The sequence below is a fragment of the Nocardia sp. NPDC004278 genome (genome assembly GCF_053602975.1).
On record NZ_JBSGEQ010000005.1, the window covers coordinates 1 to 114428 of the forward strand.

Annotated in this window: 105 protein-coding genes, 4 tRNA genes and 2 pseudogenes (1 of these 111 running past the window's edge); 53 read left to right on the forward strand and 58 right to left on the reverse strand. The window is 66.4% G+C overall.

Annotated elements, in window-relative coordinates:
- Positions 1–219 (forward strand): annotated as a pseudogene (locus ACWEO2_RS09185) (hypothetical protein); the annotation flags it as partial.
- A gap of 280 nt (positions 220–499) precedes the next feature.
- On the opposite strand, the gene ACWEO2_RS09190 reads toward ACWEO2_RS09185, so the two are convergent.
- Complete coding sequence (locus ACWEO2_RS09190; protein ID WP_452404852.1) at positions 500–1114, reverse strand: class I SAM-dependent methyltransferase; 615 nt, start codon at positions 1112–1114, stop codon at positions 500–502.
- A 374-nt stretch (positions 1115–1488) separates the two neighbouring features.
- Between ACWEO2_RS09190 and ACWEO2_RS09195 the strand changes: the two genes are divergently transcribed.
- Positions 1489–3270 (forward strand): ABC transporter ATP-binding protein, encoded by a 1782-nt coding sequence (locus ACWEO2_RS09195; RefSeq protein ID WP_452404853.1) that lies wholly within the window; start codon positions 1489–1491, stop codon positions 3268–3270.
- Between the two features lie 235 nt (positions 3271–3505).
- Here ACWEO2_RS09195 and ACWEO2_RS09200 read toward each other — a convergent pair whose 3' ends face one another.
- From ACWEO2_RS09200 to ACWEO2_RS09210, 3 genes are all read right to left on the reverse strand, one after another.
- Positions 3506–4105 carry a hypothetical protein gene (locus ACWEO2_RS09200; protein WP_452404854.1) on the reverse strand — a complete coding sequence of 200 codons (600 nt, stop codon included), beginning with the start codon at positions 4103–4105 and terminating at the stop codon, positions 3506–3508.
- A 502-nt stretch (positions 4106–4607) separates the two neighbouring features.
- Positions 4608–5222: a hypothetical protein gene (locus ACWEO2_RS09205; protein ID WP_452404855.1), complete on the reverse strand. Its 615-nt coding sequence runs from the start codon at positions 5220–5222 to the stop codon at positions 4608–4610.
- A 311-nt stretch (positions 5223–5533) separates the two neighbouring features.
- Entirely contained in the window at positions 5534–6403 is an 870-nt protein-coding gene (locus ACWEO2_RS09210; RefSeq protein ID WP_452404856.1) for a DUF6585 family protein, read from the reverse strand.
- 367 nt (positions 6404–6770) lie between these two features.
- On the opposite strand from ACWEO2_RS09210, the gene ACWEO2_RS09215 reads away from it, so the two are divergent.
- A complete protein-coding gene (locus ACWEO2_RS09215; protein ID WP_452404857.1) occupies positions 6771–7322 on the forward strand; it encodes a dihydrofolate reductase family protein in 552 nt (183 codons plus the stop codon).
- A 393-nt stretch (positions 7323–7715) separates the two neighbouring features.
- Positions 7716–9275, forward strand: a complete 1560-nt coding sequence (locus tag ACWEO2_RS09220; protein ID WP_452404858.1) for an acyl-CoA synthetase — start codon at positions 7716–7718, stop codon at positions 9273–9275.
- Positions 9276–9281: 6 nt separating this feature from the next.
- Here ACWEO2_RS09220 and ACWEO2_RS09225 read toward each other — a convergent pair whose 3' ends face one another.
- Positions 9282–10199 carry a hypothetical protein gene (locus ACWEO2_RS09225; RefSeq protein ID WP_452404859.1) on the reverse strand — a complete coding sequence of 306 codons (918 nt, stop codon included), beginning with the start codon at positions 10197–10199 and terminating at the stop codon, positions 9282–9284.
- A 103-nt stretch (positions 10200–10302) separates the two neighbouring features.
- Between ACWEO2_RS09225 and ACWEO2_RS09230 the strand changes: the two genes are divergently transcribed.
- The 4 genes from ACWEO2_RS09230 (at position 10303) to ACWEO2_RS09245 (ending at position 12445) form a co-directional block, all read left to right on the forward strand.
- Positions 10303–10782, forward strand: coding sequence for a gamma-glutamylcyclotransferase family protein (locus tag ACWEO2_RS09230; RefSeq protein ID WP_452404860.1), 480 nt, complete (start codon positions 10303–10305; stop codon positions 10780–10782).
- A 45-nt stretch (positions 10783–10827) separates the two neighbouring features.
- Positions 10828–11418 carry a TetR family transcriptional regulator C-terminal domain-containing protein gene (locus ACWEO2_RS09235; protein ID WP_452404861.1) on the forward strand — a complete coding sequence of 197 codons (591 nt, stop codon included), beginning with the start codon at positions 10828–10830 and terminating at the stop codon, positions 11416–11418.
- Between the two features lie 86 nt (positions 11419–11504).
- Positions 11505–12245: an SDR family NAD(P)-dependent oxidoreductase gene (locus ACWEO2_RS09240; protein ID WP_354952252.1), complete on the forward strand. Its 741-nt coding sequence runs from the start codon at positions 11505–11507 to the stop codon at positions 12243–12245.
- Entirely contained in the window at positions 12245–12445 is a 201-nt protein-coding gene (locus ACWEO2_RS09245) for a tautomerase family protein (protein ID WP_355178477.1), read from the forward strand. The genes ACWEO2_RS09240 and ACWEO2_RS09245 overlap by 1 nt, the downstream gene beginning before the upstream one ends.
- 87 nt (positions 12446–12532) lie before the next feature.
- Here ACWEO2_RS09245 and ACWEO2_RS09250 read toward each other — a convergent pair whose 3' ends face one another.
- From ACWEO2_RS09250 to ACWEO2_RS09270, 5 genes are all read right to left on the reverse strand, one after another.
- A complete protein-coding gene (locus ACWEO2_RS09250) occupies positions 12533–13603 on the reverse strand; it encodes an ADP-ribosylglycohydrolase family protein (RefSeq protein ID WP_452404862.1) in 1071 nt (356 codons plus the stop codon).
- A gap of 196 nt (positions 13604–13799) precedes the next feature.
- Positions 13800–15002 carry an adenosylmethionine decarboxylase gene (speD, locus tag ACWEO2_RS09255; RefSeq protein ID WP_452404863.1) on the reverse strand — a complete coding sequence of 401 codons (1203 nt, stop codon included), beginning with the start codon at positions 15000–15002 and terminating at the stop codon, positions 13800–13802.
- A gap of 8 nt (positions 15003–15010) precedes the next feature.
- Entirely contained in the window at positions 15011–16111 is a 1101-nt protein-coding gene (locus tag ACWEO2_RS09260) for a type III PLP-dependent enzyme (RefSeq protein ID WP_452405123.1), read from the reverse strand.
- A 126-nt stretch (positions 16112–16237) separates the two neighbouring features.
- Complete coding sequence (locus ACWEO2_RS09265) at positions 16238–18736, reverse strand: DEAD/DEAH box helicase (protein WP_452404864.1); 2499 nt, start codon at positions 18734–18736, stop codon at positions 16238–16240.
- 49 nt (positions 18737–18785) lie between these two features.
- Positions 18786–19730, reverse strand: a complete 945-nt coding sequence (locus tag ACWEO2_RS09270; protein ID WP_354952261.1) for a PAC2 family protein — start codon at positions 19728–19730, stop codon at positions 18786–18788.
- A gap of 285 nt (positions 19731–20015) precedes the next feature.
- Between ACWEO2_RS09270 and ACWEO2_RS09275 the strand changes: the two genes are divergently transcribed.
- Both ACWEO2_RS09275 and ACWEO2_RS09280 read left to right on the forward strand, forming a co-directional pair.
- The gene (locus ACWEO2_RS09275) at positions 20016–20738 is read left to right on the forward strand and encodes a DUF5642 family protein (RefSeq protein ID WP_452404865.1); all 723 of its coding nucleotides are present in this window, start codon (positions 20016–20018) and stop codon (positions 20736–20738) included.
- A 193-nt stretch (positions 20739–20931) separates the two neighbouring features.
- A complete protein-coding gene (locus ACWEO2_RS09280; RefSeq protein WP_452404866.1) occupies positions 20932–22290 on the forward strand; it encodes a DUF4192 domain-containing protein in 1359 nt (452 codons plus the stop codon).
- A gap of 66 nt (positions 22291–22356) precedes the next feature.
- Here ACWEO2_RS09280 and galE read toward each other — a convergent pair whose 3' ends face one another.
- Positions 22357–23337, reverse strand: a complete 981-nt coding sequence (gene galE / locus ACWEO2_RS09285; RefSeq protein ID WP_452404867.1) for a UDP-glucose 4-epimerase GalE — start codon at positions 23335–23337, stop codon at positions 22357–22359.
- Between the two features lie 3 nt (positions 23338–23340).
- Entirely contained in the window at positions 23341–24027 is a 687-nt protein-coding gene (locus ACWEO2_RS09290) for a metal-dependent transcriptional regulator (RefSeq protein WP_354952268.1), read from the reverse strand.
- A 321-nt stretch (positions 24028–24348) separates the two neighbouring features.
- Between ACWEO2_RS09290 and ACWEO2_RS09295 the strand changes: the two genes are divergently transcribed.
- Positions 24349–25503 (forward strand): acetoin utilization protein AcuC, encoded by a 1155-nt coding sequence (locus ACWEO2_RS09295; RefSeq protein ID WP_452405124.1) that lies wholly within the window; start codon positions 24349–24351, stop codon positions 25501–25503.
- A complete protein-coding gene (locus ACWEO2_RS09300) occupies positions 25496–28264 on the forward strand; it encodes a bifunctional acetate--CoA ligase family protein/GNAT family N-acetyltransferase (protein WP_452404868.1) in 2769 nt (922 codons plus the stop codon). The genes ACWEO2_RS09295 and ACWEO2_RS09300 overlap by 8 nt, the downstream gene beginning before the upstream one ends.
- 86 nt (positions 28265–28350) lie before the next feature.
- Here ACWEO2_RS09300 and ACWEO2_RS09305 read toward each other — a convergent pair whose 3' ends face one another.
- The 4 genes from ACWEO2_RS09305 to ACWEO2_RS09320 all read right to left on the reverse strand — a co-directional run bounded on the left by ACWEO2_RS09305 (position 28351) and on the right by ACWEO2_RS09320 (position 33913).
- Positions 28351–29367 (reverse strand): LacI family DNA-binding transcriptional regulator, encoded by a 1017-nt coding sequence (locus ACWEO2_RS09305; RefSeq protein WP_452404869.1) that lies wholly within the window; start codon positions 29365–29367, stop codon positions 28351–28353.
- Positions 29368–29619: 252 nt separating this feature from the next.
- Entirely contained in the window at positions 29620–30588 is a 969-nt protein-coding gene (locus ACWEO2_RS09310; RefSeq protein ID WP_397028468.1) for a sigma-70 family RNA polymerase sigma factor, read from the reverse strand.
- Positions 30589–30782: 194 nt separating this feature from the next.
- The gene (locus ACWEO2_RS09315; protein ID WP_452404870.1) at positions 30783–32300 is read right to left on the reverse strand and encodes a DUF7782 domain-containing protein; all 1518 of its coding nucleotides are present in this window, start codon (positions 32298–32300) and stop codon (positions 30783–30785) included.
- Between the two features lie 872 nt (positions 32301–33172).
- The gene (locus ACWEO2_RS09320) at positions 33173–33913 is read right to left on the reverse strand and encodes a VOC family protein (RefSeq protein WP_452404871.1); all 741 of its coding nucleotides are present in this window, start codon (positions 33911–33913) and stop codon (positions 33173–33175) included.
- Between the two features lie 279 nt (positions 33914–34192).
- On the opposite strand from ACWEO2_RS09320, the gene ACWEO2_RS09325 reads away from it, so the two are divergent.
- Complete coding sequence (locus ACWEO2_RS09325) at positions 34193–35476, forward strand: MFS transporter (protein WP_452404872.1); 1284 nt, start codon at positions 34193–34195, stop codon at positions 35474–35476.
- 113 nt (positions 35477–35589) lie between these two features.
- Here ACWEO2_RS09325 and ACWEO2_RS09330 read toward each other — a convergent pair whose 3' ends face one another.
- The gene (locus ACWEO2_RS09330) at positions 35590–35943 is read right to left on the reverse strand and encodes a DUF3099 domain-containing protein (protein WP_452405125.1); all 354 of its coding nucleotides are present in this window, start codon (positions 35941–35943) and stop codon (positions 35590–35592) included.
- 181 nt (positions 35944–36124) lie between these two features.
- On the opposite strand from ACWEO2_RS09330, the gene ACWEO2_RS09335 reads away from it, so the two are divergent.
- Entirely contained in the window at positions 36125–36358 is a 234-nt protein-coding gene (locus ACWEO2_RS09335) for a DUF3039 domain-containing protein (protein WP_452404873.1), read from the forward strand.
- On the opposite strand, the gene ACWEO2_RS09340 is transcribed toward ACWEO2_RS09335, so the two are convergent.
- On the reverse strand, positions 36334–37452 hold the full coding sequence (locus tag ACWEO2_RS09340; protein WP_354961020.1) for a YihY/virulence factor BrkB family protein: 1119 nt from the start codon (positions 37450–37452) through the stop codon (positions 36334–36336). The two genes, ACWEO2_RS09335 and ACWEO2_RS09340, sit on opposite strands and share 25 nt — an antisense overlap.
- Before the next feature lie 406 nt (positions 37453–37858).
- Here ACWEO2_RS09340 and ACWEO2_RS09345 point away from each other — a divergent pair, with 406 nt between their 5' ends.
- Positions 37859–39514 carry a DEAD/DEAH box helicase gene (locus tag ACWEO2_RS09345; RefSeq protein ID WP_355178556.1) on the forward strand — a complete coding sequence of 552 codons (1656 nt, stop codon included), beginning with the start codon at positions 37859–37861 and terminating at the stop codon, positions 39512–39514.
- Positions 39515–39520: 6 nt separating this feature from the next.
- Here ACWEO2_RS09345 and ACWEO2_RS09350 read toward each other — a convergent pair whose 3' ends face one another.
- Positions 39521–40129: a TetR/AcrR family transcriptional regulator gene (locus ACWEO2_RS09350; RefSeq protein WP_452404874.1), complete on the reverse strand. Its 609-nt coding sequence runs from the start codon at positions 40127–40129 to the stop codon at positions 39521–39523.
- A 107-nt stretch (positions 40130–40236) separates the two neighbouring features.
- Between ACWEO2_RS09350 and ACWEO2_RS09355 the strand changes: the two genes are divergently transcribed.
- Positions 40237–40977 carry an SDR family NAD(P)-dependent oxidoreductase gene (locus ACWEO2_RS09355; RefSeq protein WP_452404875.1) on the forward strand — a complete coding sequence of 247 codons (741 nt, stop codon included), beginning with the start codon at positions 40237–40239 and terminating at the stop codon, positions 40975–40977.
- A 41-nt stretch (positions 40978–41018) separates the two neighbouring features.
- Here ACWEO2_RS09355 and ACWEO2_RS09360 read toward each other — a convergent pair whose 3' ends face one another.
- The gene (locus ACWEO2_RS09360; protein WP_452404876.1) at positions 41019–41834 is read right to left on the reverse strand and encodes an AraC family transcriptional regulator; all 816 of its coding nucleotides are present in this window, start codon (positions 41832–41834) and stop codon (positions 41019–41021) included.
- 55 nt (positions 41835–41889) lie between these two features.
- On the opposite strand from ACWEO2_RS09360, the gene ACWEO2_RS09365 reads away from it, so the two are divergent.
- Entirely contained in the window at positions 41890–42459 is a 570-nt protein-coding gene (locus ACWEO2_RS09365) for a class I SAM-dependent methyltransferase (protein ID WP_452404877.1), read from the forward strand.
- Between the two features lie 66 nt (positions 42460–42525).
- Here the strand turns inward: ACWEO2_RS09365 and ACWEO2_RS09370 are convergent, their stop codons facing one another.
- On the reverse strand, positions 42526–43095 hold the full coding sequence (locus tag ACWEO2_RS09370; RefSeq protein ID WP_452404878.1) for a hypothetical protein: 570 nt from the start codon (positions 43093–43095) through the stop codon (positions 42526–42528).
- Positions 43095–44972, reverse strand: coding sequence for a DEAD/DEAH box helicase (locus tag ACWEO2_RS09375; protein ID WP_452404879.1), 1878 nt, complete (start codon positions 44970–44972; stop codon positions 43095–43097). Before ACWEO2_RS09375 ends, ACWEO2_RS09370 begins: the two co-directional genes overlap by 1 nt.
- A 149-nt stretch (positions 44973–45121) precedes the next feature.
- Here ACWEO2_RS09375 and ACWEO2_RS09380 point away from each other — a divergent pair, with 149 nt between their 5' ends.
- Positions 45122–45838, forward strand: a complete 717-nt coding sequence (locus tag ACWEO2_RS09380; protein ID WP_452405126.1) for a TetR/AcrR family transcriptional regulator — start codon at positions 45122–45124, stop codon at positions 45836–45838.
- 107 nt (positions 45839–45945) lie between these two features.
- On the opposite strand, the gene ACWEO2_RS09385 is transcribed toward ACWEO2_RS09380, so the two are convergent.
- Complete coding sequence (locus tag ACWEO2_RS09385; protein WP_029903635.1) at positions 45946–46140, reverse strand: DUF7455 domain-containing protein; 195 nt, start codon at positions 46138–46140, stop codon at positions 45946–45948.
- Positions 46141–46412: 272 nt separating this feature from the next.
- On the opposite strand from ACWEO2_RS09385, the gene ACWEO2_RS09390 reads away from it, so the two are divergent.
- Positions 46413–46787 carry a DUF952 domain-containing protein gene (locus ACWEO2_RS09390; protein WP_354961012.1) on the forward strand — a complete coding sequence of 125 codons (375 nt, stop codon included), beginning with the start codon at positions 46413–46415 and terminating at the stop codon, positions 46785–46787.
- Position 46788: 1 nt separating this feature from the next.
- Here the strand turns inward: ACWEO2_RS09390 and ACWEO2_RS09395 are convergent, their stop codons facing one another.
- Together ACWEO2_RS09395 and ACWEO2_RS09400 are read right to left on the reverse strand one after the other, a co-directional pair.
- On the reverse strand, positions 46789–47490 hold the full coding sequence (locus tag ACWEO2_RS09395; RefSeq protein WP_452404880.1) for a response regulator: 702 nt from the start codon (positions 47488–47490) through the stop codon (positions 46789–46791).
- Entirely contained in the window at positions 47487–48830 is a 1344-nt protein-coding gene (locus ACWEO2_RS09400) for a histidine kinase (protein ID WP_452404881.1), read from the reverse strand. The genes ACWEO2_RS09395 and ACWEO2_RS09400 overlap by 4 nt, the downstream gene beginning before the upstream one ends.
- A 243-nt stretch (positions 48831–49073) precedes the next feature.
- Here ACWEO2_RS09400 and ACWEO2_RS09405 point away from each other — a divergent pair, with 243 nt between their 5' ends.
- Positions 49074–49556: a cation:proton antiporter regulatory subunit gene (locus ACWEO2_RS09405; RefSeq protein ID WP_355178431.1), complete on the forward strand. Its 483-nt coding sequence runs from the start codon at positions 49074–49076 to the stop codon at positions 49554–49556.
- Positions 49557–49560: 4 nt separating this feature from the next.
- The gene (locus ACWEO2_RS09410; RefSeq protein ID WP_452404882.1) at positions 49561–50745 is read left to right on the forward strand and encodes a cation:proton antiporter; all 1185 of its coding nucleotides are present in this window, start codon (positions 49561–49563) and stop codon (positions 50743–50745) included.
- Here ACWEO2_RS09410 and ACWEO2_RS09415 read toward each other — a convergent pair.
- Complete coding sequence (locus ACWEO2_RS09415; RefSeq protein ID WP_452404883.1) at positions 50647–51594, reverse strand: rhomboid-like protein; 948 nt, start codon at positions 51592–51594, stop codon at positions 50647–50649. The genes ACWEO2_RS09410 and ACWEO2_RS09415 overlap by 99 nt on opposite strands.
- Before the next feature lie 605 nt (positions 51595–52199).
- On the opposite strand from ACWEO2_RS09415, the gene ACWEO2_RS09420 reads away from it, so the two are divergent.
- On the forward strand, positions 52200–52982 hold the full coding sequence (locus ACWEO2_RS09420) for an MHYT domain-containing protein (RefSeq protein WP_452404884.1): 783 nt from the start codon (positions 52200–52202) through the stop codon (positions 52980–52982).
- Between the two features lie 21 nt (positions 52983–53003).
- On the opposite strand, the gene ACWEO2_RS09425 is transcribed toward ACWEO2_RS09420, so the two are convergent.
- The 3 genes from ACWEO2_RS09425 to ppgK all read right to left on the reverse strand — a co-directional run bounded on the left by ACWEO2_RS09425 (position 53004) and on the right by ppgK (position 56832).
- On the reverse strand, positions 53004–53855 hold the full coding sequence (locus ACWEO2_RS09425) for an MHYT domain-containing protein (RefSeq protein ID WP_452404885.1): 852 nt from the start codon (positions 53853–53855) through the stop codon (positions 53004–53006).
- Between the two features lie 618 nt (positions 53856–54473).
- Complete coding sequence (locus tag ACWEO2_RS09430) at positions 54474–55844, reverse strand: RNA polymerase sigma factor (protein WP_452404886.1); 1371 nt, start codon at positions 55842–55844, stop codon at positions 54474–54476.
- A 229-nt stretch (positions 55845–56073) separates the two neighbouring features.
- On the reverse strand, positions 56074–56832 hold the full coding sequence (ppgK, locus tag ACWEO2_RS09435) for a polyphosphate--glucose phosphotransferase (protein WP_354950521.1): 759 nt from the start codon (positions 56830–56832) through the stop codon (positions 56074–56076).
- A gap of 177 nt (positions 56833–57009) precedes the next feature.
- On the opposite strand from ppgK, the gene ACWEO2_RS09440 reads away from it, so the two are divergent.
- Positions 57010–57915, forward strand: coding sequence for an inositol monophosphatase family protein (locus ACWEO2_RS09440; protein WP_452404887.1), 906 nt, complete (start codon positions 57010–57012; stop codon positions 57913–57915).
- A 75-nt stretch (positions 57916–57990) separates the two neighbouring features.
- Here the strand turns inward: ACWEO2_RS09440 and cei are convergent, their stop codons facing one another.
- On the reverse strand, positions 57991–58671 hold the full coding sequence (gene cei, locus ACWEO2_RS09445) for an envelope integrity protein Cei (RefSeq protein ID WP_354950525.1): 681 nt from the start codon (positions 58669–58671) through the stop codon (positions 57991–57993).
- A gap of 419 nt (positions 58672–59090) precedes the next feature.
- On the opposite strand from cei, the gene ACWEO2_RS09450 reads away from it, so the two are divergent.
- Positions 59091–59393 (forward strand): DUF4193 domain-containing protein, encoded by a 303-nt coding sequence (locus ACWEO2_RS09450; protein ID WP_354950527.1) that lies wholly within the window; start codon positions 59091–59093, stop codon positions 59391–59393.
- Positions 59394–59461: 68 nt separating this feature from the next.
- On the opposite strand, the gene ACWEO2_RS09455 is transcribed toward ACWEO2_RS09450, so the two are convergent.
- Positions 59462–59941, reverse strand: a complete 480-nt coding sequence (locus ACWEO2_RS09455) for a DUF3093 domain-containing protein (protein WP_452404888.1) — start codon at positions 59939–59941, stop codon at positions 59462–59464.
- A 79-nt stretch (positions 59942–60020) separates the two neighbouring features.
- Here ACWEO2_RS09455 and dut point away from each other — a divergent pair, with 79 nt between their 5' ends.
- Together dut and ACWEO2_RS09465 are read left to right on the forward strand one after the other, a co-directional pair.
- Positions 60021–60518 (forward strand): dUTP diphosphatase, encoded by a 498-nt coding sequence (dut, locus tag ACWEO2_RS09460; protein ID WP_452404889.1) that lies wholly within the window; start codon positions 60021–60023, stop codon positions 60516–60518.
- 5 nt (positions 60519–60523) lie between these two features.
- Positions 60524–61534, forward strand: a complete 1011-nt coding sequence (locus ACWEO2_RS09465; RefSeq protein WP_452404890.1) for a DUF3710 domain-containing protein — start codon at positions 60524–60526, stop codon at positions 61532–61534.
- A 74-nt stretch (positions 61535–61608) separates the two neighbouring features.
- On the opposite strand, the gene ACWEO2_RS09470 is transcribed toward ACWEO2_RS09465, so the two are convergent.
- Entirely contained in the window at positions 61609–62328 is a 720-nt protein-coding gene (locus ACWEO2_RS09470) for an alpha/beta fold hydrolase (RefSeq protein ID WP_452404891.1), read from the reverse strand.
- A 129-nt stretch (positions 62329–62457) separates the two neighbouring features.
- Here ACWEO2_RS09470 and ACWEO2_RS09475 point away from each other — a divergent pair, with 129 nt between their 5' ends.
- The 3 genes from ACWEO2_RS09475 to shbA all read left to right on the forward strand — a co-directional run bounded on the left by ACWEO2_RS09475 (position 62458) and on the right by shbA (position 64371).
- Entirely contained in the window at positions 62458–62835 is a 378-nt protein-coding gene (locus tag ACWEO2_RS09475; RefSeq protein WP_355178410.1) for an OB-fold nucleic acid binding domain-containing protein, read from the forward strand.
- Between the two features lie 3 nt (positions 62836–62838).
- Entirely contained in the window at positions 62839–63585 is a 747-nt protein-coding gene (locus tag ACWEO2_RS09480; RefSeq protein WP_452404892.1) for a DUF3159 domain-containing protein, read from the forward strand.
- Positions 63586–63735: 150 nt separating this feature from the next.
- The gene (shbA, locus tag ACWEO2_RS09485) at positions 63736–64371 is read left to right on the forward strand and encodes an RNA polymerase sigma factor ShbA (protein WP_452404893.1); all 636 of its coding nucleotides are present in this window, start codon (positions 63736–63738) and stop codon (positions 64369–64371) included.
- A 38-nt stretch (positions 64372–64409) separates the two neighbouring features.
- Here shbA and ACWEO2_RS09490 read toward each other — a convergent pair whose 3' ends face one another.
- Positions 64410–65081 carry a potassium channel family protein gene (locus tag ACWEO2_RS09490; RefSeq protein WP_452404894.1) on the reverse strand — a complete coding sequence of 224 codons (672 nt, stop codon included), beginning with the start codon at positions 65079–65081 and terminating at the stop codon, positions 64410–64412.
- 2 nt (positions 65082–65083) lie between these two features.
- Entirely contained in the window at positions 65084–65749 is a 666-nt protein-coding gene (locus ACWEO2_RS09495) for a potassium channel family protein (protein WP_354950541.1), read from the reverse strand.
- A 243-nt stretch (positions 65750–65992) separates the two neighbouring features.
- Here ACWEO2_RS09495 and ACWEO2_RS09500 point away from each other — a divergent pair, with 243 nt between their 5' ends.
- The 3 genes from ACWEO2_RS09500 to ACWEO2_RS09510 all read left to right on the forward strand — a co-directional run bounded on the left by ACWEO2_RS09500 (position 65993) and on the right by ACWEO2_RS09510 (position 70092).
- Positions 65993–67981 carry an APC family permease gene (locus ACWEO2_RS09500; RefSeq protein WP_355178404.1) on the forward strand — a complete coding sequence of 663 codons (1989 nt, stop codon included), beginning with the start codon at positions 65993–65995 and terminating at the stop codon, positions 67979–67981.
- Positions 67978–69597 (forward strand): class I SAM-dependent RNA methyltransferase, encoded by a 1620-nt coding sequence (locus ACWEO2_RS09505; protein WP_452404895.1) that lies wholly within the window; start codon positions 67978–67980, stop codon positions 69595–69597. Before ACWEO2_RS09500 ends, ACWEO2_RS09505 begins: the two co-directional genes overlap by 4 nt.
- A 183-nt stretch (positions 69598–69780) precedes the next feature.
- Positions 69781–70092: a DUF1330 domain-containing protein gene (locus tag ACWEO2_RS09510; protein ID WP_452404896.1), complete on the forward strand. Its 312-nt coding sequence runs from the start codon at positions 69781–69783 to the stop codon at positions 70090–70092.
- Here ACWEO2_RS09510 and ACWEO2_RS09515 read toward each other — a convergent pair.
- The 3 genes from ACWEO2_RS09515 to glsA form a co-directional block, all read right to left on the reverse strand.
- Positions 70080–70883, reverse strand: coding sequence for an enoyl-CoA hydratase (locus tag ACWEO2_RS09515; protein WP_354950547.1), 804 nt, complete (start codon positions 70881–70883; stop codon positions 70080–70082). The genes ACWEO2_RS09510 and ACWEO2_RS09515 overlap by 13 nt on opposite strands.
- Positions 70884–70932: 49 nt before the next feature.
- Positions 70933–71628 (reverse strand): SIMPL domain-containing protein, encoded by a 696-nt coding sequence (locus tag ACWEO2_RS09520; protein WP_452404897.1) that lies wholly within the window; start codon positions 71626–71628, stop codon positions 70933–70935.
- Positions 71629–71701: 73 nt separating this feature from the next.
- Positions 71702–73549 (reverse strand): glutaminase A, encoded by a 1848-nt coding sequence (glsA, locus tag ACWEO2_RS09525; protein ID WP_452405127.1) that lies wholly within the window; start codon positions 73547–73549, stop codon positions 71702–71704.
- A 221-nt stretch (positions 73550–73770) separates the two neighbouring features.
- On the opposite strand from glsA, the gene dxs reads away from it, so the two are divergent.
- On the forward strand, positions 73771–75669 hold the full coding sequence (gene dxs, locus ACWEO2_RS09530; protein ID WP_452404898.1) for a 1-deoxy-D-xylulose-5-phosphate synthase: 1899 nt from the start codon (positions 73771–73773) through the stop codon (positions 75667–75669).
- A 28-nt stretch (positions 75670–75697) separates the two neighbouring features.
- On the opposite strand, the pseudogene ACWEO2_RS09535 reads toward dxs, so the two are convergent.
- The 3 genes and pseudogenes from ACWEO2_RS09535 to ACWEO2_RS09545 form a co-directional block, all read right to left on the reverse strand.
- Positions 75698–75811, reverse strand: a pseudogene (locus tag ACWEO2_RS09535) (CGNR zinc finger domain-containing protein); the annotation flags it as partial.
- A gap of 179 nt (positions 75812–75990) precedes the next feature.
- Entirely contained in the window at positions 75991–77268 is a 1278-nt protein-coding gene (locus tag ACWEO2_RS09540; RefSeq protein ID WP_452404899.1) for an HRDC domain-containing protein, read from the reverse strand.
- 22 nt (positions 77269–77290) lie between these two features.
- On the reverse strand, positions 77291–77842 hold the full coding sequence (locus ACWEO2_RS09545; protein ID WP_452405128.1) for a DUF3000 domain-containing protein: 552 nt from the start codon (positions 77840–77842) through the stop codon (positions 77291–77293).
- Positions 77843–78069: 227 nt separating this feature from the next.
- Between ACWEO2_RS09545 and hemE the strand changes: the two genes are divergently transcribed.
- The gene (gene hemE / locus ACWEO2_RS09550; protein WP_452404900.1) at positions 78070–79125 is read left to right on the forward strand and encodes a uroporphyrinogen decarboxylase; all 1056 of its coding nucleotides are present in this window, start codon (positions 78070–78072) and stop codon (positions 79123–79125) included.
- Positions 79126–79136: 11 nt separating this feature from the next.
- Entirely contained in the window at positions 79137–79733 is a 597-nt protein-coding gene (locus ACWEO2_RS09555) for a uridine kinase family protein (RefSeq protein ID WP_452404901.1), read from the forward strand.
- A gap of 41 nt (positions 79734–79774) precedes the next feature.
- Here ACWEO2_RS09555 and ACWEO2_RS09560 read toward each other — a convergent pair whose 3' ends face one another.
- Positions 79775–80416 carry a TetR/AcrR family transcriptional regulator gene (locus ACWEO2_RS09560; RefSeq protein ID WP_452404902.1) on the reverse strand — a complete coding sequence of 214 codons (642 nt, stop codon included), beginning with the start codon at positions 80414–80416 and terminating at the stop codon, positions 79775–79777.
- A gap of 233 nt (positions 80417–80649) precedes the next feature.
- On the opposite strand from ACWEO2_RS09560, the gene ACWEO2_RS09565 reads away from it, so the two are divergent.
- The 7 genes from ACWEO2_RS09565 to hemQ all read left to right on the forward strand — a co-directional run bounded on the left by ACWEO2_RS09565 (position 80650) and on the right by hemQ (position 88749).
- Positions 80650–81453: an SDR family NAD(P)-dependent oxidoreductase gene (locus ACWEO2_RS09565; RefSeq protein ID WP_452404903.1), complete on the forward strand. Its 804-nt coding sequence runs from the start codon at positions 80650–80652 to the stop codon at positions 81451–81453.
- A 31-nt stretch (positions 81454–81484) separates the two neighbouring features.
- The gene (locus ACWEO2_RS09570; protein WP_452404904.1) at positions 81485–82612 is read left to right on the forward strand and encodes a DUF5938 domain-containing protein; all 1128 of its coding nucleotides are present in this window, start codon (positions 81485–81487) and stop codon (positions 82610–82612) included.
- An 81-nt stretch (positions 82613–82693) separates the two neighbouring features.
- On the forward strand, positions 82694–84229 hold the full coding sequence (locus ACWEO2_RS09575; RefSeq protein ID WP_354950566.1) for an AMP-binding protein: 1536 nt from the start codon (positions 82694–82696) through the stop codon (positions 84227–84229).
- Between the two features lie 95 nt (positions 84230–84324).
- Positions 84325–85686: a protoporphyrinogen oxidase gene (locus ACWEO2_RS09580; RefSeq protein WP_452404905.1), complete on the forward strand. Its 1362-nt coding sequence runs from the start codon at positions 84325–84327 to the stop codon at positions 85684–85686.
- Between the two features lie 512 nt (positions 85687–86198).
- A complete protein-coding gene (locus tag ACWEO2_RS09585) occupies positions 86199–86669 on the forward strand; it encodes an RrF2 family transcriptional regulator (protein ID WP_452404906.1) in 471 nt (156 codons plus the stop codon).
- The gene (locus tag ACWEO2_RS09590; RefSeq protein ID WP_452404907.1) at positions 86666–87901 is read left to right on the forward strand and encodes a globin domain-containing protein; all 1236 of its coding nucleotides are present in this window, start codon (positions 86666–86668) and stop codon (positions 87899–87901) included. The genes ACWEO2_RS09585 and ACWEO2_RS09590 overlap by 4 nt, the downstream gene beginning before the upstream one ends.
- Positions 87902–88053: 152 nt before the next feature.
- The gene (gene hemQ / locus ACWEO2_RS09595) at positions 88054–88749 is read left to right on the forward strand and encodes a hydrogen peroxide-dependent heme synthase (RefSeq protein ID WP_354950574.1); all 696 of its coding nucleotides are present in this window, start codon (positions 88054–88056) and stop codon (positions 88747–88749) included.
- A 113-nt stretch (positions 88750–88862) separates the two neighbouring features.
- On the opposite strand, the gene msrB is transcribed toward hemQ, so the two are convergent.
- The 4 genes from msrB to ACWEO2_RS09615 form a co-directional block, all read right to left on the reverse strand.
- On the reverse strand, positions 88863–89306 hold the full coding sequence (gene msrB / locus ACWEO2_RS09600; RefSeq protein ID WP_452404908.1) for a peptide-methionine (R)-S-oxide reductase MsrB: 444 nt from the start codon (positions 89304–89306) through the stop codon (positions 88863–88865).
- An 87-nt stretch (positions 89307–89393) separates the two neighbouring features.
- Positions 89394–90758: a glycosyltransferase family 87 protein gene (locus ACWEO2_RS09605; RefSeq protein WP_452404909.1), complete on the reverse strand. Its 1365-nt coding sequence runs from the start codon at positions 90756–90758 to the stop codon at positions 89394–89396.
- A 137-nt stretch (positions 90759–90895) separates the two neighbouring features.
- Entirely contained in the window at positions 90896–92452 is a 1557-nt protein-coding gene (locus tag ACWEO2_RS09610; RefSeq protein ID WP_452404910.1) for an alpha/beta hydrolase, read from the reverse strand.
- A gap of 125 nt (positions 92453–92577) precedes the next feature.
- On the reverse strand, positions 92578–93339 hold the full coding sequence (locus ACWEO2_RS09615; protein ID WP_452404911.1) for a pyrimidine reductase family protein: 762 nt from the start codon (positions 93337–93339) through the stop codon (positions 92578–92580).
- Positions 93340–93374: 35 nt separating this feature from the next.
- Here ACWEO2_RS09615 and zapE point away from each other — a divergent pair, with 35 nt between their 5' ends.
- Both zapE and ACWEO2_RS09625 read left to right on the forward strand, forming a co-directional pair.
- Positions 93375–94391 (forward strand): cell division protein ZapE, encoded by a 1017-nt coding sequence (gene zapE / locus ACWEO2_RS09620; protein WP_452404912.1) that lies wholly within the window; start codon positions 93375–93377, stop codon positions 94389–94391.
- A gap of 59 nt (positions 94392–94450) precedes the next feature.
- Positions 94451–95245, forward strand: a complete 795-nt coding sequence (locus tag ACWEO2_RS09625; protein ID WP_452404913.1) for a tyrosine-protein phosphatase — start codon at positions 94451–94453, stop codon at positions 95243–95245.
- A 39-nt stretch (positions 95246–95284) separates the two neighbouring features.
- Here ACWEO2_RS09625 and ACWEO2_RS09630 read toward each other — a convergent pair whose 3' ends face one another.
- From ACWEO2_RS09630 to ACWEO2_RS09640, 3 genes are all read right to left on the reverse strand, one after another.
- The gene (locus tag ACWEO2_RS09630; RefSeq protein WP_452404914.1) at positions 95285–95776 is read right to left on the reverse strand and encodes a GbsR/MarR family transcriptional regulator; all 492 of its coding nucleotides are present in this window, start codon (positions 95774–95776) and stop codon (positions 95285–95287) included.
- A 75-nt stretch (positions 95777–95851) separates the two neighbouring features.
- On the reverse strand, positions 95852–96616 hold the full coding sequence (locus ACWEO2_RS09635; RefSeq protein ID WP_452404915.1) for an ABC transporter permease subunit: 765 nt from the start codon (positions 96614–96616) through the stop codon (positions 95852–95854).
- A 35-nt stretch (positions 96617–96651) separates the two neighbouring features.
- Positions 96652–97539, reverse strand: coding sequence for an ABC transporter ATP-binding protein (locus tag ACWEO2_RS09640; protein ID WP_452404916.1), 888 nt, complete (start codon positions 97537–97539; stop codon positions 96652–96654).
- Between the two features lie 118 nt (positions 97540–97657).
- Here ACWEO2_RS09640 and ACWEO2_RS09645 point away from each other — a divergent pair, with 118 nt between their 5' ends.
- Positions 97658–98410: an alpha/beta fold hydrolase gene (locus tag ACWEO2_RS09645; RefSeq protein ID WP_452404917.1), complete on the forward strand. Its 753-nt coding sequence runs from the start codon at positions 97658–97660 to the stop codon at positions 98408–98410.
- A gap of 6 nt (positions 98411–98416) precedes the next feature.
- Here ACWEO2_RS09645 and ACWEO2_RS09650 read toward each other — a convergent pair whose 3' ends face one another.
- Together ACWEO2_RS09650 and ACWEO2_RS09655 are read right to left on the reverse strand one after the other, a co-directional pair.
- Positions 98417–98956, reverse strand: a complete 540-nt coding sequence (locus tag ACWEO2_RS09650) for a GNAT family N-acetyltransferase (RefSeq protein WP_452404918.1) — start codon at positions 98954–98956, stop codon at positions 98417–98419.
- A gap of 73 nt (positions 98957–99029) precedes the next feature.
- Positions 99030–100256, reverse strand: a complete 1227-nt coding sequence (locus tag ACWEO2_RS09655; protein WP_452404919.1) for an MFS transporter — start codon at positions 100254–100256, stop codon at positions 99030–99032.
- 209 nt (positions 100257–100465) lie between these two features.
- On the opposite strand from ACWEO2_RS09655, the gene ACWEO2_RS09660 reads away from it, so the two are divergent.
- The 4 genes from ACWEO2_RS09660 (at position 100466) to ACWEO2_RS09675 (ending at position 106234) form a co-directional block, all read left to right on the forward strand.
- A complete protein-coding gene (locus ACWEO2_RS09660) occupies positions 100466–101692 on the forward strand; it encodes a cytochrome P450 family protein (RefSeq protein WP_452404920.1) in 1227 nt (408 codons plus the stop codon).
- A 72-nt stretch (positions 101693–101764) separates the two neighbouring features.
- Positions 101765–103102 (forward strand): cytochrome P450, encoded by a 1338-nt coding sequence (locus tag ACWEO2_RS09665; RefSeq protein ID WP_452404921.1) that lies wholly within the window; start codon positions 101765–101767, stop codon positions 103100–103102.
- 60 nt (positions 103103–103162) lie between these two features.
- Positions 103163–104695: a flavin-containing monooxygenase gene (locus ACWEO2_RS09670; protein ID WP_452404922.1), complete on the forward strand. Its 1533-nt coding sequence runs from the start codon at positions 103163–103165 to the stop codon at positions 104693–104695.
- A gap of 591 nt (positions 104696–105286) precedes the next feature.
- Positions 105287–106234, forward strand: a complete 948-nt coding sequence (locus tag ACWEO2_RS09675; protein WP_452404923.1) for a LysR family transcriptional regulator — start codon at positions 105287–105289, stop codon at positions 106232–106234.
- Positions 106235–106345: 111 nt separating this feature from the next.
- Here the strand turns inward: ACWEO2_RS09675 and ACWEO2_RS09680 are convergent, their stop codons facing one another.
- On the reverse strand, positions 106346–107446 hold the full coding sequence (locus ACWEO2_RS09680) for a hypothetical protein (protein ID WP_452404924.1): 1101 nt from the start codon (positions 107444–107446) through the stop codon (positions 106346–106348).
- 570 nt (positions 107447–108016) lie between these two features.
- Between ACWEO2_RS09680 and ACWEO2_RS09685 the strand changes: the two genes are divergently transcribed.
- Positions 108017–109000 (forward strand): hypothetical protein, encoded by a 984-nt coding sequence (locus ACWEO2_RS09685; protein ID WP_452404925.1) that lies wholly within the window; start codon positions 108017–108019, stop codon positions 108998–109000.
- A 28-nt stretch (positions 109001–109028) separates the two neighbouring features.
- On the opposite strand, the gene ACWEO2_RS09690 is transcribed toward ACWEO2_RS09685, so the two are convergent.
- Entirely contained in the window at positions 109029–110246 is a 1218-nt protein-coding gene (locus ACWEO2_RS09690) for a sigma factor-like helix-turn-helix DNA-binding protein (protein ID WP_452404926.1), read from the reverse strand.
- A 261-nt stretch (positions 110247–110507) separates the two neighbouring features.
- Here ACWEO2_RS09690 and ACWEO2_RS09695 point away from each other — a divergent pair, with 261 nt between their 5' ends.
- A complete protein-coding gene (locus tag ACWEO2_RS09695; RefSeq protein WP_452404927.1) occupies positions 110508–111509 on the forward strand; it encodes an MASE1 domain-containing protein in 1002 nt (333 codons plus the stop codon).
- Between the two features lie 332 nt (positions 111510–111841).
- On the opposite strand, the gene ACWEO2_RS09700 is transcribed toward ACWEO2_RS09695, so the two are convergent.
- The 3 genes from ACWEO2_RS09700 to ACWEO2_RS09710 all read right to left on the reverse strand — a co-directional run bounded on the left by ACWEO2_RS09700 (position 111842) and on the right by ACWEO2_RS09710 (position 112105).
- A tRNA-Val gene (locus ACWEO2_RS09700) sits at positions 111842–111916 on the reverse strand.
- Between the two features lies 1 nt (position 111917).
- Positions 111918–111988 (reverse strand) — tRNA-Cys (locus ACWEO2_RS09705).
- Between the two features lie 44 nt (positions 111989–112032).
- A tRNA-Gly gene (locus ACWEO2_RS09710) sits at positions 112033–112105 on the reverse strand.
- Between the two features lie 550 nt (positions 112106–112655).
- Between ACWEO2_RS09710 and ACWEO2_RS09715 the strand changes: the two genes are divergently transcribed.
- Both ACWEO2_RS09715 and ACWEO2_RS09720 read left to right on the forward strand, forming a co-directional pair.
- Positions 112656–112730 (forward strand) — tRNA-Val (locus tag ACWEO2_RS09715).
- Between the two features lie 94 nt (positions 112731–112824).
- The gene (locus tag ACWEO2_RS09720) at positions 112825–113175 is read left to right on the forward strand and encodes a hypothetical protein (protein WP_452404928.1); all 351 of its coding nucleotides are present in this window, start codon (positions 112825–112827) and stop codon (positions 113173–113175) included.
- On the opposite strand, the gene ACWEO2_RS09725 is transcribed toward ACWEO2_RS09720, so the two are convergent.
- The 3 genes from ACWEO2_RS09725 to ACWEO2_RS09735 all read right to left on the reverse strand — a co-directional run.
- Positions 113139–113345, reverse strand: a complete 207-nt coding sequence (locus tag ACWEO2_RS09725; RefSeq protein WP_452404929.1) for a hypothetical protein — start codon at positions 113343–113345, stop codon at positions 113139–113141. The genes ACWEO2_RS09720 and ACWEO2_RS09725 overlap by 37 nt on opposite strands.
- Before the next feature lie 179 nt (positions 113346–113524).
- Positions 113525–113944: a winged helix-turn-helix transcriptional regulator gene (locus ACWEO2_RS09730; RefSeq protein ID WP_452404930.1), complete on the reverse strand. Its 420-nt coding sequence runs from the start codon at positions 113942–113944 to the stop codon at positions 113525–113527.
- 27 nt (positions 113945–113971) lie between these two features.
- Positions 113972–114428 carry the 3' portion of an alpha/beta fold hydrolase gene (locus ACWEO2_RS09735; RefSeq protein ID WP_452404931.1) on the reverse strand. Its footprint extends 326 nt past the window's final position, so only the last 457 of its 783 coding nucleotides appear in the window; its start codon lies beyond the right edge, outside the window; it ends in the stop codon at positions 113972–113974.

A 114428-nucleotide genomic window follows, 5' to 3' on the forward strand; every position in this document is an offset into this window, starting at 1 on the left:
TTGCCGGGCAAGTCGGTCGCCGAACTCGCCGATGGGGTGTTGCCGAGCTTGACCGCGGCGATGAGCCTGCTCGGCGAGCAGTATCCGGGTGAGGCTGACAACTTCCGTGACACCGTGCTGGTCGCCGTCGAAGCCGCCGCGCAGTCCCGTAAGGGCGAGCCCGGCCCGGCCGTGGCGGCGATGGCCCGCAAGATCACCGCGGCCCTCGACGCGGCTTGACGTGTGCGGGGTCGGCGCAGCTGGTGGCGGGGTCCTAGTCCGGACCCCGCGACTGGGCCACCGACCGTCGGACCTCAGGGTCCGGGCGCATGGCCGTTGGGAAACGCGCGCCCAGCGGATCGAGGCACACCTCAGCATCATGTTCGCCTCCCTTGCCGTAAACCACTGGATCGAGCACCGAACCGGTTGGAGCATAGGGAAATTCGTCCACCCCAATCGCTGCTACAAACACTGTGCGACCCTGCACTCAGAAGCGGGATCTCTCGGGGCGGGGCAGGCTTCAATCTGCGCGCGAGAACACTGCCACTAGAAAGTTCGACTTGTCGGTGAATGGGCGTAGGTCCCACGTCGATAGCCGCAAATCCACCGTGAGTCCGGCATCCTCGGCGTCTGCCAGGAACTGCGGGAACTCGTAACCACGATCGGCGCCGAACCCTACAACCACCCGACCGGCTGGGGCGAGATGGCGGGCGAACCCGGTCAGCACCGCCTCCCGGGTGGACGGTGCCAGAAATGTCATCACGTTCCCCGCACATACGATGGCGTCGAAGTCGCCGCCGATCCCACGGCCCGGCAAGTCCAGTTCGGCGAGATCACCGACTATCCAGGTCGGACCGGGATAGTCCTGCTCCGCCGCGGCGATCAACACCGGGTCGACATCGACGCCGACCACGACGTGGCCAGCTCGGTGCAAGTAGCCACCCACACGCCCCGGACCGCACCCCGCGTCCAGGACTCGGCCACTGCGGTCGAGCATCGCGTCGACCAGCCGCGCCTCCCCGACAATATCCGTGCCCTCGGCCGCCATTGCCCGGAACCGCTCCACGTACCACGTCGAATGCGCAGGGTCGGCAGCAGTGAGCTCTTCCCACTGGCTGGGGGTACGTCCGCTCATGGTCTGTTCCTCTTCGCTCGGGCCCGCCTCTGGTTCACTGTGCCACTGCCGTGCCGATAGTGAGCACGCGGCCTGACGGTGTCCGCCGCCGATGCAGCCCGCCCATCGACACCGGACTGGAGGAGGATAACGACGCCCGCATTCGCACAAGTAGATCGACCACCCGGATTCTTAACCACCACTTTCGCGCAGCGGCCTGCAATCCGCCCGCGGCCGGATCGGCGGCCGGCACCGGCCCTGACCGAACTACGAGCACCCGAAGCCCGGCGAGCGGACCCAGCTCGCGGTCGGCGGATATTCGCTGGCGGTAACCCGCCTGGACGCGGGATCATTGCGCACCTGCATCGCTCGTTAATTCGAGACGAGGGGGGAGCATGAGTTCACGCGCAACGGCGGTCAAGCTGGTGCTGCGTTTCTATGGCCGGGAAATGGCCTCTCGCAAGGCCACGACGATTCCGGCGCTGCTGGCGCCTGCGCTGGGCAATATCTGCAACCTGTACATTGCACCGCTGATCGTCGCCATGGTGGTCGGCCGGGTCGCGGTGACCGCGGATACGAGTTTCGGGGCCCTGGCTTCGTATGTCCTCGCCTTCGGTGGCACCCTGCTGCTCGCGGAGCTGTTCTGGCGCATCGGGATTCACTGTCTGAACCGAGTCGACGCCTATGGTATCGAGCACCTGTACGTGCTCGCCATGGACGAGCTGCTCGCCAAGGACGCGGCGTTCTTCCACAACAACTTCGCCGGTTCGCTGACGAAGCGCTCGCTCAGCTTCGCGGCTCGGTTCGAACAGTTCGTGGACACCCTCGCCTTCGAGATCCTCGCGGCACTGGTGCCGCTGGTGTTCGCCTCGGTTGTGTTGTGGCGCTACAACCCCGTGCTGGTGCTCGTGCTGATGGGGATGATCGTGGTGACCGCGCTGGTCATCATGCCCTTGATCCAGCGCCGTCAGAAGCTCGTCGACGACCGGGAGGCCGCCATTGCGCAGGTTTCCGGGCATGTGGCCGACAGCCTGGCCAATATGCAGGTGGTGCGCGCCTTCGCTGCCGAACCGCAGGAGGCGGCCGAGCATCGGCGGCGGGTCGCCACGTCGCGGCGAAAGTCGTTGCGCTCCTGGGATTACGCGAACCTGCGGATAGATACGCTGGTGACGCCGCTGTTGGTGCTCACCAACGTGCTGGGCCTGCTGATCGCGCTGGGCCTCAGCGGCGGGAATGCGGGGGTGGAGGCCATCGTGGTGGCATTCACCTACTACTTCAACGCCACCGGGATCATGTTCCGGTTCAACCAGATCTACCGGCGGTTGGAGACGGTGCTCACCGAGGCGGCGCAGTTCACCGAACTGCTGCTCGACGAGCCGAAGGTGCTCGATATCGAAGATCCGGAACCACTGCGGCCCAAGGGCTTCGACGTGCGCTTCGAGACAGTGAACTTCACGCACGGGGGTGCGCGGCAGCTGTTCCACGGATTGGATCTGCACGTGCCCAGCGGCGCCAAGGTAGGCCTGGTCGGACGATCCGGTGGTGGCAAGACCACCATCACCCAACTGCTGTTGCGGTTGATGGATATCCAATCCGGGACGATACGCATCGGCGGGCAGGACATCGCCCGGCTGCGGCAGGCGGATCTGCGCAGTCTGATCGCCTACGTGCCACAGGATCCGGCCATGTTTCACCGGACCCTGAGCGAGAACATCCGGTTCGCGCGCCCGGACGCCACCGATGAGGAGATCCTGCGGGCCGCCAAGGCCGCGCACGTCACCGAGTTCGCGGACGCGCTGCCGCAGGGTATGGGAACGCTCATCGGCGAGCGCGGCGTGAAACTGTCCGGCGGCCAGCGTCAGCGGGTCGCGCTGGCTCGGGCCATCCTGCGGGACGCGCCCATCCTGCTCCTGGACGAGGCCACCAGCGCCCTCGACTCGGAAAGCGAATTGCTTGTGCAGCAAGCGCTCTGGGAGTTGATGCAAGGGCGTACGGCGCTGGTTGTCGCGCACCGGCTGAGCACTGTGGCCGGGATGGACCGGCTGGTGGTGCTCGACCACGGGCGAGTCGTCGAGGAGGGGACACACGAGGAGCTGCTCTGCGCGCAAGGAACATACGCTCAACTGTGGCGGCACCAGTCGGGTGGATTCCTCGGGGAGGACATGGTCGCGCGTTGATCAGAGTTCGTTGGAGCTCGATCCCGACGTAGGCCCGTGAGAACCTCGAGACGCTTTGCCGGAGCTCGATATAACAAATTCGGCGATATCTACGGCGCGGCGGGAATATCGGCAACGGTAGGCCGCGGAGCGGTCGGTGACGGCATCGAGTCAGGACGTGGAGCTTTCTGCGCAAACTCGATAACGATGACCATCTGGTCCGACCATCCTGGTACTGAGTCGCCGTCGGCGGGTCTCAGTCGATAGTGAAGACGAACGAATACCAGTCTGCGGATAGCCTTTCGAACCGTTGGGCGCCACTCCCTACTGGTTCTGCGCTAGGCGAGTAGACCCAGCCCTGGACAGTGGAGCCCACGTACCCGTCGGCGTCATAGAAGTAGACGCGCCCATCGGACCGGCGGTGAGCCGAGCTGATATCGAGGCCGCCGAGACTCAGGTCTTGGCGGGTATTCGGTCTATCCTCGTGCAGCATCTCGACCGCGACCATCTCCATTTCCGGACGTGCGGAGTCGAAGTTCGCGGGCTGAGAGACCAAACCAGCGACCAGCCCCGCGAGCACAACCACCGGCACTGCGGCGACCTTCCAGGACCACCCTTGCTCTCTGCCGAGCAGGTACAGCGTCTTGATCGCCCATACGAGCAGGGAAACACCAAGAAGAATCCCGCCGGCCACCAGGCCAACGAGCTGATCGGGACCGGTCGAGTTCCCGACGAACGGAGCCCAGTCGAGGTGGACGCACAACAGAACCACAACACCGAGGACCGTCCCTGTCAGGACCGCGGAACCCGGCGCAGTGGCAGTGTCCGGTCCGCCCTCGGTCTGCCCGTCATGCACACGTGATGTTTCGATCGGGGCCTCCTCATCTCGACGACTGCGACCCAACGCCTGATCCGCGCTCAGCGATCCCCGCAACCGAACTCTACGGCGGCCAACTCCACTGACCGAGCTCAGCCGACCGCGTCAGTGCAGGTGCTGCAGCGTGCTCTCCGGTGTCGAAAACTATTGGTGTCCAACAACTCTTATCAGACCGTCCGAAGATCGCGTTTGTGGTGACCTCGATCGCGTGTTGGGACTATCGCAGTTCTGACGCATGGCAGGTAGAGCCACCTTCTTCGTCGAAAACCGCCGGAACATTATGTATTCGGCCGGGCGGTGTGCATCGCGAATGCTGGAATAGTCATGGCACGTTGATCTTTCGGCATCGAGACGGGCGTCGGCGAGCGGTTTTTTCTGCTCAGTTGCGCAGGCCGGTGGTCAGTTCTGCACGTTATCTATGCACAGGATGCGGTCGCCGAACTCCCGATCGCATTTCAAGGGTTCGAGGTCTTGTGCGGGGTCAGCTCCACACGCCGGTCTCGACGACCCAGATGCCGTGGTCGCCCTGGGTCGCGGGCTGGGCGAGGTTCAGGGCGACCTTGCTGCCGTCCTGGTTGGTGACAAAGACGACCGTCGGTGCGTCGGTGCTCGTTTGCACGCTGGTCCAGCCGAATCGCCCTTGCACGAAGGACTTTGCGACCTGGACTCGGTCCAGGCGCCAGGGCTGGTGGCCGCCGTCCACGGACTTTTGCAAGTCGGTGGCCTGCTGGATGGTGAGTCCCTCACCGGCAAAGGTGGTGCCGGATGCCGGATGGTTTGTTGCCGGTTGCTGCGCAGTGTCCGTTGGGACAGAGGTGATCGGCTGCGGGGCCGCGGTCTGCGAGGGATTGATCGGGCTCTGGGCCTGCGGCTGCGACGGCGCTACTTGATCGCCGGAGGTGGCTGGCGCGCCAGAGGTATCCGACGGGGCGACGGCGACCGGCGTCGTGCCGGAGATCGCCGACGAGCCCAGGGTCGGCGTCGTCGACGAGTTCGAGCATCCGCAGATCACCGCCGCACCGGCAAGCACACCGAGCAGCATCACCCCCACCCGCCGCGAGAGCCTGCCGGGGGTGTGAGAAGTGCGTTCAGGCATGGTGTGGTGCATGGGTCCCCCCAGGTCGGTTCCGCTACCGCGCGATCTGCATGGATCACTGTCCTGATTTCGCACCACGGGACCGTCTCGTTACTGCCGCGAGCGATAACGGTGTCGGCCATCGCTCTCCGTATGGGGCATTGGCGCAACGGCCCAGGACAATTCACGCTGACGACGGCCTCGACCACCATACTTGTGTGGTCTCCGGAACGCTGGTGCTGCTCAGCGACCTGTGGTCGGGTACGACGGAATCTGACTCGCCCGCAGAATCCTGTGTTCAAGTGCGGTGCAGACGAGCGACGTTCGGCTGATCAGTCGGTTTGCGGCTCACCGTTGTTGTGGGGCTCTTGTTCATCCGGCTTCGCTTGGTGGCGTCGGTGGTCCGTGAGTGCGATGAACAGCCGGAAGTTCGGAATCAATTCAAGTGCTGCGCCTTTCAGTGGCTTCCATTTTCCGTCGACAGTTATGCCGACTCGCCCGGCATCGACACTTATCCCCTGGACACTGGGCCAAGGGATGGCCTGGCCGTTGGCGGAAATGTCGGTCGCGGAGATGCGGATCGGGCCGAAGTCGAGGGTTCCGCCTGCGTCGAGTTCTGCTGCGGCGGCGGCGAAGCAGGCTTTGACGATGCCATCGTGGATTGTTGAAGCCCAATACTGCGGGTCTGTGTACCCGCCGCGTAGCCAGAAGTCGGTCTCGAAGAACCCATTGAGCGGAAAGCGCTGTCCCGCAATGTCGGTGAGGGTGCCGGTGTAATACTTCGGGCGAGCGGGCTCGCGCTGGAAAGTGTCGTCCGAATACCCGTACAGGTAGGCGAGCGTGCTGTCGTAGCGTGCGACTCGGATGGTTCCGTTCGAACCCACCACCACAAGGCCGTGCTCATAGAGCGCCAACTGCGCATTGATGTCGATAAACCGCGACCGGCGGCGAAGCACGAGCGGAATACCCAGCATGAGGAACACCAATGCCGCCCACACCACGCCTACGGCGGCTCCGGCCAGATATCCCCACGTTCCGCAAAGGATGACCGTAAGGGTGCCCCACATCGCGTAGCCGCGCCAGGGAATCGGTGGCATCCGCCACGGGTACGTCGCGACGAGATTCCCGAGATGTGCTCCGGCAGAGTACGTTTCGATCTCAGACGGTAGCTGAGGGCCATCGTGATCATTCGATTCGGGCACGACTCCTCCTTCATGTCGTGCCACTTGACGCTACCGTTGCTCGCCGCGCGATGCGGGGGATCGATCCCGATGCGTCTCTGCGGGCAGGGCAGAGGCTCAGTGCTTTTCGGCGCGAGCATCGGAGGCTGCGGGCGAATCCTCCCGCACAAACCGCGAAGAATTAAGCCGGAACGGACAATTATGGAGAAGAGTGTCCGTTCGAATGTAGTTTGCGGGTTCTGAGGACGTGTGCTGGTAAGGCGGACTGCGTGCCCGTGCAGAGTCCGAGTCGGTGCGCGGGGCGAGCCGCGGGCTGCGGCATCCTAAGAGGTGAGGTCCGATGAGCACCCACCGATGAGTTTCGAGCGCGTAGGAGGTCTACCCGGTCATGAGGAAACTGATCTACGGGATCGGCGTGTCCCTGGACGGCTACATCAACGACCGCGACGGCAGCATCGACTGGACGAACCCAGACGAGGAACTGCACCAGTTCCACAACGACAGGTACCGCGAGATCGAGGTCTCGCTGCACGGCCGTCGGCTCTACGAGCTGATGGCCGAGTACTGGCCGCACGTGCCCGAGAACGCGTCGCGCATCGAGCGCGAGTTCGGCGAGCTCTGGACGGAGAAGCCCAAGGTTGTCTTCTCCCGGACGCTCACCGAGGTCCATTGGAACAGCACCCTGGTCAGTGAGAACGCGGTCGAGAAGGTCCGCAGGCTCAAGGCCGAAGGCGATGGCGTCATGGAGGTCGGTGGCGCGAGCCTCGCGGCCTCGCTGATGCCACACGGGCTCATCGACGAGTACCAGTTGTTCCTCTCGCCGGTGGTGCTCGGCGGCGGCACACCGCTGTTCCCATCACTGGACAAGCGCGTCCAGCTCCGATTGGTCGAGACGAGGCACTTCAACACCGCGGTGATGCTGCGCTATCTCGCCGACTGAGGTCCGTTCAACCGCAGCAGCCCTGTTCAACCGCAGCAGCCCTGTTCAACCGCAGCAGCCCTGTTCAAGCGCGACGTCGAGCATGGTGAACGCGTGCACCAGGTGCGTCTTGACGGCGGCTCGGTTCTTTGTTGTTCGGCGAGATCGGTTTGGCGAGCGTCGGCGACGGCGCCTTCGGTAGCGGCGACCGCGGCGAGGCTCCAGCCCTCGCAACGCCCGAGGTCGGCCGCGTCGATCAGCTACGCGGTTGTGCCGAAATACCTGTGTCAGCGCATCCTCGGCTGCTACATGTGTTCAGTGTCGGAAGACAACCACCGATTGTCCGTGCGGTGAGGTTCCTGGTGAGTGGGACTGGACGGTCGGGTGGTGGCGATTGCGTAGGAGGTTGGGCGTATGGACACGGCGGGTGCTCGCGGTCAGGGGCTGGGGGAGTTGTTGCGGCGCAGTGCTGCCCGGGTGCCGGAGAAGACGGCGCTGGTGTGGCGGGGTCGGCGCGAGTCATATGCCGAGCTCGACGCGGCGGTGAATCGGGTGGCGCATGCGTTGGCCGAACGTGGTGTGGAGCAAGGGGATCGGATCGCGATCTACGCGCGTAACTCGCGGGAGTTCGTACTGGTGTACTTTGCGCTGGCCCGATTGGGCGCGGTGTCGGTGCCGATCAACTTCATGCTCAAGGGCGATGAGGTCGCCTATATCCTGCGGCACTCCGGAGCCAGCGGGCTGATCGTGGAGGATGGGCTGGCCGCTGAGGCGCTGGTCGCGGTGCAGCAGGTGGGCGAGAGCGTGATTCGGGTGCGCGGGTGGATCGGTGCGCCGCCTCCCGATGGCTGGGAGGACATCGCGCGGTGGGAGGACCATCCCGACTCGTCCGAACCCGATATCGCCATCGGCGATGACGATCCCGTGCAACTGATGTACACCTCGGGCACCGAATCGCGGCCGAAGGGGGCGATGCTATCGAGCCGGAGCCTGATCGCGCAATACGTGAGCGCGATCGTGGACGGCGGGATGAGCGCCGATGACATCGAGATCCACGCGCTGCCGCTGTATCACTGCGCGCAGCTGCACTGCTTCCTGACCCCGGACATCTATCTCGGCGCGACCAGCATCATCCTCGGCGCACCGGATCCGGTGACCATCCTGCGCACCATCGAGCAGGAGCGGGTCACCAAGCTGTTCTGTCCACCGACCGTGTGGGTTTCGCTGCTGCGCAGTCCCGAATTCGAAACCTACGACCTGTCCTCGCTGCGCAAGGGTTACTACGGGGCAAGCATCATGCCGGTGGAGGTGCTCACCGAACTTGCGCAACGGCTGCCCAGGGTCGGGTTGACCAACTTCTATGGCCAGACCGAAATGGCTCCGCTGGCCACGGTTCTCGGGCCGCAGGACCAGCTGAGCAGGCCCGGCTCGGCCGGTCGCGCGGCGCTCAATGTCGAGACCAGAATCGTCGACGACGAAGGCGTTCCGGTCGCGCCGGGCGTGGTGGGCGAGATCGTGCACCGCTCACCACAAGCCATGCTCGGCTATTGGAACGACCCGGACAAGACCGCGGAAGCCTTCCGCGACGGCTGGTTCCACAGCGGGGACCTCGGCGTCATGGATACCGACGGATACGTCTCGGTAGTGGACCGCAAGAAGGACATGATCAAGACCGGTGGTGAGAACGTCGCCAGCCGTGAGGTCGAGGAGGTGCTCTACGCGCATCCGGGTGTCTCCGAAGCCGCCGTCATCGGCCTGGCCCACCCGTACTGGATCGAGGCCGTGACCGCGATCGTCGTGCCGCGCAACGGAACAACCCTGAGCTCCGAGGAGTTGGTCAGCCATTGCGCCACCCGGTTGGCTGGCTACAAGGTGCCCAAGTACATCGCTTTCACCGAGGAGTTGCCCAAGAATCCGAGCGGCAAGATCCTCAAGCGCGAATTGCGCACGAAATATGCGCATCTCGTGGATTAGGGCGCGCTAGTTGCAGATCTCGAATTCGCTGCGGAGTCGGCCCTGGAGGGCGATGGCATCGGGGGTGAGGTAACGCTCCGGGTGCGCGTCGGCGGCGCTGTCGCGCTCAGTGCATCCAGCGATCTTGACGCTGCCGGTGAATAGTTTGTCCGGCGTGTAGCTGCCCCAGTTCCAACGCAGGTCCATCGGGTGTTCGGAGGTTCGGGTGCTGGCGATGATGGCGGTCAGGTCCTGGTAGGCAGTGTCCGGACTGTGCACTCCGACGGAAAGATTCGCGATATATCCGTCGGTGACGTGAACGAAGGCAACCTGGGCCGGGAGATCGGTGAGCAGGGCCTGGATGTCGTGTTCCTGCTGGGTGCTGAACGGAAGGTCGACGGTCCACCCCGGGGCGCGGTTCGCGGGTCTGATGGTGACCTGTGCGCGATCGCCGCCCAGGACGGTGCGCACCGCTGCGAGGGAATCCGTTGTGGGCGGGGACTTTTCGATCTCGATCGCGGAGGTCGACCAGGTGATGGCGGCACCGGGCAGGCTCGCGCCCAGTTCACGCAACATGTTGGCGCGAGTACTGATTCGCGCCGGATCCAACGCGGCATCGAGTTTCAGCTCCAGTTGATCGCCGACGGTGAAGTCGGCAGATTGCTGGAAGTTGTCGAAATCGTGCCGCTTGATCGCGTTGATGCAGTCGACCACATCCGCGATCTGCGCCTCGGAAGCCTTGCGCATCGATATGGTCAGGTCCAGGTAGGTGCCCTGGGTGGAGTCGTTGGCGTAGTCGACCGTGACGCTGTCGACGCCCGGCATGGCGCTGATCTCGGCGTGTAGCCGATCCGCCTGTGGGCGGCGGTCGGCCGCATTCGTGCACCCTGCCAGGACGATCATGGTGGCGACGGCGATCCCCGCCGCGAGCGTGCGCCGGATCATGCGGGCCTTTCCTCTCGCAGTGCGTCCTGGTGGCACCGTACGCGTGCGGGCGGCGATTTCGCGGTAGCCGCCGTCCGCGTGCCCTGCGGCGTAACCTCCGCTGGTGGACAGTTCCAGGGATCCGTTGGACGAATCGGGCGCGTTCGTGCTGGGCGAACGGTCGGCAACCGGTCGATCGATCGCGATGACGGACGCCGATCGGTTGTTCGTCTACGGAACGCTGCGGTTTCCCGAGGTATTGGTCGAGTTGATCGGGCGGTGCCCGGACTTGGTCGCCGCGGAACTGGCCGGGTGGCGGGTGGCGACGTTGCCGGGGCGGGTCTATCCGGGTTTGGTGCCCGCCGCGGGTGGGGTGGCGCGGGGTGTGGTGCTATCCGGGCTCGATGCGGGGGAGTGGGCGGTGCTCGACGCCTTCGAGGACGATGAATACGAGTTGCGGCGGGTCGCGCTCGGCGCGGATGCCGTGTGGACGTATGTATGGACCTCGATTGTCGCGCAGGAGGATTGGTATGCCGATCGCTTCGCGACCGAGCAGTTGGCCTCGTTCGTGCGGCACTGCGCTGAATGGCGGCGGACGATCTGAGGCCCCGATTTGCTATTCCAAGACGACCGGTCATATATTAACCCCATGGCGCGACCGCGACGCAGTGCGGACACCCGGCAGCTTCTGGTGGAGGAGGGGGCTGCCGGATTCCTGACGCACGGCTATCACGGGACCGGCATCAAACAGGTGCTGGATGCGGTCGGGGTGCCGAAGGGGTCGTTCTACAACTACTTCGACAGCAAGGAAAGTTTCGGCCGCGCGATCATCGACCATCATTCGCTGTGCGTGCAGCGGAATCTGGCCGAGGCGCTCGGGTCGTCAGCGGATCCGATCGTCGGGTTGCGGGCATTCTTCGCGCGGCTCATGGATGACTTCGTGCGGGCGGAGTTCACGGGTGGGTGCCTGATCGCGAACCTCGGTGGCGAGCTCGAGGGTAGTGCGGTGCTGCGCGAATCTCTGGCCGGCGCATGGCATTCCTGGCGCGACGGGGTGGCGGTGGCGCTGCGCCGGGCCCAGGAACTCGGCACCATTCGCGACGATATCGACGCCACCGATCTGGCCGATCTGCTGCTGGAGTCATGGGAGGGTGCCGTGATCAGAATGAAGATCGAGCGTTCACTCGAGCCGCTGCACAAGTGTCTGCGTCGACTGCTGGACGACTACTTCCTGGCCTGAGTGGGGTTGGCCCTTTTCCGCTGTCCGCTCGCCTATTGCAAGACGACCGGTCGTATCAAGAAGTATCACTAGGAAGAGAGAGAATTATGGTGAGCGCAAAGACGGTCATCGTGACCGGATCCTCCAGCGGGATCGGACGCGATATCGCCAGGGCCTTCGTCGAGCGCGGCGAAAACGTCGTGCTCAATGGGCGCGATGCGGACAAGCTCGCGGCAGTGGCGGACGCACTCGGCGCGCCGGAACGGATCGCCGTCTTCGTCGGCGATATCGGCTCTCCCGCAACGGGAACCGAGCTGGTCCGCGTCGCGGTCGAGCGCTTCGGCCGGGTGGATGTGCTGGTGAACAATGCGGGGATCTTCGGAGCCAAACCCTTCGTCGATGTCACCGAGGCGGACCTCGACAGCTACCTCAACGGCAACCTGAAGGGCACCTACTTCACCACCCAGGCCGTCGTACGCCAGCTCCGAGCACAGAAAACCGGTGGCAGCATCGTGAATATCGGGACGGTGCTGATCAACCACGCGCTGGCAGGTCTGCCCGCATCCGCGGCGCTGGTCAGCAAGGGCGGCGTACACGCGCTGACAACGAGCTTGGCGGCGGAGCTCGCCGCGGACGGGATTCGGGTAAATGCTGTTGCCCCGGGCATCATTCGCACACCGATTTTCGGTGACGGCGACGAAACCTCCTCGGGCAGACTGGCTTTGCTCAACCGCATCGGCGAGGTGAGCGAAACCACTGCGGCGGTGCTGTATCTCGCGGACGCCGCATTCACCACCGGTCACATTTTCCCCGTCGACGGCGGGTTCATCTCGGGAAGGGCTGCGTAATGCCTTACGTCAATATCAAAGTCACCGACGAGGGTGTCACGCGGGAGCAGAAGTCCCAGCTGATCAAAGGGGTTACCGAGCTGCTGCGTGATGTGCTCGGCAAGGATCCGGCGACCACGTTCGTGGTGATCGATGAAGTCGCGCTGACGGATTGGGGCATCGGCGGAATGAATGTCGAGGACTGGCGCAAGCAGTCATAGGTCCGAGGGTTGGCCTGTGCGCCCATTCCCGTCCGAGGATCCCGCCGGATCGAGGCCGGAATGGGCGCTGTGGCTGCGCACGAGTCCCTAATCGAATGGGTATCGGTCACCCAGTATCGACCGGTCGCCGACGAAATAGTTCAGGACGAGGTCATCGGCGACTTGGATCAGCACATCGCAACCCTCGACCCCGGACATCCAGTCCCGCGGCATCGCAGAGAAACCGTGAGTGGCGCCGATCAGGTTGCCGGTGACGGCACCGGTGGAATCGGAGTCACCGGAATGGTTTACCGATAGCAGCAATGCCCTGCGCACATCGCCGGTTCGAGCCGCGTACAGGGCGCAGTACACGGCGATGGCGAGGCATTCCTCGGCGATCCATCCCGCGCCGACCCGCTCGACCTGTTCGGCGCTGGCTGGCTGCTCGGCCAGCTCGGCAGCCAGGTTCAGCGCCGCGGCTGTCTCCGCTCCTGCTGGGTAGGTTGTGAGCTGAGTAATGGTCTGTCGCAACGCAATCGGTAGCTCGACACCGCTCACCACGCGATCGATCAGTGCCGCGAGCGCACCCGCGGCGAGATATCCGGTGGGATGTCCGTGAGTCAGTTGGGCACTCCGCGCGGCCGCGGTGAATGCGAGATCGGGCCCCATACCGGCGAGTCCGAACGGTGCCGACCGCATGACCGTCCCGCATCCCTTCGACCCCGGATTCACCGGACCAGCTTCGCCGAGCGGGTACGGCGCGAGGTATCCCCGGGTCTGCTGGCTCAGTCCGGACATGCAGGCATTGCCCGGCGCACGCGTGGCATACAAGAACGGCAGACTCGCCAGCCAACCGTCGACCTCGACTGCGGGCCCGTCCTGTCGCTGGGTCCGCAACCAGCGCAGATATGCCCGTCGCAATGCTGGCACCGGGTCGGCGCCCGGCGCGCACCGCAACAGCCCCTCCGCGGTGAACAGCGTCATCTGGGTGTCATCGGTAATTTGCTGCGGCGCGCCCGCGTCATGCTGGGGCAGATAGCCTTGCACCCCCTCGATGCCATACCGTTCGCGAATCTGATTCAGCTCGAGGAATTCGATGGGCCATCCGAGCGCGTCACCGACCGCCCCACCTAGTAGCGAGCCTCGGACCCGATCGAAGACCACCGTGTAATCCACCACGAGACAACATCATTACCCATCCAACGGTGCAGCGGCCCACCAGCACCGCCGCAACGCAGCAGCGTCCACCCCAACAGGCGTGCCACGTGGGAAAATGTGTGCCCGGTGTGCGCGATGGGTTTCGCGCGGCAACACCGAATCGCACCGGCTCCCAAAGGTGAAATTCCTTGGGAGCCGGTGCGATTCGAGGGTGCTGCTACACGCGCAGCGCGTGCGGTTCGATCGCGCCGCGCACCAGCGCCCGCGCGTCGACCGTCTCGGCGCGGTAGGGCAGCGTGGCCAGTCGCTCGGTCATCGCGGGTACCGGGTCGTCGATCCGTTCGTTCAACCCGAACAGGAACGTCCACTCGTGCTCATCGCTGCCGTACTGCACTACGGTGGCGAACTGCTCGTGGAAGCGCTGCCAGGACCGCTTCAGCGTCTCGTTGCGCCACATCGTCGCGCAACCGGCCTGCGCGCTCAGCACGCCGCCGGGCGCGAGCAGTGCCCGACATCGCGACAGGAACTCCGATTCGTAGAGGCGGTTGTGCTGCGCGTCCTCGACCCGCTCATCGGGCAGATCGATCACGATGACGTCGTAGCGGGTACCCGCCGCAGCCGCTTCGGCCAGGAAGTCCCACCCGTCGGCGTAGTGCACCTTGATCGGGCCGTCACCGCGCACCGCGGCGGTCAGCTCGTCGCTGGTGTAGCCGTAGGGCAGGTGCTCGGCGCACAGCTCGACCTCGCGCTGATCGATATCGACGTGATCCACCAGTGTCGCGCCCGCGGCAACCGACATCTGACTGGCCACACCCTCACCCGAACCGACGATGAGGACCTTGTCCAGCTTCGCGGCCAGCGCGAAGGCGGGGACCATCATCGCCTCGTGGTAGGTCAGCTGGGAGAACTCCGTGGACTGGCGATCGTCGTCGGAGAACAGGCTGATGCCCTGTTCGGTGCGTGCGATCACCATGTGCTGGAACGGAGTATGGGTGTCGACGAGGACCTCGTGCAGATCCCAGATGCGGGTCAGGCCGTTGCCGACCGGCTCCTCGATCCGTGTGGAGCCGTGCCCGCGCTGGATGACCTGCATCCGAACATCCTTGGGAGACAACTTATCTCGCAGTATCTCCACCGCCTTCGACGCGCCTGCGCCGATACTTCCGCAGGTGAAGACGTCGACGAAGATGTCGCCGGACTCCGGATAAGTGTGAATCGAGGCGTGGGACTCCGACAACAGCGCGAGGACGGTCACCCCCTGCGGATCGAACTTCTTGTGTACGACATCGCAGATGGTGACGCCCGCCGCGATCAGAGACTCGCGCAACGCCGATTCGAGTCGTTCGAGATCGTCGCAGAGATCTGCGTCGACACCACCGAACTCGGCCAGCACATGCCAGCCGGTGAATTCCGCCGTCATGGGCAAACTCACTCTCGCTCAGCGCCCGAGACATGAACGGTCAAGGGCGGAAAACCATTGAAGGACACCGACGAATAGCTCGCGGTATAGGCGCCGGTATCGAGGATCTGGATGCGATCACCGGCTCGCAACGAGGTCGGAAGAAGGACCTTCGTGCGTTGATACAGTACATCGTCGCCATCACAGGTCGGTCCGGCCACCACCGCCTCGTCCACGGGGTCTCCGTCACGTTCGGTGACGAAGCGGTATGCGATGTACTCGTTCTCGGTCTCGGCCATACCGTTGTAGCGGCCGATGTCGAGATACACCCAGCGCCGTCCGTCCGGCGCGATGCGCACGCCGATGACCTCGGCGTGAATGGTGCCCGCCGATCCCACGAGCGCGCGGCCGGGCTCGACGACGAGTCCGGCGGTCTCGGGCAGGTATTCGGCGGTGGCCGCGGCGATCACGGCCCCTATCTCGTCGAGTGCGGGCGCCGCCTCGACGTACGAAATGGGCAGGCCGCCACCGATATTCACCGAGCGTACGGAAATGTCTTTGTCCGCCAATGCCGCAGCGATGTGCCCGGCCTGCTCGATTCCGATGCGCCAGGCCCGCGGGTCGGTCTGCTGGGAGCCGACATGAAAGTACGGACCCCCGACGATGAGTCCGAGATCACGGGCGCGCACCAGCAGCCGCAGCGCCTCGGCGGGCGAGCAGCCGAACTTGGTGCCGAAGGGCGTCGTCGACTGCGGCGCCGCGGACAGGAACCGGCATTCGACCTCCGAGCCGGGCGCGTGCTCGACGATCCGCAACAGATCGTCCTCGGTGTCGAAGGCATACCGGCGCACGCCCGCGGCGTAGGCAGTGGCGATATGGGCGGCCTTCTTGATCGGGTTCCCGTAGCACATGCGGGCCGGGTCGACGCCCGCACGCAGGCACAGGTCGATCTCGCCGACGCTGGCGACGTCGAACTCCGCGCCCGCCTCGTCGAGCAGGCGGATCAGTTCCGGGATCGGGCTCGCCTTGACCGCGAAGCGAATTCGCGCTCCGGGTACCGCTGCTGCGAGTGCGCGATAGTTCTCGCGCACTCGCTCCGGGTTGATGACCAGATAGGGCGATTCGGGCAGGTTTGAGCCGGTCAATCTAAGGGAACTCTCCGTCGTTTGGGGGGCGGCCGTCGTTCAGGCACCGCGCGAGAGAGTATCAGCGCGAAGCCCCGGTTAACTAACTCGTTGATGACACCTTGACCATGATCACCCCGCGACTACCGTGACCTCGTCGAATACGACCTCGCCCGCGGCGTCGGACTCGGCAAGATCGACCACCGCCGCCAGTGCCCAGCCGTGGTCGCCCGACGGGTCGTCGATGACCTGGCGCACGTGCCAGAAACCGGGGCGTTGTTCCACCTGGAACAGCTGCGGACCGCGGGCGTTCGGACCGGTGCCGATGCCGTCGTACTCGTCGAAGTAGGGCCTCAGCTCCACTTCCCAGTCCGGGCCCTGGCCCAGCTCGCCGAGGGTCTCCCAGCGGCGCAGGGCGGCCAGTTCGACGCGGCGGAACATGGCGTTGCGGACCATCACCTTGAAGGCACGCTCATTGGCCGAGATCGGACGCACCGACTCCGCGCCGAACGCGAGCTGATCCGCGTCGGTCTCCGCGCCCGGATTGGTGAGCTGCTCCCATTCGTCGAGCAGACTCGAATCCACTTGGCGGACAAGTTCGCCGAGCCATTCGGTCATATCGTCGAGGTCCTCGGTGCGCGCGGCTTCCGGGACAGTGCGGCGCAGCGCGCGGTAGGCGTCGGCGAGGTAGCGCAGTACTACGCCCTCGGACCGGGCCAGTTCGTAGTGCGAGATGAGCTCGGCGAAGGTCATCGAGCGCTCGATCATGTCCCGGACGACCGATTTGGGGGACGGGGCGAACTCCGACATCCAGGGGTGCCCGGCCCGGTAGGTCTCGAAGGCGGGCTCGATCAGCTCGGCGAGGGGTTTGGGCCAGGTGACCTCCTCCAGCAGCTCCATGCGTTCGTCGTACTCGATGCCATCGGCCTTCATCTCGTTGATCGCCTGGCCACGGGCCTTGTGCTGCTGGGCCATGAGCAGTTGGCGCGGATCCTCGAGTGTCGATTCGATGAGGGAGATGACGTCGAGGGTGTAGCCAGAAGCGTCCTTGTCGAGCAGTTCCAGCGCGGCCAGGGCGAACGGGGACAGGGGTTGGTCGAGGGCGAAATCGCGCTGCAGGTCCACGGTGAGCCTGGCGCGACGGCCCTGTGCGTCGGGTTCCGGAAGTTGCTGCACGACACCGGCGTCGCGCAGGGCGCGATACAGGCGGATGGCGCGCAGGATATGGCGGCGTTGGGCGGGACGTGGTTCGTGGTTGTCCTCGAGCAGGTGGCGCATGGCGTCGAAGCAATTGCCGGGACGGGCGATCACATTGAGCAGCATGGAGTTGGTCACGGCGAAGCGCGACACCATCGGCTCGGGGGCGGCGGCGACCAGCCGGTCGAAGGTCTCCTCGCTCCAGGACACGAAGCCCTCCGGCGGTTTCCTGCGCACCACCTTGCGCTGCTTCTTCGGGTCGTCGCCCGCTTTGGCCAGCAGCCGGGTGTTCTCCACCTCGTGGTCGGGGGCCTGCACGACGACGGTGCCCATGGTGTCGTAGCCCGCCCGGCCCGCGCGGCCCGCGATCTGATGGAATTCGCGCGCCTTGAGCCTGCGGGTGCGCACACCGTCGTATTTGGTCAGGCCGGTGAGCAGCACGGTGCGAATCGGCACATTGATGCCGACGCCGAGGGTGTCGGTGCCGCACACCACCTTGAGCAGACCGTCCTGGGCCAGGCGCTCCACCAGGCGGCGATACTTGGGCAGCATGCCCGCGTGGTGTACGCCGATACCGTGGCGGATCAGCCGCGACAGCGTCTTGCCGAAACCGGAGGAGAACCGGAAATCGCCGAGCGCCGTTGCGATGGCGTCCTTTTCGGCGCGGGTGGCGAAGTTGACGCTGGTCAGCGCCTGCGCGCGTTCCAGTGCTGCGGCCTGGGTGAAATGCACGACGTACACCGGTGACTGGTTGGTGGTGACGAGATCTTCCAACGTTTCGGTGATGGGCGTGCGCGCGTAGGAAAAGCTCAGCGGGACAGGGCGTTCGGTGCCTGCGACGATGGCGGTCGGATTGCCGGTGCGGCGGCGCAGATCGGCCGCGAAGAAGTCGACCTCGCCGAGAGTGGCCGACATGAGCAGGAATTGGGCGCGCGGGAGTTCCAGCAGCGGCACCTGCCAGGCCCAGCCGCGGTCTGGATCGGCGTAGAAGTGGAATTCGTCCATCACAACCTGGCCGACATCGGCGGCGGCGCCCTCGCGCAGTGCCATATTCGCCAGGATCTCGGCAGTCGCGCAGATGATCGGCGCCTCCGGATTCACCGCCGCGTCACCGGTCACCATGCCGACCCGGTCCGCGCCGAAGACATCGCACAGGGCGAAGAACTTCTCGCTGACCAGGGCCTTGATCGGGGCGGTGTAGTAGGTGCGCAGACCGCGGGTCAGCGCGAACAGGTGCGCGCCGACCGCGACCAGGGATTTGCCGGACCCGGTGGGAGTGGCGAGAATGACGTTGGATCCGGACGCCAACTCCAGCAGCGCCTCGTCCTGCGCCGGATACAGCGGGGTGCCCTGCTCGGCGGCCCAGGCCCCGAAGGATTCGTAGAGCGCGTCGGCGTCGGTTCCCGGTATCTCGAGCAGTTCGGTCAGATCCACTCCGACCACCCTACGGGCTGGTGTCTACGGCCCGGTCGGGGTGATCGGGTCAGTTGGACTGTTCGCCCTCGTCGCCGTCGTAGCCGCCCTGCTCGGCCAGGAAGCGCTCGAACTCCGCGCCCAATTCGTCGCCGCTCGGGAGTTCACCATCGCCGACGAGCAGGCTGGACTGGCGTTCCTGTGCGCTGAGGAAGCTGTCGTATTGGCGCTCCAGCGCGTGCACGACTGTCTCTACCTCGGAGTTTCCGGCGATGTGCTCGTTGACCTGCTCGCGGACCCGGGCCGCGGCCTCGCCGAGCGCCGCCAGCGGGATTTCCAGGCCAGCATTGTCGGCGACGTGTTCCAGCAGGGTCTGCGCGGCCTCCGGATAGGCGGTCTGCGCGAGGTAATGCGGCACATGCACCGAGAATCCGACGGACTCGTGGCCGTGCTGGGCCATCCGGTACTCCAGCAGCGACGACGCGCTGCCCGGTACCTGTAGCTCGCCCGGCCAGCGCTGGTGGTCGGCGATCAGATCGCGGTCCGAGGAATGCGCGGTGATGCCGAGCGGGCGGGTGTGCGGGATCGCCATCGGAATCGCGCTCAGGCCGATGCTGCGGCGCACGCCGAGCTGTTCGGCGAGCAGACGCACCGCGGTGGTGAACTTCTCCCACCGCAGATCTGGTTCGAGCCCGGAAAGCAGCAGGAACGGGGTGCCCGACGTATCGCGCAGCGCCCAGAGATTCAGTTCGGGCTCGGCGTAGTCGGAGAAGTGGTCGGTCTTGAACGTCATCAACGGGCGACGCGACCGGTAGTCCAGCAACTCGTCGACATCGAACGAGGCGACCAGCTCGCTTTCCAGACTCTCGCGCAGGTGCGTGGTGGCCAGCCGGACCGCATGCCCGGCATCGGTGAAGCCCTCCAGTCCGTGTACCAGAACCGGACCCAAGCCATCGTCGGACGACAGCTGTGGAGCTGGGAACTCCAACTCGTACATTCGCGACTCGTGGTCCATCGCGTACTCCTTCCTGCGCGGTTCACCTATGCGAGCCGCCATGGTGCCGAGAACTTACAGGTCCTAGGCCTGTTGGGCATTTCGCGGCGGTCAACCACTGTCCATTGTCCCCCATGACACCGACACCGGTGACCACGGGCGACACCGACCCATAAGAGAGGGCAACATCGGTGGTGTCCCGCGCATTCCCGGCCGGACCGCCGCCGCTGGGGACTGCTCGCGGGGCGCTCGCAACGATCGGCGTGGCATCGTGGGTGGGCACGGGGAGTTTGGCACAGTAAAACGGTGACTGTGCCGAATTCGACGCGCAGGGGGCCACGCGGATTCGCGGTATCGGGGTGGACGTCCCTCGCCGCGAGTGCGGCGCTGCTCACGGGGTGCGCGTCGACGGTGACCGGGCATCCGGTCGCCGCGGGGCCAAGTGCGGTGATCCAGCATGTGGCGGCGCAGCTTTCGACATTATTGCCCGAAACCACACAGTTCCCGGCCCGGTACGAGGCGGTGGTGCTGCCACCCGAGGCGGCCGCGCAGGCATCGGGGGATCTGACCGGGGTCGGGCGCGGCTCGACGGTGCAACCTGATGGATGTGCCCCGCCCGCGCAGCAATTCGGCCCGAATCAGACGGCCGTCGCGGTGGGCACCGACAACGAGACGCGTGCCACGATCACCGTCGAGTTGACCCGGACCGGACAGCCGCTGTCGGCATTGCGCGACCAGTTGCGGCGGTGTCAGCAAATGCGGGTCAGCCGGGCGGGTGCGACGACGACGGTGACCACCGAACTGCAGGTGCCGCCGCCGATCGACGCCGACGACACCCTCGCGTTGCACCGGACGGTGGTACCGCAGGTGAGCATGCCGGGCCTGACACAGTCCATGCAGACGCTGACCGGCCAGATCGGCGATGTGCGAATCGCGGTGACCTACATGTCGTTCAGCGATGCGCAACCGGATACGGCGGCGTTGGATGAGCTGTTCACGATGGCGGTGGGGAAGGTGAAGAAGGGGTGAATGCGGGTTACGCCGATCGGCGTCGGGAGCTCGCGGCGCGACGATAGCAGGTAGCACCGACACGGTTATCGCTGTTTCACCTCCGCAGGCCGAATCGTCCACAGAACAACCGATTTCCACAGGGCAAAATAATGTCCGGATATGCCCAGGTCACTGTCTCGGGCCCGGATTCGCGGCAGCGCACTCTCGGTGCATGACAACTTTCACGAATCCCGTTCCCGCCCTCGGCGACCCCGGCGACGGTCCATCCGCCCGTGCTGGTTTGTGCTCGAGCCCAGCCGTTCACCTCCGCAGATCCGGGCACGCGCGTGCCGTCGCACGGTCCGGGATCGACTCGGTGCCGGACTTCGACTCCGCTGTCGACGATGAGGAATCCGCGGAGTGCACAAGGGGTTTCGGGCGAGCGACGGGTACCTGTGCGGAACCGCCGCCGATGTTCGGCGATCGCGGCCCCGCCGGGGCACTGCATGTCGATGATCCCGGCGAATTGATCGTCGCAGTGCCCGCGATGGTCGGGTTCGTGCCGGAGCGGTCGCTGGTGGTGGCCGTGTTGCGGGCTGCGCCGGATCCGGGCCACAGTCCGATCATTGATGCGGTGGTGCGATTCGATCTGGATCCCGACGGCGGTCGCCGGGGTCTCGCGGCGGCGTATGCGGAATGCGTCTCGCAGATCTGTGCCGCGGAGGGGGCCACGGAGGTGCTCGCGGTGATCGTCGACGACCGGGCGCACGAACCGCAGCGCACACGCCGACACGGCGCGAGTGCCGGACCGTTGGGCACACTCATCGCCGCGTTCGCCCGGCGGCTCGCGGCACAGGAGGTGTATCTGGAGGGCGCGTGGGCGGTACGCGCGATCGATGCGGACCAGCGGTGGTGGAGTCTGCCCGACGCGAATCACCATGGGACGCTGCCGGATCCGGCCACCTCGATGGTCACGGTGGCACATGTGCTGGAGGGACGGCCGATCCGCGGGGCTCGTTCGGAGCTGACCGATCTGGTTGCCGTCGATGAAGGGCTGGCGCCGCACGTGGCGGCACATCTCGACAGCGCCCGCGCCATCGCGTACGAGCGGTATGCGGCCGCCGTGCGGCGCGGCGATCCCGACGGCTATCACCGGCGGGCACTGGAACAAATGCTGTCCCAGATTGCCAACACCGACTCCGGGGCGGCTCTCACCGCCCGGGAATATGCGGAATTGGCTGCCGCGCTGCGTGATCGGATCGTCCGCGACGCCCTGTTCGGTCTGGCCATCGGCGATCACGCCGCCGCCGCGGAAAGTCTGTGGGTGGCGATGGTGCGGGTACTTTCGGGCAGCGATCGTGCCGATGCCGCGACCCTGCTCGGCTACAGCGCCTACATCCGCGGCGACGGTCCCCTCGCGGGTATCGCCCTGCAAGCCGCCCTGGACGCCGATCCGGACCACTCCATGGCGAACCTGCTCGAGATCTCCCTGCGTACCGGTATGCGCCCGGACACGCTGCGCCGCTTGGCATACTGTGGCCTCGGTATCGCCGCCGACTTCGGCATCGACCTGGGCCCGGTTATCGGATGACGCTCGAGGCGAGCCACCCGGTGGTTGCGTCGGTGCGCGACCACCGGGTGAGTAGGGCCCAGCGTCCTACTTCGCGCTGTGCGCGAGCGGACCCAGGTCCCGGAGGAATTCCCAGGCGTCGGCAACGATTTCGTCGAGGTCGTTGTGCTGTGGGCGCCAGCCGAGATCGGTGACGGCACGGTTGCTGGAGGCGATGAGGACGGCCGGATCGCCGGGGCGGCGGGGGGCGTCCTGGGCAGTGATCGGCAGTCCGGTGACGCGTTCGCAGGCCGAGATCACTTCGCGCACCGAGAATCCGGTGCCGCTGCCGAGATTGAAGATGCGATGCGTGCCGGATTCCGCGGTGGCCAGGGCGAGCAGGTGGGCCTCGGCGAGGTCGCGAATGTGGATGTAATCGCGGACCGCGGTGCCGTCCGGTGTCGGCCAATCGGTGCCGAAGACCGAAATCGCCTTGCGATGACCGAGGGCGACCTGCAGCACGAGGGGAATGAGATGAGTTTCCACCACACGGTTTTCGCCGAGGCCGCCGTAGGCGCCCGCGACATTGAAGTAGCGCAGGCTGGTCGCGGCCAGACCGTGCGCGATCGAATAGGAGGTGATGGCGTGGTCGATGGCGAGTTTCGAGGCGCCGTAGGGGTTGGTCGGCCGGGTCGGCGCGTCCTCGGTGATCGGCACCTGTTCCGGTTCGCCGTAGACCGCCGCGGTCGAGGAGAACACCAGCTTCGGGGTGTCGGTGCGGCGCATCGCCTCCAGCAGCTCGAGGGTCTTCACCACATTGCCCTGCCAGTACTTCTCCGGCTGCTGCACCGACTCGCCGACCAGCGACTGCGCGGCGAAATGCAGGACACCGTCGAAGGATTCGGCCTCGAGCAGTGCGGGCCCGGCGACCGCGACATCACCCTCCACGAAGCGCGCCTCGGTGGGCACGCCCTCGGCATTGCCGGTCGACAGATCGTCGACCACCACGACCTCGTGCCCCGATTCGAGCAGAACCTGCGCGCAGACACCACCGACGTAGCCCGCGCCACCCGTAACCAGAAGTTTCACGCCTCAGACCAGCTTCACTTGGACGGCATGGGCCATTTCATCCGAGAGTTCGAAACCCTCGTGGCCGGGCACGGTGATGACCACCGAGCCGGGCTTGGTCTCGACCGTCACACGGGCATCGGGCACCACACCCGCCTCCCGCAGTTGGCCGATGACCTCGGGATCGGTCTGGATGTGCTCGGCGAGGCGGCGCACCACGACCGCGTGCACCTGACCATGCGGCAGATCCGAGAGCCGCACCAGGGTCTCCTCGGCGGCGTTCGGCGGGGCGATGCCCAGCTCGTCCAGGCCCGGAATCGGGTTGCCGTAGGGGGAGGTGGTCGGATGGTTGAGCACCTCGACCAGCCGCCGCTCGACGTCCTCGCTCATGACGTGCTCCCAGCGGCAGGCCTCGGCGTGCACGTTCTGCCAGTCGAGCCCGATGATGTCCACGAGCAGCCGCTCGGCGAGGCGATGCTTGCGCATGACCGCGACGGCCATGCTGCGGCCCTTCTCGGTCAGCTCGAGATGGCGGTCACCGGCGACCAGCAGCAGACCGTCGCGTTCCATCCGCGCGACGGTCTGGCTCACCGTCGGACCACTCTGCTCGAGGCGCTCGGCGATCCGCGCGCGCAGGGGCACGACACCCTCTTCCTCGAGGTCGTAGATGGTACGGAGGTACATCTCCGTGGTGTCGACCAGATCCTTCACCTGTTACCCCTTCGTCGGCACGAATTCTACCCACGCACGTCGGCACCCCCGCGTGCCGCGTCGTCTCGCGCTACACCGGTGACTGCGCTGTGGGAATTCTGTCGGCGCACGGCTGGTCGCCGTGTTCGCTCATGCTTGTATTTCTACTGCATACGAACGTCCAACGGGGCGGTTAGCTTCCCGCGTAGCGTTGCGAGCATGGCCACTGCACCGCGCGGCGAACACTCCGCGCCGCTCGACGAAGGTGATCTCGAGTCGCAACCGGGGACCGTCGTCTGGACCGACCGATTCCTCGACTACGCATGGACGCCGGAACACCCCATGAAACCGGCGCGTCTGAAGTTCACCATGGCGCTCGCGGAAAGTCTCGGATTGCTCGCCGGTGTCGAGCCATTGGTGCCGGCGCAGGCACAGCTGTCGGATCTGCTGCGCATCCACACCGCCGACTACATCGCTGCCGTCGAACATGCCAAGCAGCCAGCGGGTGCGCCGCTGGCACCACCGTATGGCCTCGGCTCACCGGACAATCCGGTGTTCCCGCGGATGCATCAGGCGGCCTCGGTGATCGTCGGCGGCACGCTGGCCGCCGCGCGCGAAATCGCCGAGGGCCGCACCCGGCGCGCGGTGAGCATCGGCGGCGGTATGCACCACGCGATGCCGGATTCGGCCGCCGGATTCTGTATCTACAACGATGCGGCCGTGGCCATTTCCTGGCTTCTGGACCACGGCTACGACCGCATCGCCTATATCGATGTCGATGTGCATCACGGCGATGGCGTGCAGCGCGCCTTCTACGCCGACCCACGGGTGCTGACGATCTCGATTCACCAGCATCCGGCGACCCTGTGGCCGAATACGGGGTGGCCCGAGGAGACCGGACACGGCGCCGCCGAGGGCACCGCGATCAATCTCGCGGTGCTGCCCGGCACTCGGGATGCCCAGTGGCTGCGCGGTTTCCATGCGATCGTGCCGGGCGCACTCGCAGCGTTCCGGCCACAGATCGTGGTCAGCCAATGCGGCGTGGACACCCATCGCGAGGACCCTCTCGCCGATATGGAGCTGACCGTGGACGGTCAGCGCGCCGCCTTCATCGCCATGCGCGATCTGGCCGACGAGTATGCCGAAGGCCGGTGGCTCGCCGTCGGTGGCGGCGGCTATGGCCTGGTGCGCGTCGTGCCGCGGGCCTGGACGCATCTGCTGGCGACCGCACTGGATCGCACCATCGCACCGGACACCGCGGTGCCGCAGGACTGGATCGAACTGATCCGGGCGGCGGCCCCGACCGTCGACCCGCCGCGCACCATGGGTGACGGTGGTGACATCTCGTTCCGCCGGTGGGATGGACCCGGCGGCACCGGGGAAACTGGGGACGCGCGCATCGACCGCGCGCAACGCGCTATCGATACGGCCGTATTGGCTACGCGCCGAGCCACCTTCGGGTTGCTCGGACTGGATCCGGAGGACCCCCGTGACTGAGAACCCGCCCATTCCGGATTCGGCGAGCACTCCGGTAGTGCCGCCACCGCCGCCGCAGCACTGGTTCGCCGATGTATTGGCCTCTGACGGTGGCGTGGTGCGGTTGCGTCCGATCACACCCGATGACGCCGATCGGCTGCAGGAGTTCCACGCGGCACTGTCGGATCGCACCCGGTATCTGCGCTACTTCGGTCCGTACCCACGCATTTCGCCGAAGGATCTGTACCGCTCCACCCACGTCGACCATCACGACCGGGTCGGGCTGCTGCTGGTGCTCGGGGAGGCGATCATCGCGGTCGGCCGCTATGAACTCCTGACCGACCGCCCCGGACCACGCGCCGCCGAGGTCGCGTTCGTGGTGGCTGACGAACACCAGGGGCGCGGACTCGGCTCGATCCTGCTCGAACATCTGGCCGGCGCTGCCGCCGAGAACAAGATCGAAACCTTTGTCGCCGAGGTACTCGCGGAGAACACGGTGATGGTCACCGTCTTCCGCGACGCGGGCTATCAGGTGGAGCGCAGCAGGGACGGTTCGGTGCTGCATCTGGAATTCGCCATCGATCCCACCGAAGCCCTGCTCTGGGTGCGGGATTCGCGCGAACGCGCCTCCGAGGCGCGCAGTGTGGGCAATCTGCTCGCGCCGCGTTCGGTCGCGGTGATCGGTGCCACCATGGGGCCGGCCCGGGTCGGTGGGGTGATCCTGGCCAATATGCTGTCCGGGGTGTTCCAGGGGCCGGTGTTCCCGGTCAATCCGAACCGGAGATCGGTGCGCGGGGTACGGGCCTATCCCACCGTGCGCGATATTCCCGACGAGGTGGATCTGGCCGTGGTCGCGGTGCCCCCCGAGGCGATCGGTTCGGTCCTCGACGACTGTATGGCCAAGGGTGTCAAGGGTTTGGTCGTACTGACCGCGGGCTTCGGGGAGACCGGCGCCGGTGGTGTGGTCGCCGAACACGAACTGGTCGAGGCGGCGCGTGGACACGGGATGCGGGTGGTGGGGCCGAGCGCACTCGGCATCGCGAACACCGACGCCGCAGTTTCGTTGAACGCGACCCTCGCCTCGGTGCTGCCCGGACGCGGGCGCATCGGATTCTTCTGTCAGTCCGGGCCGTTGGGTGCGGCGATCCTCGGTGAGGCCGCCGCACGCAACCTGGGGTTGTCGACCTTCGTCTCGGCGGGCAATCGCGCCGACGTGTCCGGCAACGATCTGCTGCAGTACTGGGACACCGATTCCGCCACCGATGTGATCCTGCTATATCTGGAGAGCTTCGGTAATCCGCGCAAGTTCTCCCGGATCGCACGTCGCGTCGCGCGTAGCAAGCCGATCGTCGCGGTGAGTAGCGGCCGGTTGGCCGCACGGGCTCAGCCGACCGGCGATATGGACCGCTCGATCGTGCGTGACCTGTTCGCACAGTCGGGAATCGTTCAGGTCGACTCGATTTCGGAGCTGTTCGACTGCGCCGCGCTGCTGGGTTATCAGCCGCTGCCCGCCGGTCCACGGGTCGCCGTGATCGGCAATAGCGCGGCATTGAACTGGCTGGCCGTCGACGCGGCGCGCGGTGAGGGGCTGGAGGTGCGGCAGCCCGACGCGGTGGCGCCGGAGGACGTTCGTCGTCCGCGCCCCACCGAACGGGTGGTGGACGAGGAGTCGGTCGGCGATCCGGTGAATCTCGGTCCGGATGCGACGCCGGGCGCGTATCTGGACGCAGTGGTCGCCGCGCTGCGCTCGGATGAGATCGATGCGGTGATCGTGGTTTTCGCGCCGCCGGTGCCGCTGCCGATGGCCGGATTCGCCGATGCCATCCGCGAGGCCGCGGTGGCCGTGCCCGATTCCGGCAAACCAATTCTCACCACTTTCGTTGCTGAGCAAGGGATTCCAAATCTGCTCGCGGTGCGTGGTCCGGGCGGTACGGCGGCGCGTGGGTCGATTCCGTCGTATCCGGATCCGGAGCGGGCCGCTCGTGCGCTGGCCAAGGCGCGCCGGTACGCGCAGTGGCGCACGAAACCGGTTTCGACGGTGCTGCGCCCGACGGGCATCGATGCGGAGCGGGCCAAGCGGTTGGTCGCCGGATGGATGCGCGATTCCGACGGCCGGTGGCTGACCGATCTGGAAGCGGTGGACCTGTTGGACTGCTACGGCATTCGCGTCGTCGAGTTCCGTGAGGTCCGCAACCCCGATGAGGCGGTGGCGGCCGCCGAGGAACTCGGCTATCCGGTGGCGGCCAAGGCGACCGGCGAAATGTGGCGGCGGCGACCGGATCTCAGCGGTGTCCGACTGGACCTGTGGCGTCCGGAGGCCGTGCGCCAAGCCTATTCGCACCTGGTCGAGCTGTGCGGTGATCCGGCGGTGCACATCCAGAAGATGGCCAACCCGGGCGTCGGCTGTGTGCTGCGGGTGCAGGACGACCCGTCCTTCGGCTCGGTCATCGAATTCGGCCTCTCCGGCATGATCATCGAACTTCTCGGCGATCGCGCCTACCGCGCCCTCCCGCTCACTGCCGACGAGGCCACCGCTCTCATCGACGCTCCCCGCGCGGCCCCCTTGCTATCCGGCACCCCTGCCAGCCCGCGCGTCGACAAACCCGCCCTTGCCGAACTCGCCCAACGCGTCTCGGCCCTCTTCGACGACCTCCCAGAAATCCGCGAACTATCCTTCGACCCCGTCCTGGCCTCCCCGAACGCCGCCGCCATCCTCTATGCCCGAGCCCGCATCGGCCCCGAACCCAGCCGCTTCGACACCGGCCCCCGCCGCCTGGGCTAACTGCCTAAGTCGCAAACGCCGGATCTATGGCCGTGCTGGGTGGCAGCGTCCCAGGGCGCGAGTCAGGGACCGGGTGATCGGGTCGGTTAGCGGTGGGGTGGGGCGGTGGAGCCGCGGATGACCAGGGATGGTGGGAGGAGGACCGAGCGGGGGGTGCGGTCGGGCTCGGCGATGGATTCCAGGAGCATGCGGGCGGTTTCTCGGCCGATGTCGTGGTGGGGGATGGCGATGGTGGTCAGCGGGGGATCGAGCTTGTCCAGGAATGGCAGGCCGTTGAAGCCGATCACGCTGATATCGGTGGGGCAGGTGATATCGCGTTCGGCGAGGGCGTCGTAGCAGCCCAGGGCGATGAGATCGTTTCCGGCGACCACGGCGGTGACCTCTGCGCCGGAGTCCAATGCGGCGTGCAGGGCGCGAGCTCCCGCGTCTTCGGTCCAGCTGTCGCACACCATGATTCGAGCGCAGTCGTCGAGACCGTGTTCGCGAATGGCGGTTCGGAAGGCACGCAGGCGCTCGACACCGGTGGAGGCGGTCTGCGGGCCCGCGAGGTGCAGGATTCGGCGGTGGCCCAGATCGACCAGATGACGCACCGCGAGCGCGATGCCGGCCGCGTCATTGGCGGCGACCGATCCGATATCGAGCCCTTCGGTGCGGCGGTTGACGAGCACCATGGGCACGCGCTGTTCCTGCAACTGCCGCAGCAGGGGATGCTCCAGCAGCGCGGTGGCGATGATCAAACCTTCGGCCTGGTGCGAGCGCAGCGATGTGATCTGGGCCTGCTCGCGGTCGGGCCGATCGCCGGTATCGACGATGAGTGTGCTGTACCCGGCGGCGGCCAGAACGTCCTCGATGCCACGCACTATCGGTGGAAACAGCGGGTTGGTGAGGTCGGGGATGACCAGTCCGACAGTGCCGGACTTGATGGTCTTCAGGTTCCTGACAATCGGATTCGGACGGTAACCCAGTGATTCCGCCGCACGTAGCACCCGTCGTGCGGTATCGGGATGCACCAGGGCACGAGCGTTCGGATTGAGTGCGCGCGACGCTGTGGCGGTATGCACACCGGCCGCCGAGGCCACATCGCGCAGTGTCGGTCCCTGCATGCGGAAATACTAGGCACCGTGCCGCATGGGCCATCGCCGATAATGGGAAACGCTGACCCCGAAGGCCTTTCGACAAGAGGATCGCCGACCGGCTCGCGCGAACCCGGAGGGGGCGGGACGCGCGGACACCGGTCGGCGTTTCGAGGTGACCCATCCGAGGTCACCAAGCCGGACGCCGGACCCGCCTCGGATGTAGTCCGGCGCCTCGAGGACGTGCCGGGATCACCGGCACGAGTTACCGCAGGATTGTGCTCAGCTGGCGTAGGCGCGCAGGCGATCGGCCCGCTCACCCTTGCGCAGCTTCGACATGACCTCACGCTCGATCTGGCGCACCCGCTCGCGGGAGAGCCCGAACAGCTTGCCGATCTGATCGAGGGTGCGCGGCTGGCCGTCGTCCAAGCCGAAGCGCAGGCGGATGACCTGCTGCTCCCGCTCGTCCAGGGTGGCGAGCACGCTGCGCACGTCGTGGTGCAACAGTCCGGCGATCACAGCGGACTCGGCCGAGGTGGCCTCGGAGTCCTCGATGAAATCGCCGAGCGGCGCCTCTTCGTCGTTGCCGACGGGCATATCCAGGCTTACCGGATCGCGGCTGTGGTCGAGCAGATCGGAGATCTTGTCGACCGGGATACCCGATTCGTTGGCCAGCTCCGCGTCCGTTGCCTCACGGCCGAGCTGCTGATGCAGTTCGCGCTTGATCCTGGCCAGCTTGTTGACCTGCTCGACCAGGTGCACGGGAAGGCGGATGGTGCGGCTCTGATCGGCCATACCGCGGGTGATGGCCTGACGGATCCACCAGGTGGCATAGGTGGAGAACTTGAAGCCCTTGCTGTAGTCGAACTTCTCCATCGCCCTGATCAGGCCGAGATTGCCCTCCTGGATCAGGTCGAGCAACGGCATGCCGCGGCCGGTGTAGCGCTTGGCGAGCGAGACGACGAGCCGGAGGTTGGCTTCGAGCAGGTGCGAGCGCGCGGACTGACCCTCGCGGACGATAATGGCCAGATCGCGCTTGCGGGTGGCCGACAGCCGCTTGCCGGTCTCCAGCAGATGCTGCGCATAGAGGCCCGCCTCGATGCGCTTGGCCAGCTCGACCTCGTCGGCTGCCGTGAGCAGTGCGGTACGGCCGATCCCGTTCAGGTACACACGTACCAGGTCGGCAGCAGGGCTCTGGGCGTCGAGGTCCGAATCGCTGGTGCGCACACGAGTGGTGGCGGGGCTTGTCATGACTTGCCTCCTGTCGGTGGTGTCTCACTCCGATCAACGGACCCGACAGGAAGAAAGTTCCCCGCTACTGCTCCGATAAACCGCTCTGAACTGCGGTTTCCATCACTCGCGTCTGAGAAGTTCCTGAGAACCCCACCCTGTCGGAACAGCTCGTGCGCGATGTCTCGGATGCGAGTCGTGCGTTTGCCGCTTCGTTACACGGGCCGTACCAAACCGTGCCGAACCAAACCGGCCACCACGGATAATGCATCGGCCGCGAACTCTTCGGTCACCTCGCCGATGCCATCGGCGAGTGCGAGCAGTTCGATCAGCTCTTGTAACGGCAAGCCGTCGGCGCGCATTCCCGCCACGAGTGCGATGGTGGACTCATCTACCTCGTGCTGCCAGCGCGGACCGTCGCCGCGATGCAGCCGCGCGACCTGTTGGTCCCAGCCGAATTCGCCGTGCAGATAGACCCGTTCCAGCGCGGTGGCCGGATCGACAACGAAACGCGAAGTCCAGGCGAGGTTTTCGGAGGCGGCGGCGCGGCGCAGCCAGGCCGAGCGCGCGAAGTACGCGGTGGCCTCGGCACCGAGCGGATCGTCGAAGCCATGGGTCAGGTCCTCGGCGAGCAATTCGGTGGGGCCGTCGATGGCGTGCAGATAGACGAAGCCGAAGCCGACGCCTTCCACATCGGCGGCGGTGAAGGCATCGAGCCACTGCTCGGCGCGGGCTTGTGCGGCCGGGTCGCGCGGATCCAAACCCGCATCGCGCAACCAGGTCCCGACATAAAGGGCCGGATCGGCGATATCGCGCTGGACCACCCAGGCGTCGACACCGTGCGCGGGCAACCAGGACGAAACCCGATGGCGCCAATCCTCGCCGTCCACATGCACCCAGGCCGCCAGCATTGCGGCGGTGCCGCCGGGGGCGAGCAGGTCGGGGGCCTGCGATATCACCAATTCGCTTGCGCCGTCGAGGGCGAGGCCGGAGTCGCGGTAGGTGTGTTCGATGCGGGCGGGACCGACCACGAACGGCGGATTGGCGACCACCTGGTCGAAGCGGCGACCGGCGACCGGTTCGAACCAGGATCCTTCGAGGAGTTCGATGTCGAGTTCATTGAGCGCGGCCGTGGCCTCGGCCAGCCATAGGGCGCGGGCATTCACGTCGGTGGCGGTTACGCGGTCGGCGTAGGCGGCGGCGTGTACGGCTTGGACGCCACAGCCGGTGCCGAGATCCAGGACCGAACCGACGCGGCGGGTGGGGGTGGCGCGCAGCAGCGAGAGCGAGGCATGGCCGACGCCGAGCACATGGTCCTCGCTCAGCGTGCGTCTGCGCATTGAATCGTCGAGATCGGACAGGATCCAGCGAGTGCCTTCGCCGGTGTCGAGCGGGCGCAGATCCAGGGCCGCGCGCACGTCGTCGCCATCGCGGGTCAGCAGGCCCGCCGCCACCGCGCGATCGATATCCAGCGGTGCCAGTGCCCCCGCGACCTCGCGTTCGGGCAGCGCGTCACCGAGCAGCAACAGACGGATCAGGGTGCCGAGAGCTCCGGCCGTGCGCGCGGCTCGGCGCACCGGGACCGGTTCGGAGCGGCCGAGCGCCGCGTGCGCATCCGGACCGAGCACTTCCAACAGGGTGTCGGCGTCGTAGCCGACGCGGGTCAGCGCGGCCCGCAGATCGGGGCACAGCGCGGTGAGCAGCGATCCGGTCGTCGTCTGGTTGGTGGGCACAGAGGTACTCTGCCACCGCGACACGCCAGCTACCGAAACGTGTCCGTTGTGTCACATGGTCTGGGTCTCGGCGACCAATGCCGGACAGACGGTCGATGCCGGAGGGACGGTTGATGCCAGTCGAGATGGCCGACGCCGGGCGAACGGTTGATGCTAGTCGGGATGGCCGACGCTGGCGGAACCACTGATGCCCGTTGGGATGGCCGACGCCGGGCGAACGGTTGATGCTAGTCGGGATGGCCGACGCTGGCGGAACCACTGATGCCCGTTGGGATGGCCGACACTGGCGGAACAGCTGATGCCCGTTGGGACGGCTGACGCCTGACGAACCGCTGACGTCACTGGGGATGGCGACGCTGGCGGAACGGTTGATGCCGGTCGGGATGGCCGACGTTGGACGAACGGCTGATGCCAGTCGGGGCGGCGACGTTGGACGAACCGCTGATGCCAGTCGGGATGGCTGACGCCTGACGAACTGCTGACGTCACTGGGGTTGGCGACGCTGGCGGAACGGTTGATGCCGGTCGGGATGGCCGACGTTGGACGAACGGCTGATGCTGGTCGGGATGGCGACGTTGGACGAACCGCTGATGCCAGTCGGGGCGGCCGACGTTGGACGAACCGCTGATGCCAGTCGGGATGGCTGACGCCTGACGAACCGCTGACGTCACTGGGGTTGGCGACGCTGGCGGAACCGCTGATGCCGGTCGGGATGGCCGACGTTGGACGAACGGCTGATGCTGGTCGGGATGGCCGACGTTGGACGAACGGCTGGCGCCGGACGAGACGGCATCTTGTACAGGTTCGGGCTATCTGTACGGACGTGTGCCCGGCGTGCGGGTCGTCAGTGTGGACGCAATCTCCTGCGCGGATCACACGCCGTTCGGGTCGCGCCCGGTGATGCAGTACAGGGCGTCGGCGGGGTCCGACATGACGATCCAGTGTCCGTGGCGCTCGACGAGGGTCGCGCCGAGGGACTGGTGCCAGGCGGCGGTGGCATCGATATCGGCGGAGGCCAGGTCGATGTGTGCGCTGGTCGGGCGGTCCTCGCCGAGGCGTTGCAGCAGAAGTTGTACGGGCATCGGCTCTTTCGCGCGCAGGCGGGCGAATTCGGGCAGGCGGCCTCGAGTCAGGTCCCAATTGGTTAGGGTGGTCCAGAACCGGGTTTCGGCGGCGTGGCCGGTGGGGCCGATATCGAGGCAGACCTGGTCGAGGCGGGTCAGGGTGCCGTCCGGGGCGCGGAAGGCCGGTGCGGGTGTCCCTTTGGCACGGCCACTCGGTGTGAAGCAGAAGATCTGACCGCCGGGTGAGCGCAGCACGGCATAGCTCTTGTGGTTGGCGACCAGTTCGGCATCGAGATCGAGTGCGATGCGGACCGCGGCCGTGACATCGTCGACATCGATATCGAGGTGCACACCGCCGAGTCCGGTCACTGCCTGCATCTTGACGCCCGCGACCGCGAAGAGTGCAGGATCCGGTAGGAGCGTGAGGAATTCGTCGTTCGAACCGCGCCGGGGCGAGAGTTGGGTGCCGGTGATCGTCGACCAGAACGTCGCGCATTCGTCGAAACGTTGTGTCGGGCGGTCGAGGAAGGCCCAGACCCACCGAATCATGCTTTGTCTCCTGTTTCCTGCGGAAAGCTCCCGTGCCGAGAGCGCCGTGCGATGGTGTCGCACCTTCCGCGCTTCGACGGCGTCCTGCACGCGATTCGGTACAGGTGTGTCGCACATCACTTGCGCCGGGGGAGTCCCGTCGCGTACCCCCGCCACACAGTAGGGGCCGCGCCTGATGCTGTCGAGGTAGTTTCCGATCCGGCGTGTCTGGCACGATCTTGGCGGTTTATGGCATTCCGGCCACTCGTTCGGCGCGCGCAATTCCGGCAGTCTCAGCGGGTGACCGAACTGCGAACACCACCGACGCTGGGACCTGTCGATACCGTGACGCGGCGGCTGCATCCCGCCTGGGTCGTCGCCGGTGTTGGATTCATCGCGCTGCTCGGCGCGGCCGCGTTCCGTTCGGTGCCGAGCGTGCTGCTGGATCCGCTGCACGATGAGTTCGGCTGGTCGCATGGCACCATCGGGGCCGCGGTTTCGCTGAATCTGCTGCTGTACGGTTTGATTTCGCCGTTTGCCGCGGCGCTGATGGATCGATTCGGCATCCGACGGGTGGTCGCGTGCGCGCTGGTGCTCGTCGCGGCGGGCAGCGGGCTCACCGTATTCATGACCCAGCCATGGCATTTGGTCGCGACCTGGGGCCTGCTGGTTGGTATCGGCGTCGGTTCGATGTCCATGCCGTTCGTGGCGACGATCACCGGCCGCTGGTTCGTGCGCCAGCGTGGCTTGGTGACCGGCGTACTCACCGCGGCGGGCGCGACCGGGCAGCTGGTCTTCCTGCCGCTGGTATCGGCGGTGGCGCATGCGCACGGTTGGCGGGTGCCCTCGGTGATCGTCGCGGGCGTCGCGCTGGCGGTGGTGCCGCTGGTCCTGTTGTTCATCCGCGACTTCCCCAGTGACGTCGGCGTTTCCGCCTACGGCGCCGAACCCGGCAGCACGGTCGGGCTCCGCGTCCCCGCCTCCGGTGGCGCGTCCCGGGCACTGACAGTGTTGGCCACGATCGCGCGCAAACCCGGATTCTGGCTGCTCGCAGGTGGATTCGCGATCTGCGGCGCCTCCACCAACGGCCTGGTCGGAACCCATTTCGTCAGTGCCGCACACGATCACGGCATGCCGCCGACCACCGCTGCGAGCCTGCTGGCCCTGGTCGGCATCTTCGATGTGGCGGGCACCATCTTCTCCGGCTGGCTCACCGACCGGGCCGACCCCCGCTACCTGCTGATCGGCTACTACACCCTCCGCGGCCTCTCACTGCTGATCCTGCCGTCGCTTTTCGCCCCCGACACCCAGCCGAGCATGTGGATCTTCATCATCTTCTACGGCCTGGACTGGATCGCAACGGTCCCACCAACCGTCCTGCTCTGCCGCGAACTCTTCGGCGCCGACGGCCCCGTAGCCTTCGGCTGGGTCTTCGCCTCCCACCAAATCGGCTCCGCCATCGCCGCAACCGGCGCAGGCATCATCCGCGACCTCCAGGGCTCCTACAACCTGGCCTGGTACATCGCAGGCGCCCTATGCGCCGCAGCAGCCCTCATGTCCGCCACCATCCCCCGCCACCCCTAACCACCGCCCCCCAGCCTCCAACCAGGTCGAGAATGCGCTCATGCAGGACACTCACGGAGTTTGCCTGCCTGAGCGCATGGTGATCGCCTGTCCAGCTGGGGGGCTGGGGTGGGTTAGGTGTCGATGGCGCGGTGGGGGCGGGATTCGATGGCGGTGCGGGGCTGGTCCCAGCGGCTGGGTTCGTCCTTGCGGCGGGGTGGGCGGTCGTTGGCGATGAGGACCGCGATCCAGGGGAGGGGGATGGAGGCAGTGATGATCAGGATGGACAGCAGGGCGTTGCTGAACATGCTGTAGGCGACCGCGGCGAGGATCAGGCAGGGGATGCGGAAGGCCATGATGATCGTGTAGCGGCGGACCCGTGCGCGGTGCTGGTCATCCAGTGACGGCGCCGCCTCGGTGATCAGCAACGGATGCTTCTCGTCATTGCCCGGGAAGTAGCCGGTGGATTTGCGAGGAGGCTTCGGCATCGTCACGTCGTGGCGATCACCGCTGCCGATGTCGTCGGCGTGAGAGGAGTCGCCGTACTGCTGCATACCCTGAGTCTCCCACTGTCGGGTCCGGACCGCACATGGCCTGGTCAGCTGGATGAACGCGCGCGGAGCCGACCGTGCTCGGCCGAGTTCGCGCCGATGCGGCATCATGGAATCCGTGAGTACCGACACTCTGGTTCGCCCGGATACGACCACCGACGAGACGACGGGCGACGACACCCCGAAGTTCTTCCACTACGTGAAGAAGAACAAGATCGCTGAAAGCGCCGTCATGGGCACCCATGTGGTCGCCCTCTGCGGTGAGGTCTTCCCGGTGACCCGCTCCGCGAAGCCCGGCTCGCCGGTCTGCCCGGAGTGCAAGAAGGTCTACGACGGCCTGCGCAAGGGCTGAGCCGACTCTGTGCGCGGTGCCGCAGCGCCCGGCGCGTGCAGATGTACCCGGGCGGCATCGGCGTCGATATCGTCTGCCCGTGTGATCGGTCCCTGAGTTCCCGGCGGGCTCGGGGACTTCGCTGTGCCGAGATCGTCAGGGTCGGCGCTGGATGCGTCGTCGGTCTCGGAGTCATCGGATCCGTCGCCGCCCAGCTGGTTGGACAACCATTCCTTCACCTGGTCGATGCGGGTGCTGCGGGCTGGCCAGAATTCCTGAACCGCGGCATTGAATTCGGCGCCGAGGATCACCGCGAAGCCCAGGAAGAACGTGAACAGCAGGAAGGCGATCGGCGTGGCGAGCGCGCCGTAGCTGACGCCGGTCCTGGCGACCCAGGCCAGGTAGCGGCGCAGGCCCTCGCTGGCGGCCATGAAGAACACCCCCGCGACGAGCGCCCCGCCGAACAACCGGTGCCACGGCAGCGATTTGTGCAGCGCCAGCTTGTAGAGCGTGGTGAGCCCGATGATCAGCAAGAGGCCGACACCCGGGTAGTAGAACGAGTCGATCAGTCGCAGCCCCGGTTCGCGCCACGAATCCGGCAGCACCCGTCCGATCAACGTCGGGCCCAGGGCGATCAGCGGCAGCAGGAACACCGCCACCACTAGGAACAGCACATACAGCAGCAGCGCGAAGATGCGCTGCCACACCGGATGCCGGGCATCCTTCTGCCCGTGTGCCTCGACAATGGAATCCACGAAGGTCGACATGGCCGAGGATCCGGCCCACAGCGACAGTACGAAGCCCACCGAAACATAGGCGGCGCGCCCGCGGCCGAGCACATCGGTGACCGTCGGCTCGATCAGATCGCTGACCACACTGGCGCTGAACAGGTCGCGGCTGAACGCGATGATCTTCTGCTCGACGATCTGCACGGTATCGGGGCCGAACCATTCCCCCACGTAGCCGAGGCTGCCGAGCACCCCGAACAGCAGCGGTGCCAGTGACATCGTCTGCCAGAACGCCGCGGCCGCGGATTTGGTGAAAATCGAATCGTTCCATGCCTTCACCGCCACCCGCACGACGAGTTTGCCGCCCTGTCGCGAGCCGTGCGCCATCCGTGCGGCGGCGCGCCGGGCATATATCGCCGCAGTGGGTTGCACGTCGCCACCGCCGCTGTGGATCGGCTGGTCGCCGGTCCCGGGGGACTCACGAGCTGGGGCACCATCGTCGGACATGATGCCTACAGCATCGCGCATCCGAGCATATTGTTCTGGTTTGCCATCGCATCGCGTCGATGGGCAGGAGATGAACAGGGCGTTGCGCGCCGTTCGAATGTGACGCCCGTCGCCCACGCCGCGTCGGTTTGGCGACACGCCATGGGGGACAGCTAGGGTCGTCTGCGTGACTGTGTCGGGTGGCGCCGCTGTGGCGGGAGAAGCGGAAACACCGGGCGATTCGCAGACATCGCGGGCCGCGGGTTCCACGGGTGGTTCGCTACGGGCCTGGCAGCGCCGGGCACTGATGAAATACCTGGCCACCAAACCGAGGGATTTCCTCGCGGTGGCGACGCCGGGCGCCGGTAAAACCACCTTCGCGCTGCGGGTCGCGGCCGAACTGCTGGCCGACCGCACCGTCGACCAGATCACCGTGGTCGCCCCGACCGAACACCTCAAGCACCAGTGGGCCCAATCCGCGGCCCGCGCGGGCATTCAGCTGGATTCGCGCTTCTCCAACGCGACCGGCGCGACCTCCGGCGACTATCACGGCGTCGTGGTCACCTACGCGCAGATCGCCTCGCATCCCGCACGACACCGGGTGCGCACCGAAAGACGCAGAACGCTGGTGATTCTCGACGAGATCCACCACGCGGGCGATGCCAAGTCCTGGGGCGATGCGACGGCCGAGGCATTCGGCGACGCCACCCGGCGGCTCGCCCTGACCGGAACCCCGTTCCGCAGCGATGACAGTCAGATCCCATTCGTCACCTACGAACCCGATGAAGCGGGTTTTCCGCGCTCGCGCGCCGACCATGCCTACGGCTATGCCGAGGCGCTGGCCGACGGCGTGGTCCGGCCGGTGGTCTTCCTCGCGTACTCCGGTGAGGCACACTGGCGCGACAGCGCGGGGGAGGAGTATTCCGCCCGCCTCGGTGAGCCGCTGAGCGCCGAGCACACCGCCCGCGCGTGGCGTACCGCACTGGATCCGGCGGGGGACTGGATGTCCAAGGTGCTGGTCGCCGCGGACACCCGGCTGCGTCAGCTGCGCGCGACCGGTATGCCCGATGCCGGTGGTCTGGTGATCGCCACCGATCAGGAGCGGGCCCGCGATTACGCCGAACTGCTGGAACACATCTCGGGCGAGAAGCCTGCCCTGGTGCTGTCGGATGATCCGTCCTCCTCGGACCGGATCGCCGAGTTCAGCAATAACACCCAGCCGTGGATGGTCGCGGTGCGCATGGTGTCCGAGGGCGTCGACGTGCCGCGTCTCGCGGTCGGCGTCTACGCGACCAGCGCCTCGACACCACTGTATTTCGCGCAGGCGATCGGCCGGTTCGTGCGTGCGCGCAAGCCCGGCGAGACCGCGAGCGTCTTCCTGCCGTCGGTGCCGGTGCTGCTCGATCTGGCCGCGCAGCTGGAACTGCAGCGCGATCACGTCATCGGCAAACCGCATCGGGAGAAGAACGGCCTCGAAGACGAACTGCTCATCGAGGCCAATAAGCAGCAGGACGAGCCGGGTGAGGACGAGCGGCCCTTCGTCGCGCTGGCCGCCGACGCCGAGCTCGACCAGGTCATCTACGACGGATCCTCGTTCGGCACCGCGACTTTCGCCGGTAGTGCCGAGGAGGCCGATTACCTCGGCATTCCCGGGCTGCTCGATGCGGACCAGATGCGGGCCCTGCTGCGGGAGCGGCAGTCGCGGCAGTTGGCCGAACGCGGTGCCGCCGCCCCCGATCCGGGCCCACAGGTCGCCTCGGCGGCCGAGCGTGTCGCGACCGCCGATAAGCTCGGTGAGCTGCGGCGTGAGCTCAATAGCCTGGTCGCCATGCACCACCATCGCACCGGGAAGCCGCACGGCGTCATCCATGGTGAGCTGCGACGGGAATGTGGCGGTCCGCCAACGGCATTGGCGACCGCCGATCAGCTCGGTGAGCGCATCGCGGCATTGCGCCGCAAGTAGCTTCGGTCAGCGGGTTGCAGCGGAGACCGGCCATGCGGCCATGGCGCAGTCGATGGACTGGGTGAGTTCGGTGTGGGAAGCACCGTCGCGCGCGCGGATCGACAGGCCGTACAGGACCGTGGTGTAGAAACTGGCCAGCGCGGCGGTATCGGTGTCCGCGGGCAGATCACCGTCCGCGATGCCGCGATCCAGACGGTCGCGGATATCCTCGGTTGTCTCGCGCCGCTTTTCGATCAGGAAGTCGCGGATACTTTCGCTGCGGGTGGTGTAGGTGGAGCCTGCGAGCACAACCATACAGCCGTGGGGTTTATCCGCCACGGTGTAGGCGATCGCGTTGTCGCGCAACATCGCTTCGATGCTCGCACGTGCCGTGGGTTCCTCCCGCAGGGCGCGGGCGGTGTAGCCGCCTTCGGTCCGGCCGTAGAGGCTGACGGCCGTACGGAACAGTTCTTCCTTGCCGCCGAAGGCCGCGTACAGACTCGGTGAGTTGATGCCCATCGCCGCGGTGAGATCGCTCATCGATGAGCCTTCGTAGCCGTGCTCCCAGAACACCTCCATGGCGCGGCGCAGCGCGACCTCGCGGTCGAAAGCGCGGGGGCGTCCTCGTTCGGCCATGGCCCGATCCTTTCTGTGTCGATCGTTAAATATACCCCTTGACGCGGCCGGGGCTCGTGCGTTTAGCTATTTATGTACTGATCGACACAGAATTTGGAGGAGTCGCGATGTCGGATCTGACAGGCAAGGTGGCGCTGGTGACCGGTGGCAGTCGGGGTATCGGAGCGGCCATCGCCCGGCACCTGGCCGATGCGGGCGCGGACGTGGCGCTGACCTACCAGAACAATGAGCTACAGGCGAAATCGGTTGCCGCCGAATTGGAATCGTCGGGGCGGCGGGCGGTCGCGATTCAGGCCGACAGCGCCGACGCGGGTGCCGTCGTCGCGGCCGTACACCGGGTCGCGGCCGAATTGGGCAGGCTCGATGTGCTGGTCAATAACGCGGGTATCTTCCCGGCCAAACCGTTCGAGGAGTTCACCGTCGAGGAGATCGATCGCGCGCTCAATATCCATGCGCGTGCGGCGTTCGTCGGGGCGCAGGCGGCGGTCACGTATATGACCGAGGGCGGGCGAATCATCAGCATCGGCAGCAACCTGTCCGAGCGCGCCGCCTTCGGCGGACTCACGCTGTACAACCTCAGCAAGTCCGCGCTCAATGGCTTCACGAAAGCGCTTGCGCGCGAACTGGGGCCGCGAAACATCACGGTGAATCTGGTACAGCCCGGCTCAACCGACACCGATATGAATCCGGCCGACGGCGACCACGCCCCGCAGCAAATCGGTCTCACCGCCCTCGGCCGCTTCGGCACCGCCGATGACATCGCCGCCACCGTTGCCTTCCTCGCCGGAACCTCCGGGCGCAGCATTACGGGCTCGATCTTCACCGTCGACGGTGGCACCAACGCCTGATCGTCGGGTCCGTCGAATCTGCACCGGAGGACGGGACTCGGTTACCTGGCGAAGTAGCGGCCCGGGGATACGCCAACGGCGCGACGGAAGGCCGCGACGTACGCGCTCGGGGTGGCATAGCCCACGCGTCGGGCGATCCGGGCGATCGGCAAGCCCTCGGCGAGCAGCGGAAGTGATGCCGCGAGGCGGATCTGAGTTCGCCACTGGCCGAAGCTGATTCCGGTCTCGGCGACGAACAGCCGGGCCAGGGTGCGTGGACTGGTGGCGACGGCGGTGGCGAACTCGCCGAGCGTGCGATCATCGGCGGGATTGCGAGTCAGCGCATCGGCGACCTGTGCCGCTCGGGTATCCACGGGTCGGCGCGCGCCGATGGGAATCACGTCGACCGGCTCGAGCAGATCGAAGACCACCGCCTCCGCGCGTTCGCGTCGCGCGGCGACGGTTTCGGGCTCGATGAGATGGTCGAACAGTTCGTGGAGCAGGGGAGATACGCGGAGCATGGTCGGGGCGGCCAATGCGACCGGGCACCGATCCGGTGCCACGAAGATGCCGCGCATGGTCGCGCCCGCCGCGGTGCCGGTTCGGTGCCTGGTGCCGCCGGGGATCCACAGTGCCCGCGTCGGTGGCAGCACCCAGTAGCCGTCGCCGATTTCGACGGCGATGACACCCCGTGCTGCCCAGGCGATTTGATGCTGCGGATGTTCATGGGTGTCGAACCAATAGCCCGCTGGCAGGACGCCAGCACCCAGCACCATGGCGGTATTGCCGATCGCGGCCGGGAGTACCAGGGATCCACTGTGCTTCCGACGGGGCGGCCGGGGTTGGCCCGGTACCAGGGATTGGCCGTTCGGCGACACAGCTTGTCACCGTAGCCTGTCGTGGTCGGCGCCGTCCGCTCCTAGCGTGAATCGTATGGCGATGAACTACTTCCACAGGCTCCTGTGCCGATCGGTGCTCTGGGAGCGCATGAGCGCGACGAAGATCGTCCCGTGGGCGCTGTCCGGCCTCGACCTCGGCGCCTGCGCACTCGAGATCGGCCCCGGTTACGGTGCGAACGTGCGCGCCTTGCGCGAGCGCACGACCACGCTGACCGGAGTCGAAATCGATCCGGTGCTCGCCAGCCGACTGCGTACCCGGCACGGCAGCACGATGACCGTCATCGAGGGCGACGGCGCGGATATGCCCTTGCCGCCGAGGCAATTCGATTCGGTCGTGTGCTTCACAATGCTGCACCACGTTCCGACCGTCGATGAACAAGACGCCCTCTTCGCCGAAGCCTTGCGCGTCCTGCGCCCCGGCGGAGTATTCGCTGGCAGCGACGGCCTCGATGGTCCGGTATTCCGCCTGATGCATCTCGGCGACACCTGTCTGCCGATACCGCCGGACCGCGCCGCCGACCGCCTTACCGGCGTCGGGTTCACCGGCGTCGAGATCGAGACCGGCACAACCAGTTTCCGCTTCCGAGCCCGCCGCCCCGAATGACACAGGGCGAGGTGAATCCTTGTCAGCGCACCGCCATCGAGAAGGTCGACAGCTGGCGCGGCTGGTCTACCGCACCGAGGCGGTGTGTAAAGGAGCCCCGAAGTAGTCCGCGGGGTCGAGGGCGTTGAGCGGGGTCCACCGGGGTGATTCGACCGGCGCTGCCGGATCTTCCGGTGCCGCTCGGAAATAGCCCTGCAGGTCCAGGGCCAGGCGTGGGTCCTCGTCGACGCGGCGGGCCAGGTCGTAGTACACGGCGAGGACGTGCACGCAGCGGGCTGAGCGGGCCGAGCAGGAGCAGTCCGTCCCGGCCAGCACGGGGGCGGGGCTGGTATCGGCGGCGACCAGGGCGCGGTGCATATCGTCGGTGAGTACCGTTGCGTCCGGGATGATTTCGGCGATTGCGGTAATGGCCGGGCGGGGCAGTGGTGCAACTTCGAGATGGGTTACCGAGGCTTGGCCGCCGCGGTGGATGGTGGCGCGGATGACGCGCCCGTCGATGGTGGTCTGCACGCCATTGTTGCGGGCGATGCTGCGGGCCCGGGGCAGCAGCGGATCGGGACGGGTCTGGCGCAGGGTTTCGGCAAGGCGGACCCAGTCCATCCCCCAGGCGGTGTAGCCGAATTCATTGTCCGCCATCAGTTCTCCCTCTTGCGTCGCAGGATCTCGATGAGCTGATCGTCGTCGAGGCGGGCCAGCGCGGCGATGCCCGCCGAATCGCCGAGGTCCGCGAGTGCGGATTTGCGCTCGTGCATACCCGCGATGTGCTCCTCCACGGTGGTACCCGAGGTGAGGGTGGTGATGGTGACGGTGCGGGTCTGGCCGATGCGGTGCACCCGGTCCGATGCCTGGGCCTCGACGGCCGGATTCCACCAACGGTCGTAATGGATGACATCGGCGGCGCGGGTCAGCGTCAGTCCGGTGCCCGCTGCGCGCAGACTCAGAATCAGGACCGGCGGACCATCCTCGGTCTGGAAGCCGGTGACGATCTCCGCGCGCTCGGCCTGATCGAGGCCACCGTGGAAGAACGGAGCACGCACACCGAACTGCTCGTCGAAATGGCGGACCAGCAGGTCGCCGGTGGCGCGGTACTGGGTGAATATCAGTGTCGGGTCACCGGTTTCGAGGTTATTGGCCACGATATCGGTGCACAGGTCCAGCTTTCCGGACCGGCCGGCCAGTTCGCCGAGCTCACCGGTGATCAGGCCCGGATGGTTGCAGACCTGCTTGAGTGCGGTCAGTGCCGCGAGTACCCGGCTCTGTCGTTGGGCGCCGTGCCCGAAGCCGTCGTCGATGGCCTTGTCGAGCAGTTGGTCATAGAGCCCTTCCTGTTCGGCAGTGAGGTCGCACAGCAGATCGCTGTGCATCTTCGCGGGCAGTGACGCGGCGACCTGAGCCTTCTTGCGCGCCAACAACACCGGCTCCAGGGTGTCGCGCAACCGGGCCGCCGCGGCGGTCGAACCCTCGTGGATCGGCCGGACGAACCGCCGCCGGAACTGGGTGCGGTGCCCGAACAGCCGCGGCGTCACCAGATTCAGCAGCGCCCACAGCTCCTCGAGATGGTTCTCCACCGGCGTACCGGTCAGCGCGACGGTGGCCTGGGCCGAAAGCGCCCGCGCGGCCTTGGATATCTGCGTGCGCGGATTCTTGAGCGCCTGCGCCTCATCGAAAACCACTGTTGCCCACCGCTGGTCGGCCAGCACACCGCCATGCAGCCGCAACATCGGATATCCGGTCACCACAACCGCGCCAGCCTCGTCGGAGACCTCGCCCCCGCGCCACACCACCGGTCGCAGCCCCGGCGCGAACCGCGTGATCTCATGCGCCCAGTTCCCGACCAGCGATGTCGGACAAACTACGAGCTGCGGACCGGACCCACCCCGCCCGAGAAGAAACCCAATGGTCTGCACCGTCTTCCCGAGCCCCATCTCATCGGCCAGTACCGCGCCGCCGTGGGCCGTGACGGTCTCGTGCAGCCACCCCACCCCACGCGCCTGATACGGGCGCAACTGCGCCTTCAACCCCTCCTGCAATTCCAGCTGGACACAGCGCGTTTCGCGCAGTACGCGCACCGCGCGCTCGGCGGACACGATCGATGTCCCGATCGCATCCGGCACCGCATGCGCGGCCGTGGGCAGCAGCACTGGCCTGCCCGGCTGCGCCTGTTCGGTCTCGTCGGCGTCCGGCCCACCTGATGGCCGAGATACGTCGTGTGCCCAGGCTCGCGTTGTTCGGGTCTGTCCAGAGTGGTCCGCTATCGACGGTGACGAGTCGATCGATTGTGCATCGTCCGGATCGCCCTCAGTCCGAAGCGCCGCGTGCCAAGCGAGTAAGGACGGACCCGCGTCGGCGAGGTCCAGCTGCATCAGATCGTCCGGATCGACCAGCGCGCAGTCGACCTCGGCTACTTCGATCGCGCCATGTGGTCCCGTCGGCACCGCGAGCGCGAGGGTTTCGTGATCGCCCTCGGGCGCGCGGCCCGGTCCGGATCCGGTCCAAGTCCACAGCGCGAACATGTGGCGGTCAGGGAGATATGTGGCCTGTGTGCTTGGCAGAGCGGACCCCTAGATCGTCGTATGATGTACGGAGTATCGTAACAACGTACACCGTACCGGGTTAATTTCGAGAGGGTCACGTGACCGATCCCGACCAGGCGAAACAGCTGATGAGTCTGCTGTGGCGGCATACCGTGCCGCCGCGATCCGGCGGGCGCGGGCCGAAGCAGACGGTGAGCGTCGATGCGGTGATCGGTGCTGCCATTGCTCTCGCCGATCGGGACGGGTACGACAAGGTGTCGATTCGCGCCGTCGCCGCCGAACTGGGTCTGCGCCCGATGAGTCTCTACACCTATGTGCCGAGCAAGGAGGCGCTGATCGTCCTGATGGTCGACACGGTCGCCCATGAGGACGCGCCGATCCCGAACGACCTGCCGGTCCGCCATCGCATGGCCGCGATCGCCGAACAGGTGCGTGCGGAGTTGATCGCGCATCCGTGGCTGCTCGAGGTGCCGCCGTGGCGGCTGGTGCTCGGCCCGGGACGGATGCGTCGCTATGAACGGCAGTTGGCCGCGATCGAGGGGATCGGGTTATCGGATCTAGCGATGGACCGCGTGATCGCAGTGCTCTCGGAATTCGCGACCGGCAATGCGCGGATGGCGATCGCCGGAATCCGCAGTACCGCGGAGCTGACCGACGCGCAGTGGTGGGAGCAGCACGGTCCACTGCTCACCGAGGTCATGTCGGTGGCGGAGTTCCCGATCGCATCGCGGGTCGGTGCGGCGGTAGGCGAATGCTATCAAGCGCCGTCGGATCCGGAGGGTGCATTCGCCTTCGGACTCGCGAAGCTGCTGGACGGCATCCTCGCCGATCCCGCAGCGGCGTGAGCGCTTTCGATAAACGCCGACAGCGGGCGACTTGTAGGTCGCCCGCTGTCGGTTCTATCAGCGATGTTCTGTTGTGCGATGTTGTTGTGTCGGGACGCGAGGACTGGTCAGAGGGCGGGAGCCGATTCCGTGTCGATCACGGCTTCGAGCTCACGCAAGCGATCCATGTGTTCATTCGCGTGGTGCTGGCAGAAGAGCAACTCGCCACCTGCGGGCAGTACGGCACGAACTCGTGCGGCAGCTCCGCAGCGGTCGCAACGATCGACCGCGGTCAGTGGGGTGCTTGTCAGGGTTCCTGGCATGACTCCTCCGTCCTGGCTCCCGGCACTACAGTCCGTTCACCTGGTGTGGGGCCCGTGGTCACTCCGCGGGCTCGCTACCGCTACTTCCCAGCAGTGGTATGACTACTCTGTCAGACGTTCGGGACGGGGGCTTTGTTCCCGGAAGTGATTCTGTGTGTTTTCGATAACACAACCTGGGATTTCGCTACTGGCGAACATCACTGGTCACACATCGAAGGTCCACTCGACCACGATCACGAACACCTATCCAGTTGTCTACCGGGAGATTACCCGTGATCTACGACACTCACACTCTCGTTCACATTTGCACTCTCGCCGACTGGCTGACCGCGCGGCAAACCGGCGAGTACCGCCCGGAGTCGTTCGCGGAGCTCGGTTTCATCCATCTGTCCACGCCACAGCAGGTGCACCTGCCGGCCAACCGCCTGTTCGAGGGGCGGCGCGATATGGTGCTGTTGCGCATCGATCCGGCCCGCGTAGGCGCGCCGGTGAAGTGGGAACCGGGCGTGCCGACCGACCCCGAATCGATGTTGTTCCCGCATCTGTACGGTCCGCTGCCGGTCGGCGCGGTCACCGCCGTGATCGAGTATCAGCCGGGTCCGGACGGCACCTTCGCCGCACTGGACCCGAACTTCCCCGAGTCGTGAACTACCGGTCCCTGGCCTCGCGCGCCACGATGGCGGCCTGAACCCGCGACCGCACACCGAGTTTGGTGAGCACCCGCGACACATGCGTCTTGACCGTTGTCTCGCCGATGAACAACCGCGCGGCGATCTGCGCATTGGACAGGCCTTCGCCGAGACAGTCGAGCACCTCGCGTTCGCGCTCGGTGAGTTCGTCCAGGCCGTCCGGTGCTGGCTCGCTCGGCTGGGCGCCGTTCGAGGCGAACGCGTTGATCACCGCGGCGGTCACCTCCGGCGCGAGTACGCCATCGCCAGCGGCCACCGCGCGCACCGCATCGACAAGTGCTTGTCCGGATGCGGATTTCAGCACGAATCCCGACGCACCCGCGCGCAGTGTGCGGAAGACGTACTCGTCCAGATCGAAGGTGGTCAGGATGAGCACCCTGGCCAGGCCGTCGGCGGTGATGCGGCCGGTGGCGGTGATGCCGTCGACGCCGGGCATGCGGACATCCATCAGCACCACATCCGGACGCAGCGCTTTGGCCTGTGCCACCGCAATATCGCCGTCGGCGGCCTCACCGACGACCTCGATGCCCTCGGCGGTTTCCAGGATGATGCGCAGACCAGCCCGGATCGCGCCGTGATCGTCGGCAAGCAGCACGCGGATGGGCGCACCAGTCACCCGGCCACCATCGCTCATCGAATCGCTGTGCGATGCCGCCGTCATGACGCCTCCATCGCCGAGATCGGCAGCCGCGCAAGCACTTCCCAGCCGCCCGTGGCCGGTCCCGCGGTGAAGGTGCCGCCGAGGGCGGCGGCCCGCTCGCGCATATTCATCAGTCCGCGATGGTCCATATCGTGCTCATCCGACCGATTGCGCACCGGTACGGTGGGATTGCGTACCGCGACTGCCAATGCCGTTCCCTGCACGCGCACGTCGATGTCGACCTCCTGTCCCGGGGCATGTTTCATGGCGTTGGTGAGTGCTTCCTGGACGATTCGATAGGCGGCTTGGTCGACCGCGCTCGGCAGCGGTTTCCCGTTGAGCGAATCCCGTACGCGCACGGTGATTCCGGCCGCGCGGGCGGCGTCGACCAGGATGGGGAGCTGGGCCAGTTTGCGCGGTGCGGCCACGTCGTCCTCGCCGCCGTCGTCGCGGCGCAGCAGACCGATCATGGTGCGCATCTCCTGCAGTGCGCTGACACTATTGGACCGGATCGAGGAAATGATCCCGACGATGGCGGGATCGTCGATTCGGCCGTCCGGCACCGGCTGTCGGGCCAGCACACCCAATGCCGCCTCGGACTGGATCGCGATGGCGGACAAATGCCCCGCGATCACATCGTGCAGATCCCGCGCCATCGTCTTGCGTTCATCGGCGATGGCGGCGCGTCGATCGAGTTCGGCGACCAATGTCATTGCTTGTGCGCGTTTACGTTCGGACTCCGCGATCTCCTTGTGCCCGCGCACGGTCAACGCCCACCACAGCGGCGTCGCGACGAATGCGAACAGGGCCGCGATGGTGATCACCGCGACCCGCCAGTCGCCGAGTATCAGGGCCAGTACGGTCAGCGCGGCCGAGAGCACACCGCACACCACGACCACAAGGCGCGAGCGCGCGGATGCAGCATACAGCACACCCGCGTAGATCAGATCCGAATAGATAAGCCAGATCGGCACCGTCGGGCCGAGTGCGAAATCGATCGCGAAGGGGACCAGCCCGATACCGAGCGCCAGCACCGGCGTGCGCCGCCGCAGGAAGCTCGCCACGCAGATCAACGCGAGCACCCCGAATCGCACTGGCAGCGATGGGTGGCGGCTGAGGTCACTGGCCATCTCGAACAGGCCGGTCAGATAGAGCCCGGCACCGAGCGCGAACTCGAAGGCGGCGACCAGCGCGTCTTGCGCGGTCGCCGACAAGGCCTCCCACTGCCGCCGCATCGACCCATCACAGCACACACCGCGGTATCTGCGGGTCAGCCGAAGGAAGGAGATGCGGTCGATCCGATGACCGACATGATCACCACCCGCCCCGGGCGCGGCTGAGTGATCTGTCCGCAGCGTCATCGGTGGGACTGCTGGCGGGTTACTGCATGGTCATGGTCGCGCCCGCACTTGCGCCGATCGCCGCGCGGGCGATATGGCACGCCAGGATCGAACCGCTGCCGGAGCGCGTCGATGGCTTCCTGTCCGGGCATGCCGATAGTGCGACGAGGCTGGGCGATGGCAAGCGCGGGCATTGTGCTGGCTCGCGGCGCGATCGCGGGACTAGTGGGCGGTTAGTCGTTTTTGCCGGTTAGGGTGGAGGATGTGAACGTCGATGTCACCGCCCTACCCGGGATCGGGGTACGCAAAGACTTTCAGCTGCGGTCGGGCCGCCGGATCGGCGTTGTCGATCACCGCGACGGCGGCATTGATCTGATCGTCTCCAAACCCGATGACCCGGACTCCTGCGCCGCCCAGGTACCGTTGACCCCCGACGAGGCGTCGGTGCTCGCGAACCTGCTCGGCTCGCCGCAGTTGGTCGCGAAGCTACGCGAGGACCACCGCGACCTACCCGGGATCACCACCCGCCAACTACCCATCGGCGCGGATTCGCCATATGAGGGCCGCACCCTCGGCGAGACCGGAATGCGCACGCGCACAAAGGCTTCCATTGTCGCCGTGATGCGCGCGGGGCAACTGCACCCCTCGCCGGGGCCGGACTTCACCTTTACCGCCGATGACATACTCGTGGTCGTCGGGACACCCGACGGTCTGGATGCGGCCGCGAAGATCTTGACGCACGGGTGAGAGCGTGAACGAAACCGCGCTCGCCCTCATCGAGCTCGGGGCGGTGTTATTCGCCCTCGGCATGCTCGGGAGAGTGGCGGCCCGCTTCGGCATGTCCCCGATTCCGCTATACCTGCTCGGCGGGCTGGCCTTCGGCCAGGGCGGATTGGTCGAACTCGGCGCCGCGAACGAATTCGGCCATATCGCAGGCGAAATCGGCGTAGTGCTGCTGTTGTTGCTGCTCGGACTGGAATACACGGCGGCCGAACTGGTGACCGGACTGCGCCGCTCATGGGCCGCGGGTCTGGTCGATATCGTCGCCAACGCGACGCCCGGCGCGGTGGTCGCACTGATACTCGGCTGGGGGATGACCGGAGCGATCACGCTGGCCGGAGTCACCTACATTTCGTCCTCGGGCATCGTCGCCAAGGTGCTCAATGATCTCGGGCGCCTCGGCAACCGGGAAACACCGGTGATCCTGTCGATTCTGGTCTTCGAGGATCTGGCGATGGCGATGTATCTGCCGATCCTCACCGCGATCTTGGCGGGCACGAGTTTCCTGAGCGGACTGACCGTACTCGGACTCGCCTTGGCCACTGTCACCGTCGTGCTCGTGGTGGCATTGCGCTACGGCCGCTACGTCTCGGCGATCGTGGACAGTGCCGACCGCGAGGTCTTCCTGTTGAAGCTGCTCGGTGCCGCGCTGCTGGTCGCCGGGCTGGCCTCGGCGCTGAACGTCTCGGCGGCGGTGGGCGCGTTTCTGCTCGGCATCGCGATCTCCGGCTCGACCGCACACGAGGCGACGAAACTGCTGGAACCGATCCGGGATCTGTTCGCCGCCATCTTCTTCGTGGCCTTCGGACTCAGCACCGACCCGAGTGCGATTCCGCCGGTGCTCGGCTGGGCCATCCTGCTCGCGGTGGTCACCATGGTGACCAAGGTGGCGACCGGCTGGTGGGCGGCGAGTCGACAGGGCATCCGCCGGATGGGCCGGGCGCGAGCGGGTGCCGCACTGGTCGCGCGCGGTGAATTCTCCATCGTCATTGCGGGTTTGGCGGTGGGGATGGGCGCGGTCGCCGGTGAGCTCGCCGGACTCGCCTCGGCCTATGTGCTACTGATGGCGGTGCTCGGCCCGATCGCGGCCCGTGTTGTCGAACCGGTCATCGGCCTGGTGCAGCGCCGCCTCAGCCCGGCCGCCAGTACTGGATAGGGGCTGGGCCGCAACGGGCGTTGCCCCGGCGCCGGTCACATCGTCGGCCGATGACGGAAGCGGATGCGTCGCGGTCGCCGGCCCCTGTTTCGCCGCCGCGGAACTGGCGTCGCGTGCGGCGCGCATGCGTTCGACGCGACGCCAGAAGGTCGAGGCAACAAGTCCGACAGCCAAACCGATCAGGGCCGCGCACATATGTCCGTAGTCGGTGAAGGTCGGACCGATCAATAGCGCCGAGCCGAGGACGATGATGATGACCGCCGCCCACACCACGCGGACCGCACCGCGGAAGTGGAAGGCCATGGCGGCCAAAACTGCCGTGAACCCGTAACTGGTGCCGACATCCGCGGCGTACTGCACCCGCACCGGGATGATGTGGCGGTCGATGGCGTGGTCGATCGCGGTGACGGTGAGCAGCGTCGCGCCGATGTGCCCGGTGGCGAACAGCAGAATCCAGCGACTGGTGCCGAGCCAGCGTTCGGCGAAGCCCATGACAACCAAGATCTCCGCGATGGTGATCCAGGGAAACTGGCCCTGGGTCCAGAACGCCGAGGCCACCAGCACCTGAATCGGGTTGTGCTGCATGTTGTAGAGGTTGGTCGAGGCCGAGAAGATCAGCCTGCGCTCCACCGAATCGCCGACTCCGCGCAGCGTCCACCAGGTGACGAACAAGGTGAACGCATACGCGGTGCTGGCCGGCGCGCCCGCTAGGTGCTGGCGCAGTTCGGGCAGTAGTCGGCGCGCCAGCCCGGGGCGACGCACCCACGACCAGACCGCGCGGAGTTCATCGCGCAGGTCGACGGTTCGCGTCCATGGCGAGTGGATCCGGTGCAAAGTGGGGGCAACCACAATGCTCAAGTCTGCCGGGCGCGGGGCCGTCATGTCCGCCGACCCGCCAAGTCTGTGTTCTGACTCACCTGACCTGGTCGGTCGGACCCGGTGTTGATGTACCCCTGGGCGTCGGAGGCTCCAAAGAAATGGTCGTCCGACCAAATGGTTGGTGGATAGCCGCGCACAGCAAATACGACGATTCGCCGGTCGGAAACTCGGCGGGGGCGAGTCCGATTGGCGAGTGCGTCCCATCGCGCTCGGTGGCGCTGGGCCACAACGGGACTCGGGGTGCGTACCCGAAATCGCGGTACCGATCTTGTGAAAGTGCGAACGCCGGCTGTCGAATATCGGATCCGCGAGATCCATTGTGCCCCAGCAATATCGGTGCTGATCGATTGCCAGGTGGTGTGGTCGGCAGGATCCGGCGGTATAGGACCGGTTGGTATGTACGGGTGAAGAGCAGTTGTCATCGGATCGGCCGCGCGATCCCGCTGGCTGAATTCATCCCACGACAAATTTAGCGGACGGTAGTACTGTAAATCGCCTACCTGCTAGTTCTGCACAAGTGGGCGGGTTCACGCTGTCGCGGTGACGGCCGAAGTCCGTCCATCGAGGGAGGTCGCGTGCTGCAAATCGACCACTTCAGCCATGGGTGGCTAACACCCGTGATCGCCTATCTGATGTCATTCACCGGATCATTGCTGGGGCTGCGCTGTGTGGTGCGCGCGCGAGCCGGCAACGGCCACGCCGGATGGCTTGTTGCCGCGGCCGTTGCGATCGGCGGCACCGGTATCTGGGTCATGCATTTCATTGCCATGCTGGGCTTTTCGATCCACGGCGCCTCGATCCGCTACGACGTGCCGATCACCCTGCTCAGCGCGGTCATCGCGATCGTGGTGGTGTGGATCGGGCTATGGGTCGCACAGCGGCCGGGATTGGAGCCGCTGGCCCTTTACATCGGTGGTGCGATCACTGGTATCGGCGTCGGCGCCATGCACTACTCCGGCATGTATGCGATGAAATCGGATGCGGTGATCGAATACGACGGGCGGATCGTGAGCCTATCGATGGTGATCGCGGTGATCGCCGCGACTGCGGCGCTATGGTTCGCGCTGCATGTGCGCGGCACCATCGCGACCATCGGCGCGGCACTGGTGATGGGTGTCGCGGTCTGCGGCATGCACTACACGGGCATGTTCGCGATGCATGTCCAGAACGGCCAGCACCTGCATCCACCCGCCGGTGCTGGCGCGGCCCAGCTGCTGACTCCGCTGACGGTCGGCGTCGGCATGGTGACCATGATGCTGCTGTTGCACATCGGCATCACCGATGTGGACGATCCCGATCCGGCCTACGACGGGGCCGGCGGAGCGCGTCCGGCGCGATACTGGCCGACCCGGGACTGAGCGTCTATCGCCGGGCACGGCTCAGTGGTGCGGCACCTCGGTCCGGGTCGGCCAGTACGCGGTCGCGGGCGGCAGGATTTCCGGCTCGACCGGCGGTAGCGGCGGCAGCTGATCCGGCCTGGAACGCGGTGCGAGACGCAGTGGCGGCAGTTCGATATTGCGCTCGATCTCGGTCAGGCTGACGCTGATGAGCAGCAGCATGGTCACCACACTGATCGTGACGATCAGCGGCCCGATCAGCTGCATGGCTTCCGTGCCCTCGGGGGTACCGCCGTGCCCCTCGTGCGCGTGCATCGCCGACATCCCCGTGTAGTGCATACCGGAGACGGCAACACCCATGATCAATGCGGCGCCGACGGTGGAGAGAAATCCCTTGACGCGCAATGTGAACCAGAAGGCCACGATCGACGCGACCACGGCGATCACCATCGACAGTGCCACCCGCTGCACGTCGTAGGTGATCACCGCATTCGACTTCATCGCGTACATGCCCGCGTAATGCATGGCTCCGACGCCGATCCCGGTCACCGTACCTCCGGTCAGCAGCCCGAGCAGTGTCGGCTCGGGCTTGATCACGATGAACAGACCGATCCCGACCACGGCGATCGCGGTGATCGCACTGAGCAGAGTGAGCGGAATGTCGTATCGAATCTCGGTACCCCGGATCGAAAACCCCAGCATCGCAATGAAATGCATGACCCAGATGCCGGTACCGCCGATCGCGATGGCTGCGCCGAGCAGCCAGCCGACCCGGTCCTTGCCGGTACGGGCGCGGGCTGCGCACTGCAGTCCGAGCAGGCATCCGGTCACCGACATGGTGTAGGCCAGAAGCGGGGTCAGTAGACCGTAACTGAAATGGTAGATATCGAGCACGCAACGCCCCCACTGCCGAATGTGGAATATTCGGCGATCGAAACAACGGCGGGTCAGACGATACGACAGCTGACGGCCATTTGGGTGTCGAAATCCGTTTCGCTAGAAGTGGTTTCGGTCACTTTTAGGTTTGATTGAAACATGAATTGGTTAGCGGGCCGGACGCTATTGCGATTGCCGGCACGTGGCTGGCCGATTGCTCAGAAGTATGCCGAAAAGTGCTGTCGCGGAACCAGTTCGAACCAATGCCGTCGAAATTGTCAACGAGCACACTTGGATTCGCAGATAGCGGGGTCGCAGGCGAAGAGAGTGCGGACAGAGTTGCCGTGCCCACACTGGTAGTGGCCGCTGACTATCCGAGTAGGAGCGGGCGAATCGCGCACCGATCCCTCCGAGACATGGCAGCGCATGCTCGTGTGACGAAACCCCGGAGATGCCGCGTGTCGCGTTGTGGAACCGCTGAGTGTGGGACGTGGCGAAGTAGCACCGGCAGGCGGCGGATGACCGGCAGGATGCCGAATTCTGTTGCGACCATGTGGGATTGGTAGCGCATTGCGGGGTCCGGATACGAGATCGGGCCGCAGAGCAGAAGCTCGGCGGCCCGATTCGGGTTGCTTTCTAGTCGAGATAGTCGCGCAGCACCTGGGAGCGGCTCGGATGGCGCAGCTTGCTCATGGTCTTCGACTCGATCTGCCGGATGCGCTCACGGGTGACCCCGTACACCTGGCCGATCTCGTCGAGGGTGCGCGGCTGGCCGTCGGTCAGGCCGAAGCGCAGCCGTACCACGCCCGCCTCGCGCTCGGACAGCGTCTCCAGCACCGACTGCAGCTGGTCCTGCAGCAGCGTGAAGCTCACCGCGTCCACCGCGACAACGGCCTCGGAGTCCTCGATGAAGTCGCCGAGCTGGCTGTCGCCCTCATCGCCGATGGTCTGATCGAGCGAAATCGGCTCACGCGCGTACTGCTGGATCTCGAGGACCTTCTCCGGCGTGATGTCCATTTCCTTGGCCAACTCCTCCGGGGTCGGCTCGCGGCCGAGGTCCTGGAGCAGCTCGCGCTGGATGCGGCCGAGCTTATTGATGACCTCGACCATATGCACCGGGATGCGGATGGTGCGGGCCTGGTCGGCCATGGCGCGGGTGATGGCCTGCCGGATCCACCAGGTGGCGTATGTGGAGAACTTGTAGCCCTTGGTGTAGTCGAACTTCTCGACCGCGCGGATCAGACCGAGGTTGCCCTCCTGGATCAGATCCAGGAACGCCATGCCGCGGCCGGTGTAGCGCTTGGCCAGCGAGACCACCAGGCGCAGGTTGGCTTCGAGCAGATGGTTCTTGGCGCGGTTGCCATCGCGCACAATCCAGGTGTAGTCGCGCCGCATCGCGACCGGCAGCTTCTCACCCTGTTCGGCGAATTCGCGCACCTTCTCCGCCGCGTAGAGCCCGGCCTCGATCCGCTTGGCGAGTTCGACCTCCTCTTCGGCGTTGAGCAGCGCGACCTTGCCGATCTGCTTGAGGTAGGCACGCACCGAGTCGGCCGATGCGGTGAGCTCGGCGTCCTTGCGGGCCTGGCGCAGCGCCTCGGACTCCTCCTCGTCCCAGACGAAGTCGCCGGAGGCCTTGTCCGCGGCGGTCGGCTCGTCGGTCTCGCCCTCTTCGACTTCCTCGGCGACGTCCTCGACCAGATCCTCGGCGTCGTCGGTGAGGTCGTCCTCGGACACCTCGAGATCGCCGAGATCCTCCAGGTCCAGATCCTCGGACTCGAGGTTCTCGTCGCCGCCCGGCTCGCCGTCGGGTCCGGCCTTCTTCGGTGCCGCCTTCTTGGCGGGGCCCTTCGTCGCCTTCGCGGCGGCCTTCTTGGCCGGAGCCTTCTTGGCGGCGGCCTTCTTGGCCGGAGCCTTCTTAGCGGCAGCCTTGCGGACCGGCCGTGCTTCGGTTACATCTGCGGAGTCGGCATCGGCCGATTCGGCGGTCTGACGGGTCGTGGCTACCACGTACGCCCTTTCGTGACGGTCTCGTGCGGCGTCACGCCAGAGTGGTGTTCCGGCGGAGCGGTCTGTCGGGTTTCACCGGCTGAGCGCCGGGTCTGGGGTTTCCGGCTCGCGGCCGGAGTACGTTCCATTGTAACGATCGAACCAGGGTACCTACGGCACGATCCCAGCAACGGCTAATGCCGTACTGTCCGCGCGCCTCCCGGATCCGCCGATCTTGGTAACGGTTCGCTCACGGCGCGATACCCGCATCGATGGCCATCGCCGCGCCGACGATGCCCGCGGTGTTCTCCAGATGGGCGGGGATAACCTGGGTTCGGTTGGTGAGCAACGGGATCCACTGCTCGGCGTCCCGGCTGATGCCGCCACCGGCGACGAAGACCTTCGGCCAGAAAAGTTTCTCCAGTCCGCTCAGCACAATGCTGACTTCGGCGGCCCACTGGGCAAAGCTCAGGCCATCGCGATCCTTGACCGAGGCCGCGGCGCGGTGTTCGGACTCCATGCCGCCGATCTCGAGATGGCCGAGCTCGGAATTGGGCACCAGCGTGCCGTGGAACAGCAGCGCCGAGCCGATGCCGGTGCCGAAGGTCAGCAGCACCACCAGGCCGTCGAATTCCTTTGCCGCGCCATAGCGGTCCTCGGCGAGTCCGGCCGCGTCCGCGTCGTTGAGCACGGTGACCGCGCGGCCGCCCAGCGCTTCGGAGAACAGGGCGCGCGCATCGGTGCCGATCCACGTCTTGTCGATATTGGCGGCCGTTTGCGCGACACCTTCGAGTACGACCGAGGGCAGCGTGATGCCGACCGGACCTTCCCACTCGGCCTGGGCGACCAGTTCGGTGACCGCGTCGGTGACCGCCTGCGGTGTCGAGGGCTGCGGTGTCGCGATCTTGATCCGCTTGTGGACCAACTCACCGGTGGTCAGATCCACCGCGGCGCCCTTGACTCCGCTGCCACCGATATCGATACCGAATGCGTGCCCCCGAGCGGACATGACGTTCCCTCGCTCCCTGTACTGGCCGATGTGTTGAACGCGCCGCCGCACAGGGCCCAGCCGCCGGTCCGAGTGCATGCGGTGGGTGTGCCCGACGACGGCGTTGTGTCGTGCACGACAAGAGTAATGGGCGTTACATGATTCCCGTTCAGCGAGGATCTGTGATGGCATGGGGTCATGTCGGAGACCAGAGTGTCAGTTACCGCCCAACCCACTGCCGCGGGTGCCGCGGATGTGTCCGAGTTGCGCCGGATCGCGGTCCGACTCGCCGAAACCGCCGCGGCGCATGTGCGTTCACGCCGCCCGGAGGTGTTCGGCCCGGACGGTGCAAGCGACGGGGCCGTGCGGACCAAGGGGCACCCCACCGATCCGGTGACGATCGTGGACACCGAGACCGAGGACCTGATCCGGCGACTGCTGGATGAGGCACGCCCCGGTGACCCGATTCTCGGCGAGGAGGGCGGCGGGAGCCTGGCCGATTCCGACGCGGACACCGTGCACTGGGTGGTCGACCCGATTGATGGCACCGTGAACTTCCTGTACGGCATTCCCGGCTACGCGATTTCGGTGGCCGCGGTGCGCGCCGGACAACCCGTCGCCGGTGCGGTGGTGGATGTCGCGCGCGCGGCGACCTACAGCGCCGCGTCGGGTCTCGGTGCGACCCGGGTGGCCGCCGACGGTACGGTCGACCATCTTCGGTGTGCACCGGTGCGCTCGGCGGCGTTGGCACTGGTGGCTACCGGATTCGCCTACGGCACACAGCGCAGGGCCCGTCAAGCCGCGCTGGTCGCCGAGATCCTGCCGAATATCCGCGATATCCGTCGCTTCGGCGCGGCCGCCCTCGACCTGTGCTTCGTTGCCGAGGGCCGGATCGACGCGTACTACGAACACGGGCTCAACGCGTGGGATTGGGCCGCGGGTGCGCTGATCGCCGCGGAATCGGGTGCGGTGCTGCGGCTGCCCGCGGCCACCAGCCCAGGCTCGGCGGGTGAGCTGGTGGTCGCCGCCGCGCCTGGCATCGCGGACGAATTGACCGAGCTGCTCGACCGGGTCGGCGCGACCATCGCCATCCCCGACGCCTGATCCGCGGCCGAAATACAGATCGCCCCGGTGGCCGAAGCGACACCGGGGCGACGGGGGAGGTGGGTCTCGTCCGACTCAGCAGCGGGCCGTGCGCGCGGCGGAGAGCAGTTTGGGATCGATGGACGTGGATGCGCCCGGCGCCGGATACTTCAGCGATTTCAGGACTTCCTCGGCATCCGGACTGGGCCGCAGCGACTCGCCGAATACTGAACCCAGCACCAGGTCGACCGTGTCGTCGGTGCGCTGATCCTCGATCAACTCCGCGCACGGTGCGACCAACTGAACCGATGCGGCGGCCGGTCGGCCGTTCACGCCGAAGCGGATCTGGCCGGTGCAATTGAGGTCACCGTTGACGTATACCGAATCGTTACCGAACTGCTGGCCCGGCGGGCTCGCGAAGCCGAGATCACCGAGCGCGGAGGCGATGTGGGAGGCCTGACCGCTCTTGTTGTTCGCGTTGAGCACCCGGACCTTGGACGAGGCGAGCGCCGCCGGTTCGACGTCGGTCAGTCGCGACTGGCCGACCCGCTGCCCCAGCGGAGCGGGTTGCGGGGACTTGGCGTCGGTGGCCGGGCTCGGCGAGTTGCATGCCATCGCGGCTCCGCTGCTGTCCTCGGTCGTCAGGGCCTTGACCCACACCACCGTGCAGATCAGGAGTAGGACGCCGATCAGGATCAACCATGGCTGGTTGCGTCGCCGGAGGAAGGGTTGACCCTGTCGATCCGTTGCACTGCCTTCGGTGATGAGTGAAACCACCGCCATACTCTACGAAAATGTCTCGGCCACTGGGCGACGGCGGGCCGGGCGGAGCCTGGCCGGGGCGGGTGAATGCGGTGCGCAAGGTCTCGGCGAGTTCGAGGGTTGGTGTCGATTACCCCTCAGTTTCGAATCGTCTGTGTTTTGATTGCGACTTTTGCCGTGTCGTCCGCTATTGTCTGGCGGCCCAGATCGAATCATCCGACGAGAAATCGGTGGTCGGTCGCGGGAACAAGCAGGGCATGTCCTGCGTTTACCGAGCGCTATCAAAGGTGGGTTCGCGTGATCCGCCCTGATAGGGGACCGGTGTACGTGTGACGTGCACCACCGGCGGGGCGGTGCTGGTCATTCCGATTCCGAGTGGATCGAATGAGCGGCCCGGTCCGGGATACACGGAGTAAGGACGAGGGGAAGACGACATGGCAACCGACTATGACGCACCGAGGCGCACAGAATCCGACGAGGTGTCGGAGGATTCGCTGGAGGAGCTGAAGGCTCGTCGCAACGAGGCACAGTCCGCCGTCGTGGATATCGACGAATCCGATACCGCGGAGTCGTTCGAGCTTCCCGGCGCGGACCTGTCCGAGGAAGTGCTGACGGTTCGGGTCATCCCGAAGCAGGCGGACGAGTTCACCTGTTCCAGCTGTTTCCTGGTCCATCACCGGAGCAGGCTGGCCAGCGAGAGTGGCGGCCAGATGATCTGCATGGACTGCGCAGCCTGATCCCGGCGCGAGATCTGATCTCCAGCCCGAGATCAATACACAGAGTCCGCGCTCGGCACGCCCGGCTTTCAGCCAGGTATGCCAAGCGCGGCCAGGACCCGGTCGGGCCGTCGCGTACTGACCAGCCAGTACGGTGTCGGATCGTCCGGGTCATCCAGTACCAGCAACACCATCGGCCCCACCCATGGCCGATGTTGAACATAAGCGGCCGGGTCGAGCTGGCGGCCCAGCGCCGCACTCTTGGCGGTGGGGGCCACGGTGGCCGCCTTGGCCACGAAGTTCACCGGCAGATGCGCCCGATCGGCGCGAAGTTCGCGGACGCCGGAGCCATCCTGGGTCACCTCGACCTGATGGCGGCTCAGCCACACCAGTACCCACACCGGCACCGGAAACAACAGCGCGTAGGGCAGCCATGCGCGTAGACCCGGTGCGCCCATATGGATTTCGGCGGCCAACAAGGCGGTGATCGCGAACGCGACCGGCCACCACCACAGTGGTACCCACAGGCGCTCGCGGTAGGGCTCGAAGCCGGTCTGTTGTTCGTCCATAGTCACTGGGTTGGGCTGGTCCGACACGACTCAACACTAATTCACTGAGGTCGGGGGCGTACGCGTAGGCTCGGTCAACGTGAGCGCACTTTCACCTATACCCTTGCTGCGGCTTGATCCCGGCATTCCCATGCCCACGCGTGCCCACGACGGAGACGCGGGCGTGGACCTGTGCACCACAGAGGACGTCATCATCGAGCCGGGGGAGCGGGTATTGGTCGGCACCGGTGTCGCCGTCGCGCTGCCGGTCGGCACGGTCGGCCTGATCCATCCGCGTTCCGGTCTGGCCGCGAAAACCGGTCTGTCCGTGGTGAATACCCCCGGCACGGTGGACGCGGGGTATCGGGGTGAAATCAAGGTGTGCCTGATCAACCATGATCCGCGCACCCCGATCGAGCTGCGCCGGGGCGATCGGATCGCGCAGTTGCTGGTTCAGCGGGTCGAGCTGGTCGATTTCGTGGAGGTCGACGGACTCGACGACACCACGCGGGGTGCGGGCGGTTACGGGTCGAGCGGTGGCCACGCGAGTCTGGCCGCGGCGGCCGACGGCGCGGGCGCCCTCGGCAAGGAGGCATGACGGGAATGTTCGGAAAGAGACGCAAGTCCGGCGGACGTGAACAGTTCGCCGACGATCAGTACGACGACGAGTATCCGGGTGACTACCAGGGCGACTACCCGGGGGATTACGACGCCGAATACGCCGGCTACGGACACGCGGGCTACGACGATGATGCGATCACCGACGAGAACCCGATCATCGATCCGATTACCGATGAGAATCCGGTCGTCCCAGCCGAATACGCGGTCGCGAACTACGACGACGAGCCCGGCTATGACGAATCCGACGACGACGAGTACGACGAATCCGAGTACGGCACCGCCGACGCGGATATGCCCAAGTCCGGCCCGTACGACTACGGCGAAGTCGCCGAACTGCTGGAGAATGTGGCCGATCAGCGCCTGGATCTCGGTTCGGTGATACTGCCGGTCCCGCCGGGCGGTCAGCTGCAGGTCGAGATGACCCCGGACGGCACCCCGCAGGCGGTGCACCTGGCGACCGAACACGGCCGGATCACTGTCGCGGCGTATGCCGCACCCAAGTCGGCGGGCCAATGGCGTTCGGTGGCAGCCGATCTCGCCGAATCCCTACGCAAGGACGGCGCCCGGGTCGCGGTGGAGACCGGACCGTGGGGCCGGGAACTGCTCGCCATCACAGAAGGTGCAGATCTGCGCTTCATCGGGGTGGACGGGCCGCGGTGGATGGTGCGTCTGGTGGCGGCGGGTCCGCAGGGCGCCGCCGATGACAGTGGACCGCTGGTGCGGGCCGCACGAGCCATCTTGAGCGAGACCGTGATCCGACGCGGCGACGAACCGATGCCGGTGCGCGAGCCGCTGGCCGTTGTGCTGCCGCCGGAGCTGGCCGAGCAGTTGGCCGCCGCGCATCAGGCGCAGGTGGAGGCCCAACAGCAGGCGATCGCCGCACAGCAGGCCGTCGCCCAGGCCGGGCCGCAGGCGGTGATCCCGCCGCGCATGCCGAACGAACCCCGGCGCGGCGCGGACGGTTCCGCCATGCAGCAGCTCGGGCTGAATTAGCCTACGCCCGAACGCAATTCGTCGCCCCAGCCGAACGCTGGGGCTTCGTGCCTTCGCCTGAGCACCCGGGGTCGTCAGGCGAATACGGCGATCCCGCTGTGTCCGAGAATCGCGGGGTCCGCGCCGAGTTCGTCGAGGGTGATCCGGATCAGTTCGGAGCGCGGGATCAGCTCGGCCCATTCCTCGGCGACCGCCAGCGGGTGCACCGGATCGTCGATCGCCGTGACGACCGCGACCGGCACCTCGATGGTGCCGAGCCGTTCGGTGCCGGGCCACTTGTAGTCCGCGGCCTCCTGCAAGGCGTCGGGCAGCAGCGGCCATTGCGAGCGCCAGGATTGGGTGAGCGCGTCGGCGAGCCAGCGCGGGCTGCTCGCGCGCATCCGTTCGACGACCGCGTCGAGACCGTCCACGCGCAGCTGGGCGGCGGTGGCCGCGGCGCTCAGCGTAGCCGGGCAGGCCGCGGTATCCGGTCCGGTCCAGCCCGGTAGCGCCGCCACTACGCCGATTGCTGCGCCGGGGTACTCGCCAGCCCACTCCAGCGCGATCGCCGCCCCCAGGGAGATTCCAGCGGCCAGTACGGGACCGCGCAGGGCGGCCGCGTCGAGCGCGGCTCGGTAACTGGCAACCACCGCGCACGGATCGGGTTCAACGGCGATGCATTCGATTCCGCGTGCCGCACAGGCGGGTCCGAAGGCGCGGCGTGCGAAGTCGGCATCCGATCCGGTGCCCGGCAACGCCACGGCGATCGGGGCGCGGCCGCGGTGATCCGGCGCGAAATGTGGGGAGTCGAACACCGGTCCGAGCGTAGCGGGGGGAGGGTTGCCCATCTACAGTGGCGGGTATACGGCCTACAGCCGGTCGTTACCGGAACAACCACGATGGCGTGTAACCACGTCGTCTTGCTCCACGCAGGAGAGCACCACATGTCATCCGCCGCCTCAGGTTATTTTCGCCGTCTGGGCCGCAGGCTGACCGAGGACATCGATCAGTTGGACGCCGAGGAACTCGCCGAATCGGCCGACGCGTCGGGTGCGTGCCGGGCCTCGGAGTGCCGTCGCGGCGAGGAGGCCACGATGCTCGGACGACTACGCAGTGTCGAAGCGTGTCCGAAGTCCGTCGGCGCCAGTGTTCAGGCAGAATTCTTCGACGGCACCGATGCCATCAGCCTGGTGTGGATCGGTCGTCGGCGGATCCCGGGTATCGAACCGGGCCGTAAGATCCTCGTACGCGGTCGGGTCGGTGACCGCGATGGCCGTAAGGTGATCTACAACCCCTACTACGAATTGCGTGAGAACAGCTGACGTATGCCATCGAGCAACGAGAACGCCGCCGAGATCCGTGCCGCAGGCCAGACCGGAGGGCGTAAGTCGATCGACCCGTCCGAGGCGGTCGATCGCCCCGTCGACGCCGAAACCGATGCCGAGATCGAAGAGGCCGAACAGACCCTGCTCGAGCAGCTGGGTGGTTTCAGCGGGCTGATCTATTCGACCCTGCCGGTGCTCGTCTTCGTGCCCGTCAATACCTTTGCCGGGCTCACCGCGGCAATCTGGTCGGCGCTCGGCGTTGCCGCCGCGATTCTGGTGTGGCGTCTGGTTCGGCGCAGTCCGATCCAGCCCGCGATTTCCGGCTTCCTCGGGGTCGGCATCTGTGCGTTCATCGCCTACCGGATGGGGGAGGCGAAGGGCTTCTTCCTGTTCGGCATCTACACCAGCGTGGTGTATGCGGCGGTGTTCCTGGTGTCGATGTTGGTGCGCTGGCCGCTGGTCGGCGTCATCTGGGGCGTGCTCAACGGCCACGGCTCCGAATGGCGGTCCGATCGGCGCATTGTCCGCCTCTACGACCTCGCGACCAGCACCTGGGTGTTCGTATTCGGCGCGCGCTACCTGGTGCAGTCGCAGCTCTACGACACCGATCGCACCGGCTGGCTCGCCTTCGCACGCATCGCGATGGGCTGGCCGCTGACCGCGGTCGCGCTGGCCGTCACCGTGTGGGCGGTGCGACGTGCCGGACACCTGCCGGTGCACCGCGGAGCCTCGGCCGAATCGGCCTAGAAACGCTCGCCCCGACGTCGTCGGGGGTGTTAACAAATCGCCGCCGGAGGTGGGGGAGTACCCACCCTGGGGTGCCTGGTTGGGCGACCGAGTTCATCAGACGATCAGTGCAAGCAAAAACAGCACGATCGGCGAGGAAGGACTCGGAAGTTGGCTACCGAGCACAACATTGCGGCACTGTCCAAGAAGCAAGCCCACCACAACCCGGCGCTGTCGGAGAGCCGTCGGATATCGGCCGAACTCGATACGCTGATCGGCCCGGCGGCCGCCGGCGACCGCGCGGCCGTCGCCGAGATCATCCGGCTGGTGCATCCGCTGGTGCGCCGGTATTGCGGTGCGCGTCTGGGCAATACCGCGCATCTGCACGTCACGGCCGACGATGTGGTGCAGGAGATCCTGCTGGCCACCGTCAACGCCGTTCCACGCTACCGGGATCAGGGCAAGTCGTTCCTGGCCTTCGTCTACGGCATCGCGGCCAATAAGGTGGCAGACGCGTTCCGGCGCTCACAGCTGCATCCGATGTATCCGGTCGATGAGGTGCCGGATATGGCATCGACCGCGGCTGGCCCGGAGGAGTGGGCGATCGCGTCCGAACGTAGCGCCGCCACCAGGGAATTGATGAAGATCCTCGCGCCAGCGCATCGTGAGGTGCTGGTGATGCGGATCGTGCTCGGCTGGACCGCGGCACAGACCGCGGAGGCCATCGGCACCAGTCCGGGTGTGGTTCGGGTGATGCAGCATCGCGCGCTGAACAAGCTGCGGGCCGAGCTGCAGGCCGCGGCTTGAGGCAGCCGGCGCTGACCCGTATCAGCCTTGTCGGGGAGTCAGGGTTTGATGCCGTGCGTGGCCAGCGCCACCCGCAGGTCTTCCTCGGCCTCCACTGATGTCACGAACAACAGTTCGTCGTCGCCCTCGAAGGGGTCGTCGGGCTGCGGCACGATCACCCGGCCGCCGCGCAGAATCGTCACCAGGGCGGCGTCGCGCGGCAGGGTGAGCGTGCGGACCGGCTTGCCCGCCAACGCGGTATCGCTGGGCAGGGTGATCTCGACCAGATTCGCCTGACCCTGTCGCAGTGTCATCAGTCGCACCAGATCACCGACCGAAACCGCTTCCTCGACCAGCGAGGCGAGCAGCCGCGGTGTCGACACCGCGACATCGACGCCCCAGGACGCGTCGAAGAGCCATTCATTGCGCGGATCGTTGACCCTGGCCACCACCCGCCGCACCCCGAATTCGGTCTTGGCCAGCAGGCTGTGCACCAGATTCACCTTGTCGTCACCGGTGGCGGCGATGACGACCTCGTAGGTCTCCAATTCGGCATCCTCGAGCAGTGCGAGCTCGCACGCGTCGGCATGCACCCAGACGGCATCCGGGATGGCGGCGGGGTCGATATGGTCGAGCTGACGCTCGAGCAGCATCACCCGATGGCCGCCGCGCAATAGCTCCCTGGCTATCGAGCGGCCTACGGCACCGGCTCCGGCGATGGCCACTTTCATGTTCAGTCCTCGCTTGCTGGGGGCTTACCGGCCAAGGCGACGGCCTCGCCGACGGAGCCGGAGGTCGCGGCGACATAGACGATGTCGTCGGCTTGGACCACGGTCTTACTCTCGGGCAGCAGGCCCTGGCCGAACCGGATGATGAACGCGACCCTGGCGCCGGTGTTCTGCTCCAGATCACGCACGGTACGGCCGTACCAGTCCTCGTGCAGGATCAACTGGGCCACCGCGACGGTGCCCGTCGGATCGCGCCAGGTGGTGGTGCCGCCGTCGCCGATCAGGGTGGTCAGGAAGCGGTCGGTGGTCCAGGGCACGGTGGCGATGGTCGGAATGCCGAGACGCTCGTAGACGGCGGCGCGTTTGGCGTCGTAGATGCGCGCGACCACGCGCTGCACGCCGAACATTTCGCGGGCCACCCGCGCGGAGATGATGTTGGAGTTGTCGCCGGAGGAGACCGCGGCGAAGGCGTCGGCCCGCTCGATTCCGGCGCGGGTCAGCACATCCCGGTCGAAGCCGACCCCGATCACCCGCTCACCGGGGAAGTCCTCGCCGAGGCGCAGGAAGGCGCTTTGGTCCCGGTCGATCACGGTGACCTCATGGCCGACCCGGACCAGGGCGCGTGCCAGCGATGAGCCGACTCGTCCGCAACCCATGATCACTACGTACACCGTGCAACCTCGTTCCTGGAACCGTGTTCAATTAGCGGCACTCGGAGGACCTCCATGCTTATGCAAGCTTCCTCCTCCGGGCCATGAGCTCGCACTGCGGGGCGTTCGGTTTGCTATCTCCGGCATGGAACCGTACCCGTCAGATGTTCCCAAGCCCCAATTTCCCTTACCCGCGCCGACCAAACATACGGCCACTGCCAGCCGGGGCAGCGCTCCACCCTGCGGGGATCTATGCTCGCTCCAGTGTCCAAGTTGACGACGGCAGCCAAACGTGTGCTGCTGGGCAGGCCTTTCCGTAGCGATGCGCTGGGCCATACCCTGCTGCCGAAGCGGATCGCGCTCCCCGTGTTCGCCTCCGACGCGATGTCCTCCGTGGCGTACGCGCCGGAAGAAATCTTCCTCGTCCTTTCAGCGGCCGGTATCTCGGCCTACGTGTACACGCCCTGGGTCGGTCTGGCCGTCGCATTCGTGATGGCGGTGGTGGTCGCCAGCTACCGGCAGAACGTGCACGCCTACCCCTCCGGTGGCGGCGACTACGAGGTGGCCACCACGAATCTCGGGCCCAATGCCGGGCTCACCGTCGGCAGTGCGCTGCTGGTGGACTATGTGCTCACGGTGGCGGTGTCGATCTCCTCGGCGGCATCGAATATCGGGTCTGCGATTCCGTTCGTCGCCACGCACAAGGTGCTGTTCGCCGTCGTCGCCATTGTCGTGCTGACATCGATCAATCTGCGCGGCATCCGGGAATCCGGTGTCGCCTTCGCGATTCCGACCTATGCCTTCATCTTCGGCATGTTCGCGATGCTCGGATGGGGGCTATTGCGCATCTTCGTCTTCGGTGACGATCTGCGCGCCGAATCGGCGGGCTTCCAGCTCAATGCCGAGGACGAGCACCTCTACGGGCTGGCGTTCACCTTCCTGATCGCGCGGGCGTTCTCCTCCGGCTGTGCCGCGCTGACCGGTGTCGAGGCGATCAGCAATGGTGTGCCCGCATTCCGGAAGCCCAAGTCGCGCAACGCCGCGACTACCCTACTGATGCTCGGCAGCATCGCGATCGCACTGTTGATGGGCATCATCATCCTCGCCCAGAAGATCGGGATCGTGTACGCGCACAATGAATCCGACCTGGTCGGTGCGCCCGCGGACTACCACCAGAAGACGCTGATCGCGCAGTTGGCCGAGACCGTATTCCACGGATTCCCGATCGGGTTCTACTTCATCACCACCGTGACCGCGCTGATTCTGGTGCTCGCGGCGAATACCGCGTTCAACGGATTCCCGGTGCTGGGTTCGATTCTTGCGCAGGACCGGTACCTGCCCCGGCAGTTGCACACCCGTGGTGACCGGCTGGCGTTCAGCAACGGCATCCTGTTCCTGTCCGGTGCGGCCGTCGCGTTCGTGGTGGTGTTCGGGGCCGAGGTGACCAAGCTCATCCAGCTCTACATCGTCGGCGTCTTCGTCTCGTTCGTGCTCAGCCAGACCGGCATGCTGCGGCACTGGACCCGGTTGCTGCGCACCGAAACCGACCCCGCGCAGCGGGCCAGAATGATGCGTTCGCGGGTGATCAACGCGATCGGGCTCAGCGCCACCGGGACGGTGCTGGTCATCGTGCTCATCACCAAGTTCTTCGCCGGCGCCTGGATCGCGATCTGCACCATGGTGGCCATCTTCGTCGTGATGAAACTCATTCGTCGGCACTACGATTCGGTGTCCCGTGAGCTCGACGAGCACGAGTGGGACGGAGTGCTCCCGAGCCGCTCACATTCGATCGTGCTGGTGTCCAAACTGCATCTGCCGACGCGTCGGGCGCTGGCCTATGCCCGCGCCACTCGTCCGGACACCTTGGAGGCGGTGACGGTGAACGTCGACGAGCCCGACACCAGGGTGCTGGTGCGGGAGTGGGAACGCAGCGATATCACCGTGCCGCTCAAGGTGATCGAATCGCCCTATCGCGAAATCACCAAGCCGGTACTGGATTACGTCAAGCGGGTGCGCCGGGATTCGCCGCGCGATGTGGTGACCGTATTCATTCCGGAGTACGTGGTCGGGCACTGGTGGGAGCAGATTCTGCACAACCAGAGCGCCCTGCGACTCAAGGGCAGGCTGCTCTTCGAGCCCGGTGTGATGGTGACGAGCGTGCCGTGGCAGCTGACCTCGTCCGCGAAGGCCAGGCAGGCGGGTGTGGTGAACGCACCGGGCGCGGTGCGACGTGGGTACGGGGACCGAGGGTGACCGACTGGCGCGGAACGACTTTCGAGGTACGGCTCGGGCCGCCCGGGCACGGCGGATTCTGCGTCGCCCGGCATGAGGGCCGGGTCGTCTTCGTCCGGCACGGGCTGCCCGATGAACTGGTGCGGGTGCGGGTCACCGAGGACCGCGGCGGTTCGTTCTGCCGGGCCGATGCGATCGAGATCCTGCAGGCATCCCCGGACCGCATTCCGGCCACCTGCCCGGTCTCCGGTCCCGGCGGCGCGGGCTGTTGCGATTTCTCCTTCGCCACCCCGGCGGCTCAGCGCGCACTGAAGGCGGCGGTGGTCGCCGAACAGTTGCGTCGCATCGCCGGAATCGACCGCGATATCACCGTGGAGCCGATCGCCGGATATCCCGCCGACACCACCGGCGGCTGGCGCACCCGGGTCCGGTTGGCGGTCGACGCCAACGGCCGAGCTGGCGTGCACGGCTATCGCAGTACCGAGGTGATCACCGATCTGCGCTGCCCGCAACCTGTTTCGGGTGCGATGGACGGTATCGGCGATCGATTGTGGACGCCCGGTGCGGATCTGGTGATCGCGGTGGACGGCGATGGGATGCGGCATATCGTCGAGCTGGCCCCGTCGGCCCCGGCCGGTCGTGCTGAGCGTGGGGGTGAACGACCCGCGGTGCGCGGTGGGCGTGGCGGGAACCGGCGTGGTGCTGCCGATCGGGACCACCGTGGCGGGCGTCGTGGTGCGGGCCGGGGCCGGGACGGGCGTCGTGGTCGCGGCGATCGCAGCGGTGACCCGCAGTGGCGCCGCATCGATGATCGAGACGGCGGACATGATCGGTCCCGGGGTGATGATCGCGGCGGGGCAGGTCGGGATCATCGTGGGGAAAGGCCATCACACGGCCGCGAGTGGGATCGCGGTGACGATTGGAGCGGCGGTCACGGTCGGGCGCACGGGATCGGCGATCACGGGGCCGATCAGCTCGGTTCGGCGGAGCATGAGGGGGATCGGCGGCAGGCTTCGGCCCGGCGTGCGGCGGCGCATGCGGCGCGGGACGAGTGGGTGCTCGGGGGTAGTGGGCGGACGGTCGAGTACGTGGCCGGGCGACGGTGGGAGCTGTCCGCGACCGGATTCTGGCAGGCGCATCGCGGTGCGGCGCAATGCTATTCGGATCTGGTCGCGGGGTGGGCCGGACTCGGTCACGGGGAGCGGGCGTGGGATCTGTACAGCGGCGTCGGGGTGTTCGCGGCCCGGCTCGCCGACCAGGTCGGTCCGACCGGCTCGGTACTCGCGGTGGAATCGGCGCGGTCCGCGGTGGCCGACGGCGCCGCGGTCCTGCGGGATCTGCCGTGGCTGGACCTGCGTGCCCAGCGCGTCGAGCACTGGCTGGCCGAACACGCCAGCAGTGCCGCTCCGGATGTGGTTGTGCTGGATCCGCCGCGTGCGGGCGCGGGCAAGGAAGTCGTCACCGCGGTGACCACCAGCGGCCCGGTCCGCATCATCCATGTCGGTTGCGACCCGGCGTCTTTCGCCCGCGATCTCGGCCTCTACCAGGCAGCGGGCTACCAGCTCGCCGACCTGCGCGCCTTCGATGCCTTCCCCGCCACCCACCACGTCGAATGCCTCGCCCTGCTGGAACGCTGAACATCGCCTCGCGCTGACGCCGGGGGATTCGGCGCTTCATGCCGCGTCGACCCGACTGGCAGACAGCAACGGATCGGATCAGGTTGACGTAGGGCCGATTTCAAGCCATGCCCGTCGAGCCACGGGCCGCAACCGGCCACCCAGGCCAGTACGAGAAATCCTTACGCCGCCTAGAGTCTCACCATGACCGTATACGTCATAGCGCAGCTGAAATTCACCGATCGCGCCGCTTACGATCGCTATCAGACGCGCTTCCTCGAGGTATTCGCCTGCTACTCCGGCACCCTGCTGGCCTCCGACGAATCCCCGCAGGTGATCGAGGGCGACTCCGATCGCGAAAAGGTGGTCCTGATGTCGTTCCCGGACGAACCGTCCTTCCGCGCGTGGGCGCAATCGCCTGAGTATCTGGAGATCTCGAAGGACCGCCACGCGGGCGCCGATACGGTGACACTGCTGGTCAGAGGCATCGGCCAGCGCTCGGCTCAGTCCTCGTAGACGGGTGGACGGCGGTCGCGGCGAGCACGGATGGCCTCGTCGAAGTTCTCGGTGGTGAGGCGAACGTAGAGCTGGGACATGCCTTCATGCTGCATATGGGATTCGAAGCCGCTGGCCTCCATACCGCTCCACAACATGCGCTTGGTGAGTTCGGTGCCGACCCGGCTGAAGCTGATAATTCGTTCGGCCAGGTCATAGCAGGTGTCGAGGAGTTTGGCGGTCGGGACGGTGCGCGAGACCAAACCGATGCGTTCGGCCTCGACCGCGTCGATATCCCGGCCGGACAACATGATTTCGAAGGCGCGCGAGGCGCCGATGGCGCGCGGCAGCAGATAGCTGATGCCCAATTCCGCTGAGGTGAGGCCGTTATTGATCCCGGCGGCGCGAAAGTAGGCGTCCTCGCCCGCGATTCGGATATCGGTGGCGACGCTGAGACAGAATCCGCCGCCGATTGCCGCGCCGTTGATCGCGCCGATGACCGGTTGGTTCATCCGCCGCAGGGCGATCATCACATCGTTGAGCAGATCCATCGAGCGCCGGGCGACGCTGGTCTTGGTCAGCCCCTCGGTATTGGGCACCTTGCCCGCGCTCTGCAGGTCGGCGCCGGAACAGAAGCCTTCGCCCGCCCCGGTGAGCACCACGACCCGCACCTCGTTATCGGCACTGACCTCTTCGAGAGCCTGCCGCAGCGGGATCATCACATCGAAGGCCATCGCGTTCATTCGTTCCGGCCGATTGAGCGTGACCAGCGCGACCTGCGGCCGCGGTTTGTCGATGAGCACGAATGGCATGCGGACCCCTAACCAGAAAGGTGAAGCCCTCACTATACCCAAGCAAGCGTTAGGTTAGAGCGCGAGTGAGATGCCAGGTCGCGCGGATGGTCGCCGAGATTTCGGATTCGCCGAGCTCGACCGGAACCGGTGCCCCGCCGAAGCCCTCGTTCATGGGGGCCGCCACCGCCATCAGCCGGGGCGCGGTGGGCACCGCGGAAGTGGTGTTCTCGGTGATCTCGACGACCGGTCCGAGGGTGCGCTGCGCGCGGCCCGCGTACTGCTGGGCCTTGGCGAGCGCGTTGTCCCATGCGGCATCGCGGGCCCGGGCGAGCAGGCTCTCCTGATCGGCGAAGCCGAGACCGAGCCCGCCGAGGCGCACATCGTCACCACCGGCGTCGACGCAGTTGGCGATGATCGTGGCGGGGCCGGGATCGGCCGTTTCGCCGATATCGCGCAGGACAACGGTGAGGTCGGTGGTCGCGACGTATCCGGTGATCTTGGAGCCGCCGCCCTCCACCCAGACGGTTTCGGTGCGCACCGACAGCCCGCTGGTGGCGATATCAGTGCCCGCAATGCCGTCGGAGCGCAGCGAATCGGTGACGGCGGCGACGCGCTCACCGGCCTGACCGTAGGCGAGGGCGACCTTGCTGGCCCGGGTCTCGATGGAGATGGTGACCCGCATGAGATCCGGGGTGGCACGAGCGGTGCCGTACCCGAAGGTAGTGACCGTGCCGGTGTCGTCGTCGGACTGCTTGTTGCTCACGGCGTCTCCTGACTTGATGGCTTCAGATGCGAAACGGTCGATGCCACGGAAATGTCCCCGGGCCACGGTCACCTCAATAGTCGCCGCCACGGACGGCGATCGCTCGCACCGCTGTGTGCATCTGTGCGTAGGCGTCCGCGGCGAGTCGTTCGAGCAGGGCGAGCTTGATCTGCGGCGCTTGTTCGGTGAGCGTGTCGAACCGCTCGGGGCGGAGCACCGCGACGCGGACTGCGGTTTCCGCGCAGACGTCGTTCACAAAGGGCGTAAGGAGGAGCATCGGAACCTCGCCGAACGACATTCCGGCCGACAGGGATATCAGGCGAAGGGGGCGGGCATTGGTGCCTTCGAAGGTGATCCGGACTCGGCCCTCCAGGATCAGATACAGCCCCGAGCGTCTACTGCCGCGTTCGGCGATCAACTCGCCGCGTGCGATGGTGCGCACCTCGAAATCCTTGGCCAGCCGGGCCCGATCGTCAGGAGCCAGCGCGGCGAGTGCGGGATGGTCCTCGATCGGCAGTGACGTGCACACGCGTTCGTCCTCGGGCCGGTGGTGTGCGAGGACGATGTCCTCGCACCATTCCGTGGCGGTATCGCGATCGACGAACACCAGCCCGCGCGGGTCGGCCGGATCCAGACTGGAGACCAGATGGCCGAGTTTGCCGTCCGGGTCGACGATGGCGACGCGGCAGCCAGCGGCGGTGAGTTCGGTCTGCAGGGCGTCGAGCATCTGTACCGCGATCGTGCTCACCTCGTCGACCCGGCGCAGGTCGACGACCAGCGCCACTAGTTCCCGCGCCTGTTCCTCGATCTCGCGCACTGCCCGCTCCGCACCGGCGAACAACAGGTCGCCGTGCAGTTCGTAGACCCGTGCCCGGTGCCCGTGCGCGGCGAGTAGGTCCAATTCCTCGGTGGTGCGGCGCAATCGCGACGGCACCTCGGCCACCGAGTAGGCGGCGCGGATCGCGGTGCGCGCCGCCCGCGTGACGTGTAGGAAGTGCAGTTCGAGGCGCTCCGACAGGGCGCGGCAGGCGGTGACACCGCGCACGCTGTTGCCGTGCCGATCCAGCCGGGGAGAGTAGACGGCGATGCCGATCTGGCCGGGTAATACCGCCAGGATGCCGCCGCCGACACCGCTCTTGGCGGGTAGGCCGACGGTGGTCACCCAGTCGCCCGCGGCGTTGTACATGCCGCAGGTGGTCATCACGCTGAGCACGCGTTCGGTCAGTACGGCGGTCAGGGCGCGTTCCCTGGTCAGTGGGTTGACTCCGTTATTGGCCAGCGTGGCCGCCATCAGCGCGAGGTCGCGGCAGGTGATATCGATCGAGCACTGCCGGAAGTACCGGTCGACCGCCTCGTCCGGATCGGATTCGATGATGCCGAACGAGCGCAGCATGTAGCCGATGGCGCGGTTGCGGAAACCGGTGCGCGCCTCCGAGGCGTATACCGCTTCGTTCATGGTGAGCATGCGCCCGGCGAAGCGGGAGTAGCAGTGCCGGATGCGCTCGAATCGGTCGGCCGGGTCGCGGCCGGTGATCAGTGCGGCCGCGGTGATGGCGCCCGCGTTGATCATCGGATTGCGCGGGCGCTCGGTCACCGGGTCCAGGCTGATCTCGTTGAACGCGTCGCCGGAGGGTTCGACATCGATATGCTCGTCGACGGTCTCGATGCCTCGATCGGCCAGTGCGAGCGCGTAGGTGAAGGGTTTGGAGATCGACTGAATGGTGAACTCGGTGTTGACGTCACCGGTGCCGTAGACTCGTCCGTCCGCGGTGGCCAGGCACAGTCCGAACGAATCCGGTTGCACCGCAGCCAGTTCGGGAATGTAGTCGGCGAGATCTCCGGAGTCGTCGGCGCGACAGAGTTGGTAGACATCGGTGACTATGCGCGCCACGACACCGGGGTCGACCGTTTGCGGAACCATCTGCTCGGGCAGGGCCACGGGTCCACTCTAAGCTGGGTAACGTTGACTGCGGTCGCCGGACTCGTCCGCCCGAGCGTGTCGTGGAATGGGCTGGCGATTCGTGTGGAGGCTCACACTTCTGCGCGAAGTCGGCTGGTGGCGGGCTGTTGTCGTGCGGTGGCACTGCAGCGGCTCCGTAGACTGATCGGATCAGATGCGCTATCCGGAGGGAGCGAGTTCACGTGGGAGTGCTTTCCCGGGTCGATACACCCGAAGACCTGCGACGGCTCACCGTTGCTGAATTGGGTGAACTGGCGGAGGAGATTCGCGAGTTCCTGGTGCAGAAGGTCGCCGTCACCGGCGGGCACCTCGGCCCCAATCTCGGTGTGGTGGAGTTGACCATCGCACTGCACCGGATCTTCGACTCGCCGGCCGACCCGTTGATCTTCGACACCGGGCACCAGGCCTACGTGCACAAGATTCTCACCGGCCGCAAGGATCAGTTCGACACGCTGCGCAAACAGGGTGGACTGTCCGGCTACCCGAGCCGATCCGAGAGCGCCCACGACTGGGTCGAATCCTCACACGCCTCGGCGTCGCTGTCCTATGCCGACGGCCTGGCGAAGGCGTTCGCGCTGACCGGTCAGAACCGGCATGTGGTCGCCGTGGTCGGCGACGGCGCGCTCACCGGCGGCATGTGCTGGGAGGCGCTGAACAATATCGCCGCCGCACCGGACCGTCCGGTTGTCGTGGTGGTCAATGACAACGGCCGCTCCTACGCGCCGACCATCGGCGGCCTTGCCGACCGATTGACCGCACTGCGCACCCAGCCTGCCTACGAGCACGCGCTGGACGCGGGCAAGCGGATTCTCAAGAGCATCCCGCGCGTCGGCGAATCCGCGTACTCGATGGTCCATGCGGTGAAGGCCGGGATCAAGGACGCGGTGAGCCCGCAGGAGCTGTTCAGCGACCTCGGACTGAAGTATGTCGGCCCCGTGGACGGACACGACACCGCCGCGTTGGAGGCGGCGCTGCGTCGGGCGAAGGACTTCGGCGGGCCGGTCGTTGTGCATGTCGTGACGCAGAAGGGGCGCGGATACTCACACGCCGAGAACCACGTCGCCGATCAGATGCACGCCTGCGATCCGATCGACCCGCTCACCGGACGCCCGCTCGGCGGGCCGAAGGCACTCGGCTGGACCTCGGTGTTCTCTCAGGAGTTGATCGCGCATGCGGAGAAGCGCGATGACATTGTCGCGATCACCGCGGCCATGCCGGGACCGACCGGCCTCGCGGCCTTCGGGGAACGGTTCCCGGAGCGGATGTTCGATGTCGGCATTGCCGAACAGCATGCGATGGCCTCGGCGGCCGGACTCGCCCTCGGCGGTATGCATCCGGTGGTGGCCATCTATTCGACGTTCTTGAACCGCGCGTTCGATCAGTTGCTGATGGATGTCGCGCTGTTGAAGCAGCCGGTGACCGTGGTGCTCGACCGCGCCGGCATAACCGGCCCGGACGGCGCGTCGCACAACGGGATGTGGGATCTGTCCGTGCTCGGAATCATTCCGGGTATGCGCGTTGCGGCCCCGCGCGATGCGGCGACGCTGCGCGAGGAATTGGCCGAGGCGCTGGCGGTGAGCGACGGACCCACTGCCATTCGGTTCCCGAAGGGCAGTGTGGCCGAGGATATTTCGGCCGTCGAGCGGCTCGATGGGGTCGATGTGCTACGGCTGCCCGAGCGTGAGGGTGGCTCTGCCCGAGCGCAGCGCGGTGATGTGCTGCTGGTCGCGGTCGGGCCCTTCGCCTCGACCGCGGTGGAGGTGGCGGATCTGCTGGAGCCGGAAGGTATTTCGGTCACCGCCATCGACCCCCGGTGGGTGCTGCCGGTCTCGGATACCGTGGTCAAACTCGCCGAAAACTACCGTCTCGTAGTGACTCTGGAAGACGGCGGTCTGCACGGTGGCATCGGCTCCACCGTTTCCGCTCGGCTGCGCTCCGCGGGTCTGGATGTTCCCACCCGCGATCTCGGTGTGCCCCAGCACTTCCTGGATCACGCCTCGCGCAATCAGGTGCACGAGGAACTCGGTCTGACCGCTCCTGATATCGCCCGCCGCATCTCGGGCTGGCTCGACGCGCGCTGAGCGCACGGCGCCCATCCGGTTCCGATAGTCAGCGTTCGGCGTTACGGCAATGCGACGCACCGACTTTCACCCGGATCCCACCGGCATCCATAGAGCACCAGGTGCGGCCGCGGTTGCGGGAGTGGTCGTAGAAGGCCCAGCGGCAGCTGGGTTCTCGGCGAGACCAGGTGCCTGCCGCGACGGCGGTGGCGACATCCGTCGGCCGCTACCTTTCCCGTCGGCGACAGCGCATCAGCGATCGACGCTAGGTAGATGGTGGCTGCGAAACCGCCGATCCGCTCGTCTCGATGACGTGCCCACTGGCTGAAGCGGGTCGTGGGGCTATGCGTCGGGTGTCGGCGTCAGAGCGGCCGTAAGCCCGGGAACCGCGAGTTCACGCTGCCATGGCCGGGCGCCACCCGATTTCAGGAACCCATCGATCGCGGCCGAGAGATCCGCCGCATCGCCGACTCGGTCGTAATCCGGCAGCCCGTCCCAGCACAATCTGCGCACCAAGTCGGGGGAGAGCAGATTCTCCACCGGGATCGCGTATTCGGTGGACAGCTCACCCATTGCCGCGCGCGCCCTGGCCAGTCTGGCCGCGGCCGCGGGGTCGCGACGCTCCCACCGGTTCACCGGCGGTGGTCCGTCGAACGGTTGGGTCAAGGGTGGCAGTTCGGTATCGGGCAGGCCGCGGCCGCGGTCGACAGCTGCGAGCCAGTCGCGGGAGTAGCGGCGCTGGCGGGGTCCGCCGAAGACCGGGAGCGTGCGCAACTGGGCGATGGTGCGCGGTTCGGCATTCGCGGCGGCGATGATCGCGGCGTCCGGCAGGATGCGGGCGGGTGCGACGTCGCGGGTGCGGGCCAGGGTGTCCCTGGTGTTCCACAGTTCGCGCACGATCGCCAATTGGCGGGCGCGGCGCAGGGTGTGGATGCCGGAGGTGCGCCGCCACCGGTCGGCCTTCGGCGTACCGGGTTCGGTGATCCGGACGTGCTCGAATTCCTGTGCCGCCCAGTCGGTCTTGTGTTGGGCCGCCAGCGAGGCGGCCACCTCGTCACGCAGCTCGAGCAGCAATTCCACATCGAGGGCCGCGTAGTTCAGCCAATCCTCGGGCAGCGGCCGCGTGGACCAGTCGGCCGCGCCATGACCCTTGCGCAGGGCGCGGCCGAGCAGTCGCTCCACCATCGCCGCCAGTCCGACGCGTTCGAAGCCGGCCAGCCTGCCGCCCAATTCCGTGTCGAACAGGCGCGCGGGCCGCAGTCCGAGTTCGGCGAGTCCGGGCAGATCCTGGTCCGCCGAATGCAGCACCCATTCCAGTTCGTTGATCGCTTCGGCCAGCGGTGCGAGTGCGTCGGTGACCGGGATCGGATCGATCAGGAAGGTGCCCGATCCCGCGCGCCGCAACTGGATGAGGTAGGCGCGGGCCGAGTACCGGAATCCGGAGGCGCGCTCGGCGTCCACGGCCAGCGGTCCGGTGCCCGCGGCGAGGCGGGCGGCGGCATCGGCGACCGCGGCGGCGGTGACGAGCACGGGAGGCACACCTTCGGCAGGCACGAGCAGTGGTTCGGCTGTGCTGTCTTCGGCTGTGTTACTCGGTTCGGACTCGTCTGCTACCGACATAAACCTGAACTTTACGTGGCGATCAGGTGTGGTCGTTGCTGGTATAGGACTCCGGCCGCAGATGTGTGATTCCGGCGGGCGGCAAACCGGCCGCATAGGCGAGTACTTCGCAGAAGCCTTCCACATGGGGGCGCATCTCGGTGGTCATCGCGGTCCAGGAGGCGCGCAGTTCCAACTGGTGCGCCCGCGGGGGTCCGGCGATATCGCCGTAGCGCACCGAACTGGTGGAGGTGACGGTGCCGCCGAGCGCGGTGAACGGCTCGCCACGGGACTCGAGCGCGTCGACCAGCCAGCTCCAGGCGACCTCGGGCAGCAGCGGGTCGGTGGCGAGCGCGGCATCGATATCGGCCTGGATATAGGCGACCAGACGGAATACACCGTGCCAGGCATCGTCACCGTCGGGATCGTGCAGCAGGATCAGCCTGCCGAAGGCATCGCCCTCGGAATCGACCGGTACCACAGTGGTTTCGGGATGTGTGACTTCCGCGCCTAGTGCATAGGAATACGGTGCCAGGCGTTGTGGGGGGCGGATCGGTGCCAGCTCGATTCGAGGGTGCACAGTTGCGGTACCCATCGCATCGACCGCGGCGCGAAACTGAGCTGGCTCGCCGTTGGGTCCTTCGGTCGGTGCGGCTCCGTCGCGAAAGTCGAGCGGTGTCACGCAACCGACGGTAGACCTTGTGCGCCCGGGGCGGTCGGAGGCGCGCCGGATTCCCGCTCCGAGCGGGCGAACATCGCCCTTCCGTGACCCGGCACCCGGCCGCGCGGGGGCGGGGCGCGAGCCCGCATACGATAGCGGTGATGAGCACTCACACCCGCCGCCGGTTGACCGATGCCCCGTTTCTGGCCGCCGCCACCGGCGCCGAACCCACCCGTCGGCCGGTGTGGTTCATGCGTCAGGCCGGACGGTCGCTGCCCGAGTACCGCGAATTGCGCAAGGACATCGGGATGCTCGAGTCGTGCTTCGATCCGGAGCTGGTGTGTGAGATCACCATGCAGCCGATCCGGCGTCACGGTGTCGATGCGGCGATCTTGTTCTCCGATATCGTCGTTCCATTGAAGGCCGCGGGCATCGACCTCGATATCGTCGCCGGTGTCGGGCCGGTGATCGCATCGCCGGTGCGGACCATCGCGGATGTGCGGGCGCTGCCTCGGCTGCGGCCCGAAGAGGTGGGCGCGGTTACCGACGGCGTGCGGCTGCTGACCGACGCGCTCGGCGAGACGCCGCTGATCGGATTTGCCGGTGCGCCATTCACGCTCGCGTCGTATCTGGTCGAGGGTGGTCCGAGTAAGAACCACGAGCGGACCAAGGCGATGATGCACGCCGATCCGACGACCTGGCACGAACTGCTCGGCGTCCTGACCGATATCACCGTCGCGTTCCTGCAGGCGCAACTGACCGCCGGTGTCGATGCGGTGCAATTGTTCGATTCCTGGGCCGGTGCGCTGTCGCTTGCCGACTATCGTGAATTCGTGCTGCCGCATTCGGAGCGGGTCTTCGCCGAGGTCGCCGCGGCCGGTGTGCCCCGGATCCACTTCGGGGTCGGGACCGGGGAACTGCTCGGTGCGATGGGTGAGGCGGGCGCCGATGTCGTCGGTGTCGACTGGCGGGTGCCACTGACCGAGGCGGTGCGCCGAGTCGGACCAGGAAAGGCCTTGCAGGGCAACCTGGATCCCGCCGTGCTGTTCGCCGGATCCGCCGCGATCGAGGCCGAGGCGCGGCGCATCGTGCACGAGGCCGATGAGGCGATCACCATGGGTGCGGCCGGTCATATCTTCAACCTCGGGCACGGTGTGCTGCCCGAAACCGATCCGGGTGTGCTCACCGCGCTGGTGCAACTCGTTCACGAACTGTGACCTAGCTGGTCATGGGCGCGGAACCGCGACCGAGTGGCCTACCTCTGTCCGCGCCGCCGGGCGAGCCGAGTCCGGCGATCGAGGAGATCGTCGGTCGGGTCGCGGCCGGTGCAGCGCGACTCGGATCGACGCGGCTGGTGGCGGTGGACGGGCCGGGTGGGGCCGGAAAGTCAACGTTCGCAGCGTCTTTGGCGGCGCGGTGTGATGCGCGGGTCGTGCACACCGACGACTTCGCCAAGGGGAACAATGAGCTCCCGTGGTGGCCTCGGCTCGAGCAACAGGTGCTCCAGCCGATCGCCAATGGACGCGCCGGTCGATACCAGCGCTACGACTGGAACAAGCGAGCCCTTGCCGAATGGCACGACGTCGCGCCCGGGGGCGTGCTCGTCCTCGAAGGCGTCTCCGCGGCCCGGGCCGCCGTCCGCGATCGATTGACCCTGGCGGTGTGGATCGACACCCCGCGCGCAGTGTGTCTGGCACGCGGACTCGATCGCGATGGTGCGCACACGCTGCCGCTGTGGGAGCGGTGGATGGCCGCCGAAGACGCCCACTTCGCCGCCGATCGCACTCGTGACCATGTGGACCTGATCATCTCGGGTGAGGTTTGACGATTCCGTAGACGAGAGCCGACGCGCCGCAGCGGGACCGGCTAGGGCCTGCCCTGTCCGACCACCACGTCCAGCAGACCCGCGGCCTCGGTGCGGAGATTGTCGGCGGCATCGACCTGCCCGGCGAGTTTGTGCAGCAGTGCCTGTTGGAACAGGCCGTCGAATATGGCGTAGGCCGTGGTCGAGGGGATCAAGAGAGGGCGTCCGGACAACTCTGCAAAGCGGTCCACGACGTTGCGGATCATCTCCTCGCGGTGACTGTCGATCTCGAGCACGTCGTCGCGGAAGGACTCCTCGAACAGACTCTGGTTGCGCAGGTCGTACCAGAGCCGGTGCAGCGGTGCGTCGGCGTCCAGGGTGGTCGCCATCGCCGCGCCGAAGTCCTTTCGTAGCTGTTCGGCCGTTGTCGCGGTGGCGACGATGTCGTCATAACGGGTGACGCACACCTGCTCGTACTGCCGCACCGCGTGGGTGATCAGCTCGACCTTGTCGTTGAAGTAGTAGTGCAGCACCCCGTGGGTGAACTCGGATTTCTGTGCGATCTCTCGCAAGCTGGTGCGTGCGTAGCCGAGTTCGGCGAGGGTGTGCAGGGCCGCGGCGGCCAGCTGAGCGCGCCGCTCGCCGAACTTATCGACCTGTCGGCGCGCGATGCGATTCCGCCTGGTCTCGACGATTTCGGTCATCGTGGCTTCTCTCCGTCACCCGCATCCGCATCTTGTGAATTCGCCCAGTGTATCGCGGTATCGGAATCAGGCGACCAGCTGGTTTGACGATTGTGTAAGAAAATCTTGACGACTGTCACGGAAAATCTTGACGGTTGTCAAGAACGCGAGCACACTGTGATCCACGTCGCATCGGGTTGGAGTGCCGGATGAGACCGAAAGCCGAATGGACCATCTCGAGGAGGAGATGCCCGATGAATGGGTACAACCTGACCGGGCGCACGGCCCTGGTAACTGGCGGCGCGCGAGGGCTTGGTGCCGGAATGGCCGAGGCGCTGGCCCGTGCCGGGGCGGCGGTCGCGATCGGCGACGTGCGCGAGGATCTCGGCAAGGACACCGTCGAAGCGTTGCGGGCGACCGGTGCGACGGCCGAATTCGTGCCCCTCGACGTCACCGATGACGCGCGTTGGGCGCAGGCGGTCACCGACACTATCGCCGCACTGGGCGGCCTGGACATCGTGGTGAACAATGCCGGAGTCGAAATCACCAGCCTCGTTGTCGATCTCGATCCGGAACAGGTGCGCCGGATGCTCGAGGTGAATGTGCTCGGCACGGCACTGGGTATCAAACACGCGTTGCGCGCGATGCGGCCGGGCGGTGCGGCGGGTCGGGGTGGTGCGATCGTGAACATTGCTTCGGTCGCCGCGACGATCGCCTTTCCAGGTATTTCGGTCTACTCGGCGACCAAGTCCGCGGTGGATCGGCTGACCAGGGTCGCAGCAATGGAGTCCGGCAAGCTCGGCTACGGCGTGCGCGTGAACTGTGTCTACCCCGGACTCGTCCCGACCGAGATGGGTGCCCAACTCGCCGACGATGTCGCCCGGATCGGATTGTTCCCCAGCGCGGAAGCCGCCGTCGGCGCGGTGGTCGAGCAGACCCCGCAGGGGCGCCTCGGTGAGGTCGCCGATATGGCCGACGCGGTGGTCTTCCTCGCCTCCGACGCCGCTCGGTTCATTACCGGCGCGGGTCTGCCGGTCGACGGCGGCATGGGCATGTGAGTTTCCGAGACAGCGAAAGGTTCGAGATCTGATGAGTACCGATAAGCCCGTCGTCGTCTACGGCGCATCCGGATACACCGGCCGATTGGTGTGTGAATACCTGCGCGAGTTCAATATTCCGTTCGTTGCCGCGGGCCGGGACAAGTCCCGGCTGCAAGAGGCAATCGACAAGGTTCCCGGCATCGACACCGTCGAGCACGAGGTCGTCGAAGTCGCACATGAGGTCGGGCCACTGACCGAGCTGTTTCGCGGCGCCGCCGTTGTCTGCAATACCGTCGGCCCGTTCTCGCAGTACGGACATGAGGTGGTGCGGGCCTGTGCGGCCGCGGGGACCCACTACCTCGACACCACCGGTGAACAGGATTGGCTGATCGACTGCGATGAGCAATACGGTGCCGAGATGGCCGCGCAGGGTCTGCTGCTCGCACCCGGAGTCGCGCAGATGTACACCACGGGGGAGATCGCCGCGAATATCTGCCTGGAAACCCCGGGCCTGGACACACTCGATATCCAGGTCTTCTGGAAGGGTTTCCCGACGGTCGCATCCACGAAGACGATTCTGGTCAATGCCGCGCTGTCCAAGGCCTACTACCTCGAGCAGAACCAATATGTGGAGTGGCCCGCGGACGCTGGACTCTACGACGTGGTGGTGCCCGGACAGCATGAGATCGGGCTCGCGCTGCCCTGGGGCGGCACCTCACATCCGGTGTGGTTCAAGCGCGATCCGCGGGTGGCGAATGTAAGGGTGCTCGGTGGTGTGTTCAACCGGCCGTTGATGCAGGGGGTGCCGCAGATCGTGCAGGCGGTCGTCGAACAGGTGAAAGACCTTCCGGCGCAGGAGAAATACCGCGTCCTCGCCGAACAGGCCGCCCTGGTTCGGGACGAGATGCCGCCGCGGGAGAATCCGCGCATCAATACCTCGCTCGATTCCGTGCACGCGTCCGGGCCGCTGGCCCGTGCCCACTGCGTGATCTACGGGAATTGCAACTACAAGCAGACCGGTCTGCTGCAGGCGTTTGCCGCGAACGCGCTGCTGCAGGCACCGCCGAAACGAACCGGGTTCGCTTCGGCGTGCCAGGCATTCGGCCATCGAGAACTGCTCGGCGTGCTACGCGGTTTCGGGCTGGTCAGTGAACCGGTACTGACCGTGCATCGTTGATCGCGCCTCGGACCATGGGTGGCCGGAGCTGCCCATGGTCCGAATCGGCCGTTCCCGCAACAGCTTCCGTAGAGGATTACCGTGCGTTTGACCGACTATCTCGACAAGGGCGCCTCGCTCGGCGCCACCGCACCCTGCCTGACCATGAACGGGCACACGCTGACCTATGCGCAGGTACAGCAGTTGTCCTGGCGGATCGCTCGCGCGCTGGAGCGATCCGGAGTCCGGCCCGGCGAGCGGGTCGCGATCCTGTCAGCGAACGACACGCTGGCCTTTGCGTGTGTTTTCGGCATCGCCCGTGCCGGCGCGGTGTGGTGCCCGATCAATCCGCGCAACGAGGCCGCGGAGAATCAAGAGCTACTCGAGCTCTTCGACTGCACCTGCCTGATATTCCAAGCCGCCTTCGCGCCATTGGTTTCCGCCATCGCACCGCGGCTGCCCATGCTGCGGACGCTGGTCTGCACCGACGGAAATATCGCAGGGGCAGCATATTTCGACGACTGGGTGCGGGACTGTCCGGCCGAGCCGTTGGAGGTCGAGCCGATCGACGAACTCGCCATGCTGGTCGGCACCGGCGGTACAACCGGACGACCGAAGGGGGTTCGGCTCACCGGTCACAATCTCGAGACGATGACTGCATTGACCCTGATGAGTTATCCCTTCGAACATCGGCCCCGCTATCTGGCGCTGGCGCCCCTCACCCACGCCGCGGGCGTCCTGTGTTTTCCGATCCTGACCCTCGGCGGTGAGATCGTCGTGATGCCCACCCCGGATCTCGGTGAATTCCTTACGCAGATCGAGCGGCACCGGATCACCCATACCTTCCTGCCGCCGACGCTGATCTACATGCTGCTGGATCATCCTGCGTTACCAACGGCGGATCTCGGTTCCCTGCAGTGTCTTTGGTACGGAGCGGCCCCGATGTCGGCGGCCCGGCTGGCGGCGGCGCTGGAGCGGATCGGACCGGTCATGGGTCAGCTGTTCGGACAGTCGGAGGCACCCATGATGGTCGCCACGCTGGCGCCGAAGGATCACTTCCGCCCCGACGGCTCGATTGCCACCGAACGACTGTCATCGGCTGGACGACCCACCCCGCTCACCCGCGTGGCCATCATGGACGCCGAGGGCCGCCTGCTCCCCGCCGGTGCGCGCGGCGAAATCGTGGTCCGGGGCCCGCTGGTCATGGCGGGGTATCACAAGAATCCGGATGCGACTGCCGAGGTGTCGCGCTACGGCTGGCATCACACCGGAGACATCGGCTACCTGGATGCCGACAATTACCTTTACATCGTCGACCGGGCCAAGGACATGATCATCAGCGGCGGATTCAATGTGTACTCCGCCGAGGTCGAACAGGCGCTGCTGACCCACCCGGCGGTCCAGGACTGCGCGGTCATCGGACTTCCCGACGATAAGTGGGGCGAGCGGGTCACCGCCGTCGTCCAACTGCACATCGGGCGCACCGCTACCCCCGACGAACTGCGCGAGCACACGAAGGCACGCCTCGGCGGGGTGAAAACTCCCAAGCAGGTGGAGATCTGGCCTGACCTGCCGCGCTCGAAGATCGGCAAGGTGCTCAAACCCGAGATTCGGGCACAGTTGCGTGGCGAGCGCTGACCGCGCCCGACGGTGTCGGCCCGGCGATCGTGCGCTCGGTCACGAAGGCGAGGGGCGTGGTCGGCGCGGATCCACGGGAGGGCTACGGTCGCGACATGAGAATCGCGGTAGTCGGGGGCGGGATCAGCGGGCTTGTCGCGGCGTACCGGTTGCGGGTGCTGCTCGGTGCGGAAGCCGACATCGTTGTGATCGATCGGGCCGCGCGGCTCGGCGGGATTCTCTATACCGGCGAATTGGCCGGGGAGCCTTTGGATCTCGGGGCGGAGGCGTTTGTCGGGCGGCGGCCGGAGGTGCCGGAACTGCTGCGGGAACTCGGCCTCGAAACGCAGTTGGTGGTTCCGGCCGGGTTGCGGCCGCTGGTCTGGTCGCAGGGCCGTGCGCATCCGCTGCCGGAACGCACCCTGATGGGTATTCCGTCGAATGCCGAGTCGATGCGCGGACTGGTCGATGCCGAAACGCTCGAGCGGATCGAGACGGAATCCCGGCGGCCGCTGGGCTGGTATCCGGATGCCGATATGGACGTCTACCGCCTGGTCGCCGACCGGTTCGGCGTGCAGGTCGTCGAACGCAGCGTCGATCCGCTGCTCGGTGGTGTCTATGCGGGCAGTTCGCGTTCCATCGGCGTACGCGCCGCGCTGCCGACCCTCGCCGCCGCACTCGATGATGGCGCGCCGAGCCTGACCCACGCGGTTGCCGCCGCCATGCCACCGCCCTCGAACGCTCCCGTCTTCGGCGGTCTGCGCGACGGCTATCGGGTGCTGTTGGATACGTTGGCCGCGAAATCCGGGGCGGAATTCGTCACCGCGACCTCGGCCACCCATCTGGTCCGCGCGTCCCATGGCTGGGTGCTCGAGCCGGTCGGCGGTGTAGACGCGGTGGTGCTCGCCACTCCCGCCCCGGTAACCGCGAACCTGCTGCGCCCGTTCGCCCCCGCCGCCGCATCCGCCGCTGCTGGCATCGAGCTGTCCTCATCCGTCGTTGTGGCCCTCGGTCTTCCGCGCGACACCGCGCTGCCCCGGAACTCCGGGATTCTGGTCGCCACCGGAGAACCTCTGCGCGCCAAGGCATTCACCTTGTCGAGCCGCAAATGGACGCATCTGGCGGAGCGCGGGACCGCTGCGGTCCGAGCATCATTCGGCAAATTCGGCGACGATTCACCTCTGCACTGGTCCGACGCTGACCTGATCGCCGCCGCGACCGAGGACCTCGCCACAGTCACCGGCGCGACCATAGAACCGACCTCCGCAGTGGTCCAGCGCTGGCCCGGTGGCCTCGCCCAATATGCCCCCGGCCACAACGACCGCATCGCCGAAATCGAGTCGGCCATAGCCGATTTCGATGGTCTCGCCGTCGCGGGTGCCTATCTCCATGGCGTCGGCGTCCCCGCCTGCGTCGCCTGCGGCACCGCCGCCGCCCACCGCATAGCTTCCATCCTCACCCGAACTGCCACCCCCTGATTCGTTCGATGCCGCGCGCTGTTGTCCGGCGTCTTGCCGCCATCCCGAGTCGAACCGCCGCACCCTGCGCAGTGCGATGCGCTGTTTGTCCACCGGATCGCTACCACCGTTACTCGCACTGCGATTCGTACTGGGGCTTGCGGCGCGACTTCGGTCCGCGGGTTGCGCACGTCTAGTGCCCGTTTGGCGCAAGTTGTATACCTATCGCGAAGTGGCCAATAGGTGTGTTTCAGCTCACAGACAGCTGCGGGCGTACGAGGTCGGGTTGCCGTCGGCCGAGTGACCGATGAGTCGGGAGCGTCCGGGCCACTGGCGGCGGTGCGCCGAGGGCGGGATTCGAGCGCGGCGCAGTAACCAACATGGGCTCCAGGCGTGTGATGCGTATCGCACAGGGAGTTGAAACACGGGGTGCGCGGACATTGTTGCTGCACCAAAAACCGCACGGCATCGCGTAATTAAGGACACCGTTGCAGGGGGATGTGGCAGGGGTTGCTCGTCGGTAGCGTCGAGCCATGCAGCTCTCACGGTTCACCGATATCGCCTTGCGGGCCATCATGCGGTTGGCGGTGAGTGACGAGGCGGACGGCCGGGTGACTACTCGGTTGATCGCTCGGCAGGTCGATGCCTCCGAGCATCATGTTGCGAAGGCGGTTTCGCGGCTGATCGAACTCGGTCTGGTGCAGGCGCAGCGCGGTCGCACGGGTGGTCTGTTCATCACCGAGGCAGGTCGAGCGGTATCAGTCGGGTGGTTGATTCGGGAACTCGAAGACGATCGGGAAGTGGTCGTCTGCGAGGGCGAACATCCGTGTCCGCTGGTGGGCGGGTGCCGGTTGCGCCGGGTGTTGGCCGATGCCAAGGAGGCGTTCTACCGGGAATTGGATCGGTACACCCTCGACGAACTCGTCACCGCGCCGACGTCCGGATTGCTGCGTCTGCTCGCCACATCAGCGGCGGGCGAATATGCGAACAAGGAGATGTCATGAACACCGCGGTCCGTAGCGAACCGGAGCTCGAAGCGCACCACGCCGAAATCATCCGCGCCACACTGCCTTTGGTGGGCGCGCAGGTGGACGAAATCACGAAGGTGTTCTATCGCACTCTCTTCGGCAATCATCCCGAACTGATCCGCGACCTGTTCAACCGCGGCAACCAGGCGCAGGGCTCCCAGTCGCGGGCGCTGGCCGCCTCGATCGCGACCTTCGCCACCTACCTCGTCGACCCGGACCTCCCGCATCCGGCCGCCATGCTCGCGCGGATCGGCCACAAGCACGCCTCGCTCGGTATCACCGCCGAGCAGTACCAGCTCGTGCACGACAATCTGTTCGCCGCAATCGTGGAAGTACTCGGTGCGGATGTCGTCACCGAACCGGTGGCCGCGGCCTGGGACCGGGTGTACTGGCTGATGGCCGACGCGCTGATCGACCTGGAGAAGCAGCTCTACGTGGCCGCCGGGGTCGAGCCCGGCGATGTGTTCCGGGACGTGACCGTCATTGCCCGCGCCGACGACCCATCCGGTATCGCGGTATTCACCGTCGAATCCGCCGACCCGTCCGCGCCACTGCCGAGTTTCGTGCCGGGCCAATATATTTCGGTCGGCGTGCACCTGCCCGACGGCGCCCGCCAGCTGCGTCAGTACAGCCTGATCAATGCCCCGGGAGACGGCACACTGTCGTTCGCGGTGAAGCGGATCGACGCCACCGGCGGCTGCCCGGCGGGCGAGGTGTCGTCGTGGTTGCACCACACCGTGCGCCCCGGCGACGCGCTGCAGGTCACCCTCCCGTTCGGCGATCTCGTCATCGATACCGACGCGACCACACCACTGGTGCTGATCTCCGCGGGCGTCGGCGCGACCCCGACGATCGGAATCCTCGAACACCTCGCCGCGAACACGCCGGACCGGCGTACCGTCGTGCTGCATGCGGACCGTTCTCCGCAAACCCATCCGCTGCGAGAGCGCCTGCTCGAACTCGGCACTCGGCTCCGCTGCGTCACGCTCGAACTCTGGTACCAAGAGCCATCCGAGGGCGCGCACCTGGGCCTGATCGACCTGTCGCAGGTAGATCTGCCCGCCGACGCCGATATCCACGTCTGTGGCGGGACCGAATTCCTGCACTCGGTACGCACCCAGCTGCACGCCGCGGGCGTGCCCGAGGAGCGCGTCCATATCGAGCAGTTCACCCCGACCGACTGGCGGCTGGACGTCTGCCCGGTGTAGCAGCGGCGGCGATCATGGCGGCGCGCCGGGGCCGGATGTGCCCGCGCGCCAACCATGCTCATGCGCCGCAGACGGCGCACAATCGGCAACCACCCGCGGCGACGACAGCCCACGCGGACACCCTGACCGCCCGCAGTGGCACGATAGGAATCATGGCGCGACTCGACTATCAAGCACTCAACTCCACCATTCGCTACCTGATGTTCTCGGTGTTCCAGGTGCAGCCGGGGGTGTTGGGGGACGACCGTGAAGGTGCCATCAAGGAGGCGCGGGCATTCTTCGATGGGCTCGCCGAGCGGGAGATCGTAGTGCGCGGTATCTACGATGTCGCGGGGATGCGCGCTGATGCCGACTTCATGATCTGGTCGCATGCCGAGCGGGTCGAGGATCTGCAGGCGGCGTACGCGGACTTCCGGCGCACCACCGAACTCGGCCGGGCCAGCGCTCCGGTGTGGAGCAATGTGGCGCTGCACCGGCCCGCCGAATTCAATAAGAGCCACATCCCGGCGTTCCTGGCCGGTGAGGACCCGGGCAACTACATCTGCGTGTACCCGTTCGTGCGCTCCTACGAGTGGTACCTGCTGCCCGACGATGAGCGCCGCAAGATGCTGGCCGACCACGGCAAGGCCGCGCGCGGCTATCCGGATGTGCGCGCCAACACCGTGAGCTCCTTCGCGCTCGGCGACTACGAGTGGATCCTCGCCTTCGAGGCCCCGGAGCTGCACCGCATCGTCGACCTGATGCGCGATCTGCGCGCCACCGAGGCACGTCTGCACGTCCGCGAGGAGGTCCCCTTCTTCACCGGTCCCCGCGTCGAGATCGACAAGCTCATCGCCGCCCTGCCCTGATCCATGCCCCTCGGCGAGCCGGAACGGGGGCGGCGGCCGCGCATGCCCCCGGGTTTCGGGGCATGCGCAACAAGCCGGTCGGTCTGTATCTTTCGTTGAGCGCGGCAGCCGTTCTACTCCGCTGCACTGCCCGAGGGGTGCAGCTGCAGGGCGATGGAGTTGATGCAATAGCGCTTATCGGTGGGCGTGTTGTATCCCTCGCCCTCGAAGACGTGGCCGAGGTGGCTGTGGCAGTTCGCACACAGCACTTCGACCCGATGCATGCCGAGCGTGTCATCCGAACGCAGGATGACCGCTTCGGATTTCGCCGGATCGAAGAATGACGGCCACCCGCAGTGCGAGTCGAATTTCTCAGTGCTGCTGAACAATTCGGCACCGCACGCCCGACACACATACACCCCTTCGGTCTTGGTGTCGGTGTACTCGCCGGTGAACGGGCGTTCGGTCGCGGCCTGTCGCAGCACCGCGTACTCCTCCGGATTCAGCTTGGCCTTCCACTCCTGTGGGGTCAGCTGGATGCGCGGCGCGGGTAGGGACGTGTCGGCGTCGGAACTCATTGCTCCACGCTAATAGGTTTCCGACGGCAATGCCGCCCCGCGACCCCGCAGTCGTGGGCCGGAACCCCGGTTCTGGCCCACTGGTCGCTACTGCACCGCGCTCGGCTGCGGTTCGGCCCGCAATTCGGACTGCTCGGTCTCCCGGCCGTTCACGACCGAATTGTCGGCGGTGTCGGCGTGCGCGCTGGAATCCGCCGCGACCCGGTGCGGCGCCACTACGACCGGATCCGGCGACTCCGGCGACCGCATCCACTCCGGATCGATCCCGGACTGCAGCCGACCTTCGCGCCGCGCCGCCAGGTACCGGTCGCCGAGCACACAGGCGATGACGATCAGCAGCAGGCCCCAACCGAAGGTGATCCGCAGGTACTCCACGTTGCGCCCCAGCCCCTGCCAGCGGTCGGAGAGCCACTTGTCGTAGGACATGAATCCGAATACCGCCAGCCAGGCGGGCCAGTTCCGCATTACCGAATTGCGCAGCACCACCGACATCAGCAGCGGGAACAGCATCATCGAGTAGTACATCTGCCCGAGCGAGTTGAGCAGGAACTCCGCGGTCATCAGCACGCCGGAGGCGGTGGCCACGAAGAACAGCTCATCGTCGCGGTAGTAGCGGTAGAGCAGCCACAGCGAGATGAGCACCATTACGCCCATCAGAATGCGGATGCCCCAGGTCAGCCACAGCGGCAACCCGTAGTACGCGGCATTGCCGACGATCGCGCTGTTGAAGTAGTCGCGCGGATCGGACAGATAGCGCGCGGTCCTGGTGAAGAATTTGTCCGGATCGGCCGATAGCGGCCAAGCGATCGCGGTCAGTGCCAGCGGCACGCCGATAGCGGTATAGAAGACCTTCCACTGCCCACGGGCCGCCGCGATCAATACCAGCGGCGCCAGCGTCGGCTTCACTGCGATGCTCAAACCCAATATCGCACCGGCCCACAGATCCCGCCGCGCGAGCAGCAGCATCATGAAGGCCACCTCGGCCAGCAGCACGCACCCGTTCACATTGGTGAAAACCAGTGTGTTGATGACGGTTTCGGAGCTGAACATGGCCAGCAGCAGGATCGGCGCCGCCATCGAGGAGAGAGTGAACTTGAACAGCTTGAGCAGCAGATACCAGGCCAGGATGATGGCGGCGGCGTTCAACAGAATGAAGCACCAGCGCGACTTCTCCGGGTCGATCAGCGCCAGCGGCGCGATCAGCAGGGTGCCGCTGGGCGGATACAGGTAGTGCGGATCCACCAGATCGTAGTTCGCGGTGTAGACCGGCCGGTGGTTGAGAAACGCCAGTGAGGCGTTGTAGACCGGTTTGAAGTCATCGGTGATGAACCCATTGACGGCCTTGATGAAGACCCGGTTGAGCACAGTCATGACCGCAAGGGGCCAGAGTGCGAACTTGATCACCTCGGCGGTGGTGCGAGCGGTGCGAGGCTCGAGCTGTCGAAGTAACACTGGGGCACGGTACACCGGATCCGCTCGCGACGGTTGCCTGGACCTACCTGGCGCGCCGACGTTAGCGGATCACGACCGTGCCCCCATCCCTCGGCCTCGTCATTTTCCCCAGTGGGCTGTGCCGACGCTCGGCTCGCTCATGCCGGGCACGCGGTGCCGTCGGCGGGGAGCTTGGCCTCCTTGAGGTAGTCGACGAGAGCCCGTTGCGCACAACCGGAATGGGCGAAAACCGGATGTCCCCAACCCTGCCAGGCGATCGCGGCTTTACGCGCGCCAGCGGCGCCGAGCGCACCGGTGACCGAGGCCTGGCCGCCATCGCCGACCATCGGATCCGCGACCCCGCCGAGGATGAGGACGGGCAGGTCCAGCTTCTCCGGCAGCGGCGGCGCGGCACTGACCGGCCAGGCGACACAGGCCATCATGCCGATGGCCGCCGACCTGCCGAAGACCGGGTATTTCGTGCCCCAGGTGTCGGCGAGCTCTTTGGCCTTGGTCGGGCTCGGCGGCAGCTGGTTATCGGTGCAGCGGTTGACGAACTGGCCGTCGGCCGCGGTGGCGGCGGATTCGCGCTGGATCAGCGTCCCGAGCGGTCCGCGATCGCCGCGTCCGGCCGCCGAGAGCGCGTCGGCCAGTTCGGCGATCCGCGCGGATTGGTCGCGCGGACCGGCGAGGAATCCGGACAGCCCGGTCAGTAGCGCATTCGCTGAAATGTCACCGAGTCCGCCGCTGCCCGCCTTGCGCACGAGATCGATGATCGCGGCGCGCGGATCCGGGCCGAGTGAGCAGCCGATTCCGGTGCAGCGCTGGGCGAATGCCGTTACCGCCGCCTCCGCGCCCTGGACATGCTGTTCGGTTCGGGTGACCGCGTCGGTCCCGACGGCCTCCGGCGAATCGAGGACCAGGCGCGCCAGATGGTCGCCGAATTTGCGCGCGTAGCTGAGCGCGACCTTCGCGCCGTTACCGGAACCGAGCAGGTCGATCCGGTCGACCTGCCACTGCCTGCGCAGCTGTTCGATGTCGTCGGCGGCGTGCGGTGCGTCGAAGGTGCCCTCGTAGGGCTGCAGGAAATCGCGGCAGGCGATGGTGGCGTCCTGGCTGAATCCGGTCACCGCGTCGACAGGATCGCTTGCACCCGGCCCGAATTGCCCGTTATCGGCCAGGCCGCGGCGGGCATCGATGGGCATACAGTCGATCGGCTGCGATGTGCCCAGACCACGCCGGTCCACCGCGACGATCGGGCGACTGGCCAGCAGACCGTTGCCCGCGCCGACCGCGAGCCCGGCCAGCGTGGCGGTGGAGGACCGGTCCGCGCCGGAGGTGATGACCAGCGGCGCGACATCGGTCGGAGTCTGCGGCAGCCGGGCCCGCATGGCGCCGGTGCGGAAGTTGCCGAGCACACCGCCGGTCGAGTCGATCGGTGTGGTGTATTCGGCGCAGTCCAGGACCAGACCGGACGGCGCGGGGCCGAGACCGAGCAGATCGAGCGTCGGCGTGGTGCAATCGCGCCAGGTCAGATCGGTTTTGGGGACACCGGCCGCCGGCGGTGGCGCGATGGCCGTGGTCGGGTGCGGGCCAGCACCGCCCTGGGGCGCGCGCTCGACGGCAACGCCGGGGCGATCAGAAGGGCCCGCACCGCATCCGGCGATCATGATCGAGAGTGTCGAGGCCAGCACGACGGCCCGAGTCCAGTGCATGCGCTACAGCCTGCCAGGTTCGTGCGGTTGTTTCACAAAGCAGGCGTAGATGCGGTGCGGTGCGGTTCGGCGCGACCGCCCATGCGCAGGTATCGCGCGGTCGGTGCGTTCGCATGTCACAGCAATCATCGGCGGGTCCAACGAGTCAGCATCGTGCCGTCGTCGTCGAGGAGGATGTGCCTGCGCACCATCGGCATGCGGAACTCGTGCGCGGACAGCGATATTCGTCGGGCCGTACCGCCCACGAGCACCGGCGCGGTGGTGAGGCACAGTTCGTCGACCGCATCCGCTGCCAGCAGTTCACCGAACAGATGCGGTCCGCCCTCGCACAGCACGCGCCGCAGTCCGAGGTCGGCCAGTGCGCTGAGCAGTCCCTGCGGGGTGATCGCGACGCCGCCCGCCTCGACGACCCGCGCGCCCGCATCGGTGAGTTGCTGTTTGCGATCCGCCGGAGCGGTGCTGGTCGTGATGATCAACGGCGGCACGGCGGTCTCGGTGAACAGCCGCGCGCCCGGATCCAGCGCGGCGCTCGAGGTGACCACCGCGATCGGTGGCGGTGCACCGTCGCGATGGCCGCCGATACCGCGGTCGTAGACGGCGCGCCGCAGTTGCGGATCGGTCCGCGCGCCGCCGTAGTTCTCCGCACGCGCGGTACCGGCGCCGACCACGATCACGTCGGCCAGTTCGCGCAAGATCGTGAAGACGGTCTTGTCGGCGGGGGTGCCGAGTCCCTCGGAGAGATCGCCGCTGGTAGCCGACCCGTCGATGCTGGCGACGAAATTGGCCCGAACCCAAGGAACCTGGGGATCGGTAGGGTAGGCATATAGGTCCGCCAGGTTGTCGCGGCTCAGTCCTGTGAGCTGGATCGCATTGTGGATACGCTGCATGAAAGAAGATCACACCACGTCATTAGGCTTCGACCATGCAAGAACGCCTTGTCGATCGCCATCCGGAGGTTCCGGCGGACCAGTTGGTCGCCCAGATGGTGCCACCGCCCATGTTCGACGAGGTCAGTTTCGCCTCCTACATTCCGGACCCGAACGAGCCGAGCCAGGCAGCCGCGGTCCGCAAGGCCGAGGATTTCGCCGGGCAGGTCGCCAAGATCCACCAGGCGGCCAATAAGAAGAGCCTGTTCGGGAAGAAGAAGCAGATCAGCGGTGCCGGGCTCTACCTCGACGGCGGCTTCGGCGTCGGCAAGACCCACCTGCTCGCCTCCATCTTCCACAGCGCCCCCGCGCCGAAGTCCTTCGGCACCTTCGGTGAACTCACCAATCTCGTTGGCGCACTTGGCTTCAACAATGCCCTCGAGCGGCTCGCGGCGAACAGCGTGCTGTGCATCGACGAATTCGAACTCGACGATCCCGGCGACACCATGCTGGTCTCGCGGCTGCTGACCGAGCTGTCCGCGCGCGGTGTCTCGATCGCCGCAACCTCCAACACCCTGCCCGGCCAACTGGGTGAGGGGCGCTTCGCCGCCCAGGACTTCCTGCGCGAGATCAAGAAGCTCGGCTCGATCTTCGAGGCCGTACGCGTCGACGGTCCGGACTACCGGCACCGCGATCTGCCGCCCGCGCCCGAGCCCACCTCGCCCGAACTGCTCACCGAACGGGCCGCTGCCACAGCGGGTTCCACGCTCGACGAGTTCGACGCGCTGCTGAAGCACCTGAGTACGCTGCACCCGTCCAAGTACGGTGCGCTGATCTCCGGGGTGTCGTCGGTGTACATCTCGAATGTGCATCCGGTGACCGATCAGGCGGTCGCGCTGCGCATCGTCGTGCTCGCCGACCGGCTCTACGACGCGAGCATTCCGGTGACCGTTTCCGGTGCGAAGCTCGATGAGATCTTCTCCAAGGAGATGCTCGACGGCGGGTATCGCAAGAAGTACCTGCGTGCGATTTCGCGTCTGCTGGCGCTATCGCGCTTCGAGGTCGCGGCGTAGTCGCTGGCCCAGAGGGGTTCGGGGGGAATAGTCCTGCAGTCGATGATCGGAGCGCCGTCATGGTCCGTCGTACCCTTCGAGTCCCGGTGGCACTGGCCGTCGGTCTCACCGTCGCCTTCGGGCCGGTGGCAGGCATTGCACTGGCCGATCCGGTCGGTGTCGCCGACGCGGTCACCTTCGACCGTTCGCTGAACCTGCAGGGCGTGCAGAACGGCCGCGATGCGGGCGGCTACCGCACCACCGACGGCCACTGGGTGCGCACGGGGCTGGTCTACCGCACCGGTCAGCTCAATAATGCGACTCCGGCCGATCTGGCCGTGCTGAGCGAGCGTCAGGTGCGGGTCGTCGACGATCTGCGCACCGTTTACGAGCGCACCATCGCCGCGGACCGCCTCCCACTGGGTGCGGCGGCCAACTGGGTCGATGTCATCGGCCAGGCCCCGCCGCAGACCCTGATCACCACGCTCACCGGCGGCGACGACCTGTACCGGGCGTTCATCACCGCGCCCGGGGCGAATCAGGCCTTCGCCTCGGTGCTGCGCGACATCATCGACACCGACGGTGCCGTCCTGTTCCACTGCACCGCGGGCAAGGACCGCACCGGCTGGACCGCCGCGGTCCTGCTGACCATCCTGGGCGTCGACCGCGATACCGTGACGCAGGATTACCTGCTGTCCAATCAGTACCGCAATGCCAGCCCGAACGATCCGCTCAACGGTGTCTCGGCCGCCTGGCTGGATGCTGCCTTCGACCAGGCGAACCGGACCTACGGGAGCTTCGACAACTACGTCCGCGACGGTCTGAAACTCACGACCGGTGAGGTTGCTGCGTTGCGGGCGAAGCTGCTCGCCTGATTCCGGCTGTCACGCAGCCGATTTCGGGCCCCCGACGGCTCAGGACGGATGGTCCGCGTACCACCGATCGATCAATGCGGGCATCTCCTTGCCCATCCACACGAAGAACTCGTGCATATCCCGAACCCGTGCGGCGTCGGCACCATCCGGGTCGTCGAAGAGTGCGAGCCCGCGGGCGGTCATATTGGTGAGATCGTTGTACATCCCGCTCTGCTGGCGGGTCAGCTCCGGCAGCACCCCGGGCCGGATCGCGTAGTAGTCCTTGCGGTCGCCCGGCTTGGAGATCTTGTCCACCCAGCGCATGGTGACCAGCGTCTTCAATGCAGAGGAGATGGAACCCTTGGACGCCTGGAGTGCCTCGGCGATCTGGCCGAAGGTCTGCTCCGGCGGATTGCTGACCAGCAACCACCCCGCGGCCCGACCTGCCATCCGGACCAGGCCCATCCGCTCGAGTACGAGCGCGAGATCCTCCACGAATGCCAACTGTTGCGCGGTCGGCGCGGTGGTCTGCTCGTTGTCGGTGGTGCCCATCGGAGAAGTATCCCTTCCAAGACGCGGATAGCGGTAAACGGGGCGGACCGTGTCGGTCCGCCCCGTTCGGCTCGGTCAGACCGCCAGATCGCGGCGATCGAAGGCGCCCAGCGCCAGCACCACGGCTACGGCGGCCACGATCACCAGCACTACCAGGTGGCTGCCGTTCCAGCCGGTCACCAGCGGTGTGCCGCCATTGGCCCAGTAGAAGGGCGACAGCTTGCGAACGAAGTCACCGCCGAGATTGTTGGCCAGGTAGCCCGCCACCGCGACCAGCGACGCCGAACCCAGTGTCACCGAACGCTTTCCGGTGGCCGCGCCGACCAGCAGCGTGATCGTGCCGACGACCAGTGCTGCCAAGCCGAGCCCCGCGCTGGCGGCCAGGATATTGCCGGTGGGTACGTCGAGCCCGCCGCTATCGGCTCCCGCGATGACGCTCAGGGTGAGCACGGTGGTGGCGATCGAGGTCTGCACGGCCAGCGCGGCAAACCGCTGCAGCAGCAGGTTCACGCGGTTGATCGGTTGTGCGAGAAGCAGATCCAGCATCCCGTTCTCCTCCTGCGCCACCGAACGGGTGGCGAAGGTGACCGCGAAGATAAGCATCAGCAGCAGACCCATCAGCGAGTACACCGTCGCGTTCAAATACCCACTGGCGCTGGCGAAATCGCTGACGCCCATGGCTTCGTACATCCGGTTCTGCTTGATATCGAGCGAGCCCTGCTCCTTCAGCGATCGGTAGGAGGGCAGATACATCATCGGGACGATGGCGAAGCCGATCGACCAGCCGATCAGGCCGCGCCGCTGCTCCCGCAATGTCTGGGTGAAGACCGAACGAGTCATGACGAATTCTCCTGTGCGATAAACAGTTGGGGAGATCAGCGGCCGTACAGGCCGAAGAAGATCTGCTCGAGATCCGGTTCGGTGGACAGCACGCTGACCAGCGGGTACTTCGCAGCCATCTTGAACAGACCGTCCACCTCGCCTTCGGTGGTGCAGCGCAAGGTAGTTCCCTCGATGGTCAGCTCGCGCACGCCGGGCAGCTTGGCGAAGTCGTCGGCGAAAACGTTCTCGCCGAATACCAATTCGACCGAGCGTGGCGAACGCCGCCGCAGATCCTCGACATTCTCGGTGCCGAGCAATCGGCCCGCGCGCATGATGACCGCGCGATCGGCGCTCTGTTGCACCTCGCTGAGGATGTGCGAGGACATGAACACCGTCTGCCCGTTCTGCTTGGCCTCGGCGACCAGATCCAGAAAGCGTTGCTGCAGTAGCGGATCCAGGCCGGAGGTGGGTTCGTCGAGGATCAGCAGGTCCGGATTGTGCATGAACGCGGCGATGATACCGACCTTCTGCTTATTGCCCTTGGACATCGCACCGACCTTCTTGGACAGGTCGAGATCGAGCAGCTCGGCGAGTTCGATGATTCGCTTCGGGGTGACGGTGCCGCGCAGATCGGCCAGGAATCCGAGCAATTCGCGCGCGGTATTGCGGCCCTCGATCTCGAGTTCGCCCGGCAGGTAGCCGATGCGCTTGCGTAGTTCCGCACCGCCGACCCGTGGCTCGACGCCGAATACCTCCACATGTCCCGCGGTCGGCCGGATCAGATCCAGCAGTATGCGGATGGTCGTGGACTTGCCCGCACCGTTGGGGCCGAGGAACCCGAACACCTCGCCCTGGCCGACCTCCAGGTTCAGGTCGGTGAGTGCGACATGCCTGCCGTAGTGCTTGGTCAGGCCCTCGGTGCGGATCGCGGCGGTGGTCATCGAGACTCCTTCGACAGGGTTTCAGGTCCTGCATGTTCCGTAAAGACCGATCTGTTCAGTAAAGACTGAACAGATAGAACATGTCAACCGCTCGTATCGGTACCACTACGATCCGGACATGACGAAGTTCACGACCTGGGACGGACTGGAGCTCAACTACCGTGTGTGGGAGGGCGAAGGCATTCCGGTCGTTTTGCAGCACGGGGTGGTCGCCGATACGAATGCCAACTGGATGGGCACCGGCGTGGTCGGCGCGCTACAGGCTGCCGGGCGCACCGTGGTCTCCCTGGACGCGCGTGGGCACGGCCGTTCCGAGAAACCGCACGATGCGGCCCGCTACACGTGGGCGGGGATGGCGCGCGATGTCAGTGCGCTCTACGACGAACTCGGTTTCGATCGCGTTGTGCAGGTGGGCTATTCGATGGGCGCGATCATTTCGCTGCTGGTAGCGGGCGCGGACCGGCGGGTGGCGAAACTGGCGGTCGGTGGCATCGGCTCCGGGGTGCTGGACTGCGGCGGCGTCGATCGGCGCGTTATCGATATCGACGATCTGCGCACTGCCATGCGTGGTGCTGGTGTGGGCGCGCCGCCGATCGCGATGATGTTCCGGATTCTCGCCGATGCGGTGCGCGCCGATCGCGACGCCATCGAGGCGGTTGCGACCGGACTGGACGAGGAGCCGATCAAATCCCTGGCCGACATCACGATGCCGAGCTTGGTGCTGGCGGGGGATAAGGACCCGTTCGCGGCCGAGCCGGAGCGGCTCGCCGCCGCGCTACCCGACGGCACGTTGCGGGTGGTCCCCGGTGACCATCTGATGGCCGTGGTGGATCCGGCCTTCCATGCCGCGCTGATCGAATTCCTGGACTGATTCGGCTCAGAAAACCAGCCGCATGACGAAGTCGTGATGCAACTGACTGCCGACCAGGAAGGTTTTGGTGCCGACCCGCTCGAACCCGTGCTTGCGGTAGAACCGCTGGGCGCGCACGTTTTCCTGGTTCACGCCCAGCCACACCCCCGCCACACCGTCTTCGCGCCCGCGCTCGAGCGCGGCATTCATCAGCGCCTTCGACACCCCGGCCCCGTGGTGGCCCGGCAGCACATACATTTTGCTGATCTCGACGACCGGCCGCAGGTCGACCGCCTTGGCGACCTCGGGGTCGGCCGGATCGCCGTAGTGCAACATCGCGTAGCCGACGATATCGCCGTTCGTGACCGCCTTGAGCACGATGCGGGTGGGGTCGGTCAGGTACTCGCCGAAGCGTTCACCGGAGAGCACCTCGGTTATGAAGATCTCGATATCCTCCGGGGTTGCGTGCGGCGGGCATGCGAGCGGAAAGGTCGCGGCCGCAACGTCGCTGAGGGCCTCGGCGTCCCATAATCCGGCCCGGTCGACGATGACTGGGATGTTGCTCATGCCTACGCCTCGCTGGCGCTCGGCTCCGGCATGCGCAACGCGCGCTGGCACATGATTCGCTCGCTCCGCTCGCTCATGTGTCCAGTACAGCATGGCCTTCGTTGGACGCGGAAAGTTCATCCGGTTCGGAACGGGAATGGAATACGCGTGCGAGTCCGATAACGATCGCCATGAACAGCACCGGGATCACGAATCCGATCCGATGTCCGAGCCCGGCGGCAATCGCGCCGACCAGCCCGCCGCCGACGAGTGTGCCCGCATAGTTGAACAGGTTCAGTCGCGCGATGAGTGCGTCGAGCTGGCGTCCGCTGGTCAGCTGTCCGGCCTCGCTGAAACACAGTGGCGCGACAACGCCGGTACCGAAACCGCCTACCAGGAACCCCGCGATCGCGACCGCAGGCCCTGGTGCGGCGACCGCGATGGCGAGCCCGAGCACACCGATCGCGCCCGCGACGCGCACCACCCGGCGTCCGCCGAGCCGCCGCACCCACAGGTCTCCGGATAGCCGCGCGGTCAGTGATGCGCACTGATAGACGGCCAGCGCCAGCGCCGCGGTGGACGAACTGGCCAGCAGATCTTCCTTGAGATACAACGCCGACCAGTTGCTGACGGTGAGGTCGATCGCGAAGACGAGCGAGGCCGCGATGCCGAAGGCGAGGTACTTGCGCAGCGGAACCATTCCGGATGCTCCTGGTTCGCTCTCGGCCATCTCCGCGGGACCTGCCTCCGCCTCCTGCGCGCTGAGCAGGCGCGGACCGATGACCAGTCCGACCACGAGAACCAGCCCCGCCGCCGTCAGCAGCGATTCGCGCAGTGTGACATCCAGGGCCTCGCAGGCGGAGACGAACAGCGCGCCGATGATCGATCCGGCGCTCCACACCGCGTAGAACGAGGACAGGATGAACGTCCCGTACCCGTGCTGGATGAATACACCCTGCATATTGGTGCTCGCGTCGACGATACCGACCGCAATCCCGTACAGCCCTAGCGTGATCAACAGGACGGGCGTATTCGGCGCCATCGCGATCGCGCATCCGGTGACCGTGATCCCGAACAGCCCGATCCGCACCGTGACCCGGCTGGACCAGCGCGTGGCCACCTGCTCGGCCGCTACGCTGCCCACGCCGGCCAGGATCGACACCAGGACCACCGAACCGGCGATCAGACCGTCCGAGAGTCCGAAGCGATCCTTCTGCTGGGGCAGTTCGGTGAGTACGACGGCGAAGAAAAAGCCCTGCAACCCGAATGCCAACGAATTCGCGATCCGGGCGCCGCGCAGGATAGGAGAAATCGGTCCCATTTGCGGAGACTATCGGCCCGGCCGCGGTCGTGCCGAGCGAAGTGGTCCACGGTCATCCTTTCGTCGGACGCGGCGCGCGCGACGGACCGACGGCGGTCATCCTTTGGCCAGATACGGCCGCGATCGATGGCGCGGGTGGTCGAGGTCGATATCGCGTGCCACTATCGAAGGGGCGCAAGACAACTCGCGAACCGGAAAAGGTCGATCGAATGAGACAGCTGCCGCAGGACTTCTTTCGTACACCGTATGCCTTCTACGCGGAGCTTCGCGCCGAAGGCCCCGTACACGCCATCGAGCTGAGCAGCGGCGTTCGCGCCTGGCTGGTGGTGGATCTGGATGCCGCGCGCGAGGCGTTGCGCCATCCGAGCATCCGCAAGGATCCACACACCGAGGCGAGCCGCAGGGCCAGGGGCCTGCCCACCGGTGACACCGGTGTCGGCGCGGTGAATGCCCGCCTCAGCTACCACCTGCTGAATACCGATCCGCCCGAACACGCGCGGCTGCGCCGACTGGTCACGCCCGCATTCGCACCGGCTCGGATCGAAGCGCTCACACCGCGTGTACTCGCGATCGCCGACGAGTTGCTCGATCGGATGGCGGCGGACGGCGGTTGCGTGGATCTGTTGTCGGAGTATGCATTTCCGCTGCCCATTACCGTCATCTGTGAACTGCTCGGGGTGCCGGTGGCCGATCGCGCGGAGTTCCGGGAATGGTCGCGGATCATCGTCGAACCATCGACCGCCACGGAGGAGGAGATGCGGCAGGCGACCGCAGCCATCGCCGATTACTTCGAGCGGTTGATCGCGCGACGCCGCGCCGAGGGTTTGGGCGAGGATCTGGTCTCGGACCTGATCGCCGCCAAAGCCGATGGTGATCGCCTCACCGACGACGAACTGACCTCGATGGTGTTCCTCATCCTGGTCGCCGGCCATGAGACCACGGTGAACCTGATCGGCAATACCGTGCTCACTCTGCTCTCGGACCCGGCGCGCTACCGAGCGCTGCACGGCAACCCGGAGGACGTGCCCGCGTTGATCGAGGAGATGTTGCGCTACGACGGCCCGGTGAACGTCGCAACCCTGCGCTACACGACCGCCCCGATCACCCTGGGTGATATCGAAATTCCCGCCGACGAACTGGTACTCGTCGCACTTGGTTCGGCCAACCACGACGAACGGCGCTTCAACGCCGCCGCCGACTTCGATCCGCGGCGGCCCGCCTCCGGCCACCTGGCCTTCGGTCACGGCATCCACTACTGCCTCGGCGCTGGCCTGGCCCGGCTGGAGGCGCGTATCGCCATCACGCGGCTGATCGAGCGGTGTCCGGACCTGCGACTGGCTGCCGACGGCGGGGAATTGCGCTGGCGGGAGAGCATACTCATCCGCGGTCTGCACGATCTTCCCGTCGAATTGGCGGATGCGCCCGCCCTGCGCTGATCCGGCGTTGTGCCCGAGGCTCTTCCGTCGCGCCCGGAAACTATGGAACATTGCATAGAACCGGGCGTAACGATGCGTCCGGCGCCGGATGCGGAGGAGACGAAGACTGTGGCCTATCCACCCGGCCCACCGATCCCGGCGCTGCTGCAGGGCATGCTCTACATCCGCAACCGTGCGCAGCTGCTGCCGCCGCTGCGGCAGCGCTACGGTGACGTCTTCTCGGTGCAGGTACCGCCGTTCGCGGACAATCTCGTCGTATTCACGCGCCCCGAGCACATCAAGGAGATCTTCGCGGGCGACCCGCGCGATCTGCACGCGGGCGAGGGCAACCAGATCCTCGGTCCCATCATGGGCCAACATTCGGTGCTGACGACCGATGAGGGCGAACATGCCAGGGCCCGCCGATTGCTCATGCCCGCATTCAATGGCGCGGCACTGCGCGGTTACCGCGATCTGGTCGCGGAAATCGCGGCCGCGGAGGTCGACCGCTGGCGGCCCGGTTCGACGGTGATCACCCTCGACCGGATGAACGCGCTCACCCTCGAGGTGATCATGCGCGTGGTCTTCGGTGTCACCGACGCGCGCACGCGCGCCTCGCTCGCACCGCGCCTGGGCCGCATCGTCACCATCGGCCCGCTGCAGTACATCGGGCTGATGAAGCCCGCGCTGCAGAAGTACCCGCCGTGGAAGTCCTTCCACGGCAATATGGCCGCCATCGATGACCTGCTCTATGCCGAGATCGCGGCCCGGCGCACCGCGTCCGACCTCGCCGAACGCACCGATGTCCTATCGCGGCTGCTGCAGGCGGGCGGAGATTCCGACGACGAACCACCGCTGACCGATGCCGAACTGCGCGACCAACTCATCACCCTGCTGCTCGCCGGTCATGAGACCACGGCCGCCGCGCTGTCCTGGGCACTGTACGAACTCGCCGTCGATCCGGAGGTACAGCGTGAGGCCCACCAAGCGGTCCGCGCCGAGGACGACAAGGCACTCGAGGCCGTCATGAAGGAGGCGATGCGGATGCGCACGGTCATACCGGGCGCGGTCCGCAAACTCACCAGGGATATGACCATCGGCGGCTGGGATCTGCCCGCGGGCACCGTGGTCGCCTGCTCGATCCTGCTGGCGCACCGCAGCCCGCAGAATTACCCGGACACCTGGACCTTCCGTCCGTCCCGTTTCCTCGGCGGGGAGGTCGAGCCGAATACCTGGCTGCCCTTCGGCGGCGGGGTGCGCCGCTGCATCGGTGCGGGATTCTCGCTGATGGAGGGCACCACGGTGCTACGCGAGATCCTGTCCCGGTACCGCCTGGACGCGCCGGCGGGGGCGAAGCCCGAACGCGGGAAGGTGCGCAATATCACCACCGTCCCGCGGGGCAAGGCCAGGATTCTAGTCACCCCCCGTTAAGGTTCGTGAAATCGCACCGAGGCTTTGCCGCATTCGCGCGAGCGACGTAATCTCCGTGCCATGACGAGCGGGAACCGCATCGCGATCGTAGGTGCGGGCATCGCAGGCCTCGCCTGCGCGAAGGTGTTGCGCCAGGAGGGTTTTCCGGTCGAGGTATTCGACCGGACCCCGGACGTCGGTGGAGTGTGGAGTGCGACGCGCCGGTATCCCGGCCTGCGCGCACAGAACAGCAAACACACCTATCACTTCTCCGACTTTCCGATGCCCGATGACTATCCGAGGGTGCCCGACGGGCAGCAGATGCAGGAATACCTCGACGGGTATGTGCGCCATCACGGCTTCGGCGAGAGCCTGCGCCTGGGCACCGAAGTGGTCGCCGCCGACCCGGTGGACAGCGGCTGGCTGCTGGAGATCCGCGACCACGTCGGCGTCCACCGCACCTCCTGCGATCATCTGGTCATCGCCAACGGTGTGTTCAGTGAGCCCGCGGTGCCCGACTTTGTCGGAGTCGACCGGTTCCGGCAGGCGGGCGGGCAGATCGGCCACGCCTCGGAGTTCCTCGATGTCGAGTGGGCGCGGGGCAAATCGGTCGTAGTGGTCGGCTATGGCAAGTCGGCCTGCGATATCGCCGAGTCCATCAGCCATGTCGCGGCCTCGACGAATGTGGTCGCCCGCAGGCTGATGTGGAAGATGCCACGCAAGCTGGCCCGTGGGCTGAACTACGAGCGCATGATGCTGACCCGGTTCGGCGAGGCGCATTTCCGCTATCAGCAGCTCAATCGGATCGAGCGGTTCCTGCACGGCCGCGGGTACACCTTCCGCGACAGCAATTTCGACGTGATCCAGGAACTCGCCACCAAGAAGTCGCATCTGCGCGAGCTCGGTCTGGTGCCGGAGGGCCGCTTCGAGGACATTGCCGAAAGCACCATCAGCGTGGTCACCGAGGATTTCTTCGAGAGAGTCGGGATGGGGCTGATCACGGTGCACCGGGACAGCACCATCACCGAGATGTTCGCCGACCAGCAGGGCCCGGCCGTGCAACTGTCCAATGGCACGACCGTGCAGGCCGACATCGTCATCTGCGCCACCGGATTCCACCAGCGAGTGCCGTTCCTGACCCCGTATGTGCAGCGTCAGCTCACCGACGACGACGGCAATTTCCGGCTGCACCGGCAGATCCTGCCCATCGGCGTCCCCAACCTGAGCTTCGCCGGCTACAACTCCTCGGTTGTCAGCGCGCTGAGCGCCGAGGTCGGCGCGCATTGGACCGCCGCTCTGCTGCAGGGGCGTCTCGCGCTGCCGCCCCACGAGGAGATGGCCGGGCAGGTCGACGAGCGGCTGCGCTGGATGGCCGAACGCACCGGTGGCCACCATGCGCACGGTACCGCCATCACCCCGTTCTCCATTCACAATCTCGACGAGATGCTCGCCGACCTGAAGTTCCGCCTGCCGCGCAGAACCCGTGCGGCGCAATGGTTCCGCACGATCCGGCCGTCCTCGTACCGCGGGCTCGCGGATCGACCGAAGGGTCCGGTGGTGATTACGGCGCCGGATGCGGCGCCACAGGTTTCCGCGGAGCAGCGCACGCCGTGAGGTTGTGAAGGTGTAGGACCGGTCGCGCTGCACGCATTTCGGCATCGATCACGCTTGCTCACGAATCGGAGAGTTGCGTTCGTGGGCGCCCCCTTTCATCGTGAGTGGCGGCCGCCGGTGTGGAGTGCTGTGTGGCGGCCGAGATTCTTCCGCACCGGCTGCCGAGGTCGATTGCCAGTAATGCGCCGGAACCGCCCGGATCTTCCCCGACGGTGATGTGCGGCAGTCCGGTCGCGGTGTCGGATCGCGGTGGGGGCTGTGCGTGTTCAGATGCGATATTGCGGTCGCCCATGACCGCAGGGGCGACGATGGTGGTCTCGTGGCTCCTGGTCTCGTGCGCGAACCGGTGCAGGTGTGGCCGGCGGACAGCGGCTGGGGCGTGGGGCCGAACCTCGGTTCGTGACCGCCCGTCGATTTGCTCAGTGCGAGTGTGCGTTTCGCGGTTGAGCCGGTTCAGAGTGTGACCGCCCGCATTGAGCACCGCGCGTGTGGACCGGACGTGTCGTCCTGCCGAAGGAGAGTTCGAGGATCGGGCAGCGCGGGTGCCGTCTTCGTCAATGGCAGGATCCGCGCCGGATTATCACCGACGCAATGTTGGTTATCAGTCATTTCATTCTGGATAATCCAGGAGTGGACGCGGTCGATATGAATCTGCTGGTTGCTCTGGATGCGCTGCTGGAGACCAATAGCGTCACGCAGGCCGCCGAGCGGCTGCACACCTCGGCGCCCGCGATGAGCCGGACGCTGGCCCGGCTGCGTCGCGTGCTCGGCGATCCGCTGCTGGTGCGCGCGGGCCGCACACTGGTACCCACGCCGCGCGCGCTCGAATTGCGTTATGAGGTGAGTGTTCTGGTCGAACAGAGCCGGACGTTGCTCACCCCGCGCGGCGCGCTCGACCCGACCACGCTGAAGCGCGGTTTCGCGGTGCAGGCCGACGATATGGTGATCGACGAGCTGACAGCGCCGCTGCTGGCGGCCGTCCGTGCACAGGCGCCCGGTGTGACGCTGCACTTGCTCTCGGACAGTTCGGAAGGCACCGCCGCACTCCGCGACGGCCGCGTCGATATCGAGGTCGGCGTCATCGACCACACCGATCCGGAGACCACCGTGCAACGCGTGCTGCGCGACCGGGTGATCGGCGTAGCCGCACCGGACCATCCGCTGATCACCGACCGCGTCACGGTGGCGCGTTTCGCCGCGGCCGCCCACCTCGGCATCTCGCGCCGCGGCCGCGCCCGCGGCCCCATCGATGACCGCTTGGCCCTGCACGGCCGCACCCGCCGGGTGGTGGCCACCGTTCCCAACCTGACCGCCGCACTGCTGGCGGTCCGCTCCGGCGACCTGATCTGCCCGGTCCCCGCGGCCCTCACCGCGACGACCCGCACCGCATTGGGCTTAGCCGCCTTCGAAATTCCCCTCCCACTGCCCGAAGTCGCAATCGCAATGGCTTGGCATCCGCGCAATACCGCCGACAACGGCCATCGGTGGCTGCGCGAGTTGATCCGGACCACGCTCACGGCGCTACAGCCGTCTCTCTAGGGGGCGTTGGGCCGCCCTTTGCCGTTTCTCTGCCGGCACACCCGCTACTTCGGCGTAGAGCCGCTACGGGGGTCGTCAGGGTGTGGGAGAGGTGCAGAGACGTGGAGGCGCTCAGCCCTCGGTGCGGACGGCGAAAGTCGGGTCCACGCCGGGAAGTTCGTTGCCGGAGGTGGTGGTTGGTTCGGGGCGGCCGAAGGGGCCGTTCGGATTGCGCTTGAGTTCATCGAGCATGGCTTGCAGTTTGTCGACGTGGGAGGTGTCCTCGCCGGTGCTGGCGTGGTGGGCGCCCGCGGTGATTGCACCGCTGTCCTCGGCACGAGGCGCGGTCATGCCGGAATCGAGGCGGGGAGTGGGGGATTCGTAGCCGTTGCGGGGCGGGGAGGTGAGCGGTTCGAGGCGGCCGTTGCTCGAGCCGATCGAGCCGTAGTCGAGCCGGTCGCTGGCGGTCGGAGGCTCGAGGCGGTTGGTGTAGCCGGGCGTGGCCGATTCGGTGAGGTTGGCCGGTGTGGCCGAGTCGAGCCATTCGCCGCGGGTCGTGGGTCCGGCGAGGGGTTCGCTGCGGTAGCTCGGGGGGACGGCGGGCGGCACGGGCTGTGGCGTCCGCGCGGGGAGGGGGACGGGCTCGTTCGGTGTTGCGGGACCGAAGGGTTCGAGGCGTTCGTTGCGGGCTATCGGCGCGGTGAATTCGGTCCGTGCGGGGCGGGACGCGGCTTCGTCGGGCGCGGCGAGACGTTCATTGCGGCCGGTCACGGTGTCCAGGCGCTCGTGGTTTCCGGTCGCGGCATCATTGTTCGTGGTCGCGGTGCTGAGGCGCGGACTGCCGCCGGTTGTGGTGTCGAGGCGTTCGATGTGTGTGGTCGCGGCGTCCAGGCGTTCGTTGCGCCCGGTCACCGAGTCGGACCCGGTTGCGGTCTCGTTCCGTGTGGTGACGGCTTCGAAGTGGTCGGCGCGCCCATTGACATGTCCGAGGCGGTCCCGGCGCGACGGAATCGGCTCGCGCCGTTCACGGTTCGCGGGCACCGGCTCGGGACGGCTGTCCGGCGTCGGGTTACCCGGTTCGTCCGGACCGGTCTCGACCTGCTCCAATCGCGACCCGATCTTGGAAACATCCTCCGCCGTACGGAACGCCCACGCCTCCAACTTGGCCAGGCGACCGGCCAGGTTGCCGTCATCGTCCACGTGGGCGGCGACCGCATCGAGCTTATTGCTCACCGCACGTAGTGTCGTTGCGAGACTCGACAAGATAGCGCCGATCGATTCGCCGCTCTGCTCGTCGTGGTCCATCCCATACCTTCTTCCCCATCTATTGCGGCGCTCCCGGGTCCTCCGTGGTCAACGCCAAGCTACCGCCTCCCGGGCCCGTCGCTCACGCCGCAGGTATCGCCCCGAACTCAGCTCGTGGCGCGCCGATTCTATCCGTCGATCGGTAGGTACGTGGCTCGAGTACCGGTGGCGCTCGCGCGATGGGGCATTCGTCCAATTGCGCAGCGGCTTTCGTCCCTCCGTTCCGCGGGCACTGGTCCGTTTTCGCCGAGTGTCCCGCCGTGTCCGAGGAATGGCGACAAGTATCAATCGATCGGAATAACTGTGGCAATGCTCTCGTGTGTCGCACCGAAATCGCTTGTGAGACAGCGCACATCTGCTGGTCGAGGGCCATTTCGGGGTTGTGGCGCACCCGAGCGCGGGGTATAGGGGGCTAGCGGGCGCGCCAAAGCTGGCGCACTCTTGATCTATGGCGTAGGTCGCCTGATCTGCGGTGGTTTTGGGCAGGGGTGTGGTCGCGTGAGAACGAAGCAGCGCGTCGAGCGGGCGTGCGGGCGTCGGGCGCTGCTCGCCGAATTGGGATTGGCGGACAGTCGCGTCACGGACACCCGGACCGACGGTGGAGCACCCGCGGTCAGCGGATCGGCGGGGAGCGTGGGATACGGCTGCACGTGTCCGGAATGTGCCGCCGCGCAATGGGATATCCAGCGGCTGAAATATTGGCTCTGCGGCAGACTCGCCGCATACGGTGCGGATGCCGCCGAGGTGGACCGCCGTGTCGGCGATATACCGGTGGACGTGCTGTGGCGCAGCGGTGCACGGCAGTTCGCCATCGAGGTCCGCACCGGACCGCTGGATCGGGAATCGGCCCAGCACCACACGGCTCGGCTGCGCGCCTCCGGCTGCGAGGGTGTGCTCTGGCTGTGCCCGTCCGGTTACTGGGTCACGCATCTGCCTGCGCTCGGCATCGCGGACTTCGCTCCACCCGCCTGCGACTACCGGATCGAATCGGGGATGTTGGATGCCTCGAACAGCGCGGTCGTCGTGCCGCGCCGCGAACCTTATGAGCTGCGCGATTTCCTGTACGGCTGGGTGCGCGGCGAGATCGCGTGGGGCTACCGCGATGTGATGACAGGAGGATGGGCCACCGTGACCGACTGGGAACGCCACACCAGGACGCAGGCCAGCGTCATCGCCCGCCAGCGCCAGGAACTGGTGAACCAACGCACCACCCTGGCCCTGTCCCGAAAAACCGTGCGGGACAAGCAGAAGCAGATCATGAAGCTCACCACCCGCCTGGAACGCGCCGAGGACTCCGACCAGGAACGCGCGGATTCACTGGCCGAGGTCAAGCGCAAGCTCGACGACCATCACCGCATCGATACCTCGCTGCGCGCCAATATCGCCAGCTTGGAGAAGACGATCGGCCACTGGCAGCTCATCACCTACTGCGCGATGATGCTGATCGTCACATTCCTGGCCGGGGCGATGTTCGTGCGCTGAGGCGAGGCGGGCCGTCCGCAGCGGAGTATCAGTGACCATTGGTCAAACGGAACGGCGCACGATCCCAACGCCATTCGTTGCGCAGCACCAGCGCGATGAGGTCGAGCAGCTCGAATTCGATCTCGCCGCGCAGCTGCCGCAATGCGGGCCAATAGACCGGTCCGCGCTCGACGAGCTCCCACAGTCGGCTCTCGCACTGTGCATCCACCTTGCGCCGCAATAGATCTGGGATTCCGGTCCGGCTGCCGGTCCACCCGAGCCAGCCCCACCCATTGGCATGCGCGTGCGCGCGGCCCGCCGCGGACTTGATCCGATTGATATGGAAGCCGATATGTCCCAGCGGTTCGACATCGATCAGGACCACTCGGCCATCGGCCAGCCGGGCCGCGATGCTGGGGTGGAAGATCCGTCCCGCGCCGTCTATTTCATAGCTGACCGCACTCGGCTGTTCCTGGAAGGTCTCGACCAGATCGCTCGCGTTCAACGTCCGCAGCAGCCGAGCCTCCAGCGCGGAGTCGAACCCGATATCGCGCCCGACCTTGCTCAGGTAGAACCGTCCGCGCCCCTCGTCATCCCTGTCGACGGTACGCGCCGATTCGATCGGCAGGGGAGCGGGGCCTTTTCCGGAGCCCGGCCAATCGACCTGTGTCAGCCAGGAATTCAGCTCGCCGGTCGCCACTGGCTCCGCATTGTGCAGCTTCGCCAATCGTCGATTCGTCTTCTTCTGCCACGCCATGATCCGCTGCATGACGAATCCGGCGATCCGCTTCGCATCCGTACCGGTATGTCCCGCCAATCGCAGCTTCAGATACGACAACTCGTTGGCCGCCAGATCGGTATCCGTCGCATACGTCTCCACCAGCAGCGCCCGCACCAACTGCTGATCGCGCGTCCCCACCGGATACCGCGCCGCGAACACTCCCGCCGCCCGGTGCCCACTCAACTGCGCTTCCCGCAGGATCTGCGCCACCGCCCGGGTGTGCAACTGCCGGATCCGATCCCGTGACAGGTCGTAGCGCGCTCCGATCCGCGCCAATGTCTCCGGCGGCTCGCCGCTCACCCCCAGTCGGAACCCTACGATCTCCGCATCCCGCCGCTTGCGATCTCCCCGCATCTCGATCAATTCCCCGAGCAGCTCATTGATCTCCTCGAGCCCGAACGAGACATCCCCCGCGATATCGTCGAGCAGTTCGGGATCCGCCTCGTCAACGGCCCGATCCGGCCCAGTGCTCTCGCTCGCCGTCACCCTGCACCCCTGACCCCGACTCGACATGTGCGCCAAAGCCTAGTGCCGCCCGCCGACAACCCGGCTCATCCGCTGGTCGGGCGCCGAATCGGCGTCGAGATGTTGACATCGGCGAATCGCGACCGCAAGTCCTGACCGTTCGTGACAGAAAGGCCCGGGGTTGCCCGGGCCTTTCCACGTCCACCTGGTCTGACATCGCTATGACGGGCCGTGGCCGATATTTGCTGATCATGCGCGGGAAATCGGTTCTAAGCTGACGCGGTGGGCCGTTTCCGCGGTAACGCTGTTGTGGCGCTGTGGATCATCGTCGCGGCGGTCGCGTACTTCGTCGCTGCCGAAGTGGGTTTGCAAATGGCCTTGGTCGGCGATCAGGTCACGCCGCTATGGCCGCCGACCGGGGTTGCGCTGGCGTGCCTGTTCTTGCTGGGGCTGCGTGCCTGTCTGGGAATCACGCTCGGCGCATTAGCGGTCAATGCCTTGATCGGGCCGAATCTGCCCGCCGTCCTGATAATCGCCGCCGGGGATACCGTCGCCCCAGTAGTTGCCTACCTCTTGCTCAAACAGGTGCGTTTCCGCAGCGATTTCGACACGGTTCGGGACGCACTCGAACTGGTGTTCCTCGGTGCCCTCGCCGCGACGATGATCAGCGCTACGGTCGGCGCCGTGACGCTGGTCGTGGCCGGTGCGGCGCCCACTTTCTGGGGGACCTGGTCGGTGTGGTGGACCGGTGATGCGATGGGCGTCCTGTTGATCGCGCCGCTCATTCTCGTCGCTGCTCGCGCACACATACCGAAAGTGCTCCCGCCGTTGCGAGTGCTCGAGGCCGTGGTCCTCGGGGTCGGAACATTCCTCGTCGCGGTAGTGGCCACGGCCGTATCGGCGAATCTGCTCTTCTTGGTCTTCCCGTTCCTGATCTGGGCCGCCATGCGCTTCCACCTGGCCGGAGCCGTACCGTGCGCGCTCATCGCGTCGATCGTCGCCATCTTCGCTGTCGCCCGCGACCTGCCCGCATTCGCCGGACTCGATCTCACCAGGCAAATGATCACCTTGCAGGCCTTCAACGGCTCGGTCGCCCTCACCGCCCTGTTGTTCGCGACCATCACCGCCCAACGCGACCGCGCCCGCAAAGCCGTCGACGACACCTGCGCCGAACTCGCCGAAACAGTGATCACGATCAGCCAGGGCTGGCCCCTGTCCGGCGTCGTCGATATGGTCCGCCGCGTCGAGTCCGAACATCCGCCATCGGACACCGCGCCGGGATGAGCAGCGTGAGATCGAGGTGGCTGTTGTGGGTGGGGCGGTCTGCGGACCGGCGGTTGAGCATCAGCGTTCCGATGACAACGATGGCTTGCCTGTACGCAATGGCGTAGCGCCTGCCAGCCCGAAATCCGAAGGGCGAGTGGGCTGTAGCTTCGCCGACAACCGCTATTCGGCCCGAATACTGATCCCAGTTGGAGGAGATGCCGACCGGCTCGCAACGATCACTTGCCCGGCGAACGCAGCGGACGCTTCACTTCGCCTGGACAACTGGGTACGTTCGATCCGATCAAAACAAGAAAGCCCCGGCAAAAACCGGGGCTGACCTGCGGAGACGGTGGTGCGCGATACTGGGATTGAACCAGTGACCTCTTCCGTGTCAGGGAAGCGCTCTCCCGCTGAGCTAATCGCGCGAGGTGGAGACGGGAATCGAACCCGTGTGCACGGCTTTGCAGGCCGTTGCCTCACCACTCGGCCACTCCACCGTGCGAAGGGGGAAGGCTTAATTACTGCCTGGCCCTACTCCTCGAGCGGATGACGGGATTCGAACCCGCGACCCTCACCTTGGCAAGGTGATGCGCTACCAGCTGCGCTACATCCGCATTTGCACTTCTGGGGGGCTCGCTGCCCTCCGTGGTGCGAGACAGAACATTAGCCGACGTTCGCCGCAACCTACAAATCCGCTGGTAGAACGGCCCGAACTGGAATCACACGCGTGTTGTTCGGGGGCTTGGATCGGGGCTGGATACGGCGCAGCGGGGCCCATGTCGGTTTCAACGGGGTGAGGGGAGTCTTCGCTGCGACTTGTAGTCCGGTATCGAGAAGCCGGGACGGTATATGCCGATCGGGGTGTACAGCCCTGACGCGGTCGGGGATCTAGCCGGCCGCGTGACGCGTCAGCCCGAGATCTACGGCGGGCCAGTCGGGCCGCCGGAGCTTCTGCCTCGCCGGAGTGAACGAGTCGGCGGCCACTCGATCGAAGCATCGGTTCTGCTGGGAACCTTAGGGATTCGTCCGTCGTGTCTCCGGAATCCGTAGGCGAACTCACTGGATCCCACGCCCACGAGGTGGCGATTTGGTGGGACGCCGGTGATGCGTGCTAAGGTTCCATCTCGTTCGAACGGCCACTCCGGCCCGCTCGAACACAACTTCGGTCCCATAGCTCAGCGGGAGAGCGTCCGCCTCACACGCGGAAGGTCGCTGGTTCGAAACCAGCTGGGACCACCATAAGGGGCTTATTCCAACCGGCGTCCGCTCGCTGGTTCGAGTAAGCCCCTTTCTGCTTTCTGTGCGGTGGGGGACTGATGCAGGCGCGGCCGGCTTGATGGAGCGCGGCGAACAGGTCGGTTTTCTCGTCGCTGATCGTCGGTTCGATGGTGTCCTGATGATCGTCGATGTAGAAGCGTTGGTAGAAGGTTTCGTTGAGCAGGCGGCGGACGTCGGTGCTGGCGTCGCGGTAGAGGACGTAAAGGTCGGCAACGAGGTCCAAGGCGTGCCGGAGCACTCCCGCGCCGATGGTGAGCTCTTCGGAGGTGTTCGTGAGCCCGGCTTCGAGCCGTTTGCGTTGGGTCTTGATGTCGATCAGCTTCATGCGGACTTTTGCTTGGGGCATCGAGCGGTCGGCGAGCAGGTCGATCAGGCGGTTTCCCTGGCGTCCAGCTGTTTCAGTTGACGGTTGAGGCTGGCGTGCCGGTCACGGACGGTGGTGTGTTCATCGGCGACGACTTCTTCGAGGAGCCTTCGGGTCTCGGTGGCGAAGGATGTCGAGAGCTGCAGTGTGCGATAGTGCTCGGCCACCGCTTCTTCGATAGGGTTGGGGCTGGAGTGACTGTTGTGGCTCATGTATGCCATGGTCGGCTACCTGCTCGGTGAGTGCTGCCCATCGGTTACCTTTGGCGAGCAGTCGATCGCGGCGCGTGGGAATGGGCCCGACCGGTCAACCTGACTCCTGATCGTGCAGCAGTCCCTCAGCCCTGACCGCCGCAGAACGGTCCAGGGCTCGATTGCTTTATGTCTCTGCGTCAGGCTTGAACCCCAGGCGTGCTCGGCACGTGAATCGTGGTGTTGGCGGCCGAGATCGGTTCTCCGCACTCGGCGCAGACCGCAGCATGCGTATCGCGATCGCAGCTGTGATGGTGAAAGACGGTCGGCGAGTGGCCTTCCTGAGCCAGCCAGCGATCACCCCACCGTGAAATTACGACGAGCACCTCGAAGAGCTCCCGGCCTTTCGCGGTTAAGACGTAGTCGTGGCGGGGTGGTCTACTCTGGCACAGGCGCTTCTCGGATCTGATCGTGGCGCCAATGCTCAATACCGCTGCACTTCTATAATCATCGGCGGCGACACTCGGCGATCGGGATGCGCTCACCGATCGATCACGAGCAGTCCCTCGAAGTCGCCCCCGAAGCAAGCTGACGCTGTCCACTTTTCGGGGGAACCCCATGTTGCGGAATGCCTTGCTACCGGTTCATTACGGCGAGGCTTGTTCGATGAAGGCGGCGACCACATCTGGTCGGGAGACCAGCGAAGCGTGGGAAGCGTCGACCTCGGCGGTGTGCGCGCCCATCCGCTGTGCGAAGAAACGCTCTGCGACGGGCGCGATGACGCGGTCGGCAGCGGAGACCAGGTACCAGGTGGGTGTGGTCGTCCAGGAGGCCGGGCCACTGGGTTCCAGCAGCGCGGTGGTGGCGATGGAGTGCTGGTGAGCGATCATGCTCGCAGCCGTACTGGGTGAAACATCCTGTGCGAATACGCTATTGAAGGATTCGGGAGCGACGTATCCGTCGAGTCCCGACTCTGAGTGCTTCAATGCGAGTGCGGGGGGCAGTAATTGGCTGCCGGGAAACCGGAAGGGGTCCATGGCGATCGCGATGGGCTCGCCCTGCTGAGGTGCGAAGGCCGCGATGTAGACGAGTGCCTTGACGTTG

Bases quoted from the DNA above. Each gene is read 5' to 3' on its own strand.
- ACWEO2_RS09215 (WP_452404857.1), top strand. From the start codon at position 6,771: ATGAGGAAACTGATCTACGGGATCGGCGTGTCCCTGGACGGCTACATC.
- ACWEO2_RS09235 (WP_452404861.1), top strand. From the start codon at position 10,828: ATGGCGCGACCGCGACGCAGTGCGGACACCCGGCAGCTTCTGGTGGAG.
- ACWEO2_RS09220 (WP_452404858.1), top strand. From the start codon at position 7,716: ATGGACACGGCGGGTGCTCGCGGTCAGGGGCTGGGGGAGTTGTTGCGG.
- ACWEO2_RS09670 (WP_452404922.1), top strand. From the start codon at position 103,163: ATGACGAGCGGGAACCGCATCGCGATCGTAGGTGCGGGCATCGCAGGC.
- ACWEO2_RS09515 (WP_354950547.1), bottom strand. From the start codon at position 70,883: ATGCCATTCGTGCTCATCGACAAACCGCGGCCGCAGGTCGCGCTGGTC.
- ACWEO2_RS09245 (WP_355178477.1), top strand. From the start codon at position 12,245: ATGCCTTACGTCAATATCAAAGTCACCGACGAGGGTGTCACGCGGGAG.
- ACWEO2_RS09305 (WP_452404869.1), bottom strand. From the start codon at position 29,367: ATGCAGGGACCGACACTGCGCGATGTGGCCTCGGCGGCCGGTGTGCAT.
- hemE (WP_452404900.1), top strand. From the start codon at position 78,070: ATGAGCACTCACACCCGCCGCCGGTTGACCGATGCCCCGTTTCTGGCC.
- ACWEO2_RS09195 (WP_452404853.1), top strand. From the start codon at position 1,489: ATGAGTTCACGCGCAACGGCGGTCAAGCTGGTGCTGCGTTTCTATGGC.
- ACWEO2_RS09630 (WP_452404914.1), bottom strand. From the start codon at position 95,776: ATGGGCACCACCGACAACGAGCAGACCACCGCGCCGACCGCGCAACAG.
- msrB (WP_452404908.1), bottom strand. From the start codon at position 89,306: ATGAGTTCCGACGCCGACACGTCCCTACCCGCGCCGCGCATCCAGCTG.
- ACWEO2_RS09465 (WP_452404890.1), top strand. From the start codon at position 60,524: ATGTTCGGAAAGAGACGCAAGTCCGGCGGACGTGAACAGTTCGCCGAC.
- ACWEO2_RS09400 (WP_452404881.1), bottom strand. From the start codon at position 48,830: ATGACGCTGCGGACAGATCACTCAGCCGCGCCCGGGGCGGGTGGTGAT.
- ACWEO2_RS09240 (WP_354952252.1), top strand. From the start codon at position 11,505: ATGGTGAGCGCAAAGACGGTCATCGTGACCGGATCCTCCAGCGGGATC.
- ACWEO2_RS09590 (WP_452404907.1), top strand. From the start codon at position 86,666: ATGAACACCGCGGTCCGTAGCGAACCGGAGCTCGAAGCGCACCACGCC.
- ACWEO2_RS09585 (WP_452404906.1), top strand. From the start codon at position 86,199: ATGCAGCTCTCACGGTTCACCGATATCGCCTTGCGGGCCATCATGCGG.
- ACWEO2_RS09330 (WP_452405125.1), bottom strand. From the start codon at position 35,943: ATGCCGAAGCCTCCTCGCAAATCCACCGGCTACTTCCCGGGCAATGAC.
- ACWEO2_RS09730 (WP_452404930.1), bottom strand. From the start codon at position 113,944: ATGGGGTTCCCCCGAAAAGTGGACAGCGTCAGCTTGCTTCGGGGGCGA.
- ACWEO2_RS09570 (WP_452404904.1), top strand. From the start codon at position 81,485: ATGAGTACCGATAAGCCCGTCGTCGTCTACGGCGCATCCGGATACACC.
- ACWEO2_RS09280 (WP_452404866.1), top strand. From the start codon at position 20,932: ATGACAACTTTCACGAATCCCGTTCCCGCCCTCGGCGACCCCGGCGAC.
- ACWEO2_RS09665 (WP_452404921.1), top strand. From the start codon at position 101,765: ATGCGTCCGGCGCCGGATGCGGAGGAGACGAAGACTGTGGCCTATCCA.
- ACWEO2_RS09540 (WP_452404899.1), bottom strand. From the start codon at position 77,268: ATGTCGGTAGCAGACGAGTCCGAACCGAGTAACACAGCCGAAGACAGC.
- ACWEO2_RS09295 (WP_452405124.1), top strand. From the start codon at position 24,349: ATGAAACCGGCGCGTCTGAAGTTCACCATGGCGCTCGCGGAAAGTCTC.
- ACWEO2_RS09440 (WP_452404887.1), top strand. From the start codon at position 57,010: ATGTCGGAGACCAGAGTGTCAGTTACCGCCCAACCCACTGCCGCGGGT.
- ACWEO2_RS09615 (WP_452404911.1), bottom strand. From the start codon at position 93,339: ATGCAGCGTATCCACAATGCGATCCAGCTCACAGGACTGAGCCGCGAC.
- ACWEO2_RS09650 (WP_452404918.1), bottom strand. From the start codon at position 98,956: ATGAGCAACATCCCAGTCATCGTCGACCGGGCCGGATTATGGGACGCC.
- ACWEO2_RS09380 (WP_452405126.1), top strand. From the start codon at position 45,122: ATGAGTCTGCTGTGGCGGCATACCGTGCCGCCGCGATCCGGCGGGCGC.
- ACWEO2_RS09635 (WP_452404915.1), bottom strand. From the start codon at position 96,616: ATGACTCGTTCGGTCTTCACCCAGACATTGCGGGAGCAGCGGCGCGGC.
- ACWEO2_RS09225 (WP_452404859.1), bottom strand. From the start codon at position 10,199: ATGATCCGGCGCACGCTCGCGGCGGGGATCGCCGTCGCCACCATGATC.
- ACWEO2_RS09365 (WP_452404877.1), top strand. From the start codon at position 41,890: ATGGCGATGAACTACTTCCACAGGCTCCTGTGCCGATCGGTGCTCTGG.
- ACWEO2_RS09675 (WP_452404923.1), top strand. From the start codon at position 105,287: ATGTTGGTTATCAGTCATTTCATTCTGGATAATCCAGGAGTGGACGCG.
- hemQ (WP_354950574.1), top strand. From the start codon at position 88,054: ATGGCGCGACTCGACTATCAAGCACTCAACTCCACCATTCGCTACCTG.
- ppgK (WP_354950521.1), bottom strand. From the start codon at position 56,832: ATGTCCGCTCGGGGGCACGCATTCGGTATCGATATCGGTGGCAGCGGA.
- ACWEO2_RS09660 (WP_452404920.1), top strand. From the start codon at position 100,466: ATGAGACAGCTGCCGCAGGACTTCTTTCGTACACCGTATGCCTTCTAC.
- ACWEO2_RS09350 (WP_452404874.1), bottom strand. From the start codon at position 40,129: ATGGCCGAACGAGGACGCCCCCGCGCTTTCGACCGCGAGGTCGCGCTG.
- ACWEO2_RS09205 (WP_452404855.1), bottom strand. From the start codon at position 5,222: ATGCCTGAACGCACTTCTCACACCCCCGGCAGGCTCTCGCGGCGGGTG.
- zapE (WP_452404912.1), top strand. From the start codon at position 93,375: ATGCAAGAACGCCTTGTCGATCGCCATCCGGAGGTTCCGGCGGACCAG.
- ACWEO2_RS09270 (WP_354952261.1), bottom strand. From the start codon at position 19,730: ATGGACCACGAGTCGCGAATGTACGAGTTGGAGTTCCCAGCTCCACAG.
- ACWEO2_RS09480 (WP_452404892.1), top strand. From the start codon at position 62,839: ATGCCATCGAGCAACGAGAACGCCGCCGAGATCCGTGCCGCAGGCCAG.
- ACWEO2_RS09510 (WP_452404896.1), top strand. From the start codon at position 69,781: ATGACCGTATACGTCATAGCGCAGCTGAAATTCACCGATCGCGCCGCT.
- ACWEO2_RS09725 (WP_452404929.1), bottom strand. From the start codon at position 113,345: ATGAGCCACAACAGTCACTCCAGCCCCAACCCTATCGAAGAAGCGGTG.
- ACWEO2_RS09655 (WP_452404919.1), bottom strand. From the start codon at position 100,256: ATGGGACCGATTTCTCCTATCCTGCGCGGCGCCCGGATCGCGAATTCG.
- ACWEO2_RS09625 (WP_452404913.1), top strand. From the start codon at position 94,451: ATGGTCCGTCGTACCCTTCGAGTCCCGGTGGCACTGGCCGTCGGTCTC.
- speD (WP_452404863.1), bottom strand. From the start codon at position 15,002: ATGACGGCGGAATTCACCGGCTGGCATGTGCTGGCCGAGTTCGGTGGT.
- ACWEO2_RS09610 (WP_452404910.1), bottom strand. From the start codon at position 92,452: ATGCACTGGACTCGGGCCGTCGTGCTGGCCTCGACACTCTCGATCATG.
- ACWEO2_RS09455 (WP_452404888.1), bottom strand. From the start codon at position 59,941: ATGGACGAACAACAGACCGGCTTCGAGCCCTACCGCGAGCGCCTGTGG.
- ACWEO2_RS09370 (WP_452404878.1), bottom strand. From the start codon at position 43,095: ATGGCGGACAATGAATTCGGCTACACCGCCTGGGGGATGGACTGGGTC.
- ACWEO2_RS09355 (WP_452404875.1), top strand. From the start codon at position 40,237: ATGTCGGATCTGACAGGCAAGGTGGCGCTGGTGACCGGTGGCAGTCGG.
- ACWEO2_RS09450 (WP_354950527.1), top strand. From the start codon at position 59,091: ATGGCAACCGACTATGACGCACCGAGGCGCACAGAATCCGACGAGGTG.
- ACWEO2_RS09395 (WP_452404880.1), bottom strand. From the start codon at position 47,490: ATGACGGCGGCATCGCACAGCGATTCGATGAGCGATGGTGGCCGGGTG.
- ACWEO2_RS09375 (WP_452404879.1), bottom strand. From the start codon at position 44,972: ATGTTCGCGCTGTGGACTTGGACCGGATCCGGACCGGGCCGCGCGCCC.
- ACWEO2_RS09310 (WP_397028468.1), bottom strand. From the start codon at position 30,588: ATGACAAGCCCCGCCACCACTCGTGTGCGCACCAGCGATTCGGACCTC.
- ACWEO2_RS09340 (WP_354961020.1), bottom strand. From the start codon at position 37,452: ATGGCGCACGGCTCGCGACAGGGCGGCAAACTCGTCGTGCGGGTGGCG.
- ACWEO2_RS09190 (WP_452404852.1), bottom strand. From the start codon at position 1,114: ATGAGCGGACGTACCCCCAGCCAGTGGGAAGAGCTCACTGCTGCCGAC.
- ACWEO2_RS09385 (WP_029903635.1), bottom strand. From the start codon at position 46,140: ATGCCAGGAACCCTGACAAGCACCCCACTGACCGCGGTCGATCGTTGC.
- ACWEO2_RS09560 (WP_452404902.1), bottom strand. From the start codon at position 80,416: ATGACCGAAATCGTCGAGACCAGGCGGAATCGCATCGCGCGCCGACAG.
- ACWEO2_RS09565 (WP_452404903.1), top strand. From the start codon at position 80,650: ATGAATGGGTACAACCTGACCGGGCGCACGGCCCTGGTAACTGGCGGC.
- ACWEO2_RS09555 (WP_452404901.1), top strand. From the start codon at position 79,137: ATGGGCGCGGAACCGCGACCGAGTGGCCTACCTCTGTCCGCGCCGCCG.
- ACWEO2_RS09645 (WP_452404917.1), top strand. From the start codon at position 97,658: ATGACGAAGTTCACGACCTGGGACGGACTGGAGCTCAACTACCGTGTG.
- ACWEO2_RS09320 (WP_452404871.1), bottom strand. From the start codon at position 33,913: ATGATTCGGTGGGTCTGGGCCTTCCTCGACCGCCCGACACAACGTTTC.
- glsA (WP_452405127.1), bottom strand. From the start codon at position 73,549: ATGGTTCCGCAAACGGTCGACCCCGGTGTCGTGGCGCGCATAGTCACC.
- ACWEO2_RS09580 (WP_452404905.1), top strand. From the start codon at position 84,325: ATGAGAATCGCGGTAGTCGGGGGCGGGATCAGCGGGCTTGTCGCGGCG.
- ACWEO2_RS09545 (WP_452405128.1), bottom strand. From the start codon at position 77,842: ATGGGTACCGCAACTGTGCACCCTCGAATCGAGCTGGCACCGATCCGC.
- ACWEO2_RS09640 (WP_452404916.1), bottom strand. From the start codon at position 97,539: ATGACCACCGCCGCGATCCGCACCGAGGGCCTGACCAAGCACTACGGC.
- ACWEO2_RS09490 (WP_452404894.1), bottom strand. From the start codon at position 65,081: ATGAAAGTGGCCATCGCCGGAGCCGGTGCCGTAGGCCGCTCGATAGCC.
- ACWEO2_RS09475 (WP_355178410.1), top strand. From the start codon at position 62,458: ATGTCATCCGCCGCCTCAGGTTATTTTCGCCGTCTGGGCCGCAGGCTG.
- ACWEO2_RS09345 (WP_355178556.1), top strand. From the start codon at position 37,859: ATGAAATACCTGGCCACCAAACCGAGGGATTTCCTCGCGGTGGCGACG.